We start from the raw sequence: 115,343 nt of genomic DNA on the forward strand, positions 1-115,343 counted from the left end.
CGCAACGATCTGGAGGGGCCAGCCACCACCCTTTGTCCGGAGATTGACGAGGTGCTCACGCTGCTCCGTGCACAACTCCCCATCATGGCACGCATGTCGGGCTCCGGTGCAACCTGCTTCGCGTTGTTCCACTCGCTCGGCACCATGCAATCCGCTGCCATTCGCATCGCCGACGATCACCCTGACTGGTGGGTGATGGGCGGTCAATTGCGATGAGTGGCATCCGTCAGCCTTGGAATTTGCTGGGCGAGCCGCGTTGTGGTGGAATTCTGCTGATCGGAGATCATGCCTCGAACCATGTCCCGGAGGACATCGATCTGGGCATCGACCGGCATTTGCTGGATGAGCATATCGCCATCGATATCGGCGTGGCAGACGTTGCGCGGCACATGGTCAACAGCACGGCGGTCGATGCGGCCTGGCTTGCGGCCCAGTCCCGTCTCGTCGTTGACCTTAACCGCGACGAGCACGCGCCAGGCCTGATCCCCATCGCCAGTGACGGCCACGCCATTCCGGGCAATGCCCTCAGCCATGATCAGCATGTCGCGCGGCTTGACCGTTTCTACCGCCCCTATCATCGGGGGTTGGCTGATCTGCTCTCCCAAGCGCGTCCCGCGTTGATCCTTTCGCTGCACAGCTTCACCCCGGCACTGGCCACGTCGGATGAGGCCCGGCCCTGGCAGGTCGGCGTGCTTTACAATCAGGACGATCGCGCCGCCCGCATCGCCATCCCGCTGCTCGAGGCCGAAGGGCTCTGCGTCGGTGACCAACTCCCTTATTCCGGTAAGCTCCTGAACTATACAATGAATGTCCATGCCGAGGGCAATGGCATTCCCTATCTGGGCATTGAAATGCGGCAGGACACCGCAACCGGATCTGGTGCCCAGGCCCTGTGGGCAGAACGATTGGGTCGAATCTGCAACACTGTGACGTTGAAGCTGGCAATCTAGCCGTGTAGGGCTTCGCAAAGCCGCACTCCGGCGCAATTTTCTGTCTCAGGAGCCCGACCATGCCTGCCTATCGTTCGCGTACCACTACCCACGGCCGCAACATGGCCGGCGCGCGCGGGCTGTGGCGGGCCACCGGCATGAAGGACAGCGACTTTGGCAAGCCCATCATCGCCGTCGTCAACAGCTTTACCCAATTCGTGCCCGGCCACGTCCACCTCAAGGACCTGGGCCAGATGGTCGCGCGGGAGATTGAAGCCGCCGGTGGTGTGGCCAAGGAGTTCAATACCATCGCAGTCGATGATGGTATAGCGATGGGCCATGACGGCATGCTCTACAGCCTGCCGAGCCGTGACCTCATCGCCGACAGCGTCGAATATATGGTCAACGCCCACTGCGCTGATGCCATGGTCTGCATCTCCAACTGCGACAAGATCACGCCGGGCATGCTGATGGCTGCCCTGCGCATCAACATCCCGGTCGTGTTCGTCTCTGGCGGACCGATGGAGGCCGGCAAGGTGATCCTCAAGGGCAAGGAACATGCGCTCGATCTTGTGGACGCCATGGTTGCCGCTGCCGACGACAGCTATACCGACGAGGAAGTTACAGAGATCGAGCGCTCGGCCTGCCCGACCTGCGGCTCCTGCTCGGGAATGTTCACCGCCAATTCGATGAACTGCCTGACCGAGGCATTGGGTCTGTCGCTGCCGGGCAATGGCTCCACCCTCGCCACACATGCGGACCGCAAGGCGCTGTTCCTGCGCGCCGGGCACCTGATCGTTGATCTCGCCAAACGCTATTATGAAGGCGACGACACCAGCGTCCTGCCCCGCAGCATTGCCAGCTTCAAGGCGTTCGAAAATGCCATGACCCTGGACATCGCGATGGGTGGATCGACCAACACCGTGCTCCACCTGCTCGCTGCCGCATATGAGGCTGGCGTCGATTTCACCATGGCCGATATCGACCGCCTCTCCCGCCGTGTCCCCTGCCTCAGTAAAGTCGCCCCGGCCAAGTCAGATGTGCATATGGAGGATGTCCACCGCGCAGGCGGCATCTTCGCCATCCTTGGTGAACTGGAGCGAGGCGGCCTGTTGCACACCGATGTTCCGACCGTGCATGCGCCCACCCTGGGGCACGCAATCAACGCCTGGGATATCGGTCGCACCAACGATCCTCAGGTTCAGCATTTCTTCCTCGCCGCGCCCGGGGGTGTCCCAACCCAAACCGCCTTCAGCCAGGACCGGCGATGGGACGCACTGGACCTTGACCGGGAAAAGGGCGTCATCCGATCGGTTGACCATGCCTTTTCAAAGGATGGCGGCATCGCCGTGCTCACCGGCAATATCGCGCTCGATGGCTGCATTGTCAAAACCGCAGGGGTCGATGAATCGATCCTGATTTTCTCCGGCCCTGCCAAGGTCTTTGAGAGTCAGGATGACGCTGTGACAGCGATCCTTACCGATCAGGTGCAGGCTGGCGACGTCGTTGTCATTCGCTACGAAGGTCCGAAAGGCGGGCCCGGCATGCAGGAAATGCTTTATCCGACCAGCTATCTCAAATCAAAGGGGTTGGGCGCGGCGTGCGCGCTGGTGACCGACGGCCGCTTTTCGGGCGGGACTTCAGGCCTGTCGATAGGCCATGTCTCCCCGGAAGCTGCGGAAGGTGGGGCCATCGCGCTGGTGCGGGATGGGGACCGGATTGACATCAACATTCCCGAACGCAGCATCAACCTGATGATTTCAGATGTGGAACTGGCCGAAAGGCGCGCAGCAATGGACGCCAAGGGCGCCAATGCCTGGCAGCCCGCGACGCACCGTCCACGTTCGATTTCGGTGGCTTTGCGTGCTTATGCGGCCATGACGACGAGTGCCGCACGTGGCGCTATTCGGGACATCTCGCAATTGGCCCCCTTGTCTCGCGGGTCAAAGCAGGCATAAGAACAGGCCTATGGGGAAAAGGCGGTTACATTCGTTCAGGGCAGGATTCATTGGTGCGGGCTTGGCTCTTTCAGCTTGCTCGACCGAACCTGACAATCAGAAGCTCGCAGAGGTTGAGGCTCAGCATGTGCGGGATGCCGCCGATGCCGGGCGCATATTTTGCGCGCTCAACGGTGAACAGCATTTCCAGTTGAACTGCACGCTTGACCGCATCGCCAGTGCCGATGGCCAGTTGCTTATGCTCGGCCGCGCTGATGCTGGCTATCGCCGGTTCCGGATCACCAGCGACGGGCGAGGGGTCGTAACGGCAGATGGCGCTGATGAGGCGCGAGTATCGTTGATGGACAATGGCTTGATCGAGGTTGCGGTCGCACAGGATCGCTATCGCCTCCCCGCAACTGTCCGGCGTTGATCCCGGGCCACCGGCTTGCCCTTCGCGTCCGCCGGGCCTAGCAGGACGCGGTGAACCGGCCCCATCCCATATTGACCGCCGCCGCCATGCGCGAAGCCGAACAGGCTGCTGCCCTCGCTGGCACGCCGCTTGACAGGTTGATGGATCGTGCCGGCCATGCGCTGGCCCGGCTCGCTTTCCGCATGGCCGCCGGTCGCCCGGTGCACATCCTTGCCGGACCCGGCAACAATGGTGGTGATGGTTATGTCGCCGCTCATTATCTGGCGGCAATGGGCGCCACGGTCACCGTCAGCGGGCACGCCGCGCCGGTCACCGATCTTGCAAGACAGGCGGCGGCACGCTGGGGCAGGGGAACCGACAGCCTCGATCGCGCGCCTGTCGCCACCGCTGTTCTTGTCGATTGCCTGTTCGGCACTGGTCTCAACCGACCGCTTGATCAGTATCTGTCCGGTGCCCTGTCTCGTCATGCCGCCAGCGCAGCGCGTATTATCGCCGCTGATGTGCCGAGCGGCCTCGCCACCGACAGCGGGGCAGACCTTGGCTGCCCGATCCATGCCGATGTCACGCTCGCATTTGGCGCTCTAAAGCCCGCGCACCTGCTGTTTCCGGGTGCGTCGCGCATGGGCAGGGTCATGCTTGATGATCTCGGCCTGACGATCACGAGCCACCAGACCACAGCCGTCATGCCCTTCCTTCCAGAGCCCGGTTTTGCCTCGCACAAATATGCGCGCGGCCTCGTAGCGGTGGTCGCCGGAAAAATGGCGGGAGCCGCCGAACTCGCCGCACGGGCCGCCTTGCGCTCTGGCGCTGGCTATGTCCGGCTGATCGGTTCCGCCCTGCCACCATCGCCTCCGCTGGCCATTGTCCGCCAGGGTTGGCGGGACGGCGCGGCTATCCTTGATGATCGGATCGGTGCCATCCTTGTCGGCTGTGGTCTGGGGCAGGGTGAGGATGCACATGCCCGCCTCGATGCGGCCCGCGCCACCGGCAAGCCGCTCGTCGTGGATGCCGATGCGCTGGGCCTGCTCGGCGAAACCCGCTTCGACCAACCGGCTATCCTGACTCCCCATGCCGGCGAATTTGCCCGGATGGGCGGGGCAGTGGTTCCGGACAAAATCAGCGCCACAGTTCAGCTGGCGGACCGCTACAATGCCGTCCTTGTCCACAAGGGGCCGGATACTGTGATCGCCACGCCTGATGGCCGGGTGGCCATCGCCTCGCCGGGCAACAGCTGGTTGTCCACCGCCGGCACGGGTGATGTACTCGCTGGCATTGCAGCTGCCATGCTCGCTCGCGGCCTCCCCGCCTTTGAAGCGGCCCAGGCGGCGGTCATGTTGCAACAGCGCGCCGCTGAACGATCTGAAAAAGGATTTGTTGCTGATGATCTTGTCAAAGGATCGCTCTGGCCATGACGGTTGATCCCAGCCTGATCCTGCGCCTCGCGGGCCGCGGGGATGGCGTAACGGCTGATGGGCGTCACGTGCCGCTCGCCGCTCCGGGGGACAGTATAGGCGCTGATGGCACCATCTTCGCCGGCCCCCACCATCAGACGCCTCCCTGTCGCCACTATCCCCGCTGCGGCGGGTGCCAATTACAGCATGTCGATGACGACAGCTATGCCAAGTTCCTGCGGGACCGCGTCGCTGCTGCTCTGACCGCTCAAAAGCTGCCTGTGCCCGACATTCTCGAACCGCATCTCTCTCCGCCAAACAGTCGCCGCCGAGCAACCTTGAAGGCCATGCGGCTCGGCGGGTCGGTTCTGGTCGGGTTCAACGAAGGGCGCAGCCACAAGCTTGTGGACGTCCGTCAATGTACGATTCTCCACCCGGCGCTGTTTGCCCTGGTCGCTCCGCTCCGCAAACTGATGGGCCAGTTGCTTGGCCGCCGCAGCCTCGCAACCATTCAGCTGACATTGGCCGATCAAGGTGCCGATGTCCTGATCAGTGGCGTTGAGGCTGACGGGCTGGAAGCCCATGATGCCCTGCATGAGTTTGCAGCGACGAACAGGATAGCCCGCCTTACGCTTGACGAAGGCCATGGTCCGGAAGACCGCTGGGCACCGGAGCCTGTGACAATCACATTGGGGGGAGTGCCGGTGCCTTTGCCGCACGCCTCCTTTTTACAGGCAACAAAGGAGGGCGAGGACGCACTGGTGCAGTCTGTCCAGCAGATATTGGAGGGTGCCTCCGATGTGGCTGACCTGTTCGCAGGACTGGGGACATTTGCCCTCGCACTCGCACCGGGCAGTCATGTTCTGGCGGTAGAGGCTGCTCGCGACCCCATTCTCGCCTTGCGCCGCGCTGCCAATCTCAGGCAACTGCCATTGATCTGTGACCACCGCGACCTCTATCGCAGACCGCTGACGGTCCAGGATCTCAAACCCTTTGCCGGGGTGGTCATAGACCCGCCCCGGGCCGGCGCGGAAGAACAGGCCAAGACCCTGGCTCAGTCAGATGTGTCTGTGATCGCTTATGTGAGCTGCAACCCGCAAAGCTTCGCCCGAGACATGCAGATACTCGGCTCTGGCGGTTATCATCTGCAATGGGTCAGGCCGGTTGGCCAGTTCCGCTGGTCCACCCATACGGAACTGGTTGCCCGGATCAGTCGGTGATTCAGCGGCCGAACACGCTCATCGCAGCATGAATGATCAGCATCATGAGCGCGATGCTCGACAGGGCGAACAGGCCAAAGCGTACCGGCACCTTGTTGATCGTTGCCTGATAGACCGAATGGACGATCCGCAAGCCGACATAGACCCAGGCAATAGTCGCGTTGAGATTGTCGCCCTCACCGATCATCGCCAGCGTCAGCGCCACCGCGTAGAACACTGTCGGTGCCTCATGCAGATGGTTGTAATTATGCGCCTTCCACTGGATCTCGCGGGGCAACAGACCCTCCAGCATGGCGCCGGTCCATCCTTGATCGGCATTGGGCTCGCCTGATTTCGGCAGCTTGCCGATCGCCGGAATACGGGTTGCGTACATCCAAAGCCACATGATCATGGTCCAGCCCGCAAGGGCGACGACGGGGCCAAGAATGGCAGGAATATGGTCAGTCATTTCTCTCTCTCCCTCAAGTCAGGGTCAGGACAACGGCGTTGATCGACAATCCGATCAGACAGGCCGTGGACAGGGCAAACAGGGTGAAACGCACCGGGATGGTATTGATGAGCGCCTGCCACAAGGAATGAAGAATACGCAGACCAACATAGGCCCAGGCAAGGGTGAGGTTGATCTGGCTTTCTCCACCGGCCACGGCAAGGATGATCACCGCGGGATAAAAGATTGTCGGCTGTTCGACGAGATGGCTGTAATTGTGGGATTTCCAGTTGGTTTGCGGAGGCAGAACCCCCTCAAGATCCTGCCCGCGACCGCCCGGCGCTGCACCCTTCAAACTGACGCCTGCTTGGGAAAAGGCGCTGAAACGTGAAACGGCCGTCCACCCGACCATGATCAATGTCCACAGCACAAGAACTGCGGCAGGCGCCAACATGGCTTTGCTCATATCCATGGAATTTCCCCCGAAATCTGGGCCCTCTCCCTGGAGCCCTGTGCCGAAGGCTACTCCTTTTCAATAGCATTGCAACCAGTTGGAACCAGCGTGGCACCACATGGAATAACCCGGACCAGCATGGGCTGATCCGGGTTATTTTGTCCATCGTTGTCTGGCTGATCACCTATGGGATCAGAACAGTTTGGTTATGGTCGCACTGCGCCGTTCTGTGTCGGCCAGCGCTCCGACATACAGGCTCTCCATCGGCTCATCCGAAACCACGGCGACATGCTCTGCGCCAAAGCCGTTGAACTTGGTCCGCATGGCGCAGCCATAGGCACCCAGCATCCCGATTTCGATGTAATCGCCAGCCTGAATATCATCAGGCAGCATGAACGGGCCGGTCATGTGATCGAGATCGTCACAGGTCGGACCGTAAAAGCTGAACGCTTCCATCGTCACCGACACTTCGGCATTCGGCTCGCGCAACAGGGTCACCGGGAACCGCCAGCCGACATGCGCCGCATCGAACAGAGCTCCATAGGCACCGTCGTTGATGTAGAGTTCGTCGCCACGGCGCTTTTCAACGCGGACGATCAGCGAGCTGTACTCGGCCGAAAGCGCCCGGCCAGGCTCGCACCACAGTTCAGCCGAATAGCTGATCGGCAGGCTTTCGAAGCCGCGGCTGATCACGTCGAAATAGGCCTTGAGCGGCGGCGGCTCCATGCCTGGATACCAGCTCGGGAAGCCTCCGCCGACATCGACAATGTCGACCGTCACCGACGCAGCAACAATCGCTGCACGAACGCGCTCGAGCGCAACCGCATAGGCATGCGGGCTCATCGCCTGGCTTCCGACATGGAAGCAGATGCCCAGCGCATCAGCAGCCTGACGCGCAGCCATCAGCAGTTCGGCCACATCCTCGGGCTCGGCGCCGAACTTGGCGGCGAGGCTCAGCTTGCTATGGTCGGACGAAACGCGAAGGCGAACCAGCAAGTTGAGGTCGGCCGCGCCTTCGGTGGCCCGGACGATCTTTTCCAGCTCGTCCATCGTGTCGAGCGAGAAGGTGCGCACACCATGCGTCCAATAGGCTTCGGAAATCGCTTCCTCGGCCTTGACCGGATGCATGAAGCAGAGCGTCGCTTCGGGCAGGGTGCGGGCGACGAGGCGAACCTCAGCGATCGACGCGACGTCATAATGCGTCACGCCGCTATCCCAAAGGACGCGCAGCAGGTCAGGCGACGGATTCGCCTTTACCGCATACAGCGTTTTTCCCGGAAAGTGGTCTGCGAAGAAGCGGGCGGCGCGGCGCGCTGCGTGCGGACGCACCAGCGTGACCGGCTCCACCGGCTTGAGGTCGCGAACTAGACCCAGTGCGCTATGGTGATTGTGCAACTCAAGGGACCCCCAAAACGGTAGACGGAACAACAAGGCTGCCTTGCGGTTATTGGAAGTCCCCCTGGGGCAGCGGGGGGTGCATATATGGGTGGGGGTCCCCCCTGTAAAGCCCTTTTGCCAATTTACAGAAAACGATGGGTTTTCAAATGCTTGGTGGGATAGCAGAGGGCGTTTTCCCGCTCTATCTGGTCCTCTACTTTAACCATTGCCCTGACAGCGGAGCATACCCCGCGATTCACCGACTCACCCCAACCTGGTCTCGAAATCCGCATAGCCGAATTCGCGAACCAGCCTGAGCTCGTCGCTGGCACTGTCCCACAGCCAGATCGACGGCAAAGGGACCCCATTGAACGTGTTGGTCTTGACCATCGAATAATGCGCCTGGTCAAGGAAAGCGAAGCGCTGTCCCACCGACGCGCCACCCGGCAAGCGGTAGTCGCCGATCACATCTCCTGCGAGACAGGACGGCCCACCAAGCCGCGTCGCAGGCACGGTGCTGTCCTCGCCTTCCTCTCCCAGCATGGCGGGTCGGTACGGCGCCTCGATGACGTCGGGCATATGGCAGGTCGCGCTGATGTCGGTGATGCCGATTGGCATGCCATTGTCGAACATGTCGAGGATTTCACCGACAAGGATGCCGGCATCAAGCGCAATCGCCTCACCCGGTTCGATCATAACTTCGCACCCGGTCTCGGCAATCACGCCTTTCAGGAAGGCAACCAGATCATCAACCTGATAATCGGCACGAGTGACATGGTGACCGCCGCCAAAGTTGATCCACTTTAGCTGATCAAAATGCGGAGCGAGACCGGGTTTGACCGCTTCCCATGTCCGCCCAAGAGGCGGAAAGTCCTGCTCGCACAAAGTGTGCATGTGAATGCCATCAACGCCGTCGAGGTGCTCAGCCTGCAACTGGCTGACCGGAAAGCCGAGACGGCTGCAGGGCGCGGCGGGGTCATATTTCGGCACTTCCCCTTCGCTGTGCTGGGGGTTGAGGCGCAGGCCAATATCGAACGTCTCACCCTTGGCCCGCAATTCGTCGAGCAGTGGGCGGAACCGCGCGATCTGGAACGGCGAGTTGAAGATGAGATGGTCAGAAAGAGCGGCAATCTCTGGCAGGTCTTCTGCCTTATAGGCGGCGCAATAGGTGGCAACTTCGCTGTGCTTGCCCGGCACGGCATAGTGCCGCCGACCAAGACGGGCTTCATAAAGCCCGGAAGCGCAAACGCCGTCGAGTGCCTCCGCCACGGTCGGGCCGAGCGCGAACATGGAAAACGCCTTGAGCGCCGCCAATACCCGTGCCCCCGACCGCTCCTTGATGTCGGCGAGCACGGCCAAATTGGCGCGTACCTTTGCCGCATCGACGACAAAGGCGGGCGAGGGCACACGGCTCAGCTGAAATCGGGCAAAAGCCCCGGGATCGCCGGCTTTGGTTTCCATCAGAACCCTACCGGCCCATCAAGTTCCTTCAACTGCCATGGCAGGCCATGCTGCATCAGCATGTCCATAAAGGGATCGGGGTCGAGCTGTTCGATGTTCCATACGCCCGCGCCGGCCCAAGTGCCGGTCACCATCATCGCCGCGCCGATCATCGCGGGCACGCCGGTGGTGTAGCTAACCGCCTGATTGCCGGTTTCGGCATAGGCGTCCTCATGATCGCAGATGTTGTAGAGGTAGAGTGTCTTTTCCTTGCCGTCCTTGCCAAGGCCGGTGGCGATGACACCGATGTTGGTCTTGCCCTTGGTTGTCGCGCCAAGGCTGGCGGGTTCGGGCAGCACGGCCTTGAGGAACTGCAGGGGGACGATCTCAACGCCATTGTAGATCACCGGGTCGATCCGCGTCATTCCGACATTCTGCAGCACAGTGAGGTGCTTGATATATTCGTCGCCGAACGTCATCCAGAAGCGGATGCGCTTGATCTCCGGCAAGTGCGTGGCGAGGCTTTCGAGCTCCTCATGATACATGAGGTACATGTTCTTGGGGCCGACGCCCTCAAAGTCGAAGGCGACCTTGGTCGACATGGCAGGGGTCTCGATCCACTCGCCATTCTCCCAGTGGCGCGCCGGGGCGGTCACTTCACGGATGTTGATTTCAGGGTTGAAGTTGGTTGCAAAAGCCTGACCATGATCGCCGCCATTGCAATCGAGAATGTCGAGCGTATCGATGCGGTCGAAATGATGTTTGCGCAGCCAGGTGGTGAAGACGCTGGTGACGCCTGGGTCGAACCCCGAACCGAGCAGCGCCATGCGGCCGGCTTCAACGAAGCGGTCCTGATAGGCCCACTGCCAGCTATATTCGAACTTGGCGACGTCAATCGGCTCATAATTGGCCGTGTCCATATAGTCGGCTCCGGCGGCGAGGCATGCCTCCATGATCGTCAGGTCCTGATAGGGCAGGGCAAGGTTGACGACGAGTTTGGGCTGCACCCGCTTGATCAGCGCCCTGGTTGCGGCGACATCATCGGCATCGATTGCATCGGTGGCGATGATCACGCCAGTACGCGCCTTCACCGATTCCGCGATGGCATCGCACTTGGACTTGGTCCGACTGGCGAGCGTGATGTCGCTGAAAATATCGGGGTTCATTGCCATCTTGTGGACGGCCACCGAACCGACGCCGCCTGCGCCGATCACCAACACCTTGGACATGAAATTCTCCTGCGTGCCGCGTTGCGGCTTGTCTTGCGTGGCACGCCCTATAGGACAGGGGCATGACAGAGCAAAGACCCGATCCACTCACCGATCCCGAGCGCTCACCGAGCCGCGAGGGTGTCTTGCGCGCAGCGGCCAAGGTTGCCGCCATCCTGCCGCCGACACCACTCTTGCCTCTCGATCTCGATGGCGTCACCATCTGGTGCAAGGCAGAGATGCTGCAACCCATCGGCGCCTTCAAGATCAGGGGTGCCTGGCACCGTTTGAGTGATCTTGATGAGGCGCAGCGCCGCACCGGGGTAGTCGGCGTGTCGAGCGGCAACCATGCCCAAGGGGTCGCTTGGGCGGCGCGGCGGTTGGGTATCCCGGCAACGATTGTGATGCCGAACGATGCTCCTCGGGCCAAATTGGCTGCGACGAGGGCATTGGGCGCCGAGGTTCTGCTTTACGACCGCCCCGGGGGCGAAGACCGCGATGCGATTGCACACAAGCTGATGCGCTCGACCGGTCGGACCTTGGTTCACCCCTTTGGAGATGTGTGGGTGATAGAAGGGCAGGGCTCACTCGGCATTGAGGCGAATGCACAGCTCAAGACTATGGTCGGCACTACATTTGACACGGTCGTGGCCTGTTGCGGCGGTGGCGGTCTGACTGCCGGCCTTGCGCTGGCATTACCTGATACTCGGCTGTTTGCGGTTGAACCGGAGGGTTGGGATGACGTGGGTCGTTCGCTGGCTACCGGTTCCATTCAGCATGTCGCTGATCCGACCCCTACAGCATGCGACGCCCTACAAACGCCATCAACCTACCCTATCAATTTCGCCGTTCTGCAAAGGCGCAACGTAACCGCGCTGACGGTTAGCGAGGCTCAAATCCGTAAGGCAATGCGCTTGGTGTTTGATCGGCTGCATTTAGTCGTCGAACCGGGCGGAGCGGCGGCGCTGGCTGCGGTCCTCGCAGGCAAGGTGGAGGTCGGCAAACACACGCTGGTCACTTTGTCTGGCGGTAATGTCGACGCAAACCACTTCGCGGCAATGCTGAAAGGGTCAGAATGAGCAGCGACATTTTGTTAGCTGGTGAGCATGATCATCAGGAAGTTATCGAGACACTTGCGTTGGCCTTTCAGGACGATCCAGCGCTCAGTTGGATCGTGCGCGACACAGAACGGCGAAAGGTGGCCCTGCGTGGCTTGTTCCGATCAGTGGTGCCAGCCGATGCAAAGGTCGGCAAGGTTGTGCGCTCAACAGGCGGCGAGGCTGCGGCCCTTTGGCGAGCACCTAGCCAAGCCGATTCGTCCTATACCGAGTTTGTTATTTCGATGCTGCCGATGCTCGCCGCATTCCGCACTGCGCTCCCGCGCGCGATGACTGTCTCCGACGGCATTACTGCTCATCGCCCCAAAGGCTCCTTTTGGTACCTGCACTATATTGGGGTTCGACCCGAACATCAGGGCAAAGGCTATGGCGGCCGCGTACTTCGCGAACGCATTGCAGCAGCGGATGCAGCCGGCGTGCCATGTTGGCTGGAAACCGCGACACCGGCCAATGTGGGATTGTATCAGCGTTTTGGCTTTACCATCGTCAACGAATGGGACGTCCCTAAGGGCGGGCCACATTTCTGGGGAATGATGCGTGAGGTTACCAACTAAGTGGGGCTGGGTGATGACTCCCGATCAAGCGAAGGCATTTTTGCGGAGAGATTAGGCCATGCTGCGGATAATTGCTCTTGTTTGGGTATATGCTGCGTGCTTGTTTCTGCCCGCTTGCAACCAGGCAAACACCGGCTCAGAATCGACTGAGCGGCACACCGTTGCAATCGAAGAGCCTGAGTTGCCTGCGCGCGAGGCATTACCGACGACGCGCCATCGCTTTGCCAATTGGCAAGGCGAATGGCTGGGGCCGGAAGGAATGTTTGTCATTATCACGCCGGTCGAGCCGGGATTGTACCAGCTGCAAATGCAGTCGGGATTGGATATGCTTGGGACCTATATTGGGGAAGATGACGTCCAAGGGATACGCTTTACCCGCAGCGGCGAGCAATTCATCCTGCGCGCAGCTTCTGGCCCAGAAACCGGCATGAAGTGGCTGGAACAGTCAAAGTCATGCCTGATGGTCCGGCAAGGTGAGGGGTACTGCCGGGATCGAGCCCGGCAATCAGCCGTATCAGGCGGCAGCCGCCTGCTGCATTTCCAACCGCTGCCAAATTTCGACCAGAGCAGCCGTCAGCTCTGTCATCATCTCTTCGGTATGACTGGGTCCAGGCGTAAAGCGAAGGCGTTCGGTCCCGCGTGGTACAGTCGGGAAATTGATCGGTTGTACATAGACGCCGTATTCAGCAAGCAATATGTCGCTGATCTTCTTGGCCTTGACCGGGTCGCCAACCATCAGTGGAACGATGTGCGTTACCGAGTCCATTACCGGCAGACCTGCCTCCCGGAATTTGGCTTTGAGCATGGCTGCGGCCGCCTGCTGGCCCTCGCGCTCAACGCTCGACGCCTTCAGATGGCGGACGCTCGCCAAAGCACCTGCAACCAGCACCGGCGAGAGCGACGTCGTAAAGATGAAGCCCGGAGCATAGCTGCGGATCACATCAACAATGACCTGATCGGCCGCGATATAGCCGCCCATGACACCAATGGCCTTGGCGAGAGTACCCTCGATAATGGTCACCCGATCTGCGACTTCATCACGATCCGTAATGCCTCCGCCACGGGATCCGTACATTCCCACAGCATGGACTTCGTCGCAATAAGTGAGGGCATTATACTTGTCCGCCAAATCACAGATTGCGGCTATGGGAGCAACGTCTCCATCCATGGAGTAGACGCTCTCAAACGCGATCAGCTTGGGCGCATCCGGGTCAGCAGCCTCAAGCAGCTCTTCCAGGTGGGCCAGATCATTATGGCGCCAGACCTGCTTCTCGCAGCCCGAATTCCGGATCCCGGCAATCATAGAAGCATGGTTGAGCTCGTCGGAAAAAATCACGCAGCCGGGTAGTATCTTGCCCAACGTAGCCAGAGTGGCTTCATTAGAGATATAGCCTGACGTGAAAAGAAGAGCCGTTTCCTTGCCATGCAGATCAGCGAGTTCAGCTTCCAACTCAACATGATAATGGGTATTGCCGCCGATGTTCCGCGTACCGCCTGAACCGGCGCCCACATTGTGAAGCGCTTCCTCCATAGCGGCCAAAACATCGGGATGTTGGCCCATGGCGAGATAGTCGTTGGAGCACCAGACCGTGATAGGCTTCGGTCCATTGTGACCAGCAAAGCAGCGAGCATTGGGAAATGCGCCCTTGTTCCGCAGAATGTCGATAAACACCCTGTAGCGACCTTCTTCGTGTAACCGGTCGATCGCCTTTTCGAAAACGCTCTTATAGTCCATGGCCCTGCCTGCCTGTTAACGCCTTTGCTGCAACGCGAGGCGATTACCGATAGTTGACCTTCAAAGCCAGTGAGAACGGCTATCAACAATGATCTCGATCAAAATTCGAATTCGGAGCTGGGATGGTGGCTAGCGTCAAACTGCCTGAAGCTCGGTAAAGCCCATCGCGGCGAAGGGTGCCCATACTGGCTTAATGGCAAGTGGGCCGCCATTGTTTATGACCAATCGGCGTGGTGATGATGCCGGCCATGGCTGCCCAAGCGTCAACTGCAAAATGCGCCGCGCTATACCGTCACCGCCATTGATGGTCTGAATATCGTTGGGAAACCCGACTTGCTTAACAGCTGCTTCGACAAGCTCGTCACGAACAAGAGGGAAGTGAGTGCAGCCCAAGACGATCCGATCAATCCAGAAACCCTTATCGTGCGCGTTCTCTAAACCCCGTATCGCATTGACATAGACCTGTGGGTCTACATACTGGCCGCGCATCTTTGCTTCGGCAGCAGCCACCAACTCGGGCGCGGCATAGCGAACGAGCAACTTCCCTTCGCAAAACTCTTGTTCCAGCCGATCGACATAAGGCTGTCGAATAGTCGCTTCTGTCCCCAGCAGACCAATCACCCCGGTTTCAGTTGATAGCGCTGCCGGCTTAATGGCAGGTACCGTGCCAACAAAGGGTGTATCAAGGGCAGCCCGGACATGTGCAAGCGCGATGGTTGACGCAGTATTACAGGCAATAACAGCAACGCGGGGGCGGAAGCGTTCTATCAACCGCCCGAGAAGCGCCGAAACCCGAGTCCCAATTTCGGCCTCGCTCTTTTCGCCATATGGCAATCCGAGATAGTCGGTAGCATAGACAATGGGTGCTTGCGGAAGCAGGGCAAGCGTTGGCCGCAACACAGAAACACCGCCAATACCGCTGTCGAAGAACAGGATGGGTGATTCAGGGGCGACAGGTTGCTGCACAGCGTCGACCTAGCCTAGCGGCAACCGGACAGCAATGCCGCTTGCCGCTCGCCATCCGCAGCGGCTAGACAAGGGCGAAGGTGAAAGAGGGGGTAGGAAGAGATGCTCGAGCAATGGCAAATGCCAATGATGATGCTGGCCGTTGGCTATCTCTTCGGGTCCATCCCCTTTGGGGTTATTTTGACGCGTCTGGGCGGCGCAGGGGATGTCAGAGCGATCGGATCGGGCAACATTGGCGCCACCAATGTCTTGCGGACGGGGCGTAAGGGTTTGGCCGCCGGCACCCTGATTCTCGATATGGCGAAAGGCTTGGCCGCAGTCTGGATTGCCCAATCAATCTCTCCTGACGACGCAATTATTGCCGGTGCCGGAGCCATTCTTGGCCATTTGTATCCGATCTGGCTCAAGTTCCACGGAGGCAAGGGTGTCGCCACGTACATGGGCGTCGCGCTGGCACTGGATTGGCGGATAGGGGCGATCTACGCGCTGCTGTGGATCGGTGTCATAGTGATAGGCCGGATCAGTTCGCTTGGTGGATTGGTTGCCGCTGTCAGCGTTCCGGTTGCAGCATGGGCGTTGGGGCATCCGTACTGGTTGCCTTTGCTTTCCGCGCTGACTTTGCTCGTACTTTGGAGACACAAGGAGAATATCGGGCGACTGCTCAGTGGTCGGGAACCCCGCATAGGCAAGGGCAGCGACGCGGCGGACAACGCTGGCTGAGCCCGGAGGGGGGAGGGACTGTGAGCAGCCTGCCAGCGGATGCGATTGACCGCCTGAGACTGGCACGTACGCATCGTGTCGGGCCGGTCAGTTATCGTCAGTTGGTTGCGCGATTCGGCAGCGCGACAGCGGCGATTGCGGCATTGCCTGATCTGGTGAGGCGGAGCGGAGGCCGTGCGGCGAAGGTTGCCGATCCAGTTGATATAGAGGCCGAGGTAGAGCGGGTACAGCGCCTTGGCGGAGAATATTTATTCGTTGATTCAGATAGTTACCCTCATCAGCTTGGCGAGTTGCAGAATGCGCCCATCGCCCTGATTGTCCGGGGAGACACCAAGCTGCTGAAAAAGCCGGCGATTGCCATGGTTGGTGCACGCAACAGTAGCGCCGCTTCCTGTCGCTTTGCTCGCCAGATTGCTGCCGAACTGGGTCAAAGCGGGCATGTCATCGTATCAGGCCTGGCCCGTGGAATTGATACGGCGGCCCACGAGGGTGCCATGGAACACGGGACCATCGGCGTCATAGCCAGTGGCCTCGACATAGCCTTTCCGCCCGAGAACAAGGCATTGCAGGACGAGATGGGTGAACGCCACCTCGTTGTCACAGAATATCCGCCGGGTACAGAGCCGCTCGCGAGACAGTTCCCGCACCGCAACCGCATCATCGCTGGCATGGCCCTGGGTACGGTGGTGGTCGAAGCGGCTCCTCGATCGGGCTCCTTGCTGACGGCACGCATGGCAACAGAGTCGGGCAGGGAAGTGATGGCCGTGCCGGGTCATCCCCTCGACCCGCGGGCGCAGGGCTGCAACCAGCTGATCCGCGAGGGCGCCACATTGGTACAGTCGGCCAGCGACATCATCGAGGCAGTCAGCCATATTGACCCGCGTGCCGCCAACCGCTTCAACGCCCCGCCGGCAGAACTCTTCGAGACCGGCGGCGCAGACCCGGACGATAGTGCGAGGAGCCTCCTGGTTGGCCTGTTGGGACCGGTAGCGGTCAGTGTCGACGAACTGGTCAGGCAGGCAGAGCTGCCTGCGCCCGTCGTGCAGATGGTCCTGCTTGAACTCGAACTGGCCGAGCGGCTTCAGCGACACGCCGCCGGGCGGGTTTCGCTGATCAGTTGAAGTCCTTCGCAGCCTGAACGAAGGCGAAAGGGAGAGTTCACAACCAGTTCATTGCGCCGGGTTGATCATGATCTCGCATCAACAGGGGATGTGCCATGCACCGCTGCCAAGCCGTTTCACTCGCCGTCATTGCCGCCATGCTGTCGGGCAGCATCGCCGGCCCCGTCGGCGCCACGCCACATATCCAGCACGTCGATGAGGGCCAAGGATATTGCCGGACACCGGCGGCCCTGCCGTCGCTCGGCGCCGAAGTGCAACAGCAGCAGCCGCGCACCAACCGCCGTGGCGGCTATATCGATCGGCGTGGCGTCGAAGGACCAGTGCCGATGGCAGTGCCTGCCCCGCCGCCACCGCCGCCGCCTCCCCCACCACCGATGGCATCACCCGCTCGCGGAGATACAGCAGAGTCCGCCAGCGCCGACATTGTGATGACCGGAACAACCGTGCGGGCAGCCCCTGTTCCCGGCGCGGCAGAACCGCCTGCGGCTGCGAGCGGGCGAGTGGCATCACCTACTTCGATCATTCCGCCGCGTCCCCGGCCCCAGCTCCAACCGCAGGCCGGCTTGCTGACCGCAGGCGAGCATGACGATCTGCTCAATCCACAGCTTTACGCGCGCTATGTCGAGCAATCCAATCTGGGCCAGCGCATCCGCGATCTGCCGCGGGTCGACACTGACCGGGTCCTCACCGTTCGGGTCACGGACAATCGCGGACGGCCAGTGCCCTTTGCGGATATCCGCGTCACCTGTTCCGACGGCAACGCCATCACCCTCAAAACACAGGCTGATGGCAATGTCGCCCTGTTCCCCGACCTCGACCGGTTGAGCCCGATGGTGCGGATCGGTGCGAGCCTGAACGGCCGTTCGATGGGGCGTGCCCTGTCTGTTGAGGTGCAGAACCGGGCAGGTGGCCAGCAGGTCAATTTCCAATCGCCGACAGCGGCCATCACGGCACAACGGCTCGACCTTGCGCTGGTGATCGACACCACCGGCAGCATGGGTGACGAAATCACCTATTTGCAGAGAGAACTGGCCAGCATTGTCAATGCCATCCGTCGCAGCCACCCCGGTTTGGACCTGAAGGTCGGCTTCGTCTTCTACCGCGATATCGGCGATGACTATGTCACGCGCACGGTGAACTTTGACGGTAATATCAGCCGGGTTCAGGCATCTTTGGCGCAGGAGCGCGCTTTTGGCGGCGGGGACTATCCCGAAGCCATGGATCAGGCGTTGATCCGGGCTGCCGGGCTCGGCTGGCGCCCCGATGCGGTCAAATCGCTGCTGCTGGTGGCTGACGCCCCGCCGCACGACGACCTTTATGGCCGGACCTGGAATGCCGCCGAGCATTTGCGCGCGCAGCGCGTCCACATCACACCGGTGGCAGCGTCTGGCGTGGCCGATGAGGCGGAATATGCGATGCGGGCGATGGCAGCACTGACCCAGTCGCGCTATCTGTTCCTCACCGACGATAGCGGCATCGGCAATCCGCACGCACCGCCTGCTATCGACTGCTATTATGTCTCCCGCCTTGACGCCCTGTTGCGCCGCGTGATCGACAGCCAGTTGAGTGGCCGGAGGATCGCTCCCGCTGACAATGAGGTCATCCGTGAGGTCGGGCGGCAGGACAATGGCCGCTGCATCCTCCCTCCCGATTGGCAGCAGCCGAAATGACAGTCTGGCAGCGCCGCCTGTACCTGGGGCGGACCGCCTTTGTCGGCGAAGCCTGGAACGACCGGATCAGCAGCTATATATCCGCCTGCAGCTGAGGCTGCCAAAGTGGCTCCACGGCCCGCTTGACAGGGGCGCTTTTCCCCCGCCACCCTCGCGCGTACGTGTAAGGGTCATCAGGAAGCGCTGTTTTTCATGCAATTGGTTGTCGTCGAATCACCCGCCAAGGCCAAAACCATCGAGGGGTATCTGGGTCGCGATTTTCGCGTTCTCGCCTCTTATGGTCACATCCGTGACCTGCCACCCAAGGATGGATCGGTTGATCCCGAAGCGGGCTTTGCCATGTCTTGGGAGACTTATCCCGACAAGGCCAAGCGGCTGAAGGAGATTGCCGACCTTGCCAAGACGGCCGACCGCCTGATCCTCGCCACTGACCCTGATCGCGAGGGGGAGGCAATCAGCTGGCACGTTCAGGAGGTGCTGCGCGCCAAAAAGGCCCTGCCGTCCAAGGTCGACCGGGTGACCTTCAATGCCATAACCAAGGCGGCGGTGACTGAGGCGATGGCACATCCCCGCGCACTCGATGATGACCTGATTGACGCCTATCGCGCGCGGCGTGCGCTCGACTATCTCGTTGGCTTCACCCTCTCTCCCGTGCTCTGGCGCAAGCTGCCGGGGGCCAAGTCGGCGGGGCGGGTGCAATCGGTGGCACTGCGGCTGATCGTTGACCGCGAGCGCGAGATCGAGGCGTTCAAACCGCAGGAATATTGGTCGGTCATTGCCCGCATGGAGCAAGGCGGCACGCCATTTGTCGCTCGCCTCGTTCGCTTCGAGGGCAGCAAGATCGACCGGCTGACAATTGGCGACGGGGCCACCGCTGATCGCGCGAAAGCGGCTGTCGAAGCCGGGCATTTCACCGTGCAGTCGGTCGAGGTCAAACCGGCGATGCGCAACCCGCCGCCGCCCTTCACCACATCAAGCCTGCAACAGGAGGCGGCGCGCAAGCTGGGCTTTTCGGCCAGCCACACGATGCGCGTGGCGCAGGGACTCTATGAGGACGGCCTGATCACCTATATGCGGACCGACGGCGTGCAGATGGACGGCAGTGCCATTGCTGCAGCCCGCGCGGCCATCGCGCGGCGCTTTGACGGGGGCTATGTTCCGGACAAGCCGCGCCATTACCAGACCAAGGCGAAGAATGCGCAGGAAGCGCATGAGGCGATCCGTCCGACAGATTTCGGGCGTGAACGCGCCGGGTCCGGTGACCATGCGCGCCTATATGAGCTGATCTTCAAACGGGCACTGGCCAGCCAGATGGCGAGCGCGCAGCTGGAACGCACCGCGGTTGAACTGGTCGAGGCCACGGGTCGGCACGCCCTGCGCGCGACGGGGCAGGTGATCCGCTTTCCCGGCTTCCTCGCCCTCTATGAGGAAGGGCGCGACGATGTGTCAGGCGAGGATGAGGACAGCCGTCTGTTGCCGCCTCTGCGTCAGGGCGATGTGCCGGCCAAGCATGGCGTAGATGCCGAACAGCATTTCACCCAGCCGCCGCCGCGCTTTTCCGAGGCGAGCCTCGTCAAGCGGCTTGAGGAACTGGGCATCGGTCGTCCGTCAACCTATGCCTCGATCCTGCAGGTGCTCAAGGACCGGGCCTATGTGCGGCTCGACAAGAACCGTTTCCATCCCGAGGAAAGCGGGCGGTTGCTCACCGCGTTCCTCGAACGCTTCTTTGAGCGCTATGTCAGCTATGACTTCACCGCCGGGCTTGAGGATGAGCTAGACGATGTCTCGGGCGGACGGGCCGACTGGCAGGCGGTGCTCGAAGCCTTTTGGCGGGATTTCAAGCCGCGTACCGCTGAGGTGATGGAGCAGAAGCCATCGGATGTGACGGCGGCGCTCGACGAATTTCTCGCCCCTTGGCTGTTCCCTGATCTGGGCGATGGCAGCGACCCGCGCGCATGCCCGAAGTGCGAAGCCGGACGGCTGGCGTTGCGTGGCGGCAGGTTCGGCAGCTTCGTCGCCTGTTCCAACTATCCAGAGTGCAAGTTCACACGGCCCTTTGCGCAGGGTGGTAGCGACGCTGCCGAGGGTGGCGACGAAGCGCTGGGTACCGATCCCGACAGTGGACTGGAGGTAACGCGCAAGGCGGGGCGGTTCGGCCCCTATGTGCAGCTGGGCGATGGCAAGGAAGCAAAACGCAGTTCGATACCTGCCGATGTCGCGAACTCGCTTGATCTCGAACTGGCGCTGCGCCTGTTGGCGCTGCCGCGCGAGGTCGGCACGCATCCCGAAAGCGGCAAGGTGATTGCCGCCGGGCTGGGGCGCTATGGCCCCTATCTGCTGCACGATGGCAAATATACCAAGCTCTCCTCGACCGAGGATGTGCTTGAAATCGGCATGAATGCGGCGGTGACACGGATCGCCGAGGGCAATGCGCGGGGTGGCCGACCGGCCAAGGCGGCAGGCAAGGAGTTGGGCGCGCATCCCGACAGCGGCGTGACAATCAAGCTGCTCGACGGGCGCTTTGGTCCCTATGTCAGCGATGGCACAACCCATGCGACACTGCCCAAGAGCGCCGACAAGGATGCGGTGACGCTTGAGGAAGCGGTTGAGCTTATCAACGCCAAGATCGCCAAGGGCGGTGGCAAGCCAAAGAAAAAAGTTGCTGCTAAGAAGGCTCCAGCAAAGAAGGCTACGGCAAAGAAGCCGGCAGCTAAGAAGGCGGCGGCGAAAAAGGACGGCTGAACGCCGTCCTCAATCGACCCAGTCGAGGCCCATGTCGCGGTAGACGCTGCGGTCTTCGTCCCAGTCGGCCTTGACCTTGACGTGTAGGAACAGGTGGCATTTGCGCCCCAGCTGCTTGCCGATTTCCTCGCGGGCCGCACTGCCGATGGCGCGGATGCGGGCACCGCCCTTGCCCAGTACTATGGCGCGCTGGGTATCGCGCGCGACGAGGATCTGCTGGTGAATCTCGACCGAGCCGTCGCGGCGGCTGGTGAACTTCTCGGTCTCGACGGTGCTGTCATAGGGCAGCTCGGCGTGGAGCTGGCGGTAGATCTGTTCGCGGGTGATTTCGGCTGAGAGGAGGCGTTCTGAAACGTCGCTGACCTCATCCTCCGGATAGTGCCAGTCGCCTTCGGGAAGCATTGCGGCAAGGGCGCTCTTGAGCTCGGGCACGCCATCGCCTGTTTCGGCGGATATGAAGTGGATCTCGCGGAAGGGCGCGCGTTCGTTGATCTGCTGGGCGAGGACGAGCAGTGGTTCCTTTTTGCTGATGTCGACCTTGTTGAGGGCCAACAACAACGGCTCCTTGCGATCCTTGAGCGCATCAAGAATAGTCGAAACCTTGGCGTCGATGCCCTTTTTGGCGTCGACGGTGAGCAGGATGGCATCGGCATCCTCGGCTCCGCTCCAGGCCGCGGCGACCATGGCGCGGTCGAGGCGGCGGGCCGGGGTGAAGATGCCGGGCGTGTCAATGAGGACGATCTGCGCCTCACCCTCGATGGCAATACCCATCAGGCGGGTGCGGGTGGTCTGCGCTTTGGCGCTGGTAATCGCCACTTTTTGCCCGACGAGCGCATTGACCAGCGTCGACTTGCCCGCATTGGGAGCCCCGACAACGGCGATGAAACCACATTTGCGCGTCATACGCCATTCTCCAATTTGGTGAGCAGGGCAGCGGCGGCGGCCCGCTCGGCTTCCTGCTTGCTTGTGCCTTCGGCACTGGCCGATCCGATCAGATCAATGCTGGCCTCAACCGTATAGCGCGGCGCATGATCCGGCCCGTCGCGCCAGACAACGCGATATTCCGGGGGCTTGCGCTTGTTGGCGGCCGCCCATTCCATCAGCGCCGACTTGGGATGCTTGGGCGCGACCTGCACAGCGCCGATACGGTCACCCCAGCATCGGATAACAAACGCCACGGCAACATCGATGCCGGCGTCAATATACAAGGCACCAATCAGCGCCTCGAGCACATCGCCGAGGATATTGTCGCTATCCCGCCCGCCATCGTCGCGCGCTTGCTTCCCGAGCCGGACCAGCGGAGGCAAGCCGAGCTCGCGTGCGATTTCGGCACAGAGCGACCCTGTGACCAGCGCGTTCAATCGCGATGACAAGGCACCCTCGCTTTCACGCGGGAAACGGCGGTAGAGTTCGGTGGCGATGGCGAGGCCGAGCACCCGGTCACCCAAAAACTCAAGCCGCTGATAATCTTTGCCCGCCAGGCTGCCGCCGCCCTTGTTCACCCCCTTGCTGCCACCCTTGGCACCGTGGCTCCCATGGGTCAGCGCCTCGATGAACAGCGCCTCGTCGCGCGGCTGGTGACCGGTAATGGCGGCAAGGACGGCAATTTCTTCCTGCATTTTCAGAACCCTTCGCCGATCCGGTCCCAACGCGCCGCGGTGAACCAGCTGACAGGGTTATACCATGCCGCCGAACCATCGGTCGAAAAGACGGTGACCAGCGCCGCTCCAACCAGCCGATCTTCCGGCACAATACCGATGCCGGCACCGGCCACGGCGGGAAAGCGGCTATCGTAACTGCGGTCGCGATTATCCCCCATCAGGAACAGATGGCCGTCGGGTACCTGATAAACGCCGGTGGTGTCGGCATCACCCAGGATCAGGTCGAGCACCGCATAGCGACGGCCATTGGGCAAGGTTTCAACAAAGCGCGGATATCGGCACATCAATTGCCCATCGGCCCGCATCACTTCAAACGCCGGTCGGAAACAAGGGTTGCCATAGCTGGCCTCAACCATGTTCGGCGTAGCCGGAATAAGCAGATCGGCCACCCGGACCCGCGGAACCGGCACATCGTTGATCCTGACCAAACCGTCGATCACCTGCACCCGATCGCCCGGCAGGCCGATAACCCGCTTGATATAGTCGGTTTCATCCAGCGGATGCTTGAACACCACCACATCGCCACGATTAGGCGTTGAGCCCATGATGCGTCCCGGAATGAGCGGGAGGCTGAACGGCAGACTGTGCCGCGTCCAGCCATAGGCCGCCTTGTTGACGAACAGATAGTCGCCAATGAGCAGGCGCGGCTGCATCGATTCCGAAGGGATATTGAAGGAAGAGAGGAAAAAGCTGCGGATCAGCAACACAGCAAAGGCGAAAAGCAAAAGAAATCGTCCGAATTCGAATAATTCAGTCCGCAAATCAACCAACGGTTGATGCTGGGGCGCGTCCGTGCCGGAGGCAGAGACCGGCTGCGCCTGACCTTCGAGAGCCTGTTTTTCGGCGGTTTCGCAAGATTGATTGATCGGTGGTTGAGACATTAACCGCGCTTTGAGGCTATTGGTTCCAACCGTCAAGGCGAGCATCGGGCCGGCTTTGGTCAATCTGGTGCTTCACCTGCGGCAGCGCTAGAGCAACCGCGGCTTTGAACCCAGATTATCCGTTCCTATTGAAAGGCCCAGCCTCATGAGCAGCACAGAATCGACCTGGTCCAGTCTTGCCGCCTGGCAACCCCGCGCAATTCAGGCCCTGTTGGATGAGGAGGGGCAGGGGAGACTTGACCGACTGGTTCACCGGCTGGCCGGTATCCGCTTTGACTGGTCCAAGACTCACCTCGACGACTCTGCCTTGAGCAACTTTGCCGCATTGGCCGAGTCTGCCTCACTTGATTCCGCCCGACGGGCGTTATTCGCAGGAGAGATTGTCAATGTCACCGAAGGCCGCGCCGCCGAACACACTGCACAGCGCGGCGAGGGTAATGCGGAGAGCGTCCATCTCGCAAAGGCCTTTCACGAGCGGATGCGCGCACTGATAGAGGCGATCGACGCCGGGGCCTTTGGTGAGGTGAAGCATATCTTGCATATCGGCATCGGGGGTTCGGCACTGGGTCCGGACCTGTTGATGGATGCGCTGGGCCGCGAGACAGGTCGCTATGATGTTGCCATTGTTTCCAACGTTGACGGCGCCGCCCTGGCTGAGGCGGTAAAGCATTTCGACCCGGCGGCGACGCTGGTGGCGATTGCATCGAAGACGTTCACCACGACTGAAACTTTGCTCAATGCCAAAAGCGCGCTCGAGTGGATGGCAGAGGGTGGCGTCGAAGACCCGCTGGGTCAGGTCATCGCGCTGACCGCCAACCCCGACAAGGCGCTGGATTGGGGCGTGGACGAGACGCGAATCCTGCCGTTTCAGGAGAGTGTCGGCGGGCGCTATTCGCTGTGGTCCTCAATCGGCTTTCCGGCAGCTATCGGACTTGGTTGGCCTGCCTTTGAAGAACTGCTCGAAGGCGCTGCCGAAATGGATCGGCATTTCCGCCTGTCGCCGTGGATAGAGAATATCCCGGTGATCGCCGCCTTCGTCGACCTGCTCTATGCCCAACTGCGCGGCTGCCAGACCCGCGCCCTTTTTGCCTATGACGAAAGGCTGCGGCTGTTGCCCTCCTATCTCCAGCAGCTGGAAATGGAATCGAATGGCAAGAGCGTGAAGGCCGATGGTTCTCCGCTGGGCCGTCCCTCAGCCCCGGTGACATGGGGCGGCGTTGGAACGGACGCACAGCATGCCGTTTTTCAGCTGTTGCATCAGGGTACCCACCTGATCCCGGTCGAATTTGTTGCGGCTATCGAACCTGGTCATGATTTTGATGAAGCCCACCACACGACATTGATCGGCAATTGCATAGCGCAGGGTGCGGCGCTGATGACCGGGCGGACAAATGCGGACGATCCGGCTCGCACCTATCCCGGCGACCGCCCGTCGACCACCTTGCTGCTCGACCGGATCGATCCGCGAACGCTGGGCGCACTGATCGCCTTTTACGAGCATCGCACCTTTGCCAATGCCGTCCTGCTGGGCATAAACCCATTTGACCAGTTTGGTGTCGAACTGGGCAAGGAGATGGCCAAGGCGATTGATGGCGAAGGCGACATCAGCTTTGACATCGCCACAAGGGCCCTGCTGGGGGCAGCCTTTGGTTCCACGGGGGAGGCTTGACGGCAAAAGCTGTTTGCCAAAGCAACCGGACAACCCCATGTGCGGGCAGTCGTGGCAATCCGCCATGGCGGCATATAAGCGGAGCCTTTCATGACCGATCCAGCCAGTTACGATTATGACCTGTTCGTCATCGGCGCGGGCTCGGGCGGCGTGCGGGCGGCGCGCATCGCTTCGGGCCATGGCGCGCGGGTTGCGATAGCCGAAGAGCATCGCGTTGGCGGCACTTGTGTCATCCGCGGCTGCGTGCCCAAGAAGCTGCTCGTCTATGGCTCGCATTTCGCCGAGGATCTGAAGGATGCCCAGGCCTTTGGCTGGACAGTGGGTGAGACCAGTTTCAGCTGGCCCGCGCTGCGTGACAGCGTCCTCAACGAGGTCACCCGCCTTGAGGGGATTTATGGCCAGACGCTGGCCAACAACAATGTCACCGTCTTCAAGTCACTGGCCAAACTTGTCGGCCCACATGAGATAGAACTGGCCGACGGGCAACGGATCACTGCCGGCCATATCCTGATTGCCACGGGTGGTTGGCCGGTTCGGCCCGACGTGCCCGGTGCCGAACATGGCATCACCTCCAACGAGGTCTTCCACCTTGAGACATTCCCCAAGCGGGTGGTGATTGCCGGCGGTGGCTACATCGCCAATGAATTCGCCGGTATTTTCAACGAATTTGGCGCTCAAGTCACAGTGGTCAACCGGTCCGATGCCATCCTGCGGGGCTATGATGAACAGATCCGGGACCGGCTCCTGCAAATCTCCATGGCCAAGGGGATCCAGTTCCGTTTCAACTGCCCCTTCGAGCACATTGAAAAGCAGGCGGACGGCTCGCTGTCGATCAGGCTGGCCGGCGCCGATCCTATTGAAGCCGACCTGTTGCTGTTTGCTACCGGGCGCGCGCCGCGTTCTCAGGGGCTCGGCCTCGAAGCGGTGGGCGTTGAACTGGCAGCCAATGGCGCAGTCAAGGTCGATGACTACAGCCAGACCAGCGTGGAGCACATCTATGCCGTCGGCGATGTGACCGACCGGGTTCAGCTGACCCCCGTCGCCATCCGCGAGGGCCATGCCTTTGCCGATACCGTTTTTGGCGGACGCCCGGTCAAGGTCGATCACAGCACCATCCCGATGGCGGTATTCTCCCACCCGCCGATTGCCGGTGTCGGCCTGACCGAAGCGCAGGCCCGCAACCAGCTGGGTTCGGTCAAGATATTCACGTCTGATTTCCGCCCGATGAAGAATGTGCTGGCAGACCGCAATGAGCGGGCGCTCTACAAGATGGTTGTCAACGCAGCCAACGATCAGGTTGTGGGCCTGCACATGATCGGCCCGGACAGCGCCGAAATATTGCAGGCCGCGGCCATCGCGGTGAAAGCCGGCCTGACCAAGGCGCAATTTGACGAAACCATCGCGCTGCATCCGACGATGGCCGAGGAACTGGTTCTGCTGAAATAGACCGTTGCTTTACGCAACTGACCCAGTAGCATCCTCTATCTGCTGGTCGCCGCTGGTCGATACAGCCGACTTTCGGAGAGAATGATGGCAGGCAAGGTCTTCGTTTCGGGTGGCTCGGGATACATCGCCGGCTTCCTCATCCGCCAGTTGATTGCCGAGGGGTGGGAGATCAACACCACCATCCGCAATCTCGCGCGCGAAGCCGAGGTTCGCGGCTGGCTGGGCGTAGACAACAGCAAGCTGCATTTTTTTGCAGCCGACCTGGTCAGTGACAGCGGCTGGGCCCAGGCGATGGCCGGGTGCAGCCATGTCGCGCACGTCGCATCGCCGTTGCCAGCCGATAAGCCTCTCCATGAGGATGAATTGATCGTCCCGGCGCGCGAAGGGGCCCTGCGGGCGTTGCGCTTTGCCAAGGCCGCGGGCGTGAAGCGTTTTGTCATGACCAGTTCGGTTGCCGCCATTTCCTATGGCCACAAGGGACAGACGGTCTTTACCGAAGCCGACTGGACCGACATCAACAGCCCCGACGCCTATGCCTATGTGAAGTCAAAAACGATTGCCGAGCGCGCCGCCCGCGACTGGGTGGCGGCAGAGGGCGAGGGGATGGAGTTTTGCACTGTCAATCCGTCACTGGTGGTCGGGCCGCTGATGGCCCCTGATTTCTCGACATCGCTGGAATCGGTCAAGAAACTGCTGGAGGGTTCGATCCCCGGCTTGCCGCGGCTGGGCTTTGGCCTGGTCGATGTGCGCGATGTTGCGGATCTCCATGTCAAATGCCTCACCGCGCCCGGCATGGCGGGTGAGCGTTTCATCGCTTCGGGTCCGTTCCTGTGGATGGAGGACATGGCCGCCATCCTGCGCAATGGCCTGGGCGCACAGGGGCGTAAGGTTCCGAAACGCCGGCTGCCCAGCTGGCTGATGCGCATTCTCGCCAATTTCGACCCGCTGGTGAAGCAGGTGGTCAGCGAACTCGACAATGTCCGTGACAATGACGCCAGCCATGCCAAGGCGGTGCTCGGTTGGGAAACACGGACCGCCGAAGAGAGCATCCTGGATGCGGCGCGCGACATGTTGCGGCTGGGCGTCGTGAAGCTTTAGTCGCGCTCAGACAATCGAGTAAGGCACCACGCTGCGCCGGTCAGGGTCAACGAGGATACCCCGGTCGGAGGGCGGAAAGGCGCGCTGTTCGCAATCGGGGCGGGGGCACAGGCGGCATGACACGCCAATCCGCGTGGCAGCTTGCGGTGAGGTGAGGTCGAGCCCGTCAGCATAGACAAATTCGCGCGCATGATCGGTCTCGCAACCCAGCGCCACGGCATAGCGGCGCGGGGCGCGGGTATAGCTTCCCGAGGGTTTGACCAGCCCCTTGGCCATCGAGACATAGCGCACGCCATCAGGCGTTTCGGCGAGCTGGACGAGGATGCGGTCGGGGATCGCCACCGCTTCATGCACGATCCACAGCGGGCAGGCGCCGCCGAAGCGGGCGAATTGAAGCCGCGTGGCCGAATGGCGCTTAGTGATGTTACCAGCCATGTCGACCCGGCAGAAGAAGAAGGGAATACCGCGCTCACCGGGGCGTTGCAGGGTCGAGAGGCGGTGGCAGGCCTGTTCGAAGCTGACGCCGAATTCCTGCCGCAGCCGATCAATGTCGTGCCGCATCTCGCGCGCCCGCTCGCGGAAACGGGCATAGGGCATGAGCAGCGCGCCGGCGGCATAGTTGGCGAGACCGACGAGCAGCAATTGCCGGGCGGCGGGCGTGCGCAACTCGCTGGTTTCGATCACCCGCTGGATGACGCTATCGAGCGCCAGCGCGGTGAGCTGGTGGGCGAGCTGGAAACGGCGGCTCTCGGCGGGCTGGCCCTGATCGACCACCAGATGCCCCATCGTCGGGTCATAGTCGCGCAGGCCCTGGCTGTTCTGATAAACCAGTGACACCGACAGGCCGTCACGCAAATGCCGTTCAAGCGCCGCGACATCGGGTGAGGCGCTCTTGCCGGCCAGCCGCTCGGCCAGTTCCTCGGCGGCGCGGTCGATGCTGTCAATATAATTGCCGGCATGGTGGAACCAGTCGCGCACCTCTTCCCACGGCAGGCGGCCACCGCTGCTGCCATCGCTGGCCATGGCGTCATCAACGATCTGGAGCCGCTCACCGGCATGGCGATAGGCAGCGTGGAGCGCGATGAAGCGGTCGGCGAGGGCGGGTTGCTGCTCTGCGATGCGGGTCAGTTGGTCGACTGGCAGGGCGTCGCCATCGAACAGTGGGTCGGCGACGGCCTCGCGCAGCGCGGCAAAACGGCGGGTGGCATTATCCTCCTCGACCGCCGCCCATTCGAGCGGGAAGGCATCGGCCAGCGCCGCCTGCACCGCCGGGGTCAGCGGGCGGTCGTCATGCTCCAACTGGCTGAGATAGGGGACGGAAATGCCGAGCCGTTCGGCCATTTCCGATTGGCGCATGCCGCGCTCGACACGCAGCGCGCGCAGCCTCGCTCCGGCGAACAGGCGGTATTTCTTGCTCATTCCATCCCCGTTTGCAAAACGTCCCTTTGCAACTTAGCAAGTTAACATTTGCAATTGCGCCTGTCGCGCTAAAAAGAGGAGGCTGAACATTGCCTCCTGAGGGGACTTTCATGTCGTCGAACATCGCCGAACTCGAACGCCGCCGCGCCGCCGCCCGCATGGGTGGCGGGGAAAAGCGGATCGCTGCGCAGCACGCCAAGGGCAAGCTGACCGCGCGGGAGCGGCTCGACATCTTGCTCGACGAAGGATCGTTCGAGGAACTTGATATGTATGTCGAGCATAACTGCGTCGACTTCGGCATGCCCGAACAGGTGGTGCCGGGTGACGGTGTTGTGACCGGATCGGGCACGATCAACGGCCGCCTCGTCTATGTCTACAGCCAGGACTTCACCGTCTTTGGCGGATCGCTGTCCGAACGCCATGCGCAGAAGATCTGCAAGGTGATGGACACGGCAATGAAGGTCGGCGCGCCGGTCATCGGCCTGAATGACTCGGGCGGCGCCCGCATTCAGGAAGGCGTCGCCAGCCTCGGTGGCTATGCCGAAGTGTTCCAGCGCAATGTGCTCGCCAGCGGTGTGGTGCCGCAGCTCAGCCTGATCATGGGGCCCTGCGCCGGCGGTGCGGTCTATTCGCCGGCCATGACCGACTTCATCTTCATGGTGAAGGATTCGAGCTACATGTTCGTCACCGGTCCAGACGTTGTGAAAACGGTGACCAATGAGGTGGTGACGCAGGAGGAATTGGGTGGGGCGATCACCCACACGACCAAGACCTCGGTCGCTGATCTGGCGTACGAAAATGATATCGAAGCGCTGCTTGCCGCGCGCGATTTCATCGACTTCCTGCCCGAGAACAACCGCAGCGGCGTGCCCGAGCGGCCTACCGATGACCCGTGGGACCGCATCGAGGACAGCCTCGACACGCTGATCCCGCCGAGTGCCAACCAGCCTTACGACATGCATGAGCTGATCCGCAAAGTGGTCGATGAAGCCGACTTCTTCGAGGTGCAGCCCGCCCATGCCGCCAACATCATCTGCGGGTTCGGCCGCATTGAGGGCCGCACGGTCGGCATCGTCGCCAATCAGCCGATGGTGCTCGCCGGGGTGCTCGACATCAACGCATCCAAGAAGGCGGCGCGCTTCGTCCGCTTCTGCGACGCGTTCGAAATCCCGATCCTCACCTTTGTCGATGTCCCCGGCTTCCTGCCCGGCACGGCGCAGGAGCATAATGGCATCATCAAGCATGGCGCCAAGCTGCTGTTCGCCTATGCCGAAGCCACCGTGCCCAAGATCACCGTCATCACCCGCAAGGCCTATGGCGGCGCCTATGACGTCATGGCCTCCAAGCATCTGCGCGGGGACCTCAACTATGCCTGGCCGACCGCCGAAATCGCGGTGATGGGCGCCAAGGGCGCGGTCGAGATCATCTTCCGCTCCAAAGACCCCGAAGAAATCGCCGCCCGCACCAAGGAATATGAAGACCGCTTTGCCAACCCCTTCGTCGCGGCAAGCAAGGGCTTTGTTGACGAGGTGATCATGCCGCATTCAACCCGGCGGCGGATTGCGCTGGGGCTCAGGAAGCTGCGGAACAAGACGCTCGAGAACCCTTGGAAGAAGCATGACAATATTCCGTTGTAGGGGGTGGGGAAATGATTCGTACCGCGTTTTTATGCTTAATTGCGCTAGCAATGCCATCGTTCGCACTGACTGCTAGTCCTTATACCATCGAAGGCGAATGGAGATTTTTCTATCTCGCTTCAAGCGATGAATGGAAGCTAATGTTTGCGGAAGAAGGCTCTTCTCACTCGCAAATGTACTTTTATTGTATTCCTAATAGTAACGAAATCACAGCGATTTACAGTGTTCCGGACGTTGACATACGAAACTATGTCCCAGAAATTCGCAGTGAAAGCGGCGTATACAACGATGATGCAAAAATTGAATTCAACGATGTGGACAGTTATTATTACGTCGCACAGACATTCCGTCCCGACTCTCCTTTTTTGAGAGAATTGGCCAATGGCGAAGATATTTCAGCGGGCGAGTCAATTTTTCCACTTTCCGCGCCTTATGACGGACGCATTTTTCGTGAATTCGCAAGGGCGTGTTCTTCTGCTTAGCCCCTCCCCTTTAGGGGAGGGGTTGAGGTGGTGAGCACCGGTGATGCGCTTGGCCGAACCCGCCCCACCCCGCTGCGACTAAGCGGCAAGCCGCTAAGTCTAGCTGCCCCTCCCCTAAAGAGGAGGGGCGATAAAGAACGAAGGTTTTAAATTATGAAACTAGGCCGTCTCAACCACATCGGCGTCGCCACACCCGATCTTGCTGCCTCCATCGCGTTTTACCGCGACATCATGGGCGCTTCGGACATCACCGAAGCCTTTGACCTGCCCGAACAGGGGGTGAAGGTGTGCTTCGTCAATACGCCCGGCGAAAATGGCACAGCGGGCACGCAAATCGAGTTGCTGCAACCGCTATCGCCCGACACTGCGGTCGGAAAATGGATAGAAAAGAACCCTTTGGGCGGGCAACATCACATTTGTTATGAAGTGCCCGACATTCACGCGGCCAAGGCCTGGTTCGAATCCAAGGGCAAAAAAGTGCTGGGCGAGCCGCGCATCGGCGCGCACGGGACGCTGATTTTCTTCGTCCACCCGCGCGATATGGGTGGTGTGCTGACCGAAATCATGGAGACGCCGAAGGGCGAACACTGAACCCAACACCGTTCACCCTGAGCTTGGCGAAGGGCCGCTCTTGCTTGGGAACGGAAGACTGAAAACAAAGGACGGGGCTTCGACAAGCTCAGCCCGAACGGAGAGAGAGGCAACAGAATGACCTACGAAACCATCACCGTCGATGTGACTGACAAGATCGCCACCATCACGCTCAACCGTCCCGAGCGGATGAACGCCTGCTCGCTCGACATGGCGGGGGAAATCAATGACGCTTTGTCGGCGGATCTGGGCGATGCCCGCTGCCTGATCATCACCGGCGCGGGTCGCGGTTTCTGCTCGGGCGCCGATCTGTCGGCCCGTGGCGAGCGCTCGATCTCAGGCGGGGAGGGCAGCTATGTGGCACTCACCCGCCACTACAACCCGCTGATGATGAACCTTGCCCGGCTCAACATGCCGGTGATCACCGCCGTCAATGGCGCCGCTGCCGGCGTCGGCTGCTCGATCGGCCTTGCGGGGGACTTCGTCATCGCCGGCAAGAGCGGTTATTTCCTTCAGGCCTTTGTCAACATTGGCCTGGTGCCTGATGGTGGCGCCAGCTGGATGCTGCCGCGCATGATCGGCAAGGCGCGCGCCACCGAAATGATGATGCTGGGCGAGAAGATCAGCGCCGACAAGGCGCTCGACTGGGGCATGATCTACAAGGTTGTCGAGGACGCTGACCTTCAGGCCGAAGCCCGTGCGCTCGCCACCCGCCTCGCCGCCGGCCCGACCATTGCCTATGCCACCATGCGCAAGAACATCCTTGTCGCGATGGAAAACAGCTATTCCGAACAGCTGCTCGCTGAAGCCGAAGGGCAGCGCATCGCCGGTTCGACTGCTGACGCGATGGAGGGCGGCATGGCCTTCCTCGAAAAGCGCAAGCCGAACTTCAAGGGGGCGTAAGTCCCTACATCCGTTCGCCCTGAGCTTGTCGAAGGGCCGTCCTTGAACTTGGGGCGAACGGATCAATCAGAAGGGCGGGGCTTCGACAGGCTCAACCCGAACGGTTTATTTGGACAGGTTGATGAGCACATACGACGACTGGCAGGCCGCCGCCTCCAAAGAGGTCAAGGGCAAGGACCTCAACTGGGAAACGCCCGAGGGCATCACGGTCAAGCCGCTCTATACGGCTGCCGATGTCAGCGAGGATCCCGGCCTGCCGGGCTTTGCGCCCTTCACCCGTGGTGTGCGCGCGTCCATGTATGCCGGTCGCCCCTGGACCATCCGCCAATATGCGGGCTTCTCGACGGCTGAGGAATCCAACGCCTTTTACCGGCGCAATCTCGCCGCCGGTCAAAAGGGCCTATCGGTCGCTTTCGATCTCGCGACGCACCGTGGTTATGACAGCGATCACCCGCGCGTTGTCGGAGACGTGGGCAAGGCTGGCGTCGCCATCGACACGGTCGAGGACATGAAGATCCTGTTCGACGGCATCCCGCTCGACCAGATGTCGGTGTCAATGACGATGAACGGCGCGGTGATCCCCGTGCTCGCCTTTTTCATTGTCGCCGGGGAAGAGCAGGGCGTACCGGTCGAACAGCTCGACGGGACCATCCAGAACGACATCCTCAAGGAGTTCATGGTCCGCAACACCTATATCTATCCGCCCGAGCCCTCGATGCGGATCATCTCGGACATTTTCGCCTTCACCAGCCAGAAAATGCCCAAGTTCAACAGCATCTCCATCTCCGGTTATCATATGCAGGAAGCCGGAGCGACGCAGGTGCAGGAGCTCGCCTTCACCATCGCCGACGGTATGGAATATGTGAAATATGGCGTGGCTTCGGGCCTCGACATCGACAGGTTCGCCGGGCGCCTGTCCTTCTTCTTCGCCATCGGCATGAACTTCTTCATGGAAGTCGCCAAGCTGCGCGCAGCGCGCGTGCTGTGGCACCGGGTGATGACCCAGTTGGGCGCCAAGGACGAGCGGTCGAAGATGCTGCGCACCCATTGCCAGACATCGGGCGTGTCGCTGACCGAGCAGGACCCCTACAACAACGTCATCCGCACGACGATCGAGGCGATGGCGGCGATGCTTGGCGGCACCCAGTCGCTGCACACCAATGCGCTTGATGAGGCGATTGCGCTGCCCACTGATTTCTCGGCTCGCATCGCCCGCAACACCCAGATTGTCATCCAGGAAGAAACCGGGATGACCAAGGTCGTCGATCCGCTTGGCGGCTCCTATTATGTTGAGGCGCTGACCAAGGAGCTGGTCGACAAGGCGTGGGAGATTATCGAACGCGTCGAGGCCGAAGGCGGCATGGCCAAGGCGGTCGCCGCCGGTTGGCCCAAGGCGATGATCGAGGAAGCCGCCGCCGCGCGTCAGGCCCGCGTCGACCGCGCCGAAGATGTCATCGTTGGCGTCAACAAATATCGCCTGCCCAACGAAGATCTGCTCGAAACGCTCGAGGTCGACAATGCCAAGGTGCGCGAAGGGCAGATCGCCCGCATCGCCGCGGTCAAGGCGGCGCGGGACGAGGCCAAGTGCCAGGCGGCGTTGAAGGCGCTGACCGAGGGTACGACCAATGGCGGCAACCTGCTCGAACTGGCGGTTGAAGCGGCTCGCCAGCGCGCGACGCTGGGCGAAATTTCGGCGGCGATGGAAGCCACCTTTGGCCGCTATGGCACCACGCCGACCCCGGTGAAGGGCATTTACGGCAGCGCCTATGAATTTGACCGGCGCTGGGCACAGGTGGTTGAAGGCGTCGAAGCCGTCGAGCGCCGTCTGGGTCGCAAGCCCAAACTGCTCGTCGCCAAAATGGGGCAGGACGGGCATGACCGTGGGGCCAATGTCATCGCCTCGGCCTTTGCCGACATGGGCTTTGATGTTGTCTCCGGCCCGCTGTTCCAGACGCCGGAAGAGACGGTCGTGCTGGCGCTCGACAGCGGTGTCGATGTGGTTGGCGCGTCGAGCCTCGCTGCCGGGCACAAGACGCTTATCCCCGAACTTATCCACAGGCTGCGTGAGGCAGGCCGCAGCGACATCAAGGTGATCGCCGGCGGCGTCATCCCGCCGCAGGACTATGATTTCCTGCGCGATGCCGGGGTTCAGGGCATCTATGGGCCGGGCTCCAACGTGGTGGAATGTGCGGCGGATGTGCTGCGCCTGCTCGGCCACAACATGCCGCCGGCGGGTGAGGGATGGTGAACGACGTCCGCACCGACTGGACCCGCGAGGAAATCGCCGCGCTCTTCGATCTGCCGTTCGATGAGCTGATGTTCCGTGCCCAGACCGTCCACCGCGCGCATCATGCGGTGGGGGAGATACAGCTGTGCACATTGCTCAGCATCAAGACTGGCGGTTGCCCGGAGGATTGCGGCTATTGCTCGCAGAGCACGTCGGCGGATTCGGGCGTCAAGGCGACCAAGCTGATGGACGTGCGCGCCGTGCTGCAAAAGGCGGCGGAGGCCAAGGATGCGGGATCGCACCGTTTCTGCATGGGCGCGGCCTGGCGCAACCCCAAGGACCGCGACATGCCGGCGATCATCCAGATCGTGGAAGGTGTGCGGGCGATGGGCATGGAAACCTGCATGACGCTGGGGATGCTGACGCCGAAGCAGGCGGAGATGCTCGCTGGGGCAGGTCTCGACTATTACAACCATAATATCGACACCAGCCCTGAGCGCTACAACGCAATCATCACCACCCGCACGATGGAGGACCGGCTCGAAACGCTCGACCATGTGCGCAAGGCGGGGATCAATGTGTGCAGCGGCGGCATCGTTGGCATGGGAGAGACGCGGGCTGACCGCGTCGGCTTCCTCCACACGCTCGCCACCCTGCCGCAGCATCCCGAAAGCGTGCCGGTCAACGCGCTGGTCCCGGTCAAGGGCACGGTGCTCGGTGACATGCTGGCCGACACGCCTCTCGCCAAGATTGACGACATCGAATTCGTCCGCACCATCTCGGTCGCACGCATTACCATGCCGATGAGCATGGTCCGCCTGTCTGCTGGCCGCGAAAGCATGAGCGAGGCGACGCAGGCGCTGTGCTTCATGGCGGGGGCCAACAGCATCTTCACCGGCGACAAGCTCCTCACCGCCGCCAACGCTGGCGACGACAAGGACGCGGCGTTGCTCCACAAGCTCGGCCTGCGCGCGATGACGGCGGAAGAGCCGCTGCGCGCGTGCAAGGCATTGGAGGCGGCGGAGTGAAGGCGGGGTTCGCCCTCACTTGCCTCGTGGCGACGATGGCGACCGCCCTTCCGGCGGCTCCGGCATTCGCGTGCAGCATGGACTGGAGCCCGATCCGCCAGCGAGTCTATGAAATCCGTCGCGACCCCGAACTGATCCGGGTCCGCGGCACCTTTGTGCTGGAAGAAGTGAGGGGAGAGCCGCTCAGACCCGGCTGGCTGAGGGATGCCCATCTCATCGGCCATATTGTGACGCGCACGGGGCGGATTTACCCGACGGTCCACCCGGCACGCAATGTCCTGCTCGAAGAGGAAATCACCTGCTTCATCGGCACCTACATGCTGCCGCAAGCTGACGGCCCCGGCATCTTCTACCTCCGCCGCGACCAGCAGGATGGCCGCCACGAAATTTTGCACATGGACGCGGTCCGCCGCGCTGATCGTTTCAGGACGAGGGGCTGAGATGGCGTGGTCCGTGAAGCCACTTTTGAGACATCGGCTTGCCCGCATCGCGCTGGCGTCCGTCCTGCTCCTGCCGTCCTCCTGTGCAGCAGGCCAACTTGCCGCCCTCATGTGGGGCCAGCGCATGGAGCACGATGTGTCTGGCTCCACCTCACTTTGGGCCGAAAATCTATTGTGGCTGGCAGCCATCGCCATCGTGCTGTGGTGGGGCTGGCTGGTTGATCGTTTCTGGAAATCCGGGGAAACCGAATAATGTTCAAAAAAATCCTCATCGCCAACCGTGGCGAAATCGCTTGCCGGGTGATCAAGACCGCGCGCCGCATGGGCATTGCAACCGTTGCCGTCTATTCGGATGCCGATGCCCGTGCGCCCTTCGTCCGCATGGCGGATGAGGCGGTGCACATCGGCCCGTCACCCGCCGCGCAATCCTACCTGATCGCCGACAAGATCATCGAGGCGTGCAAGGCCACCGGTGCCGAAGCGGTCCACCCCGGCTATGGCTTCCTGTCCGAACGCACCAGCTTTGCCGAAGCGCTCGCCAAGGAAGGCATCGCCTTCATCGGCCCGCCGGTGAACGCGATTGCCGCGATGGGCGACAAGATCGAGTCCAAGAAGCTTGCGAAGGAAGCCGGCGTCAATGTCGTTCCCGGCTTCGTCGGGGAGATTGAGGACACGGAACATGCCGTCCGCATCTCGGCCGAGATCGGCTATCCGGTGATGATGAAAGCCTCGGCGGGCGGCGGCGGCAAGGGAATGCGCCTTGCTTATGACGAGAAGGACGTCCGCGAAGGCTTTGAGGCGGTCAAGCGCGAAGGCCTCAACAGCTTTGGTGATGACCGGGTCTTCATCGAGAAGTTCATCCTCAACCCGCGCCACATCGAGATCCAGATCCTCGGCGACCAGCACGGCAACATCCTTTACCTCAACGAGCGCGAATGCAGCATCCAGCGCCGCCACCAAAAGGTGGTCGAGGAAGCGCCGTCACCCTTTGTCACGCCCAAGATGCGCAAGGCGATGGGCGAGCAGTGCGTCGCGCTGGCCAAGGCAGTGGGCTATTACAGCGCCGGCACGGTCGAACTGATCGTCTCGGGCGCGGACCCGAGCGGCGAGAGCTTCTACTTCCTCGAAATGAACACCCGGCTTCAGGTCGAGCATCCGGTCACCGAATGCATCACCGGCATCGACCTCGTCGAACAGATGATCCGCGTTGCCGCTGGCGAGAAGCTGGCGATGACGCAGGACGAGATCGGCATCGACGGCTGGGCGATCGAAAACCGCGTCTATGCCGAGGATCCCTATCGCGGTTTCCTGCCCTCGACCGGGCGCCTCGTCCGCTACAGTCCGCCGATCCCCGGCTGGACCGAGGATGAGGATGCCAATGGCCGCCGCGGTGTTGACGGCGTTCGGGTTGACGACGGTGTCTATGAGGGCGGCGAAGTCTCGATGTTCTATGACCCGATGATCGCCAAGCTGATCACCTGGGGCAAGACGCGCGACGAGGCCGCCGACAAGCAGATCGCCGCGCTCGACGCGTTCGAGATTGAGGGCCTCGGCCACAATATCGATTTCGTCTCGGCGATCATGCAGCATCCGCGCTTCCGTTCGGGCGAGCTGACCACCGGCTTCATCGCCGAGGAATATCCCGAAGGCTTCCATGGTGCTCCGGCAGACGAGGTGCTGCTGCGCAACCTCGCCGCCATCGCCGGTTTCGCCGCGACGGCGGAAGCCGACCGTGCCCGCCGCGTTGACGGGCAACTCGGTGGCCGCCTCGCTCCGCCATCAAAATGGCAGGTGACGGTCGATGGCGTCGCCCACAAGGTGAAGGTCAAGGAAAAGAAGCTCAAGGTCGATGGCGAAGCACTCGACATCGGTCTTGCCTATACGCCCGGTGACCGGCTGATCGAGGCGGAGATTGATGGCGAGGTATTGATCGTCAAGATCGCCCGCACCCGTTCAGGCTTCACCCTGACGACCCGCGGCGCCAGCCACAATGTCCGCTGCCTGCCCTGGCGGGTTGCCGCCTATGCCGAGCATATGATCGAAAAGATCCCGCCGGATCTGTCGAAATTCCTCATCTGCCCGATGCCCGGCCTGCTCGTCGCGCTGCATGTCGGTGCCGGTGACAAGGTCGAGGCCGGGCAGCCGCTTGCGGTGGTCGAGGCGATGAAGATGGAAAACATCCTCCGCGCCGAAAAGGCTGGCGTGGTGAAATCGGTCAACGCCGCGCAGGGCGACAGCCTTGCGGTCGATGCGATCATTTTGGAAATGGAGTGACGCCCCGGACCCTCTCCCGTTTACGGGAGAGGGAGGGAGCCGCAAAGCGGCGGAAGGGTGAGGATGCAGGTGAGGAGATTGGCACGCGGCCTCAGCCGACAATCGCCACAGCCCTGATCCACCCGGCGCTCGCCCGTTCGATCTTCACCGGGAAGCAGCAAAAGGTGAAGCCGGTTGCCGGCACTTCGTCGAGGTTGGCCAGCTTTTCGATTTGGTAATAGGGGCGGATGCGCCCGGCTTTGTGGCCTTCCCAGATGATCGACGGGTCGCGCGTTTCGGCCCAGCGCTTCGCCGTGTGGCTGAACGGTGCGTCCCAGCTCCAGGCATCGGTGCCAACCACCTTCACGCCGCGTTCGGTCAGATAGAGCGTCGCCTCGGCACCCATGCCGCAGCCCTGATCGGTGAAATTCTCGGTGCCATAGATGGCGCCCGACTTGACCAGCACAATGTCGAGCGGTTGCAGATCATGGCCGATGCGCGCCAGTTCGGCTTCGACCTCTGCCGCGCTGACGAGCGAGCCGTGCGGCTTGTGGCTGAAATCCAGCTTCACGCCGGGCCGCATGAACAGGTCGAGCGGCGCTTCGTCGATGCTGGGGGCAGGGGATGCGCCAGCATCAGTCGTCGAATGATAATGCCATGGCGCGTCCATATGCGTGCCATTGTGGGTGGAAAGCGACAGCATCTCGACCGCCCAGCCTTCCCCATCGGGCAAGTCCTTTTGCTCCAGCCCGGGAAAGAACATGGCTATCTGCTCCCATGTGCTTTCATGCGTCGCATAAGTGATCTGCGGCCGCATCACCGGCGGGTCTGAAATCACATCGTTGCAGATGGGGATGGAGAGATCGATGAAGCGCTGGGTCATGACGGCATGCTGCCATGATTGCCGCCATTCGACCAATACCTTTTTTGACCGCTTGCAGCTTGCCCGCGCCCGCGCCAATAGTGACGCAAAGCCAATAAAGACCGATCATCGGGGAGACCATCAATGAGCGAGACAGTGGCAGACGCCGGAGCGCCTGCGGGCACGGTGCCGCATCGCGAGCCGACCGCCGCCGAACTGCGCCTTGTCATCGGCGCGTCGTCGGCTGGGACCGTGTTCGAATGGTATGATTTCTTCATCTACGGCACGCTCGCCGCGATCATCGGTAGCACCTTTTTCCCGGCTGACAATGCGACGCTGCAAACGCTGCTGGTCTGGGCCGGTTTTGCCGTCGGCTTCGGTTTCCGCCCACTGGGTGCTGTGCTGTTCGGTTTCCTTGGTGACCGGCTGGGCCGCAAATATACCTTCCTGGTCACGGTCACGCTGATGGGCGTCGCGACGGCCGGTGTGGGTCTGATTCCATCAGCCGAAAGCATCGGGATTGCCGCACCCATTCTCGTCATCTTCCTGCGCATCCTGCAAGGGCTGGCGCTCGGCGGCGAATATGGCGGTGCGGCCGTCTATGTCGCCGAACATGCGCCAGCCAAAAAGCGGGGCTTCTACACCAGCTTCATCCAGGCCAGCGTTGTCGGCGGCTTCGTCCTCAGCCTCGTGGTCGTGCTCGGCTGCAAGGCGGCCTTCCCCGAGGATGTATGGAATGACTGGGGCTGGCGCGTGCCCTTCCTGCTCAGCCTGATCCTGCTCGGCATCTCGCTGTGGATGCGTATCAAGCTGTCCGAAAGCCCGGTGTTCCAGGCCATGAAGGAGGAAGGCAACATTGCCTCCAACCCGATCAAGGAGGCCTTCACCTACCCCGGCAACAAGCTGCGCATCTTTGTCGCCCTGTTCGGCATTGCCGCCGGCCTCACGGTGATCTGGTACACCGCCATGTTCACCGGCCTCGGCTTCCTCACCGGGCCGATGCGGGTCGAAACGACAGCAGCGGAAATCATCGTCGGCGTGTCCGCCGCATGCGGCATGGGCTTTTTCCTGTGGGCCGGGCATGTCTCGGACAAGGTCGGGCGCAAAAAGCCCATCGTCATCGGCTATGCCGCGACATTGGTGCTGCTCTTCCCCCTGTTCTGGCTGATGGGCCATGCCGCCAACCCCGCTTCCTCGGCCGCGGCCGAAACCTCTCCTGTCTCCGTCACGGCATCGGGCTGCACCTTTGATCCGTTCGCCAAGGCGCAGGCCACGCCATGTGGTCAGGTGCTGGGCGAGCTGACCAAGCTGGGCGTGGTCTATACGGTGGAGCCGTCATCGGCCCCCGTCAGCGCGGCGCCAGTCGTCAACATCGGCGCGACCAGCCTGACCGTCACCGACAAGGCGCAGTTGCAACCGGCGTTGGAAGCCGCCGGCTATGATTTTGCCAAGCATGTGCCGAGTTGGGGCAATATTCTCATCATCTTTGCCGCGCTGATGGGCCTGTCCGCGCTCTCGGGCTTTACCTATGGCCCGGTGGCGGCACTGCTGGCGGAAATGTTCCCGCCCCGCATACGCTACAGCTCCATGTCGATCCCCTATCATATCGGCACCGGCTATTTCGGCGGCTTCCTGCCGCTGATCTCAGCCTATATCGTGGCGGTATCGGGGGATCCCTATGCCGGACTTTGGTACACATGGGTGATCGTCGCGATTGCCTTCCTCGTCAGCCTGTTCCTCCTGAAGGAAACGCATACCGAGCGTGGCTGATCTTCACAGCACCGGCCTTGGCGGCTAGGGGGCAGGGGTGACCACACTCGTCCCGCCCCCTTCGCCACTGCGGCTGCGCCTGTCTGCCGATGCTCTCGTCCACAACTGGCGCTGGCTCGCCGGGCAGGGGAGCGCTGCCTGTGGCGCTGCGGTGAAAGCCAATGGTTATGGCACCGGGGCTACCGACGTGGTCAGGCTGCTTGGCGCTGCGGGCTGCCGCGATTTCTTCACCGCCACCTGGGCCGAAGCGCTGGCAATCCACGACGTCGCAGCTGGTGCGTCGATCAGCGTCCTCCACGGCATGCGTGACGAGGATATGCCGCTGGCACTTGCCGGGTTCGCCCGCCCGGTGCTCAACACCCCCGATCAGGTCCGCCGCTGGCGTGATGCCGGGGGCGGCGCCTGTGATGTGATGATCGACACCGGGATGAACCGTCTGGGTCTGGCGCTGGATGATGCCACGAGCGGCCTGCTGGTCGGGCTCACTATCCATACGCTGACCAGCCACCTTGCCACCGCCGACGAGGATGTGCCGCAAAATGGCGAGCAGTTGGCCGCTTTCCGCGCCGCTGTCGCCGCCATTCCGCACCAGCGCGCCAGCCTTGCCAACAGCGCAGGGATTTGTCTGGGTTCCGACTATCATTTCGATCTCACCCGGCCCGGCCTCGCCCTGTATGGCGGCATTCCCCGGCCAGAGGCCGCACCGCATATTCGCGCGGTCGTTCATCCGGAGTCCCAAATCCTGCAACTGCGCACCGTCAGTGCCGGACAGCCCGTGGGCTATAACGCGACTTGGCGCGCGGATCACGACACCCGCGTTGCGATCATAAACCTTGGCTATGCCGATGGCTATCTGCGTTCCTTCTCCGGCAAAGGCTCGGCAAGCTTTGGCGGGCATCATCTGCCGGTAATCGGCCGCGTGTCCATGGACCTCGTCGCCCTCGCATTGCCGGATGCGCTGGATGTGCGCGAAGGCGACTGGGTGGCTATCGACTATGACCTATCAGAGGCATCACGCCTATCGGGCCTGTCGCCCTACGAATTGCTGACGGGGCTCGGGAGTCGCTACGATCGGCTCTGGGCCTGATCGACCGAGCGCAGCCACTCGGCGAGCGGTTCCCAGCACCCCAGCTGCGCCCGACTCCCGGTGATCATGCCGACGTGACCCGAAGGGCAGGGCACCGCATCGATCCCGTCCGGCGCCGTCTCTGCCGGAGCTATACGGTCATTGTGCGCAACAAAATGGCGTACTGGTACAGCAATGTCTTCAGGCCGGATCGCCTTGCCAGCGACCAACCATTGCCCTGCACCCGTCTGGTCATCGTGCATCAACCGGCAAAAGAGATCTTCGCCCGCCGCAGCCGTCAGCGGCGCGCCGTCATTGGCCCAATCCTCCAGCGCCGCAAAACCAGTCACCACCGGATCATCAATGCTGCGCCCGGCGAGTGCAGCAAATTTGCTGACAGTCCTGTCCGGGTCCAGTCCCCAGAAAGCGGTCTGCAACATTTCCATGGGCATCAGACCCATCGTCTGGACCTGCGCCTCCTGCCGCTTCCACAGCCGGGCGAGTGAAGCCCGGGCGTCGGCAGGATAACGGCCGAAATGCCAGGGTGTCGCCATCAGCGTCAGCGACCGGACGGGCAGAATTCGGGAGGCCGCTATTGCCATTGTCCCACCCAAACAATAACCGACGAGATGCACTGGTTCACCGAGTTGCTCCAACAGCGGCACCAGATAGCCTTCGACATGGCCAGCAATGGTCAGATCGCGCTCCGACAGCTCGGGGACGCCCCAATCGAGCAGCATGGCAGCATGGCCATTGGTGCCAAGCCAAGCCAGCAGCGAACGCTCTGCATCAAGGTCAAGCACATGGGATGGATTGATCAACGACGGCACAAGCAGCAGGGGCGCCCCTGACACAGTAGTCCCCAGAAGCTGGGCCCGCCCTTGCCTTGCCACAACGGTTCGCACTGGACGGGCAGGACGCATCGCCTTGCCATAGACCCGCAGGCCTTCGAGCGCTGCGCGCGCCAAGGTCGGATCGTGCAGAGCGACATGACGCACCATGTCAAGAAACAAGGGCAGCGGCCGCGGAGTGCGTCCGCCAGTGTTATGTTGCAGTGCGGGATAAAACTCTGCTACCACCAATACCAATCCGGTCGCTTTTGTTGCGCACCATGCGCCTCGCGATCATTGCGAAATTACAGGAAGCATCATGGCGGGCAAGAGCAGCAATCGGGACGCAACGCGCGAAAGCAGGCGCGGCAGCGATGATGGGATCATAACCATCAAGAAATACGCCAACCGCCGGCTCTATGACACGCGGAAATCCTCCTACATCACGCTCGACGATTTGGCGGCGATGGTGCGCGAGGGGCGCGAATTCCGGGTCGTTGATGCCAAGAGCGACGAGGACATTACCCATTCGGTGCTGACCCAGATCATCATGGAGGAGGAACAGCGCGGCCAGACGATGCTGCCGGTCAGCTTCCTGCGCCAGCTCATTTCGCTCTATGGCGACGGTATGCAGGCGATGGTGCCGGACTATCTCGAAGCCTCGATGGACAGTTTCCGCCGCAACCAGCAGCAGTTCCGTTCCGCCCTCGAAGGCGCGCTGGCCGGCAATCCGCTGGCAGAACTGGCGAAGCGCAACATGGCCATGTTCGAGGCAGCCGCGAGCGCCTTTGTTCCGGCCAAACCTTCGCGCACTTCCGCCAAAGGCAGCAAGGATGAAGAGATTGCGGCCCTGCGCGCCGAGCTTGAGGCGCTGAAGGCGCAAATGGGCAAAAAAAACTAACCCAAAACGGGACAGCCCGGGCAACATCAACGATTTGGTAAGGCGCCAGCGCAATTCGTTTCGGACGAGGCCTAAAGCGGGACCAAGTCGATGAGCGAGCTTCTGTTTTTTACACTGGACGATCTGGGTCATCGCCAGGGCTATGTGCTTGGCATTTTTGCGATTGTGCTGCTTGCGGTTGCAACCGTGCTGCTGCGCGACGCCTGGGCCTGGTTTGAGGCCTTGGGCCAGCAGGATACCGAAATGGAAGTGGGTCCGGACGAAGCGGAGGAGATCACCCCGCCCATGACGACCGAAACTGCAAAAGCACCCATTTTCGTTGCAAGCAGCCATCCGGCCTTTGGTCGCCGTCACCGCGAAGCTGCCTGACCAACACCCTTGGCTTGCCCTTGCCCCTGCGCTAGGGCGCGGGCCATGAAACATGCTCTCAACACGACACGCGCAGCGGATTTTGCTGCCTGGTATCAGGAAGTCATCAGCGCCGCCGACATGGCCGAGGAATCGGGCGTGCGCGGCTGCATGGTCATCCGCCCATGGGGCTATGGCATCTGGGAACGCATCCAGCGCCTGATGGACGACAGGATCAAGGCCGCGGGTGTCGAGAATTGCTATTTCCCATTGTTCATCCCGCTGTCCTACTTCGCCAAGGAGGCGGAGCATGTCGACGGTTTTGCCAAGGAAATGGCGGTCGTCACCCACCACCGCCTGATCGGTGATGGCAAGGGGGGGCTGGTTCCTGATCCCGAAGCGAAGCTTGAGGAACCGCTGATTGTCCGTCCGACGTCGGAAACGGTGATCGGTGCAGCCATGGCGCGCTGGGTGCAGAGCTGGCGCGACCTGCCGCTCATGGTCAACCAATGGGCCAATGTCGTCCGCTGGGAAATGCGCACCCGCATGTTCCTGCGCACCAGCGAATTCCTCTGGCAGGAAGGGCACACCGCCCATGCCGACCGCGACGACGCGATGAAGGAAACGCTGCGCGCGCTCGAAATGTATCGCGAGTTCAGCGAGAATGTCCTCGCCATGCCGGTTATTGCCGGCGAGAAGCCCGAGCATGAGCGCTTTCCGGGAGCTGTCGCCACCTATTCGATCGAAGCCATGATGCAGGATGGCAAGGCATTGCAGGCCGGCACATCGCACTATCTCGGTACCAGTTTCGCAGAAGCGGCAGGGATCCGTTACCAGACCAGCGAAGGCGGGCACGACTTTGCCCACACCACCAGCTGGGGCACCTCTACCCGCATGATCGGCGGCGTCATCATGACGCATGGCGATGATGACGGCCTGCGCGTACCGCCCGCCATCGCGCCCTGGCAGGTGATCATCGTCCCCATGTTGCGCGATGATGAGGGCGACGCCGCCATTCTCGACTATTGCCAGTCGCTCGTCGCCGAACTGACGACACAGAGCGCGCTGGGTGAACGCGTCCGCGTCCATCTCGACAAGCGTCCGGGCAAGAGCGCGGGCAAGCGCTGGGAATGGCTCAAAAAGGGCGCGCCGGTCGTCGTCGAGATCGGCGGGCGTGATGTCGCCGCCGGCAAACTCGCCGCCATCCGCCGCGATGCCCTTTATCGTGAGGACGGCAAGCTCGCGACCGAGTTCCCCGAGCGTCCGGGCTTTGTCTCGGGCATCGGCGTCCTGCTCGAATCGATCCAGGCCAATCTCCATGCCGAAGCCAAGGCGCGGCTCGATGCGAACATCGTCCGCGACATCAGCGACTGGGACGGCATTATTGCCTATTTCAATGGCAATGCAGTCCCCGGCTGGGTCGAAATCAGCTGGTCACGCCCGACCGGTGCGGCGCTCGACGCCGTCGTCGAAAAGGTCAAGGCACTCAAACTGACCATGCGCAATGTCCCGCTGGACGCCGACCCTGCGAGCGGCACCTGCCCGCTCACGGGTGAGGCCGCTGTCGAGCGCATCCTTATCGGCAAGGCCTACTGACACATCGGCTCTTTGGGGGCCGCCCCGGTTGTTGGCGGCCCCTTTGCCGAAAGGCCTTGCCCTCGAGCGGATCAGCGGCAACAACGCCCCGCATGATCAAATCAATCCTCACCATCACCGCCCTTTGCTTGTCCACGAGCGCCATCGCTCAGCAGGCAGCCGTCCCCGCACCTGAAACACAGGTGTCGGAATCCAGCCTGCGATCGATGGTTGAGGCGCTGGTTGGCTTTGGCACGCGCCACACCTTGTCCGAACAGGATAATCCCGTGCGTGGCATCGGTGCCGCCCGCCGCTGGGCCGAGGCCGAGTTTCGCCGCATCAGTGCCGATTGCGGTGGCTGCCTGACAGTCCAGCTTCCCGAACAGATGATCCAGGGCAATCGCGTCCCCGTGCCCACCCGTCTCGTCAATGTGCTGGGTGTGCAGCTGGGCACCGAGCGGCCCAATGAAGTGGTCATCATCTCCGGCCATATCGACAGCCGGGTCAGTGACGTCATGAACGCGACCGCCGACGCGCCCGGTGCCAACGATGATGCATCGGGGACCGCTGCGGTGATCGAAGCTGCACGCGTGCTCTCCCGCCACCGTTTCTCGACCACCATCGTCTATGCGGTGCTCTCGGGCGAAGAGCAGGGGCTTTACGGCGGCCGCCTGCTTGCTGCCCACGCAACGGCACAGGGCTGGACGGTAAAGGCACAGCTCAACAATGACATTATCGGTGGCACGCGCGGCAGCGACGGCGTCATTGACGACGCCCATGTCCGCGTCTTTTCCGAAGGCCCGCGCGCTGACAGCACGGATGCCTATCGTGCGAGTGCCCGCCGAGAGGGCGGAGAGAATGACAGCCCGTCGCGCAACCTATCGCGTTTCATCGCCGGGCTGAGTGGCCCGCAACCGGGCTTGCCGACGGTGCGTCAAGTTTTCCGTGCCGACCGATTTGGTCGCGGTGGTGATCAGTTACCGATGCAGGAGGCCGGCTATCCCGCCGTACGCCTGTCCGTCGCCATCGAGGATTATGACCACCAGCATCAGGACCTGCGCACCGAAAATGGCACAGTCTATGGTGACACCATCGATGAGATGGACTTTCCCTATCTCGCCCGGGTGACCGCGCTTAATGTCCGTGCGCTTGCCGCTCTTGCCCGCGCGCCCATGCCGCCCGCGCCGAGGGTCGAGGGAGCTGTATCGGTCAATACGACCTTGAGCTGGGAGCCGGTTGTCGGCGCCGCCGCTTATCGGATTTATCAGCGACGAACCGACGAACGTGACTGGCGCACGCTGGAGGCGCCGGTTTCCACTGCGACATCCCGTCTCAGCGCGACGCTGAACGGTATCCGCGTTGATGACTGGGTATTCGGCATCAGCAGCGTCGCCTCAGATGGGAGCGAAAGCCCCGTGGCCTCGGCCGTTCCCGGCGGAGCCTTCGCTCCGTTGCCACGTTGACACGCTGATGCCCCGCAAGCTCAAGCCCGGCCTTCCCACGCGGGAGGACATTCTCCGATTTATCGAGAGCAGCCGTGAACCGGCGGGCAAGCGGGAGATTGCCAAGGCTTTTGCCATTCGCGGACCGGACAAGGTGCTGCTCAAGGCCTTATTGAAGGACATGGCGGACGAAGGTCTGATAGACATCGGACCCGGTCGCGCCTTCCACAAATATGGCGGCTTACCCAAGGTCACAGTGCTGCGCGTGGCGGATGCCGATGGCGGCAGCGTCTTTGCCGTACCCGAACGGTGGGAGGCCGATGGTCCGCCGCCCCGCGTCCGCGTGGTTGAGCGCGGCAAGCGTAGCGCCTTGGGCGTTGGCGACCGCATTCTCGCCCGTATCGAGGAAGCAGGGCAGGGCCATGTCGCCCACCCGATCCGCCGGCTCGAAAAGGTCGAGGAGGAGATCATCGGCGTGCTCGCCGCCGATACCGGCCCCGGCGGCAAGCCCATGCTCTGGCTGCGCTCGGTCGACAAGCGCAACCGCCGCGAATGGCCGGTGCATGAAGCGGGAGGCGCGCAGGCCGGGGACCTCGTCCTCGCCACATTGGGGGGCAAGGCCCCGCGCCAGAATGCCCGCGTTACCGAGCGCTTGGCTGATCCCTTCGCCCCGCGCGCGCTCAGCCTCATCGCCATCCACAAATATGGCCTGCCGCACATTTTCGGCGAAGAGGTGATCAGCGAGGCGGAGCGTGTCGCCAAACTGTCGCTGGAGGACCCGCGCCGCGAAGACCTGACGCATCTGCCGATCGTCGCGATCGATCCGCGCGACGCGCGCGACCATGACGATGCCATCTGGGCCGAACCGGATGCTGATCCGGTCAATGCCGGCGGCTATCGGGCAGTCGTCGCCATCGCCGATGTCAGCTTTTATGTTCGTCCGGGCGGCGCACTCGACAAGGAAGCGCGCAAGCGCGGCAACAGCGTCTATTTCCCCGATCAGGTCGTGCCGATGCTGCCGCATGTCCTTTCCTCAGGCGTCTGTTCGCTCAAGCAGGATCAGGATCGCGCCGCACTCGCTTGTCACCTGACGATCGACAAGAAAGGCAAGGTCACCGGCTGGCGCTTCTCCCGAGCCCGTGTCCGCCTCACCGCCAACATTGCCTATGAGGATGCACAGGCAATGATCGACCGTGGTGATGCGCCGCAACATCTGACACAACTTTGGGCCGCCTGGCGACTGCTTGCCAAAGCCCGTGCCACCCGCTCCCCCCTAGAACTCGACCTGCCCGAACGACAGGTGATGCTCGATGACAAGGGACGCATATCCGAGATCAGGGTGCGCGAGCGGCTCGATGCCCATCGACTGGTGGAAGATTTCATGATCGCCGCCAATGTCGCTGCTGCCAAGGCGCTGGAGGCAAAGAAATCGCCGGTTATGTACCGGGTCCATGAACCTCCAGCGCGTGAGAAGCTGGTGGCGCTCAAGGAATTCCTCTCGACCTATGACATGAACTTCGCGCTGGGACAGGTGATCACTCCCGCCACCTTCAACCAGCTGCTCGAACGCTTCGAGGAGCCTGACGAGCGGCAGCGGATGATGGAGCAACTGCTTCGTACCCAAACGCAGGCCTATTATTCCCCGGTCAACGCCGGCCACTTCGGCCTTGCCCTTGGCAGCTACGGCCATTTCACCAGCCCCATCCGCCGTTATGCCGATCTGCTCGTTCACAGGGCACTGGTCGCCGCCTGGGACCTTGAGGCGCCGAAGCCCAGGGACAAGGCCATTTCCCCTGTAACCGCCCTGTCAAAGGAGGATGGTGCCGCATTCCCGCGCACCGGTGAAGTCATCTCGCAGGCAGAGCGTCGTGCGATGGAGGCGGAACGCGAGACCATCGACCGTTATGTCGCGGCCTATCTCGCCGAGCACATCGGCGATGTCATGCAGACCCGCATCACTGGCGTTCAGAACTTCGGCTTCTTCGCCCAGGTAGAGGGGCTGGGCGGCGACGGGCTGGTCCCTGTTTCGACTCTCGGCGACGAATATTATCGCTGGGATGAAAAGGCACAAAGTCTGACCGGCGAAGAGAGCGGCACGATATTTCAGTCTGGAATGCGGATCGAATTGAGGCTGGTCGATGCCAATCCGCTGACCGGTAGCCTTGCCTTTGCTTTGCCCGATGCGCCACAGGGTGGTGACTATCTGCCAATGGGCCGTACCGGTCGGACCCGGCCCGGCGCCAAGCGGGGCAGGGGATCGTCCCCGCCCAGCGGCAAGGAACCGCCGCCGGCGGGCCTCAAGCGGCGCGGAAAGCACTTGGTCGGAAAGCGCGGGCGCCCGTCCAACATCCGCCACCAATCGCGCTAAGGCATCCGCCTATTCGCTGAGCCGGTCGACCTCAGCCTCACTCAGCGACCCCGGCACGATCATAACGGTTACGGGCAAGCTGCCTGAATCATGGCCGGTGAAGTGGGCGACCAGCGGCCCCGGTGGACCACTCGCCGCAGCACCCAATACCAGCGCGGCGATTTCGCTGTCTTCGGAGATTATCTCGCGCACAATGCTTGCGGCATCACCCTGCCGTACGCTGACACGCGGCATGATGGCATGGGCCGAGGCCAGCGCATTTGCTGCCGCCTTCACCACTGCTTCCGCCTTTTCCCGGGCTTCATCCTCGATCGTGGCCTGCACACCACCCCAGGCGACAAATTGAGAGGGCTCCGTCACGGCAACCAGATGGACATTGCCACCCGTGCGTTGGGCCCGGCGCGCGGCAAAGCGCTGTGCCAATCGGGCTTCGTTACTGTCATCGACGACGACCAGATAGGTCCGCATCGCATCAATCCCCTGCCTGTGTAGGAACGGCCAAGCTGCGCCGGAATTCGTATAAAGACAAGCGGGGAACCCGGATCAACGGCAAAGCGCTTGACCCGGAAGGGTTGATCGGTTGAACAGCCCCCATGACGCAGCGTCATTCCCGCGCTAAGGGTGTGGCGAACAAGACAGAGGATAGCGACACCCATGCCCGTCGAACTCAGGATGCCGGCCCTTTCCCCGACAATGGAAGAAGGCACACTTGCCCGTTGGCTGGTCAAGGAAGGCGACAGCATCTCTTCGGGCGATCTCCTCGCAGAGATTGAGACCGACAAGGCGACCATGGAGTTTGAATCGATCGACGAAGGCACGGTCACGCAAATCCTCGTTCCCGCCGGCACGGAAAATGTGAAGGTGGGGCAGGTCATCGCCATCATCGCCGCCGAGGGTGAGGATGCCAGCGCCGCTCCCGCTGCCAAGGTTGCGACGTTCCCTGCCGCTGAGCCTTCACCTGCACCAGCTCCTGCTGCCACTCAAACGACATCTGCTCAGACCCCGGCGCCGAGGCCCGCTGAAGCCCCCACAGGCACCCGTATCAAGGCATCGCCACTGGCCAAGCGCATCGCCGCCGCCAAAGGCGTTGACCTGGCCAGTATCAGCGGCACGGGCCCCAATGGCCGCATCGTCAAGGCCGATGTCGATGGTGCCAGCCCGGCACAGGCTTCAACAGCCCCGGCCATACAGCCTGCGACCTTCTCCTCGCCCGCGGCCACTCCTGTCGCGCTCCCCGATTTCGGTATCCCGCACGAGGACGTCAAACTGTCCAACATGCGCAAGACCATTGCCCGCCGCCTCGCCCAGTCGATGCAGGAGGCGCCGCATATCTATCTCTCTGTCGATGTCCGGCTTGATGCCTTGCTCAAGCTTCGCGCTGACCTCAACGCCAGCCTCGAAGCACGCGGTATCAAGCTGTCGGTCAACGATATGCTGATCAAGGCGCTAGCGCTGGCGCTTGAACAGGTTCCGCAGTGCAACGTCAGCTTTGTGGGCGATACCTTGCGCCAATACCACCGCGCCGACATTTCGGTCGCGGTCAGCATCCCTGGCGGCCTGATCACCCCCATCGTCGCCAATGCCGACGCCAAGTCGCTCTCCGCCATCGCCACGGAGATGAACGACCTCGCCGCCCGGGCCAAGGCGGGCAAGCTGCAACCCAGCGAGTATCAGGGCGGCACTGCCTCGATTTCGAATATGGGTATGATGGGGATCAAGCAGTTCACCGCAGTCATCAACCCGCCGCAAGCCATGATCCTTGCCGTCGGCGCGGGGGAAAAGCGCCCCTATATCGTCGACGACGCCCTGTCGGTCGCCACAGTGATGACCTGCACCGGCAGTTTCGACCACCGCGCCATCGACGGCGCTGACGGCGCGCAGTTGATGAGCGCCTTCAAGGCTTTAGTGGAAAAGCCCTTGGGACTGGTGGCCTGATCTGCCCGTTTGCTCGTGAGTGATAGCTGACAGATTGCGGAGTATATTTGTGACCACCACCTACGACCTCATCGTTCTCGGCTCCGGTCCCGGCGGCTATGTCGCCGCCATCCGCGCGGCACAGTTGGGGCTGAAAACCGCGATTGTCGAGCGAGAGAGTCTGGGCGGCATCTGCCTCAACTGGGGCTGCATCCCGACCAAGGCACTGCTGCGCTCGGCCGAAATCTATCATTATATGCGGCATGCCGGTGATTATGGTCTGATCGCGCAGGGGATCAGCGCGGACATCGACGCGGTGGTCAAGCGCTCGCGGGGGGTCGCCAAACAGCTAAATCAGGGCGTCACCCACCTGATGAAGAAGAACAAGATCGCCGTTCACATGGGTGAGGGCGTCCTGACCGCTCCGGGAAAGCTGACGGTGACCAAGGACGGCAAAAGCGAAGAGCTGTCTGCCAAAAACATCATCATCGCTACCGGCGCCCGCGCCCGAGATCTGCCCTTTGCGCCGGCGGATGGCAAGCGCATCTGGACCTATCGTCACGCCATGGTCCCGCCCGAAATGCCAACCAAGCTTCTGGTCATAGGCTCGGGCGCAATCGGTATCGAATTCGCCAGTTTCTACAACGATATGGGCGCTGATGTTATCGTCGTCGAAATGATGGACCGCATCGTGCCGGTAGAGGATGCCGAAGTTTCCGACTTCCTCGAAAAGTCGCTGACCAAGCAGGGCATGACCATATTGACCGGTGCAGCGCTCGAAAGCCTGTCGAGCGACGACAAGGGCGTTACCGCCGCGATCAAGGGCAAGGATGGCAAGGTCGTCAGCGGCCAGTACAGTCATTGCATCGTCGCCATCGGCATCGTCCCCAACACCGAGAATATCGGTCTGGAGGCGCTCGGCGTCGAGACCAATCGCGGCCACATCGTTACCAATGCGCTGTGCCAGACCAATGTCGCCGGCCTGTGGGCCATCGGTGATGTCACCGCGCCGCCTTGGCTAGCGCACAAGGCGAGCCATGAGGGTGTCATCGCCGCCGAAGCCATTGCCGGTGGTCATCCGCATGCAATGGATCCGCGCAACATCCCCGGCTGCACCTATTGCCACCCGCAGATTGCCAGCGTCGGCCTGACCGAAGCCAAGGCAAGGGAAGCAGGCTATGTGGTCAAGGTCGGCAAATTTCCGTTCATCGGCAACGGCAAGGCCATCGCGCTCGGAGAGGCCGAGGGTTTCATCAAGACCATATTCGACGAGGCAACTGGTGAATTGCTGGGTGCCCACATGATCGGCGCCGAAGTCACAGAGTTGATCCAGGGCTATGTCGTCGGCAAGACGCTGGAGACGACGGAACGCGAGTTGATGGACACCGTGTTTCCCCACCCCACGCTCAGCGAGATGATGCACGAGAGTGTTCTCTCGGCCTATGGCAAGGCCCTGCATTTCTGAGGCGGTTTTTTGTTACACATGTGATGTTTGTCACGCGCCCTCGGTGACCGGCCTGTCATTCTGCCCAACGCAGGAGGACAGATCATGTCGATGATTTACACTGATCAACAGCTGATCAACCGTGTCGAGACCCATGCCGAGGGCTTTTCCGGCTGGAAAAAGGGCATCTATCTGATCGCCGTCCGGTCCAGTGCCGACATCCCCGACGCCTTTGATGACAAGGCCTATGTTTTCGAATGCAAAAAGACTGGCGAGCAGCCTTCCTTCTTCATGGTCGCGACCTGCACCACGCATCCCGGCGTTGACGTCCTGAAGCACTATGCGACCAACAAAGACTATAACAAGGCTGGTGCGCCGCTGCTCAAATCGGACACGATCGTCTATGAGAGCCATACGCACGGCAAGCATCAGGGGAAGTATAACGCCTATCGCCAGACCAAGCCCTTCCCCTACCATCGGGATACCGACAAGGATAACAAGGCGGAGGAACAGGGCCCGGTCACGGTCGGCAATATCAGCGCCCATGTCCACAGGGCGAGCGCGTTCAAGATCTCTTCCAAGAATCACAACTGGTCGGCCGGCTGCATTGTAATGAATGACCCCAACAAGTTTAACGCCTTCATGACGTTCATGGCCAAGCGACCGCTCAGCCTGTGCATTTTGAAACAATTCTGACGTCAGGCGTTGGGCAGGGTTTGACGAGCCCCACCTGCCGCCGTTACGCAGGGCGTCATGGCACTTGGAACCCACGACTTCGTCCCTGATCCGCGCAATGACGCGATCCTCATCAACGTCAACGGCTCGCTTTACCCGCGCGCCCAGGCCATGGTCTCTGTCTTCGACAGCGGCTTCATGCTTGGCGATGGCGTGTGGGAGGGGATCCGCGTTCATGCCGGGCGCATGGCATTTCTCGATCAGCATCTCGACCGGCTATGGGAAGGCGCGAAGGCGATTGCCATGGACATCGGCATTTCCCGCGCCGAGCTGGAGCAGCGGCTGTTCGACACGATCGACGCCAACGGGATGGACAGTTGTCACATCCGGCTGATGGTCACCCGCGGCATCCGCTCGACCCCCTATCAGGACCCACGGGTAGTCGTCTCGCCCGCCACCATCGTCATCATCGCGGAGCACAAGGACCCGCTGCCCGCCACGGTCGAAAAGGGCCTGTCGCTGTTCACCGTTCACGTCCGTCGGGGCGACCCGGCGGTGCAGGATCCCAAATTGAATTCGCACAGCAAGCTGAATTGTATCACCGCCTGCATACAGGCTGCGCAGGCCGGTGCCGACGAAGCCTTGATGCTCGATCCACATGGCTTTGTCGCCACCTGCAACTCGACCCATTTCTTCATCGTGCGGCGGGGCGAGGTCTGGACCTCAACCGGGGATTATTGCCTTGGCGGAATTACCCGCGCCAATGTCATCCGTCTTTGCCGCGAAAATGGCATTCCGGTGTTTGAGCGCAATTTCTCCCTGACCGATGTGTACGGCGCCGACGAGGCTTTTGTGACCGGCACCTTTGCCGGTGTGGTGCCCGCCCATACCATTGATGGACGCAAGCTGACCGAGGGCAGGGGGCCGATGGTCGAGCGTCTCCAGTCCCTGTATCGCGCGCATATCGAGCGGGACATAGCCGCGCGGGGCCGCCCATGACCCTGCGCATTTGCATGTGGTCAGGCCCGCGGAACATCTCCACGGCGATGATGCGGAGTTTTTCTTCACGCCCAGATTGCGCAGTCAGCGACGAACCCTTCTATGGTTGCTTCCTGAAAGAAAGCGGTGCGCCACACCCGATGGCTGCGGAAGTAATTGCTGACATGGACTGTGACTGGCACAGCGTCACTGCCGCCTTGTCCGGACCTGCGCCCGCCGGCCAGCCCGTCTGGTATCAGAAGCACATGACCCATCACATGGTAGGCCCGGTTCAGCCCGATGACCTTGTCAATTGCATCCACGCTTTCCTGATCCGCGAACCCGCCCGAATGGTCGCCAGTTATCGGAACAAGCGGGAAAGCGTGACACCGGAAGATCTCGGCTACGCAACCCAACGTGCCTTTTTTGATCGCATCGCCGATCGTTTGGGCCATGCGCCTCCGGTCGTCGACAGCGCCGATGTGCTGGCCGATCCGGCAGGTACATTGACGGCACTGTGCACTGCGCTCGGTATCCCTTGGAACCCGGCGATGCTCGCATGGCCTTCCGGTATACATCCTGATGACGGTATCTGGGCGAGCCACTGGTATGACGCGGTGGCCGCGAGCAGCGGTTTCCAGAAACCCGACGATCGCCCCATCACCCTTGATGAGCAGGCCGCTGTCGTGGCCGACGCCTGTCAGCCTGACTATCAGCATCTCGCGCGCCACCGCATCAGGGCAGACGCCATTTGATCAACCGTATTCCCGTATGGAGCTGGCCGCTGCTGATGTTTCTCGTTGCAGTGGCCTGGATCATGCTGGTCCACTGGTGCGGCACCTCAGCCATTGACCGGATGCTGATGCTCGAACTGCGCGGCCTTGCCATATCCGGCCCCCAATCGCTGACCGCCGGCTTTCTCTGGCTCAGCTGGGTCGGCAACGCCGATCAGCGCACGCCGCTTATCCTGCTGGCAACACTTGCCCTGTACCTCTGGGACCAACGGCGGGCAGCCTTGGCCTTGCCAATCGCCGCATTTGGTTCGACGCTGACCGCCAATGGCGTGATCAAGCCGCTTGTCGCGCGGGAGCGACCGGACGTTGTGCCATGGCTGACCGATGCTGATGGGTTCAGCTTGCCCAGCGGTCATGCCACTGGATCCATCGCTTTCCTGCTGATCATATGGATGCTGACTGCAGGCATAGACACACGCAGTGTCCGCATCGGCATTCGCGGTGGCACCATAATCCTTGTCGCGGGCATGGGCGTATCGCGGGTTTGGCTGGGCGTGCACTGGCCCTCCGACATCATAGCCGGCTGGCTTTGGGGTGGCGCCTTTGCACTCGCCGCGGTCTTGTGCTCGCGCTCGCTGCCGAAGGGGACTGGGCAGGGCAGGGCCTGACTGGCAAAAGAGGCGCAAGCGGCAGATTCGCCGTTGAAATGTGACAACGAGGTCGATCCCATGCGCAACCGCCTTTCCTTCGCCGCAAGTGCGGCGCTGCTGTCCGCCACGGCCCTCTGCGCGCCTGCAACCGCCGAAACCGTCATCACCGCCGCACGCATGGTTGACGTGTTGACCGGCCAGGTCGTCGAAAATCCTGCCATATTCGTGGGCGATGATGGACGTATCACGTCGATTGCCGATGCCCGCGTCGTTCGCTGGGGTTCTTCGGTCCACCATATTGACCTTGGTGACCGCACGCTGCTGCCGGGCCTCATCGACATGCACGTCCATCTGGACAGCCTCGCCGAGGAGGGCGGCTATGACTCGCTGCGCTTTTCGGACCGGTTCTGGGCCTATGTCGCGGCACGCAATGCGCGGGCCATGCTCGATGCCGGTTTCACCACCGTCCGCAATGTCGGCTCGGATGACCTCAATGATGTGGGTCTTGCGGAAGCCATTGACGCGGGTGTCGCGATAGGCCCCCGTATCGTGCCGGCGGCGTATGCGCTCGGTGCTACGAGCGGCCATTGCGACGAGACCTTTCTTCCGATGTCACTGCATACACCGGCTCCCGGTGTCGCGGACGGGCCGCAGGCACTGCGTCAACGCGTCCGCGAAATGCGCCGCATGGGCGCACAGGTCATAAAGGTGTGTGCCACAGGCGGCGTCTTTTCGCGCAACACCGAGCCCGGCCAGCAACAGCTGAGCGAAGAGGAACTGCGCGCTATCGCTGAGGAAGCCCATATGTGGGGCATGCAGGTTGCCGCCCACGCCCATGGCGCGGATGGCATCCGCGCAGCCATTCGCGCCGGGATCGATACCATCGAGCACGTCAGTCTGGTGGATGAGGAGGGCATCCGCCTTGCCGCCCGGCGCGAACGGCCGGTGTGGTTCAGCATGGACATTTTCAACACCGATTACACTCAGGCCGAAGGCGCGCGAAATGGCGTGATGGAAGACAATCTGCGCAAGGACCGGGAGGTTGCCCAGATCCAGCGCGATAATTTCCGTCGTGCTGTTCGCGCCGGCGTTCCTATGGTGTTCGGATCGGATGCAGGGGTCATGCCTCACGCCACGGCCGGCGGCCAGTTCCGCTATATGGTCGAATATGGAATGACGCCGATCCAGGCGATCCAGGCGGCAACCCGCAATGCCGCCGAAGCATTGCGCCGTGAAAGGGACATCGGCGCAATCGCGGTGGGCCGCTATGCCGACATCATTGCTGTTGACGGTGATCCGCTGACGAATGTCAGGGAACTCGAAAGCGTGGATGCTGTGGTCAAGGGTGGGCAGCTCGTCGAACCCGCATCTCCGCGAGAAGCTGCGCCGTCAGGTTCCTGAGGTACGGCGGCTGCCAGTCGAGCAGGATCAGCTGCGCAGCCGCTCAATGGCCTGGGCCAATGCGACATAGACCTTGCCAACATCGGACGAGAGCAGTGTGACCGACAGCGAGGAGCCATCCCGCGTGTCCAGCAGGGAACGCAGCATCGCTTCAAAATCGTGGATGTAGCGATTGACGAGACCACGGAAGTCATCGTCATCCTGATAGCGTGCCAGAAGTTCGCGAGCCTCGCTGGCAGACAGCAGTCGAACCGCCCGGCGCGCAAAGATACCCCGGTCGCCCTTCAGATAGGCGCTCCACGCCTGATCTGCGACATCGGTCGAAAGCACACGTGTGATATCCACAGCGGTCGACTGGAGCGATTCGGTCAGCAAACTCAGCTGACGCGACAGCGTCTCGCGATCATGAGTCTCCATCGTTACACGCACCGCCTCCGCGCGCGATTCGAGCGCCGCGCTACTGTCCGCTATGGTGATCAGTTGGCGCATCAGACGATCCGACGCGGCAGTTGCCGAAGCCACAGCCTCATCAGCCGCCGCGGTGACACCCGCGATCCGGGCTGTCACCGCCTCATTGGCTGATTGGTCGATGGCATCGGCGATCGCCTGTTCAATCTCGCCAGCAGCCGAACGAACGACCTGGAGGATAGCATTTCTTGCCCGCTCGGCCGCAGCATCCGCAGACTGTTCCGCCTGTGACAGGGTAGCCAGCATGGCCGGTGCCTCCGTGCTCCCCACTTCGGCCATACGTGCAGCCAATGCATCCAAGGCGGTCCCGACCGCCTCGACGCCCTTTGCCTGAGCGGCCAGCGTTTCGCTGGCTGTCCGGTCAATTGCCGCCAGCGTTGCAACTTGCTGTTCCAACGCGGCCTCGCAGGCATAAAGCTGCTCCAGAGCAGTGCCTACGCCTTCGGCATTGGCCTCAACCAGTGGCGGCAAGACGGCAAGTTCCTCAACACTTTGAGCCACATGCTCCTGCAATCGTGCAATCGCAGCAGGCAGAGCGTCATCGACCTCGCGGGTTACGTCGCCCAACAGGGAAAGAAGCGTGGCGGCCTTGTCCCCCAACTCACTGACACGACCCATTTGCGAATCGGACTGCTCGCCCAAACGGGCAAACAATGTCTGAAATTCTGCAACCGCTTCGGACAGCGCAGCCAGACGATCGGCCGAATTGCTGGCCATGGAATCGACACGCTCACGCGCCTCTTCCACGAGCTTAGTCAGCTCCGAATCCAGCGTGCCGCTGCTGTCTATGGCACTGTTGAGCACAGCGGTAAGGGCGCCAGCCCTCGTTTCCGCGTCACTGATTCCACGTGCAAGGGCAGCCAGTTGTCGCGTCGATGCCTTGTCCAGCATCGTCCTCGCTGCGTCGAAACGCTGCTCAACCGTCGAAACACTGCCGTCCATCCCACCAGCAAGATCAGCCAGGAGGGCGAGGGCTGACTCGCGTTGTCGCGCCAAAATCTCGGCAAATTGCTCGCCGGTTGCAACCGCACCCTGTTGAGCCGCGCCCGTCGCCGCGATCAAGGCATCAATCCGCTCGGCAAGGCCCCGGTCGGCTTCGCCCAGCACCTTGCCCGTCTCCGCAGCCTCACTCCGCAGCGCGGCAATCTGCGCTTCCAGCTGCCCGCCGAATTGATAGGCGGCCTGGCTTGCTTCACGCATGGTTTCGGCCGCCCGTTGGGCCACATCGTCAACCTTGGGCAAAGCGATGATCAGGCTTTCCATGTGCCGCCGGGCGGCGTCTCCCTGCTCATTGATCTGCGCCGACAGGCCTACCGCTTCGCGCATACGGCTTTCAAAGGCTGCGCTCGTCGCCTCTATCTGACGGCCGGCCTCCGACGCCTGATGCGCATAAGCCGCCGCGTTATTGGCCAGGGTGGCCTGAGCGTCATGCCAAAGCCGGTCCATCAACGCCAGCCGCTCTGTCAGATTGCGCTGTTCGACCCGCAATTGCTCCAACAGGTGCAGATGGCGCCGAACAGACCTTTCCGAGCCGCGCTCGATGATCATCCACGCCAGCAACAACACGGCAACCGGTGCCGTGACAGCCGATACCAAACCAGGCACCGCGTCCATTACCGGCGCGGTGACAAACCCCTGCGTAGCGGTCCAAAGAACCACGGCCGTCCACAACAGCGCCAGCAACCCCAGAGCGGCTGCTGACCAAGGGAAGCCACCAGTGTTCGCAGCCGGCTCTTCGTCAAAGCCGACCCAAAAGCCATCAGCCTCCGGCCCGGCAATTTGGACATTGCCAAGCGCGGGGTCCGCGCCGGCCGCGTCACCGTCCTGCCCATCAGAAAACTCTTTCTGAGAGGTCTGCTGTGTTTCAGCCTCTAGCTGTCCGTCGGACTGATCCTGTTGCTCTTGCCGGGATGCCCGGCTGAAGGTCGCACCGATGCTCGGCGTGCCATGCGCAGCCGGCCAAATCCCAACAATCTTGCGTTCCCCTGTCATGCGACGACCATAGCATGGTTAATCCACGGCATATATATGCAAAAAGCCACCGCTTCCCATGAGCCCTTCCGCGTCCTCGACAGGGGCATGAACAGCCAATTCAATCCCCATTCATGCGGTCGACGCAATGAAGCCCTTTCACGGCCATTAGGTGCGGTTGTGCTGGCATAATCGGTGCCATGGGATTATGGCGCGGGTCAGTCTGCACAGCCCGTGACAGGCCAAATGGGTTTCAGTGCCTCCTCTGGGCACGCAAGGAGAGAAGTACATGCGCAAGGTTGCAAAACTCGTTGCAGCACTGACAATTACGGCGTCGCTTGCCGGACTGGCCAGCACCAGCGCCGATGCACAGCGTCGCAATCGCGGTGGTGAGCCTGCCGCTCCGGCTGCCCCTACCGTCAGTCGCGCCTTTGGCACTGCCTTTGCTCCGGTGAACACCGCGATCGTAGCTCAGGATTGGGCCACTGCTGATGCAACCTTGCCGGCACTCAAGGCCGCTGCGGCTACGCCTTATGAGCAGTTTCTCGCGGCCCAGACCGAATTCCGCATCGCATCGGGCACGCGCAATGCCGCGCGCCAACTTGTCTCGATCGATGCGATGATCGATTCCAATGGCGCTCCGGAAGCTGACCGGCCACGCCTGCTCGTTGCGGGGGGGCAACTCGCGTACAATTCCGGGGACTATGCCAAGGCGACGTCACGGCTGGCGCAAGCTGTGGCTTTGGGCAATGCGACCATTGAAACGCAGACTCTGCACATCGACGCGATGTTCCGGTCGGGACAGACGAGTGAAGGCCTTGCGGCCGGTGCTGCTTTGATTGCCGCCGAAAAGGCTGCAGGTCGCCCCGCGCCCGAAACGATCTACAGCCTGATGGCGCGGTCGTTGCAGGAAGCCGACCGGGACGCCGATCTCTCGGCCCTGCTGCTCGACCGCATGGAAGCCTGGCCCACTGCCTTCAATTATCGGACGGCTGCCTTGGTCTATCTGCGGGTGGTTCCTGCTGAAAACCGCAACCTGAATATTGACACACTCCGTTTCGTCATTGCCGGTGAAGCGGCGAATGACCGCCGGATCTATCTGGAACATGTCCAAAACCTCGCCGAAGAAGGCCTGCCATTTGAAGCCTTGGAGGTCATCCGGGCAGCCCGCGCTTCCGGTGCGGTTGCGGCCACGGACGCCACCTTCAACAGCATTGCCGATACACAGGAGCCAAAGCTCGCCGAGGACCGCAGTTCGCTGCCGGGACTGGAGCGGCGTGCGCTGGCTTCACCGGAAGCGCGGCTCGCAACCGTCGCCGGCGATGCCAATCTGGGCTATCACAACAATGCGCGCGCTGAGGAGCTGTACACGGCCGCACTGACCAAAAACGGCGCTGATGCCGATCTGCTCCATACCCGGATCGGCATAGCCCGCTATCAGGCCGGCAATCATGCGGGGGCCATAGAGTCTTTCCAGCGGGTCCAATCCGCATTGCGCAGCCCGCTCGCGCGCATGTGGATCACGTTGACGCGGGCAAAGATGGCTGCCGCTGCTCCAGCAGCGCCTGCTGCGGCCGAGCCGACTCCTGCTGCCAGCTAAGCCACCGAACAGAAAAGGGAAAGGGTCCGGCGCGCACTGCGTGCCAGACCCCTTTTTGCAGGTGGCCTGGCCAATCTAGCGCGTTGCGTGCCGGTCGATGATTAACCGACGCCGCCCAGTCCGACTTCGACGGGCACGCCTACCACATGTTTTGACCGGCGGATTGTCAGCGACGTCTTGACGCTGGAGACGTTCGGTGCCGACGTCAGGCGGGACGTCAGAAACCTTTGAAAACTCTGAAGGTCCTTGGCTACGATCTTGAGAATGAAGTCAATTTCGCCGTTGAGCATATAACATTCACGCACTTCCGGCAGCGCCGCGACATGGGCCTCAAACGCCTCCAGATCGCTTTCCGCCTGACTGCGGAGACTGACCATCGCAAATACGGTGATTCCGAAACCCAACTGTGCTGCATCCAATTCAGCATGATAGGCGCGGATAACGCCCGATTCTTCAAGCGAACGCACTCGTCGCAAGCAGGGCGGTGCCGTCAGTCCGACACGTTGGGCCAGATCAACATTGGTCATGCGCCCGTCTTCCTGCAACTCCCGCAGGATATGAATATCGATCTGGTCAAATTTGGTTACAGACATGCATAATTTCCGGTCAGCCTAGCCGATGGATTCATAATAAAATTTCGGCACAATGCAATTGTCCCACATTGGGCCGCATTGTGCAGGGCATCTATCGCAAACCGCCCGTTCACGATAATTGATGACAGCTAATCACAGGGGAGTCTCAGTGCGGTTCGACGACAGACTGGCAACCGTGCTGCGCTTTGACCCCGGAACGACCCAGGGCCGCGCTGCCATATGGCGCCAGATGATTGATATGCTTGCGCAATCTGGCCACGTAATGACGGAGGCAGCGGTCGCGCGCGGCCTGTCGGCGCTGGCGATGTTGCGTGATCAGGTTCCTGTCGAAACCCGTCTGATATCGGCCAGAGCCGTTGCCGCCCGTTGTCGTTGCGCCTCCCTGGCGGTCTTTCTTGCGCATGAAGCGCCAGCGGTCGCTGTCGCCTTTCTAGATCGCGCAATTTTGGATGAAGACCAATGGCTTGCCATCCTGCCCGATCTGGGGCCGCTGGGCCGAAGCCGTCTGCGTGGCCGGGACGACATGCCGGCTTCGATCACACGAGCACTCGAAGCCTTTGGCAGCACTGACTTTGCCCTTGGTGCACCATTGCATGTGACTGACAGCCAATCGGTCCAGCAGTTGGACGGACACCCTGAATCTTTGGAGCAAACCGGACCCTCGGACGCAGCCATCGCCCTCAATCCGCAGAGCGACATTGCCAGTCTGGTTCGCCGGATCGAAGCCTATCGTACGAGCCGGGCCGGGAACGATGGTACCGCTCCACCAGCCAATGACTCGAGCACGCCAGCGGTCATGGCGGATGAGATCAGGCTGCGCAGCGATGCCGAGGGGCACATTCGCGCGGTTGCGGGCGCCCAACGCAGCTCCTTTGTGGGCCTGAGCCTGGCCGAGCCCGCGCGGGCCACGGAATCCGGCTTTGATGCGGGCGTCGCTCGGGCGTTCAGCAAGCGGGCACCAATCCGGTCCGGCAGACTGTGGCTGACGGGGGAAGGGCTCAACAGTGGCCACTGGCTGATAGATGCAGACCCATCATTTGACCGCGCCTCTGGCCGTTTCCAGGGCTATAGCGGTACATTGCGGCGTCCGATTGCGGAAATTGCCGACAGCGTTTCCCGGGCATTGATCCATGCCCAGGATGTAGCAAACCCGGGCGAAGAGGATGCCGTGAAGGCCCCGCCACCGCGCCGCGTCGCCGAAGGCATGCGGCAGATGGTCCACGAATTGCGTTCACCGCTCAACGCCATCAACGGGTTCGCCGAATTGATCGAAGGTCAGTTTTTTGGTCCGGTCGCGCATCATTACCGGGCGCTTGCCCGCTCGATCGTCGGCGACGCAGCGCAACTCGCTGGCACATTTGATGATTTTGACGTGGCGGCCCGACTCGACATGGGCAATGTGACAGCCGGGGAGGGCGAGAGCGACATTGTCCCGTCGGTTCATGCGGCCTTGTCGCAACTTTCCTCTTACCTTGCTGCGCGAAACAGCACGGTTGAGATACAGGGCATGGAGGAACTGACCGTCGCCATGCCGGAAAGTGACGCACGGCGTCTGGTCTCGCGTTTCATATCCTCGCTCGCCCATCATCTGGGTGAACAAGCCCAACTCGTCGGCAGGGTTGTTCAGGACAATGGGCAGGGCTTTGCCTCGGTCATCCTCGATGTGCCATCGTCCGAGGAACTGGATGCCATCGCCCGGCGTTCACTGGTCGATCCGGGCACCGACGACCACCAAGGAGTCATTGGAATCGAATTCACCCTTCGCCTGATCGACAGGCTGGCAACCATGTATGGAGGGTCCCTCCAGCGTAACCAGGGTCAATTCATTCTCAACCTTCCGCTTGTAAAAGAACAGCCTGATCGAATCGAATCTGCTGTCTGAGCCCATTCGGGCACCAACGGCAGGCGGAATTCAGGCCGGATGGGCCGGCAGGCTAGGTAAATGCACTCCAGAATAGAATTTCCTTACAGCTTTGGGACTCGCTTCTCGGTTTCGGTGGACACCGAGGAAGAGTTTGAATGGAGCGGCACCCTGTCCCGCACCGGTCACGGCACCTCATCGGTCCCTGCCATCGGTGAAGGCCAGCGCTTCTTCGAATCGGCCGGGGTCACGCCGCTCTATTATGTTGATCAACCCGTCATCGACAGTGACGAGGCCGTCGACCTTTTCCGTCGCTTCATTGCCGACGGCACCGCTGACTTTGGTGTGCATCTCCATCCTTGGGTGACACCACCTTTTGAAGAAGTCGTCAGCCGGCCGAACAGCTATGCCGGCAACCTTCCCGAATCCGTGGAAAGGGCAAAGCTCCGTCATGTCCGTGACAGCATGGTCGCACGTCTGGGTGTTCGTCCGCTGGCCTATCGGGCCGGGCGCTATGGAATTGGCCGGAACAGCTTGAGGATTCTCGCCGAGGAAGGGTTTGTGTGTGACAGCTCGGTCCGCAGCCTGTTCGACTATCGCTCGGACGGAGGACCCGACTACCGCTGGAGCGATCAGCACCCCTGGCGCACCGGGCCTGACAACCGCATCGTCGAACTGCCGCTGACCAGCCTTTTTGTCGGGCGCGCAAACTGGTGCGGACGGCAGCTCTACGGGCGCATTGGCCAACTTCCCACGCTCAAGTCCATATTGGCCCGACTCGGCCTGGTCGAACGTGTACCGCTGACTCCGGAGGGCATTCCGGCCGACAAGGCGTGTCAGGCCATTGATGCCGCGCTTGATCAGGGCATCAGGCTCCTGTCCATGTCGTTCCATTCACCATCGCTGGCGATTGGCAACACGCCCTATGTCCGGGATGGCAAAGACCTGCGCACTTTCTATGCCTGGTTTGACAAGGTGTTTGACCATTGTGCGCGTCGCGGCATCCTCCCCGCCAGTCTTGGCGAGATTTTGTCTGCCAGTGGTGTGAAAGTCTGAATCGACCGCTTGCCAACTCTTTCCCGCCTCCGCTATCGCGGCGGCGCAATAGGTGGGGCCTGTAGCTCAATTGGTTAGAGCAGGCCGCTCATAACGGCTTGGTTGCGGGTTCGAGTCCTGCCGGGCCCACCAATGCCATGATGATGAAATCTCTCACTGCCCATTGCGTCGCAGCGACGCTGCGCCTAAGGCACCCGGCGTCGGGGAGTAGCGCAGCCTGGTAGCGCATCTGCTTTGGGAGCAGAGGGTCGCAGGTTCGAATCCTGTCTCCCCGACCACTTGTTTCTTTTTCGCTGCCCGATCCGCCCCCTTGTCGGTCAAATCGCCCCTGGGCTGAACGCTGATGCCGGCGTTGATGAAGCATCATGCGGAATAATTTGTTAACGATGTCAGGTCTATGCCGTCGACCATCGAACAAGGTGAAAACACTCGTGGGTCGTCGCTTTCTCACCGAACAAAACGGTGCAACAGCCGTTGAATACGCGCTCATCGCTACGTTGATCGCCGTGGCGAGCATCTTGGCCTGGACACAGCTGGGCAATGACGTCTCGTCGAACATGGACAGTGTCAACGCGGAGATGTCCAACGGCATTGACCCTACTCAGGACGGCGGTTCGGTTGGCAAAAACTGACGCCTGATTGCCGAAGCCAACTGATCAGTTCGAATCGTCGGGTGAACCTGTGCGGTCTGCCTCGCCAGTGGCACCCGCTTCGTCTTCTGCCGCTTCTGCCCTCAGCGATTCGAGCTCGGCCGCAGCCTCTCGTTCGGCAGCCTCGGCTGCCATGTCGGCCTTTTCCTCAATCTCCTCAGCGCGGCGTTCCAGCTCCTCGGACAGTTTGGATGGATCGGCGGCTCCCTCATTGGCCACCTCCGACGTACATCCAGCCAAAACCAGACTCATGGCAAGCGACAGCGCCGCATGGCGCATGGCAGGCAGGCTGATCATGGCGCGACCGCGTCGCTGCTGTTGGCCAGCAACGCCAGCGTCACCGTCCAGGCTGCGACATTCTGGGCCAAAGCGTCGGGTTTGATCTTGTCGAATGTGTCATCAGGCGTGTGGTGCAGATTGAAATAATCGGTGCCGTCCTGTTGGAGATCAACGGCAGGGACCCCCGCCTGCACCAGAGGACCGACATCTGCCCCTCCTGAGGCACGGCCACTGCCGCGTCCGATTCCGAGCGGAGCAAGCGCGCGGGCAATCCGGTCGCTCAAAGCAGCATGGGTGACCGGTAGGCCTGAATCGACCCGCCAGACCCGATCTGCGCCGAAATCCGATTCCATCGCGACGAAGTGCCGCTCGGCGCCATGCCGCTCGAAATAGGCACGCCCTCCGTGGATGCCGACTTCCTCCGCCCCGGCAAACAGCACCCGTATTGTCCGGCGCGGTTGCCCCATGTCGGCAACGCGTTTCGCGGCCGCTGCAACAATGCCGCATCCGGCCGCATCATCGATTGCGCCAGTGCCCAGATCCCAACTGTCGAGATGACAGGCAATGATCACCATGGGTGCCGACGGATCAGACCCGACAATCTCGCCAATGACATTGCCCGACGTTTGCTGACCCAGATTGCGTGGCGTCAAAGTCAGGTGCATTCGCACCGGGCCACTGGCCCGTTCGAGCACCCGTTCCAGATTATCCGCATCGGGATTGGAAATGGCGCCCGCCGGAATCGGCGTCACGCCTTCGCCAAAATTGGTGTTGCCGGTATGCGGGTTGCGATGACTGTCCGTGCCGATCGACCGGATCACCAGAGCAGCAACCCCGCGCCGGGCCGCACGATCGGGACCAACAAATCGCACCGGACCAAAGGCACCATAGCTGGATCCGTCCTGTGTCGGCTGCATGGTATGACCGATGTACACAATTTTGCCGCGCACGGCGCTGTCGGGCGCAGCGTCAAAGGCGGCAAGATCAGCAAACCCGACGACCTCGCCAGTCAGGCCACCGGCAGGTGTGGCCCCGCTGTTACCCAAAGCAGTTATGGCAAGTCGATGGGGATATGGGGCGATCAGCTCGGCCGTCTCTTCGCCTCGCACCCACGTTGGCATCTGGAATTCTTCGCTGCGGACATTGGCAAAACCCATGGAACGGAGCCTGGCGACGGACCATGTGCGCGCCCTGGCTTCCGCCTCAGTACCGCCCTGACGCTGCCCTACCTCGGTGGTAAGATCCTCCACAAAGTCAAGCGCAACGCGGTCCTGCAAGGCTGCATCACGCGCAACTGCCAAAGACGCATCATCCGGCAGGGTTTGGGCAGCTATCGGCATGGAAAGGCAAAAGGACAGCGCCACCAGCGGCGCGGCGATCAGGGAAGGGTGCTGTTTCATGGGAGTGTCGATAACCGCCTGATCAGCCTTTGCCAATCATTGCCAATCGCCGCCCCCTCGGCTAACCGCGCCAGCGAGCCGCCTTGCGCTTGAAAGGCGCGGCGCACGCAACAGAATTTGACGGAGACTTTCCCCATGGCCGCCCAGTACAGCTTCGTGATGAAGGGGATGACCAAGACCTTCCCCGGCGCCCCCAAACCCGTCCTTTCCAACATCAACCTGCAATTCTATCCCGATGCCAAGATTGGCATTGTCGGTCCGAACGGCACCGGCAAATCGACGCTCATGAAGATCATGGCCGGCATCGATACCGAATTCACCGGCGAGGCATGGGCAGGTGAGGGGATCAGCGTTGGCTATCTGGCCCAGGAGCCGGAGCTTGACCCGTCCAAGACGGTCAAGGAAAATGTCATGGATGGCGTCCGCCCGGTCGCGGACCTGGTTGATCGTTTCAACGAAATTTCCGCCCTGATGGCCGATCCCCCCGAAGACGTCGATTTTGACGCTCTGATGGAGGAAATGGGCACACTCCAGGAAAAGATCGACGCGGTCGATGGCTGGACCCTCGACAACCAGCTTGAGATCGCCATGGAGGCGCTCAACTGCCCGCCGGGCGACTGGCCGGTGACCGACCTGTCCGGTGGTGAAAAGCGTCGTATCGCACTGACCCGCCTGCTGCTGGAAAAGCCCGACATCCTGCTGCTTGACGAACCAACCAACCACCTCGATGCCGAGTCGGTCGCATGGCTGGAAAAGCATCTGGTCGATTATCCGGGCAACGTCCTTCTTATCACCCACGACCGCTACTTCCTCGACAATGTGGTGAACTGGATTCTCGAACTCGATCGTGGCCGCTACTTCCCCTATGAGGGCAACTATTCGACCTACCTCGAAAAGAAGGCCAAGCGCCTCGAGCAAGAATCGCGCGAGGAGCAGGGTCGGCAGAAGGCTATCCGCGACGAACTCGAGTGGATCCGCCAGTCGCCCAAAGCGCGGCAAGCCAAGTCAAAGGCGCGTATCCGTGCGTTCGACGAACTGGTCGAGAAGCAGGAAAACCGCACGCCCGGCAAGGCACAGATCCTCATTCAGATCCCGGAACGGCTTGGCGGCAAGGTGATCGAGGTCAACAACCTGTCCAAGGCCTATGGTGACAAGGTCCTCATCAACGACTTGTCGTTCATGCTGCCGCCCGGCGGCATAGTCGGCGTCATCGGCCCCAACGGTGCCGGCAAGTCGACACTGTTCAAGATGATCACCGGCAAGGAAAAGCCCGACAGCGGCAGCATCGACATTGGCCCGACCGTCAAGCTCGGTTTCGTTGACCAAAGCCGTGATGATCTCGACCCCAACAAGAATGTCTGGGAGGAAATCTCGGGCGGCCATGATCTGATGACCATCGGCAAGCACGAGATGCAGACACGCGCCTATGTCGGGGCCTTCAATTTCAAGGGCGGCGACCAGCAGAAGAAGGTCGGCCTGCTGTCAGGCGGTGAGCGCAACCGCGTCCACATGGCAAAGATGCTCAAACAGGGTGGCAACGTCCTGCTGCTTGACGAACCGACCAACGATCTCGACACCGAAACGCTGGCGGCCCTCGAAGAAGCTTTGGAAAGCTTTGCCGGCTGTGCCGTGGTCATCAGCCACGACCGCTTCTTCCTCGACCGTCTCGCCACCCACATCCTGGCTTTTGAAGGCGACGGCCATGTCGAATGGTTCGAAGGCAATTTCGAGAGCTATGAAGAGGACAAGCTTCGTCGCCTCGGCGAAGATGCGCTCAAGCCGAACCGCTCGACCTACAAGCGCCTGACGCGCTGACCATTGCGGACCGCAAGACAGTGGGCATGGCAGCAATGCCGTGCCCCTTTGTCCGTCAGGGAACCAGCCAGCGACCGTGCGGCACGCCGCCTTCCCATTCGACCAGCGCTCGGCGGTGACCGGCCTGGGCCAGGCTGAACCAGTCCATGCAATCAATGCGTACCATCAACACGGCGAAGTTCGTTCGACCCGGCGCCACCTGATCCTCGCTCGGCTTGCGCCCCTCCACTTGCGTGGGCAGTCCGGATGTAGGCACACCGCTTTGCGAACCCGGCCCTTGCTCCGCCAGATAACAGCGACGGGCAAACAGACTGCTCTCAGCCCAAGCCGCATCAGCTTCGGGACCATCGCTGACCACTCGGCCAAGGCCGCTCATCCGCAACTGCACCCGCGCATCAGCTTCGTAGGCGAGGATGTGCACAGGGGCGCCATCACCTATCTGGTCCACCTTGGGTGATCGGATATCGGTGTGGAAACGCAGCAGCCGGCGATCACGATCGGCTTCTCGCAGCACCATGACCCGCTGGTCAGGTAAACCATGCTGATCAATGGACGCGACCACAGGTGTGTGCATCATCGAACGGCGGTTGGAAGCGCCCTGTTCCAGCAGGTCCCAGCCTGACCGGATAATGGATGCCAGATCATCGCCGAGCACCGCGGGTCAGCTCACTGGGGAGAACTGGCCGCAGGTCTCGTCAAGCACGTGCAGTTGGCCCGAGGCAATGGCGAACCAGGCGCCATGCAGCTTCAGCACGCCTTCACGCTCACGCTCGGCGATAAATGGAAAACTCCGCAAATTGGAGAGACTGACCTTGATCGCCTCATGTTCCAGCGCCAGTTGCAGGTCGTCATGCTCATGCTGATGGGCCAGCACATGGTCACGCGCTTCGCTGACAATGCCCATCCAGTCGTCAATGAAACTGTGTCCCGGCGTGCCGAGATCGCCCCCTTGAAGGGCAGCCTTGATGCCGCCGCACTGTCCGTGACCCAGCACGACGATATGCCGCACACCCAGGCCCACCACGCCAAATTCTATCGCGGCAGATGCGCCATGCAGCCCGCCCCCGGTTTCGTAAGGCGGAACCAGATTGGCGACGTTGCGCAGGGCAAACACCTGTCCCGGCACCGTGTCAAACACCGTCGCCGGGTCGACCCGGCTGTCGCAGCAGGAAACGATCATCACCGGAGGCGCCTGTCCTTCACTCGACAGGGCGTCATAGCGTTCCTTTTGCGCCGTGTAGGAGGAAGAGCGAAAGCGACGGTAACCGTCGACCAAGGCAGCAAATTCAGGCATGGACGGGCTGCTAGACCATCGGGTCGGGGATGACAATGGCGGGGATGGTTGCTAAGGGCGCCGCCATGGCCGAAGCAGATCCCCTATCGCCCGCCCCCGCCGCTCCCCGCCCGGAACGGGTCCGCAAGCCTGACTGGATCCGCGTGAAGGCCCCTACCAGCGCTGGGTTCAATGAAACCCGACGGCTGATGCGTGATCTCAACCTCGCGACCGTATGTGAAGAAGCGGCATGCCCCAATATTGGCGAGTGCTGGACCAAGAAGCACGCGACGGTGATGATCCTCGGCGATACCTGCACCCGCGCCTGCGCCTTTTGCAACGTCAAGACGGGGATGCCGCGCGCGGTCGATCCGCTCGAACCGGAGCATGTCGCCACGGTTGCCGAGACCATGGGCCTTGAACATATCGTCATCACCTCGGTTGACCGTGATGACCTGCCGGACGGGGGCGCCGGTCAATTCGTCAAGGTGATCGAAGCGTTGCGCCGCCGCGCGCCAAAGACAACCATCGAGATCCTCACGCCGGACTTCCGTAACAAGCCATTGTCGGCAATCGAGGCGATCATCGCTGCCAGGCCCGATGTCTACAATCATAATCTGGAGACGGTGCCGCGCCTCTATCCGACGATCCGGCCCGGTGCCCGCTATTATGCCTCGCTGCGTCTGCTCGAAACGGTCAAGCGGCTTGATCCCTCTATCTTCACGAAATCGGGCATCATGCTCGGGCTCGGCGAAGAACGAATGGAGGTGCATCAGGTGATGGACGACATGCGCTCGGCCGACATCGATTTCCTGACCATGGGCCAATATCTGCAGCCGACGCCGCGCCACGCCAAGGTGATCGAGTTCGTCACGCCGTCGGCCTTCGATGCCTATGCCCAGATCGCCCGCGCCAAAGGCTTCCTTCAGGTTGCTTCATCGCCCCTGACCCGTTCAAGCTATCATGCCGGGGAGGATTTTGCCCAGATGAAGGCGGCCCGGGACGCCAAGCTGGCGCGCGGCTGAGGCACGACTGTGCCGCGCCACCACGAGATCCGGCATCTACCCTGGTCACCCGAACAAATGTTCGAGATGGTGGCCGATGTCGCCCGCTATGGCGAGTTTCTGCCGTGGGTCGCCGGTGTACGCGTGCGCAGCAACAGCGAAACAGAAATGATCGCCGACCTGCTTGTCGGCTTCAAGGGCCTGCGGGAGAAATTCACCTCCAGGGTTCACAAGCAGCGGCCGAACCGGATTCATGTCGATTATCTCGATGGCCCGCTCAAGCATCTCTATAATGATTGGCAGTTCCGCAGCGACGGGCAGGGCGGCTGCATCGTCGATTTCACCGTTGATTTTGCCTTTCGCTCCACCTTGTTCGAAAAGCTTGCAGGTCAGGTCTTCGACAAGGCGCTGCGCAAGATGATCGCCGCGTTCGAGGAGCGCGCCGAACAGCTTTACGCGCAGGACCGGAGCGAGTCGCTTTCCGGCAACAACAGTTCGAGCGCGAACAGCGCAGCCTGACGGCGAATGCCACTGCGCCCGCCGGATGGATCGAACTGCATTTTGACCGCATAGGCTTCATCGGGCGATTGCCCTTTCAGCACCCGTGAAAAAACCACCGTGCCTACCGGTTTGGCGGCACTGCCACCGCCGGGACCGGCGATGCCGGACACCGCTACCGCTATGTCGGCATTGCCTCTGTCCACCGCACCCGTGGCCATCGCCCATGCACAGGCCACGGACACAGAACCGAATGTTTCGATGATCTCCGGGCTGACACCCAACAGTCGCTGCTTGGCCTCGTCGGCATAGGTGACAAAGCCGGCCAGCAGCACATCCGAGCTACCCGCAACATCGGTAAGAGCCGTCGCTATCATCCCGCCGGTGCAGCTTTCCGCCAGAGCAATGTGCCGGCCCGCTGCACGATTTTCCACAATCACGCGCTGCGCCAACGCATTGAGAGCGCCATCAGCATCGGCGAGCACAGTGCAGTTCATTGATTATCTCCACCATCGGGCAGCCGCACCGTAACCACAGCCTGCGCCGCAATCCCTTCGCCCCGCCCGGTAAAGCCGAGTCGCTCGGTCGTGGTCGCCTTTATGCTCACCCGCGCAACAGGCAAGCCCATGATTGCGGCAATACGCTCACGAATTGCTTGTCGGTGGGGGCCGACTTTGGGCGCTTCGCACATCACTGTTGCGTCAACATGCTCGATGCGCCCGCCACAGGCAGCCACCAACTCACAGGCATGCGCAAGAAACCGGTCCGAAGATGCCCCGCGCCACTGCGGGTCACTGGGCGGGAAATGCTGCCCGATGTCACCATCGCCAATCCCGCCGAGCACAGCGTCGGTGATCGCATGTAACAGCACGTCGGCATCGCTGTGCCCCTCAAGCTTGCGGTCATGGGGGATCAACAGGCCGCCCAGCCAGACACCATCCCCATCAATGAGCCTGTGCACATCAAAACCCATGCCGACCGCCGTGCGCCACTGTCCGGCGCGCGGGGCAGGGCAAAGCATCGCCTCGACCTGCTCCAGATCACCCTGATGGGTCACTTTTTCCAGCTCGCGCCGGCCTTCAACCATTGCCACGGCCCTTCCCAAAGCCCGGATCATTTGCGCATCATCACTCGCCGACGCACCCTGCCACCCGGCATGGGCAGCGCGAAGGGCCGTCAATCGGAAAGCCTGTGGTGTCTGAACACGCACCAGCGCCGATCGATCCACTACATCGCCCAGATCCGGGCCACACAGTGCCAACGTATCCGCAACCGGCAGCACGGGCACCGCGCCATCGACAGTCGCATCGGCAAAGGCGGTCAACAGGCGGTCAATCGTCGCGCTGTCCAGACCGGGGCGGGCGGCGTCATGAACCAGCACCAACCCGGCCAGTTCCTCGTCGAGCCCTGCCAGACCCGCTGCAACCGAAGCCTGCCGGCTGTCGCCACCGGTCGCCCAGCAAAGCGTAAGGCCGGACAAGGCGGCCTCGGCCATCGCTCGCGCTTCATCTCCCGGCGGAATGACAATGGTCAACCCGGCACACAGGGGGTGCGACAGCATGGCCTCGGCACTCCAGCGCACAACGGCCTTGCCACCCAGCAACGCATATTGCTTGGGCACCGACAAGCCGGCTCGTTCCCCACGGCCACCGGCGACAATCACTGCATGAAAGGAGTTTTGCTGCATCATGAGCCCGCGCCTCTACCCTGACCAGCGCAACAGTGAAAGCCTTGCCTTGGGGGACCCCCAGACTTTGTCTTGTGCAGCGCGGCATAAAGCTTTACGGCTCTGCCTGTTTTTCAGGCAATTCGACGACGATGACACGCATGGCCCCTTTGTCCCCCATCTCCATTGGTCCGGTGACCATCGATGTGCCGGTCATTCTCGCGCCGATGACGGGCGTCACCGACATGCCCTTTCGAACACTCGTCCGTCGCTATGGGTCAGGCCTCAATGTTACGGAAATGATCGCCAGTGAAGCGATGATCCGCGAAACGCGCCAATCCCTGCAAAAGGCCGCCTGGCATGCCAGCGAAGATCCGGTGTCGATGCAACTGGCCGGATGCAGCCCGACCGCCATGGCAGAAGCAGCCAGGCTCAACGAAGATCGCGGCGCCGCCATCATCGACATCAACATGGGCTGTCCGGTCAAGAAAGTGGTCAACGGCGACGCCGGATCGGCGCTGATGCGGGACCTTCCGCTGGCCGCCAGCCTGATAAAGGCGACGGTGAAGGCCGTATCTGTGCCGGTTACTGTCAAGATGCGAATGGGCTGGGATCACAGCAGCCTCAACGCCCCCGAGCTCGCCCGCATTGCCGAGGATCTGGGCGCAAAAATGATCACCGTCCATGGCCGAACCCGCAACCAGATGTACCGCGGCGAGGCCGACTGGGCCTTTGTCTCCAAGGTAAAGCAGGCGGTTTCCGTCCCGGTCATCGTCAATGGTGATATTTGCTCGGTCGAGGACGCCCGCACCGCACTGGAACAGAGTGGTGCCGATGGCGTGATGATCGGTCGCGGCTGCTATGGTCGCCCCTGGCTGCTGGGTCAGGTCATGCGCGCGCTTCAGACCGGTGAAACGCCGGCCGACCCCGGCATTGATGAACAATATGCCCTGATCGTCGAACATTATCGGGCAATGATTGATCATTACGGAGAGCGCACTGCGGTGCCTATCGCCCGCAAACATCTCAGCTGGTACACGCGCGGGCTGCATGGCTCGGCGGACTTCAGGAACAAGGTGAACCAGATTCCCGATGCCCGCGACGTGCTTGATGCTCTGGCGCGATTCTATGAACCCTATCTCGCGCGACAGGCTGCCTGAGAGTGATCAAGCCGGTGGCCGACAGCAAAGACGCTGCCCATCAGCCGGCGATGAGCGACCTGCTTCAGGCGCACCCGGTGGCCACGTTGCTTATCGACGGCCAGGGCACGATTGTCGAAGCCAATCAGGCTGCCGAGGCACTGTTCAATCGCGCGCGTGCAGCCCTGATTGACCGGCCGGCCGGTTCGGTAATCATCTGGCGCGAAGGAGAGGGGCTGTCCCGGATGCTGGCCGAACCCGGCAAAAGCGTCTGGGCCTATTCGGTCGAACTGTCCATTCACGCCGACTCCAACCTGTTTGCCGACATCGCCCTTGGCCCCATCAATCCGGCGGGCGGATGGCGAGTCATGGCCATTCACCCGGTGCCGAAGGGCGGCAGGATGCCTTTCCGCCGTCCGGGATCAGCCGCCCGCTCGGCCGGAGCCGCGGCCGCGATGCTGGCGCATGAAATCAAGAACCCGCTTTCGGGTATCCGCGGCGCGGCCCAATTGCTGGGCAAGGGCAGCGATGCCAACGCATCGGCCCTTTCACGCCTGATCTGCGGGGAAGTGGACCGCATTGCCGGTCTGATCGATTCAATGCAGGGCTTCACCCGCGATCAGGCGCTCAGCCGCACGTCGATCAACATCTATCCAGCTATTGGCCAGTCGCGCGGGATTGCCGCCCAGGGCTTTGCCAATGGCGCCCGGTTCATCGAGGAATTCGACCCCTCGCTGCCACGGGTGCTCGGCAATCATGACGCCTTGGTCCAGATCCTCATAAACCTGATCAAGAATGCGTGCGAAGCAGCGAGCGATATCTCCAAACTGCAAATTCGCATCGCCACCGCTTATCGCCATGGCCTTTCATGGGACGCGGGTGATGGTCGGGGACATCAGCCCCTGCCGGTTGAAATCATGGTAGCCGATAATGGCCCTGGCGTTCCTGACCATCTTGTCGATGCCCTGTTTGATCCCTTTGTCACCGGCAAAAAGGACGGGCAGGGACTTGGTCTGGCTCTGGTCGACAAGCTGGTCCGTGACATGGGCGGTGTCGTCCAGCATGACCGTACCGCTGGATGGACCCGCTTCCGCCTGCACCTGCCAGTGGCCGTCGATCCGCCAGCGGAGAGCAATGAATGAGCATGTCGGGCGCGCACATCCTGCTTGTTGAGGATGACAATGCCATTGCCACCGTGATCCGCGTCGCCCTCGAATCCGAAGGGGCGCAACTGGACGCGGTGGACAATCTTGCAGCGCGGGACGCAGCGCTGACCGCGAGCCGCTACGACGCCATCGTCACCGATGTCATCCTACCTGATGGTAACGGGCTTGCCGGGCTGCGCGAACTGCGTGACGCCGGGGAACGCCTGCCGCCGGTCATCGTCCTGTCGGCCCAGAACACACTCGATACGGCGGTTCGCGCGTCCGAAGAGGGCGCATTTGACTATCTGCCCAAGCCATTCGACCTTGATGAACTTGTCGAAGCCTTGCGGGCTGCGCTGCGCCGCGGCGATGACAGTGAGCGGGCGGGGGAAGGGGAGGCCAATCTCTCCGGTCTGCCGATCATCGGTCGCGCGGCGTCGATGCAGCATGTCTATCGGACATTGGCACGGGTTGCCCCCACCGACCTTTCCGTCCTCATCCTTGGGGAATCGGGCACGGGCAAGGAATTGGTGGCGCAGGCAATCCATCACAGCAGCCGTCGCCGCACCCGGCCCTTTGTCGCGGTGAACATGGCCGCTATCCCGCGTGACCTGATCGAATCCGAACTGTTCGGCCACGAAAAGGGCGCTTTTACCGGTGCGATGGCGCGCACCAGCGGCAGGTTTGAACAGGCCGAAGGGGGTACCCTGTTCCTTGACGAAATTGGCGATATGCCGATCGAAGCCCAGACCCGTTTGCTCCGGGTCCTGCAATCGGGGGATTTTTCCCCGGTCGGTTCATCGCGCGTCCTGCGGGCCGATGTCCGCATCATTGCTGCGACCAATCAGGATCTGATGGCCCTGGTTGCCAGCGGACGTTTCCGCGAGGATCTCTATTACCGGCTCAACGTCATTCCCATTGCCTTGCCTGCCTTGCGTGACCGGCGCAGCGACATTGCCCTGCTGGCCGATCATTTCCTTGCGCAAGGGGCAGGTGTAGGCCTGCCGCGCAAATCCATCTCGCGGGATGCATTGGCGGCGCTCAGCGCTCATGACTGGCCGGGCAACGTTCGCGAACTGGGCAATGCCATGCAGCGCCTGGCCCTGCTGACCCGCGGAGAACGCATCGGCAAGGAGGATGTCGTGCGCCTGCTCGGGCAGGGAAGTGGCGCCGGCGGCGCTGATCTCGCGGTGGTTGATCCCTCCGATGCCCTTGTCACAGCCGTACGGCTGTGGCTGGACAGCGGGCCAGCCCATGAGGCGGCAGAGAATGGCGATCTGCATGGGCGCCTGGTCAGCCTTGTGGAACAGGTTGCCATTGAGGCCATTCTGGAACAGACCGGCGGCAATCAGCTCAAGGCTGCGGCGATCCTGGGTATCAACCGCAACACACTGCGCCTCAAACGCAAAGGTGGCTGAACCGGCGGAGCAGGGTCACCGCCGTTGAACCGCCCCTACCATACGATGAAATACCACACTGTTGCCGCGATGGCACAGAAACTGTGTTTTGCACGCAACAGATATGCGGTAGCGTTGCAACAATGACTGCCGAATCCACACCTGTTGAAGCCACAGAAGGCGCCGCAGTCACCGGTGCCTCATGGCCGGATGCGGATGACGGCATGACGTCATTGCCGGGCGACCCCGGCATAACACCCCGTCACTGGACATATTGGGCCGAACCGCTGGTTCTTCTGCTGCTGGCGCTGACCGGCATCGCCACCGCCTTCATCATCCCCAATCTGGGCCATCAGTCGCTGCTCTCCCCGCTCACGGTGGCATCATTGTTGGTCGTCAACCTGTTGCCGGCGATGGCCCTGCTTGTCTTGCTGGGTCGCCGCATTGCCCGCCGCCGGGCCAAGGCGCGGGGAGGGGGTGAAGCGCGCCTGCACACCCGGCTCGTCGCGCTCTTTTCGGTCACCGCCGCAGCGCCGACGATGATGGTGGTCATCTTCGCCTCCTTCCTGTTCCAATCCGGTATGGATTTCTGGTTCTCGGAACGCTCGCGCGGCATGTTTGAAAATGCGGTCAGTGTGGCCCAGAATTTCTTCGAAAATGAAAAGCGGGACGTCGGCGCCAACGCCCTCGCCATGGCCACCGACCTGCGTAACGAGCTCGCCCGGTCGAACATCGAAAGCGACCAGTTCTACGACTTCTATGTCCAGCAGGTGGTGGTTCGCGAGCTCAGTGAATCGGCCATCATCGAGATTGGTCCAGATGGCATTCCCCGGACTGCTGCCTTGATTGATCCGGACAATCGCGCTGCCGAAACCCGCCTGCCGCCTGCCACCATCCGCCGCCTGATGCGTGGCGAGCAACTTGTCGCCGGTGAAACAGGTGACGGGGTAGAGGCCGCCGTCCGGCTGCTGCCTGAACGGCCGATCTTCCTCTATGCCGCGCGTGGCTCCAGCCTGCTTGGCCTGGAATCGGTGCGCCGTGCCCGTTCGGTCTTTGCTGACTACAATGCGTTGTTCGACCGCTCGCGCGATCTCCAGTTCCGCTTCATCCTCGCCCTCTACCTTGGTTCGCTGGTGCTCGTGGGTCTGGTCATCGCGGTGGCGATCATTGTCGCCGACCGCATCGTAAAGCCGATCGACGAACTGGTCACGGCAGCCCAACGCATCTCGGCCGGCAATCTGGAAACCAGGGTCCGGTCGCCGAGGGGGAGGCCAGACGAGATCGCCATGCTCGCCGGCGCTTTCAACCAGATGACTGAAAGGCTGGGCGAACAGACCCGCGACCTGCTCGACGCCAACGAGCAGATAGAAAACCGCCGCGCCTTCATCGAGGCCGTCCTGTCCGCGGTTGCATCCGGCGTCATATCGCTCGACGAGCAACGTCGCATAAGGCTGGTCAACGCCTCTGCCGCGCGAATGCTCCGCCGCGAGGCCACATCGCTTGTCGGCATGCCTTTGACCGACGTAGCACCGGATCTCGACGATTGGATCGACGCGGGCGGACATGAGCCGGTGATGGCCATTTCTGTCGACGGTGACGCCCGCACCTGGGCAGCCAAGGTGGTCAGCGATGAACATGGGCAAGTGCTCACTTTCGAGGACATTACCCAGCAACTCTACGATCAGCGGCGAGCGGCATGGTCCGACGTGGCGCGACGCGTCGCCCATGAAATCAAGAATCCCCTGACCCCTATCCAGCTTGCGGCGGAACGGCTCCAGCGGCGCTTTGGCAAGACAATCGCTCAGGATGAGGAAACGTTCCGCAAACTCACGTCCACCATTGTCAGGCAGGTGGGCGATTTGCGCCGGATGGTCGATGAATTTTCAAGCTTCGCCCGCATGCCCAAGCCAATGTTCCGCGCGGAAAATCTGGGCGATGTTCTGCGCCAGAGCGTCTTCCTGCAAGAGGTAGCAAAGCCGGAAATCAGCTTTACCGTGGATCTGCCTGACCAGTTGCCCATGCTCGTCTGTGACCGTCGGCTGCTGGCCCAGGCATTCACAAATATTGTCAAGAATGCCGTGGAGGCGATTGAAAGAAGCGGTAAACCGAACGGCGAAATTATCACGAAAATCGCGTCATCAGACTCAGGCAACAGCTTGTTGGTCACCTTTACGGACAATGGCGTCGGCCTGCCAGCCGAACGACACACCATTGTCGAACCTTATGTCACTACGCGTGAAGGTGGCTCCGGGCTGGGTCTCGCCATCGTCAAGAAGATCATCGAAGAGCATGCTGGAGAGCTCGCCTTTGATGATCGACCCGGCGGCGGCACCATCGTTACTGTTACACTTTCTCCTGAGCAGCTGGACCGTCTCGGCGCGGAAGACGGAACCGCACAATCGCTGCGGACCAAAGGAAAGGACGCATAATGGCGCTCGACATATTGGTCGTCGATGACGAAATGGACATTCGCGAGCTCGTTGCCGGAGTCATGGAGGACGAAGGCTTTACCACGCGAACTGCTGCCAATAGCGACGAAGCACTGGCTGCCCTGAGTGAGCGCCGGCCCTCTCTGGTCCTGCTCGACGTCTGGCTTGAAGGGTCTCGCCTGGACGGACTTGACCTGCTCGACGAAATCAAGCGGCGCGACGCCACCATACCGGTGCTGGTTATCTCCGGGCATGGCAATCTCGATACCGCGGTGGCCGCGATCCGCCGTGGTGCGACCGATTTCATAGAAAAGCCGTTCGAGGCTGAGCGCCTGCTCTATCTGGTCGGCCGAGCGACAGAAACGGAGCGCCTGCGACAGGAAAATATGCTGCTCAAGGCCCAGTTGGGCCAAACCGACGAGCTGCATGGCGTTTCCCCGGCGATCAACAATGTGCGCGCCACATTGAAGCGGGTCGCCTCGACCGGTAGCCGGGTTCTGATTTCAGGACCCTCGGGCGTGGGCAAGGAAGTTGCCGCCCGCCTGTTGCATAATTGGAGCGGCCGCGCGCAGGCACCCTTTGTTGTCGTTGCATCTGCCAGCATGGAGCCCGAAACGGTGGAAGCCGAATTGTTCGGCAGCGAACGCGATGATGGCTCGGCGGTTCCTGGTCTGCTCGAACGCGCGCATGGTGGCACGCTGTTTCTTGACGAGATTGCGGATATGCCGCTGACCACGCAGGGAAAGATCCTGCGCGTGCTGACCGACCAGAGCTTTAGCCGGGTCGGCGGAACCCGTCAGGTCAAGGTTGATGTACGCATCGTATCCGGCTCGGCCCGCAATCTTGAAGAGGAAATGGCGGCCAAGCGCTTTCGCGAAGACCTGTTCTACCGGCTCAACGTCGTGCCTGTGCACTTGCCACCACTGGCCGAGCGCCGCGCAGACATAGCCGTCCTTGCCCGCCATTTCCTTGAGCGACTGGCAGCGGAAAGGCGGGTTCCCAGCCCGGAGATTTCGTCCGACGCCATGGCCGCCCTGCAAGCCTGCAATTGGCCCGGCAACGTCCGCCAGTTGCGCAACGTGATGGAGCGGGTGATGATCCTGGCGCCGCAGGCACGGCTTGCCTGTATCGAAATTGACATGTTGCCGCCCGAGGTCCTGGGGCAGGAACAGGATGGCGGTCGGACCACAACCATGCTGATGGGAGCGTCTTTGCGTGAAGCCCGCGAAGCCTTTGAGCGCGAGTATCTGCGCGTACAGATCCGCAGATTTGCCGGCAACGTCTCACGCACAGCCAGCTTCATCGGCATGGAACGATCGGCCCTTCACCGCAAATTGAAGCTGCTTGGACTGACAGACGATCGCCTCGAATAGGTGAGGGCAGGGACTGCTGGCGTCGGTCGCATGGCATCCGATGGGAGAGGCCAACGCCAACGCGATGACCGCGGACTGGCACGCAATCAGCGGACACAATCCTGTCCATTCAACCAATTGCGTAACGCCGTAAAGCTGCTATCTTCTAGTGCAGTCCCGTCGATAACTAAGTCGGGCTGACAACGGTATGACGGAAAACCGCAGCCGATCGCAGCGTGCAATCCCGGCGCTGCCAATAAGAGGGCAGATAAATGAGCAATAAAGCCAATAACCTCCAGGATATCTTTCTCAATCAGTTGCGGCGTACCAAAACCCCGGTGACCATGTTCCTGGTCAAGGGTGTCAAGCTCCAGGGCATCATCACCTGGTTTGACAATTTCTCGGTCCTGCTTCGCCGCGATGGCCAGTCACAGCTGGTTTACAAGCATGCCATTTCCACCATCATGCCCGGCCCGGGATTTGATGCGGCACCTGTCCATGAGGCCTTTGGTGAAGGCGGCGCCAAGTCCAAATTGTTGCAGGAAGTATTTCTCTCCGCGGTTCAAAAGTCCGGCCAGCCGGTCACGATGTTCCTCGTCAATGGCGTGATGCTCCAGGGCGAGATCGGTGCCTATGATCTCTTTTGTGTCATGCTCGAAAGGGATCGTTCCGCGCAGCTGGTGTACAAGCATGCGATCTCGACCGTGCAACCCAGCGGCGCCATCAACCTGAATGTGCAGGACGAGGACGGAGAGGCCATCGACGGTTGAGCTTTTCCGCTGACCGTGAGGAGGTAACGCGCGGCGCGCGCACCGCCATACTCCTTCCCGAACTGCCGGCTGCGCATGGCCGCGTTCAGCGCCGTGACCGCGAACCGCGTATCGAGGAGGCGAGGGGCCTTGCACTCGCCATCGGCCTTGATGTGGTGGTTTCCCATGTGGTCACTGTGCGCAAGGTGCATCCCGCCACCCTGCTTGGCTCGGGGCAGGTGGAAGCTTTCGGCCATATGGTCGAGGATAATGACTGTGAACTGGTCATCGTCGATGGTGCGTTGACGCCGGTGCAACAGCGCAACCTTGAAACCGCGCTCAAGGCCAAGGTGATCGACCGAACGGCGCTGATCCTCGAAATCTTCGGTGAGCGCGCGGCGACCGCCGAAGGCCGGCTTCAGGTCGAACTGGCCCATCTCGATTATCAGCAGGGACGGCTGGTGCGCAGCTGGACTCACCTTGAACGGCAGCGCGGCGGCTTCGGCTTTCTGGGCGGACCCGGCGAAACGCAAATCGAGGCTGACCGGCGAATGATCCGCGACCGCATGGCGCGGCTGCGCAAAAGCCTGGAGGATGTTCGGCGTACACGCGCCCTGCATCGTGAACGTCGCAAGCGCGCACCATGGCCGGTGGTCGCTCTCGTCGGCTATACCAATGCCGGGAAATCAACGCTGTTCAACCGGCTGGCTGCATCAGCTGTCATGGCTGAGGACCTCTTGTTTGCCACGCTGGACCCGACCATGCGGCAAATACCGGTGGACGGGTTGGGCAAGGTCATCCTGTCCGATACGGTCGGTTTCATTTCCGACCTGCCGACCCAACTCGTCGCGGCTTTCCGTGCCACGCTGGAAGAGGTGGAATCAGCCGACCTGCTTCTCCACGTCCGCGATATCAGCCACCCGGACAGCGAGGCTCAGCGCGACGATGTGCTCGATGTCCTGGGTGACCTTGGCATAGGGCCACGTGCCTTTGACCGGGCAGGGGAGGAAACACCGACCGATGCCGGCCCGCCAATCATCGAAGTCCATAACAAGATTGACCGACTCACCGGTGACGCCCGTTCCGATGCCGAGGGCCAGGCCCATCGCGAAGGGGCCATCTTGCTCTCCGCCTTGACCGGCGAAGGGATTGATCAGCTCCTGCTGCGCCTGACCGATGCCTTGGGCGGCAGCGAGGTCCAGCGCCACCTTGTCATCCCCTCTGCAGATGGAAAAACGCGCGCCTGGCTCCATCGCAACGCGGTGGTCCACAGTGAACGCAGCGATGAAGAGGGGAGGCTGCACCTGCACCTGTCTCTGTCAGCTGCCAACAACGGCCGGTTGTCGCAGATGTTGGCAGAACAGCCGGATCCCAGCCGGGTATGACCGTAGGAACGTGGCTGTCGGGTCACCTGTTGCGAGGAAATGGCCCCACATTCACCGATCGGCCAGCTTGGCGCGCCGCCAGAGCGACTCCAGTTCATCTATATGCATATCATTCAATGGCTTGTCAGACATTTCTTCGACTGAACGGAAACGCCTTTCGAATTTGCGATTCGCGTCCCGCAACGCAGCTTCCGGGTCGACACCCAGATGACGGGCCCAATTGACCATGGAAAACAGCACATCGCCCATCTCGTCATGCAGGGCGTCAGGGTCATCCGCAGCCAGAGCGCATTCGGCCAGTTCCTCGTCAATTTTGGCCCGTGGACCGGATGCATCGGGCCAGTCAAAGCCAACGCGGCTGGCGCGCTTCTGCAACTTGTAGGCGCGGAGCAGGGCGGGCAGGCCCAAGGCAACACCATCCAGCGCGCCCTTTTGGCCTTCCTTGCCACGTTCTGCCGCCTTGATCGCTTCCCAATGGGCTGGCTGCCCCTCGGCTCCTGGATTGATCGCGTCGCCATAGACATGCGGATGGCGACGGACCATCTTCGCGCAAATGTCGGCAATGACATCCGCGAAGGTAAAATGCCCGGCTTCCTCCGCCATGCGGCTGTGATAGATCACCTGCAACAACAGGTCACCCAACTCGCCGCGAAGTTCTGCCATGTCGCCACGCACTATCGCATCGGCTACTTCATGCGCTTCCTCGATCGTATAGGGCGCAATACTCGCAAAGTCCTGTTCAAGGTCCCAGGGGCAGCCGCCATCCGGATTGCGAAGGTCGGCAAGGATCTGCACCAGCGATTCCACGGAATAGGGCAAAGAGGGGGGTGTCAGGGGCATTGGCCGATAAATCCGATAATATATATTATGTTAAATGATGGCAAGGGGTGGAAGAGTGGATTGCCGCTCTAACTGAGCCTCTGCATCACGGCTCAACGGTCATGATTCCCTGTTCGACCCGCCAGCCAGCCAAGCGATTTAGCCAGTCCATTCCCAGAATGTTGACGCTATTGTCCCCATCGCTGACCATCATCCGCATGTCGCGCATCTCGATCGATCCCGCGCGAATTGTTCCCACGTCCACCGGCCAGGCGTTGATTGGCCCATTGGCGGTCTGAAACACCAGCCCCGGCCTGTCCCGCCTCACAGCCAATCCCAGCTCGGCCGCTGCCGCTGTGCTCAAAAAGGATGATGTGGCACCGCTATCGATCAGAAACTCGAAAGTGCGTCCGTCGATTGTGGCACTCACCCGAAAATGCCCGTCGGATGATTGGCGGATGCGGGTAGCGCTGCCAACCACTTCCGGTGTCGTGTCTCCCAAGAGATCAACCTTGGCGCGTACCCAGAACTCTCCCAGTTCGCTTCGGAACAAAACAAGTCCATAGATGCCAACGAATAGAGCAGCCCAAATCAGCGAATAGCGAAGAAACTGACCGATCGGCATGCGGTGTGACCAGATCGAACTGGCAACAAGCACCAGCATGATGATCGCCCAAACCAACTCTGGTCCAACCACACCCATCATCCGGTAACCATTTCCAACCCGTCATAGCCGGGCTCCACACCCATCGGCAGTTCGGCAGCCAATGTGGCATAATCCATCGAACTGTCCATGTGCATCAAGACTGCACGTCCGGGGGCGCATTTACCGATCCCGTCGAGGGTCATGGCCAGATTGGGATGGGTGGGATGGGGCCTGCGGCGCAAAGCATCGACCACAAATATGTCGACCCCACGGAACAAGGATACCATCTGCGGGGTAAACTGCTGAAAATCGGTGGCATAGCCGACCGATTTGCCGGCATGGCTGAATTTCAACCCCGCACTGGTGATCCCGCCGTGAGGCATATCGACAAAATCGATCCGGATATCGCCGATTGTTAGGGCGCCCGTCATCGCTTCGCCTGTCAGTAATGCCGGATAACCGCCGTTGCCTTGCCATGCGTAACTGAACCGGTTGACCAGGCGGCGCCACGCATCGGGGCGTGCGTGGCAACGGATGGGCTTGCCTTGCGCCTGAAACAACTGGCGGAGGTCGTCGATACCATGGCAATGGTCGGCATGTTCATGCGTCCAGATGACAGCATCAATACGCGGCGCCCCTGCCGCTAACAATTGCTCCCGCAGATCGGGCGACGTATCGACCAGTATCCGTGTCGTCTCGCTTTCCACATAGAGCGACGCGCGCAATCGGCGGTTACGGGGATCAGCGGGATCGCAATTGCCCCAATCCGGGCCATTGGGCCCCAACCGTGGCACGCCTGACGAAGTGCCCGAACCCAGCAGCCTCACTTTCACGCGGCGGCCTTGCTGAACAGACGATGGAAATTGGCACTTGTGGTTGCGGCCAGTTCCTCGACAGCCTCACCACGCAATTCCGCGAGGAACCTGGCTGTATCGCTGACAAACGCTGGCTCGCAAGTCTGCCCGCGATGCGGCACCGGTGCCAGGAATGGGGCATCAGTCTCTATCAGCAGGCGGTCAGCCGGCACTGTTATCGCTGATTGCTGAAGCGCCTTGGCGTTTTTGAAGGTCACAATGCCGGACAGGGAGATGTAGAGGCCAAGGCCCAGCGCCTTTTCGGCAAAATCCTGACTTGCGGTAAAGCAGTGGATCACCCCGCTAAAGGCGCCCTTCCCCATCTCGTCGGCAAGAAGCTCATAGGTATCCTCTTCGGCGTCGCGGGTGTGCACGATCAACGGCAAGCCGCTTTCCCGCGCCGCCACAATGTGGCTGCGAAAGCTGCGGCGCTGCCGTTCACGATCCGATTTGTCATAATAATAGTCGAGACCGGTCTCGCCTATCGCAACCACCTTCTCATGCACGGCCGCCTCCAGCAGCCGTTCGGTATCGACATGCTCATGGGTATCGGCCTCATGAGGATGGATGCCAATGCTTGCCCAAATGCCATCATGCCGCTCTGCGGTGCCAACAATCGCCTGCCACTCGCTGGCTCGTGTGGAAATATTGAGCATCGTCTCGACGCCAGCCTGTCGCGCCCGAGCAATCACAGCCCCCTGATCTTCGATCAGGCCCGCATAGTTCAGGTGGCAATGGCTATCGACAAACATGGACAGTCCCTACTCTGCCGCCAATTCAAGTCTTGGAAAAACACCGCTGGGAGCCGGCAAGGTTCGCCCGGCCTGGATTGGGGTGGACAAATCGGCGAAACCCCGCGCTTCGACCGGTTGTGCCAGCAGGTCGAGCATCTTCCCGCAGCCGTCTGGAACGACCCAGCTGGCCATGATCGCCAGCCGGCGGATTGCCTCCACAGTAGTGTGCAGGATTGTGTCGGCCCTCGCCGGATCCTCTTTGCGGACAGCCCAAGGCGCACTGTCGGCGAAATATTGGTTGGTCGCGGACATGGCAGCCCAGATGGTTTCCAGCGCCTGCGAAATGGAGAGCCCGTCCATTTGCGCGACGACTTGCGCCTGAGCGGCGTCAATTGCCAACAGCAGCTCACTGTCCACCGCCGCCGGTGCGGCCGCTTCCGGCACCTTGCCGTCGCAATTCTTTGCAATCATCGACAGGCATCGCTGCGCCAAATTCCCGAAGTTATTCGCCAAGTCGGCATTGCAGCGCGTCACCAAAGCTTCATCGGAATAGCTGCCATCCTGCCCAAAGCTGATCTCTCGCAACAGGACATAACGGAACTGGTCCACGCCATAGGTGGCAGCAATCGCCATAGGATCTACGACATTGCCCGCTGACTTGGACATCTTCTCGCCGCCCTTGGCCAGCACGAACCCGTGTCCAAACACCTGTTGCGGCAGGGGCAGCTTCGCACTCATCAGAAAGGCTGGCCAATAAACCGTATGAAAACGCACGATATCCTTACCAATCAGATGGAGACTGGCCGGCCAATAGCGCGCGAAATCCCCGTCACGGTCAGGGAAACCGACGGCTGTCAGATAGGTGGTCAGCGCATCGACCCAGACATACATCACGTGACCATCACTGCCGGGTACCTTCACCCCCCAGTCAAAGCTGGTCCGTGACACGGACAAATCCTTGAGACCGCCTTCGATGAAGCGGATAACCTCGTTGCGGCGGCTGTCGGGTTTAAGGAATTCAGGATTGTCGCGCAGCAGGTCGAGCAGCGGCTGTTCATAGCGTGACAGACGGAAAAACCAGCTTTCCTCCACTGTCCACTCGACAGGGGTTCCTTGCGGCGACAGCTTTTCCCCACCCTCGCCCGTTGTCAGTTCCTTTTCGTCGTAAAAGGCTTCGTCTCGTACAGAGTACCAACCCTCATAGCGATCAAGGTAAAGGTCGCCTGCAGCTTCCATTGCGCTCCATAAAGCCTGGCTGGCCGCATGATGGCGTTCTTCCGACGTGCGCAGGAACGCATCAACGGAAATGTCGAATACGTGGCACATTTCTTTGAAATAGCTAGACATTTCATCAGCGAGACTGAGCGTGCTCCGGCCCTGTTCACGTGCCGTCTGAACCATTTTGAGGCCATGCTCGTCAGTGCCGGTAATGAAGCGGACGTCCCGGCCCCTGAGACGCATGAACCGGGCGATGGCATCGCCGGCAATGGCTTCATAGGCATGGCCGATGTGCGGACGACCATTGGGATAGCTGATGGCGGTTGTTATATAATAGGGATCACTCATGGGCCGACGCTCTAGCGACCACAGCGCCGCTTGCCTAGCGCCTCGGCGCAGAGCGTGCGTCGCCGCTGATGGCTGCCAGCGCATTGCCCACCACAAATGTTACCGTGGCGGGATCCTCGGACCAGCTGGCCGCCAGGGCCGCGACATCGACAATCCGGTCACGCGCCGCCAACGCCCGCGGCAGTCGTTCGCCCTCGGCTGTCCGGGCAAGGTTGGCAGACAGGGCCGTCGCTTGGGCCAGCATCGCCTCAAACCGCCGCCTCTCAGCAGTACCGGACAGGGATTTGGCTAGTTCCACCCTCAACCTGTTGTCAGGGTCACCACTGTCCGCAATCGCGCGCAGCCGTGCGTCAATCTCAGCCAAACGCAGTGCCCCAAACAACAACGCCCTTCCCGGCGATCCACGACCGACCCGCAGCAATGCTTCGATCTCCTCTGAGTCGGCATCCGACAGCCGTGACTGCAGGACGCTGCGCATTGCAACGTCGTCCAAGGGAGAAAACCGCAACAATCGGCAGCGTGAACGAATGGTCGGCAACAATCGGCCGGGTTGGTGGCTGACGAGGAAAAAAACCGTCTGGGCCGGCGGCTCTTCCAATGTTTTGAGCAGCGCGTTGGCCGCGCTGCGCTCCAGATCATCGATGCTGTCTATGACGACTGCCCGCCAGCGCGCATTGCCGGGGCGTACCCGCAACCGGTTCAACAGACTGCGCACTTGCCCGATGGTGATATTCCTCGCGATATCTTCATCCTTGCCTGCCGATCCGTCCTTCGGTCGCTTGGCCTCCGGCACCTCGCGCTTGAGCCACAGGAATTCCGGATGCGCTTCATTTGCCACCAAACGGGCGACCTGGTCATCCGGATCGATCGACAGGCTATCGGCACCCTGCTCTGCCCGCCAGTCACCATCAGCGATAAGAAATGTGGCGGCGCGCCGGGCAAAGCCTGCCTTACCGATCCCTTCCGGACCAGCCAGCAACCAGGCATGCGGCATTCTGCCACTCGCCAGCGCGTCGATCAGCGCCCGTTCCTGTTCGGCATGGCTGCGATAGGGCGAGGTCACAACAGGTCCGCCAAAGCAGCGAGCAGTCGTCCAGTCACTTCATCAGGCTGACCATCGGCGTCGATCCTCCTGATGCGCTGAGGCTCAGCCTCGGCGATCCGGTCAAAGGCAGCGACCACTTTGGTGTGGAACGCGGCTTGCCGGTCTTCAAACCGGTCTGCGCGCTCGAGAGTCCGGGCCGAGCGCCTTGCCTCCGCCACATCGACGTCGAGCCTCAAAAGCAATGTGCGGTCAGGTAGCAAGGCTTCGCTGCCTATCCGGTGCAAGGTCATGATATCCTCATCGGACAAACCGCTGCCGCCGCCTTGATAGGCACGGGTTGAATCGATGAATCGATCACACAGCACCCATTGGCCAGCCTCCAGGGCCGGCGTGATTACACGGCTGACGTGGTCACTGCGTGCCGCAGCGAACAACAAGGCCTCGGCTCTTGGGCTCCATGCATCGCCCTCGCTGTGCAGCAAAAGTTCGCGGATCGCCTCCGCTCCCCTGCTGCCACCCGGCTCGCGTGTTTCCACCACGGTCAGCCCGCGCTCTCGCAATGCAGCAGCCAACGCCCGTATCTGGGTAGATTTGCCGACACCCTCACCGCCTTCCAGCGTGATGAAGCGTCCCCTGCCCTTCATGATCATCCGGGACAGCTCATGGCGCTCTCAAAATGACGGCACCCGGCTGACCGGCACGTCGGGCGCGCGCAACCGCCGCTTGTGCTTCGGCGGCGTCGGAAAAGGGACCATAGCGCACACGGTAAAGATTGCCGCTCTCGACAACCTGAGCACCAATCCTGCGGGCAATCGTATCGGCACTGGCGCGGTTCGAATAAGCGCCAACCTGAACAATCCAGGGACCGGGGCCGGTCGGCACATCGCCAGCAGCAACCGACGGCAGCCCGCCCGGAGAGCGCCAGCCCTCACCACGGCGCGGAGGCGCGACATAACCGGTAGGCAGTGGCAGGCGGGCGACCCGCTCGCGCATTATCTCCAGCAGGGAATCCGGCGTGTCCAGCCGTTCCGGCACAGACAGGCCAGCGCGCAAGGCCGCACGTTCGCTCTCGACCGGATTGGTCCGCCGCACGCGCACCGGCACCATCCCGCTTTCGGTAATGCCCAACTGCTCAGCTGCACCCGCTGACAGATCGATCAACCGATTTGGATCGGCCGGCCCGCGGTCATTGATCCGCACCAGGATGGTCCGCCCGGTATCGAGCCGTGTTACTTCAACATAACTGGGCAAGGGCAAAGTTCTATGCGCTGCGGTCACGCCCGCAGGATGAAATGCTTCACCATTGGCGGTGGGGGCACCTTCCAGCTCGGCCCCGTACCAGCTGGCGTATCCGACTTCGTCATAATCGAGCTGGTCAACCGGCGTCCAAGTTCGCCCGGCAATCTGATAAGGGGCGCCGACACGGACCGGAAAATCCGACACCATGGGCCGCGCCACAGGCGCGGATGGACCTGCCGGTTCGGGCGCACCACCAACAATAGTGCACCCCGCCAGCAACAGCGCCATGCCGAGGCCGCCGACCAGTTTCATGTTAACGTACAATGGCATCAGCCAACAACCCCACCGACAAGGCATAGAAATTCGAGCAATTGTAATCGAGTATCGCGCGGTAACTGCCGGAGAGCAGATAGGCGGTATTACCCGGGCCATCCGGTTCAATCAGGCTCAACATCATGTCAGGCTCAGGTTCACCGCGTTGGAAAACGACACCACGGGCACGCCATTCGGCGGCGGTCAGCCAGCGGCTGTGGCGCTGGAACACACGGCGACAGCGTGGTGATGTTACATTGGTTGCCAAATCAGCACGGTTGAGGCCAGCCGGGACGCTGACCGCATAACCCCAATGCTCACCGCGCCTGTAACCCGCCACCTGCAGATAATGGGCGATCGACGCCATGGCATCGGCCTGATTGTTCCAGATGGCGGCCACGCCATCGCCATCGCCATCCTGCGCCAACCGCAGATACACCGACGGCAGAAACTGAGGGTGGCCGATTGCCCCGGCCCAGCTACCGGTCAGTGCCTCTCGTGGGGCACCACGCTCAACCATCACCATGGCTGAAAGAAATTCGCCTTCGAAAAGAGCGCGACGACGGCCGTCATACGCCAGCGTAGAGAGCGAGCGCAGCAGATCGAAGTCGCCGGTGAACTGGCCATAGTTGGTTTCATGGCCGTAAATGCCCAGTATGACACCCGCCGGAACACCGGTCCGCGCCTCAATCTCTGCCAGATGGGCGCGTTCCCGCTCCAGCACAGTGCGTCCCATGGCGATACGGGTAGGGTTGACCTGCCGCGCGCGATAAGGGGCAAAGGGCGCAACCGGTGCGTTGGGATTGATGACAACCTCGTCGCTCTGGTTACGATCCAACTGCACCACACGCGGATTATAGGTCAGCGTCGGGACGATGCGGTCAAAGGTTGCCCGGCTGACCCCCAATTCCTGAGCCTTGGGCCACAGGCTGGCGAGATACCCCTGAAATCCTTCCGGTGCCGGGCTCACTGTCATCTGTGCAGCGGCCATGCCAGACATGCTGCCAGGCAACAGACAGCCCAGAGCGACCGCAGCAGCCAGTTTCATACGATGCAGGACCGCACCGCGACCCGCCTTGTTCATTCGCGCAACACCAGTCATGCAGCTACAATGGCAGCTTTGGCCTCGCGGGGAAAGGGGCTGCGATGCCATTCTTCCTGCGCCAGGCCCCAACTTGGCACTTGGCTTGCGCCACTTCATCAGGCTATTGGGCGGCTGCATTCGCGCTGCCCATGGCACCCGCGGAGCATTTGGACAGGTGGCCGAGTGGTTTAAGGCAACGGTCTTGAAAACCGTCGTGGGTGCAAGCTCACCGTGGGTTCGAATCCCACCCTGTCCGCCAGTCGTCTCAAGTGGATTGAGGCTGCAAAGGAATCGCACTTAGGGTCCGCGCGGCATGCCGCATTATTGCGTATCTCTCTTGCGTCTTCCGCTCATGCGGTCGGCTTACTATCCGTAAGACGACCCCGGGCAGAAGCGCGCGCCCCGCGGGCTTCGATCATTGGCGCGACCGCGCCAATCAGGGTCGGCGGCATGTTGACGAACACATTCTCATACTGGCCCGGCTCGATACAGTAGGTCTCATGATAGATGCCGACGTCACCATTCGTGCCAATCGCCCGGTTGAACGCCGCCCAGGCTGGAAGATGTTCAAGGTCGCGCGCCTTGGCATAGTCCTCCAGATCTTCGAAAGAGCGCCAATATTGGATCAGCACGATGGTCCGGCCGAACCAGGTCTTGCCACCCATGAAGCCAAGGTCCGGCCTGGGATAAAGCTCGCGCAGCATGCGCGTCATCTGGACGACCAACGGCAACCAGCGATGGATCAGCCAAGGTTTGTTGATCCGCATGCCAATGATGAAGACGACAAAGGACCCTTCCAGCTTGGCAGTCCAGCGACCCTCCAGGATTTTACTCATAATCATGCCTCTTTGGTGAATCTTGGCCGGGAAAAGGGTATTGGGAAATGCCGAGCGCGACCCCGACACGGCGTAACGCATGAAGCGGAAAGCCTTGACGCGTCTCGGCACTCAGTTGGACCGTTTCCAGTGCATCGGTTCGCATGAGGCTGACCAGGCCATGCAGACTGGACCAGACAAACATCGCTTCCATATCGATGGGGTCCCTGTCCCGGCCATCTTGATCCATGCCGAACACCCGCCCCAACCCTGTTCTGAGGACAGCATAGGCGTCGCGGGCACCATGCAGCATTTCAGGATGCTGTTCCGGGTCAGGCAAGGCGCCGCCAAAGATCAGCCGGTATTGCAATGGCCGGGCCAAGGCAAAGGTCACATAGGCCATGCCCAGGGCCAGCAAGTCTGCTGTGGCATCTTCAGTGTGGGGCGGTGCCCGCAACGCTTCGGCAAACTCGCCAAAAGCCCGTCGCACCACCTCTGCGAGAATATGGTCGCGGCTGGGAAAGTGGCGATATGGGGCCTGATGGGAAACCCCGATACGGCGCGCAACCTCACGAAGGCTAAGGCTCTCGATCCCGCTCTGCGCGATAATCAGCTCTGCTTCCCTGATGCAGGCCTCGCGGAGGTCACCGGCAGGCCGCTTGGTCTCTCCTGGCCTCATCTGGCCAGATTGACCGTCAGCCGGTTGACCCTTCCTGCCACGATGGTGAAAGCGGCTTCCTGATAACGCGGTGCACGCAAGGCCGGCCGGACATTGTTGGAAACGCCCCAAGGTTGCCGCGGGCGCCCCAGAATATCCCGGGTAACGTCCTCTTGGTCAGGCGGAAGCACTGCAACGACCAAGGCATAGCTGCCCGGAGCCAAATTGCGGAAACGGCACGATTCCCCGTTTCGCTGGCGCTGCACACTCTGTTGACCAGCAGTGGCCGCCCCATTGGGAAAATTCCGGGGACCGGCGAACAAACGGCAGGCAATATTGCCGGGCACATTCTCAGCACCCGATACGCTGACCACCAATTCCTCGGCAATGGCAGGAGATTCAGCCAGCAATCCCGCGCTGGCCAACAAACTGGCCAATGCAACTGGGCGCATAACGCCCTCCCCAAAGTTGACACTGTCTACACGGTTAGACCGGCATGTTGACAGCGTCAACGCATTTGCCGGGATGGCGGATGAAACAGTGCTTCGTGACGAAGCGGCGAGAAACCTCAACCAAGCGCGACGGCAACCGCCACGGCATCTTCCTGGTAAACACAAACCCGGTTTCTTCCGCCATTCTTGGCTTGGTACATGGCCGCATCGGCTTGTCCGATGCCCAGGTTAAGGTCAGCGCCACTGTGCCAGCGTGCCACCCCGAACGAGCCGCTCACCACCAATCCATCGGGCCAGTCCATTCCGCGCAGACAGGTCAATCCCACCCTCAGCCTTTCGGCCAATGCAGCGGCTGTATCCAGAGGGCAATTCCTCAGGAGAACAATGAATTCCTCGCCGCCCCAGCGAGCAACGGCGCCATCACCGCGCCCAACGACGTCGAACGGACCGACCGTGTTGGAAATCAGCTGCGCCGTCATCTTGAGCACTGAATCGCCGATACCATGGCCAAATTCATCGTTGATGCGCTTGAAATGGTCCAGATCAACGATGATCAGGCTGAGTGGTGCCGCTCCGGCATCATTACCGATCCGATTGGCAACCTCGACAAAGGCCCGGCGATTGTACAGGTCGGTCAAACTGTCGCGGCTTGCGAGATATTCAGCGACCGCCAGGGCATGAGCCAGATCATCCGCCAATTGCTGCTTTTCCAATTGGGTGCGGATCATCAGGCGATTCTGTCTGCGAATGGCAATGGCGAGGCTGATCAAGGCTGGAGCGAGCCCCAGGGTGGCGAGCAGCGGGACCGGGCCGATAATGGCAATGTGACTTACCGTCTGGGGTACGAGGCACAGCATCACGCCGGCCAGGAAGCACAGAAATGTCCGCCATTGTGAGGCGACAACCATGCTGGTGACAGCAATCGACACGATGATCACGACGCAAACGAACATGGACGCGATATCGCGGCCAAGTGTTGCCACCACCGGGTACATCTTTCCGGCCCAAAGCAGCCCGGAAACAAAGGCCAGCCCCTCATAGACCCGCCACAACAAACCAGCCCGGCTTTCCTCGTGCTCTGCCTGCAGCATGCGGCTGACCCGATACATGACAACAAGCACCAGCACGTTGAGCCCCAACAGGCTCGCGATCAGGCGCCAATCGGGCAGATAGGCACTGCATATCGCGATCAGGACGAACGGAACGATGTTCGTCGCGTTGGAAAGCGGAATGTGGTCAAGGAAGTTCCGCCGCGATAGCTCATCCACCTGGGCTTCGGTCACAGCGCGGCCCGGGGCGGGTTGCACCGCCTGGATCGATCTGGCTGTTCCGAGCATTTCCATGATGTATCAAAGCTCTCCTGCGTCGTTGCAGACTAGTCGCAATAGCTGAAAATTCGTTTAACCCCTTTTGCGATCAGCAAAGGTCGAAGGGCTGTCCTTCCTTGCGTCTGAAGGGACTGTTGCCCCGAATTGATCGGCGGACCAAAACGCCAGATCATCCATCCGGCCATCGTGGCATAATGAGCGGCTTCCCTTGCCTGCCGTCTTCGCTCATCTTTTGGTATCAACTTGGGCGTAAACGGCGCATCGCGGCACAGGTCCGCCCGTATCGGAAGACCGGATGAATACAGAAAATTGGCTCGACAGACCTGCAATCATCAGCCGTTTCGGTTCCTTTAGGGGCATGATACGGCTGGCCATTTCGTATGCACAACTCGCCATGGTCGCCCGACCCGACCTTGCGCGCGTCGAAAGACTCGTTTTCGTCTGTCGCGGCAACATTTGCCGCAGCGCTTTCGCCCATGCCCTCGCCGCTTCGCTCGGCTTTCCCGTGGCCTCCTTTGGCCTGCGCACAGCAACCGGCCGCCCTGCCCATGACCCGGTAATCGCGGAGGCCAAACGGCGCGGCTTTGATCTAGCCAGTCACAGCGCGCTCGCGGTTGAAGAATTTGAGCCAGCTCCGGGGGATCTCTATCTCGTGATGGAATATCGCCAGATCGGCGAATTGCGTGCGCTGGCCCCTTTTGCATCAACACCTGTTGACTTGCTCGGCCGCTATGGCGGCCGTCCGCACTTGCATGATCCTTATGGTCTCGGCGCTGCCTTCACCACCACGAGTCTCGGCGATATTGACCGTTCGGTCCGGGCGCTGATCGGAGCCATTGGCGCGGCACGCATCCGGCGTTGATCTGTGCGACCGCACAAACCCTATCTTCACCATCACCCGGTATCAGCTGAAACAGCTTTTCCGGATGGATCGTCATGACCCAGGCATTGATAACCGTTGATACCGAACTGTCTGCCCTGTTCCATCAGCGCGGCATCGACGTGCGCGACAATTTCGCCAGCTCGATCCTCGGTCGCTGCTCTGGCGGGGAATTTGGTATCGGATGGCAGATGGACGAGATGGACCGGCACGGCCTGACCGGCGTCTTCTTTGTCGATCCCATGCCTGCATTGGTTTATGGCGAACAGATTGTGGCCGACATTGTCGGGCCGATCATTGCGCGCGGCCATGAGGTGCAAGTGCACATCCACAGCGAATGGCTCGAATGGGCGCCCGACTCTCCGGTGGAGGGGCGTCAGGGACGCAACATCGGGGATTTCAGCCTGGAAGATCAGATCATTCTGCTCCGTCTGGCCAGGGATCTGCTGCAACGCGCCGGCGCGCCGGCGCCCGTCGCCATACGCGCCGGAAATTTTGGCGCCAATGACAACACACTGCGCGCCGCGGCTCAGATCGGTCTGCGTTTCGATAGCAGTTTCAACGCTGCTTTTGCCGGCACCGCATGCGCCATCGCGCTGGACAGCGGACAGATTGATCCCGTCGAGAGGCATGGCCTGATGGAATTGCCGGTATCCGGCCTTCACGATCGCCCCGGCAGCTTTCGCGCCGCCCAGATATGCGCCGTGTCGAGCCGGGAAATGCACGCCGCCTTGGATCATGCAGCCCGGCAGCGCCAGGCCTGCTTCATGATCGTGACCCATAGTTTCGAGATGTTGTCGCGCGACAGGCAACGGCCCAACCGATCAGTCATCGGCCGGTTTGAAGCGATGTGCAGGGCGATTGCCACGATTGAGGGCGTGCGCTCTTGCGGTTTCGTCGGACTTGAAAGTGGCAGCGGGGGCATGCGGTCTGCGACCCGTCCCACACTCCTCCCACCTGACCGGTTCCGAACCATGCAGCGGGTGCTGGAGCAGGCGCTCGGGACATGGCTCTATGAACGGCGCCTGCTGCCCGCATGACCGATTTGCCTCTGGCCATCGTGCTGGGCGTCGACACGCCAATAGGCCTCACCGTCCTGCGTGAGTTGGGGGAGCATGACGTCCCCGTGCACGGGATCGGACGTTCGTCCCACGCGCTTGGACGCTTCTCACGCTATTGCACCAGCTTCAGTGTTCGCCCATCGGATGTCCCCCTCGACCAATGGTTGCCTGAGCTGATCCAACAGACCGGCGCCGCCATTCTCTTTGCTATCTCCGAAGGGGACTTGCTGGCACTGGCCGACCTGCCGGAGCGAGTTAACGGCTGCCTCATCTGCACGCCGCGCCGGGACAGGCTCGAGCGCGTTCTCGACAAAAGACAGACGCTTGAACTTGCCGCCGCACTGGGCATGGACGTGCCAGCGAGCTGGCAACCTGTTGCCGGGGATGATTTTGCCGCTCGATCGCAAGCCTTACCCTATCCGGTGGTGCTGAAATGGGCCGATCCGCCAGCAGTGATCCCCGCCCTGGATACCCATGCCCTTCCTTTTGAAAAGGCGGAATTCGCGATGGACGCCCCTGCCCTGCTGGCGGCACTGGAACGCTATCGACCGATGGGCCTTTGGCCGATGGTGCAAAGCTATTGCCCCGGCGAAGGCTTGGGACACATGCTGTTGATGCACCAGGGGCAGGCCAAGCTCCGCTTTCAACATCGTCGACTGCACGAATGGCCGCCAGAAGGCGGTGTCTCAACCCTTTGCACCGCTGAGCCGGCGCAACAGCATCACGAACAGATGGAGCGCTCGCAAGCCTTGCTCCGCGCTCTCGACTGGCAAGGGCCGGCAATGGTCGAATATCGCCATGATGCCGCAACCGGTCGCTACTGGTTGATGGAGGTCAACGGCCGTTTTTGGGGCAGCCTGCCGCTTGCCTGGCATTGCGGCGCCTCATTTGCCTGGACCAGCTATCATCTTGCACTGTTCGGCGTATCGCCCGCCCAGGCCGACAATCATCCGAAAATGCGACGTGCCCGCTATATGATCCCCGAAACCCGGCGGCTCCTGCGGATAGTTCGACCCGCTTCCCACATCCGGGATCCGCAGTTCCGGCGCAAACCTATGGCCGACCTCGCAACCTGGCTGTTCGGCTTTTTCGACCCCGCCATGCGCTATTATGTCTTCACATTGCGAGATCCAGGCCCGTTCCTCGCCGATTGCACGCATGTGATCCGGAAGGCGGCACAAAGCCTCGTGCGCCGCCGCCGCTGACAAACATTATCCGCACTTGCAGACCTCCGCCTTTGCCTCCCGACAGGCGGATAGCCAGTTTCGCGTAGGGCGAGCGGGATATATCGCCTGCTCCTTAGCTACCGCTGGATCGGTCAATCCGGCCAGGGCGGTGATGGACAGCATATAGGCGAATCAGATAAGACAATAATGCGAACGATAATCCGGAAAATATCCGATCATGGAGAGCCTCGACCAAGCCGGAACGAACTTTTTTTGCCCGTTAGTCTCTATTGCGAACCAATGGGCATCGCCACCTGATCGCGCTTAAGGATCGGTCTCCAACCGCGGAATTCCGGCCCTTCCAGCACGCGAAACTTGAAAGTTGGTTACCCAGGTAACCAGTTAGGTCGCGCCGAGCCAGCTGCCCGCAATGAATGATCAAGGCCATAGCGCATTCTTGACTTCAAATTGCGTCACAGGGGCGCTACCGCCCTTCTCGACAAATTGTTTGCACCTTCAAGGATGATCCGGATGAGCTATCCGCACGCCCAGGGATTATATGATCCCCGTAACGAACATGACGCTTGTGGCGTGGGGTTCGTCGCCAATATCAAGGGTGAGAAATCCCACGACACGGTGAAGCGCGGGCTGGAAATCCTCGTCAACATTGACCACCGCGGAGCCGTGGGCGCGGATCCGTTGCTGGGCGATGGCGCGGGCATCCTTATCCAGATTCCCGACACGTTGTTTCGCGACTGGGCGGGCACCGCCGGCGTCACTCTGCCCCAGCCCGGTGACTATGCAGTCGCCATGTGCTTTCTGCCAGCCGACGAAGCAGCGCGCGACTTTGCCGTCAGCCATTTTGAGGCTTTCGTCAGCAAGGAAGGCCAGACACTGATCGGTTGGCGCGATGTGCCGACCAACACCGCTGGCCTCGGCAAGGCTGTGCTTGAGCAGATGCCAGTCATTCGTCAGGCGATCATTGGCCGCGGACCCACCACCGCCAATCAGGATGCCTTTGAACGCAAGCTGCTCGCCTTGCGCAAGCAGGCACAGAATCCACTGGCAGCCTTGGCGGAAAAGCAAGGCCTTCCGGGTCTGAACGACTTTTACATGCCCAGCTTCTCGACCCGGACGCTGGTCTACAAAGGGCTGCTGCTCTGCGATCAGGTCGGCAGCTTCTATCAGGACCTGCTCAACCCCAAGTGCACCTCTGCGCTGGCCCTCGTCCACCAGCGTTTCTCGACCAACACCTTCCCCTCATGGAAGCTGGCGCACCCCTATCGCTTCATCGCCCACAATGGCGAAATCAACACGGTCCGCGGCAACGTCAACTGGATGAATGCCCGGCGCCGTACCATGGAATCGGAGCTGCTGGGCGCCGATCTGGACAAGATGTGGCCGCTCATCCCGCATGGGCAATCGGACACCGCCTGTCTCGACAATGCGCTCGAACTGTTGCTGGCCGGCGGCTACAGCCTTGCCCATGCGGTGATGATGCTGGTGCCCGAGGCCTGGGCCGGTGATCCGTTGATGGATGCCGGGCGCAAGGCTTTCTACGAATATCATGCCGCCCTGATGGAGCCGTGGGACGGCCCCGCTGCCATCGCCTTTACCGACGGTCGACAGATTGGCGCGACGCTTGACCGCAATGGCCTGCGCCCGGCGCGTTTCTGCGTCACTGATGATGGCCATGTCATCATGGCTTCCGAGAGCGGCGTACTGCCGGTGAAGGAAGACAATATCGTCCGCAAATGGCGGCTCCAACCGGGCAAGATGCTGCTCATCGACATGGAGCAGGGCCGCATCATTGAGGATGAAGAGATCAAGGCGGAACTGGCCGCAGCCGAACCCTATGCCCAGTGGCTGGAATCGGCGCAGTACAAGCTCAAGGACCTTGAGGTTGTCGAAGTCCCCGAACTGGCGTTGCCCAATGATCCGACCAGCCTGCTCGATCGGCAACAGGCCTTTGGCTACACACAGGAAGATGTCTCCAAATTCCTGGAGCCCATGGCCAGCAATGGCGATGACCCCATCGGTTCGATGGGTACCGACACGCCGATTGCAGTCCTCTCGGCCCGCCCGCGACTGCTGTACGATTATTTCAAGCAGAATTTCGCCCAGGTGACCAACCCGCCGATCGATCCGATCCGCGAGGAACTGGTCATGAGCCTCGTGTCGATGATCGGCCCGCGCCCGAACCTGCTCGGTCGCGAAGCCGGCACCCACAAGCGGCTCGAAGTCGACCAACCGGTGCTGACCAATGACGATCTCGCCAAAATCCGCTCGGTCGAACATGCTCTTGATGCCGCTTTCCGGGCGGAAACCATCGACATCACCTGGGATGCCGCCAGCGGGGCCGATGGCCTCGAGATGGCCATCAAGGAAATGTGCTGGGCGGCGACCGAAGCGGTGCTTGCTGACAAGAACATCCTGATCCTGTCCGACCGGGCACAGGGGCCAGACCGCATCGCCATGCCGGCCTTGCTTGCCACGGCGGCTGTCCACCATCACCTCGTCCGCCAGGGCCTCAGGATGCAGACCGGCCTCGTCGTCGAGACGGGCGAAGCGCGCGAAGTCCATCACTTCTGCGTTCTTGCTGGCTATGGCGCGGAAGCGGTCAACCCCTATGTCGCGTTCGAAACGCTCGAGGAAATCCGAGTCCGCCGCGAACTCCCGCTGACCAGCTATGAGGTGGAAAAGAACTACATCAAGGCCATCGGCAAGGGCATCCTCAAGGTCATGTCCAAAATGGGCATCTCGACCTACCAGAGCTATTGCGGTGCCCAGATCTTTGACGCCGTCGGCCTGTCCACCGATTTTGTCGACCGCTACTTCAAGGGCACCGCAACGACCATCGAAGGCGCTGGCCTCAAGCAGATCGCCGAGGAGACCGTCAGCCGTCACGCTGCGGCCTATGGCGACAACCCGATCTATCGCTCAATGCTCGATGTCGGCGGCATCTATGGCTATCGTGTCCGCGGCGAGGAACATGCCTGGACACCGTCCAATGTCGCCAGCCTCCAGCACGCCGTGCGCGGCAACATGCCGGAAAAATACCGGGAATTCGCCCAATCGATCAATGAGCAGAGCGAACGGTTGCTGACCATCCGTGGCCTTATGGAATTGAAAAAGGCCGACAAACCGGTCGATCTTTCCGAGGTCGAACCGGCCAGCGAAATCGTCAAGCGCTTTGCCACCGGCGCGATGAGCTATGGCTCGATCAGCTGGGAAGCGCACACCACTCTCGCCCTCGCCATGAACCGCATCGGTGGCAAGTCGAATACTGGTGAGGGCGGCGAAGACCCCAAGCGATTCCAGCCCCTGCCCAACGGCGACTCGATGCGGTCGGCCATCAAGCAGGTCGCCTCGGGCCGCTTTGGCGTGACCACCGAATATCTGGTCAATGCCGACGACATCCAGATCAAGATGGCCCAGGGTGCCAAGCCCGGGGAAGGCGGTCAGCTGCCGGGGGACAAGGTTGACAAGACCATTGGTGCAACGCGCCACTCGACCCCGGGCGTCGGCCTCATCTCGCCGCCGCCGCACCACGACATCTATTCGATCGAGGATCTGGCGCAGCTGATCCACGACCTCAAGAACGTCAACACGGCTGCCCGCATCTCGGTCAAGCTCGTCTCCGAAGTCGGTGTCGGCACCGTCGCAGCCGGCGTTTCCAAGGCGCGCGCCGATCATGTCACCATCTCGGGTTATGAGGGCGGCACCGGCGCCTCTCCCCTGACCTCGCTGACCCACGCCGGCAGCCCCTGGGAAATCGGCCTCGCCGAAACCCAACAGACACTGCTGCTCAACGGCCTGCGCTCGCGCATCGCCGTTCAGGTGGACGGTGGCCTCAGGACTGGTCGCGACGTGGCTATCGGCGCGCTGCTCGGCGCGGACGAATTCGGTTTCGCCACCGCTCCGCTGATTGCGGCGGGCTGCATCATGATGCGCAAATGCCATCTCAACACCTGCCCGGTGGGCGTCGCCACCCAGGATCCCGTCCTGCGCGCCCGCTTCACCGGCCAGCCCGAGCATGTCATCAACTATTTCTTCTTCGTCGCCGAGGAACTGCGCCAGATCATGGCCGACATGGGCTTCCGCACGGTTGAGGAAATGGTCGGCCGGGTTGACCGGCTCGACATGAACCGCGCCATCGCACACTGGAAGGCCCAGGGCATCAGCCTCGACAAGCTGCTGCACAAGGTCGACCTGCCTGACGATGCGCCATTGCACCATACCGAAACGCAGGATCATGGGCTCGAAAAGGCGCTCGACAATGATCTGATCGCCGCCGCCGCCTCTGCCTTAGACCGGGGAGAACCGGTTCGCATCGAGCGCGAGGTAAAGAACGTCAACCGCACTGTCGGCGCCATGCTGTCGGGCGAAATAGCCCGTCGTCACGGTCACGCTGGCCTGCCAGACAACAGCATCCAGATTGCCCTGACGGGCGTCGCCGGACAAAGCTTTGGCGCGTTCCTCGCTCACGGCATCACGCTTGATCTGACGGGCGATGCCAATGACTATGTCGGCAAGGGCCTGTCGGGTGGCCGGGTCATCGTCCGCCAGCCGGGCCATGTGAAGCGCGATCCCACCGAGAATATCATTGTCGGCAACACTGTTCTCTATGGGGCCATCGCGGGTGAAGCCTATTTCAACGGTGTCGCCGGGGAACGCTTTGCCGTCCGCAATTCGGGCGCCATCGCGGTGGTCGAAGGCACCGGGGATCACGGCTGCGAATATATGACCGGCGGCGTGGTCGTCGTTCTTGGCAAGACCGGCCGCAATTTCGCTGCCGGCATGTCCGGCGGCGTCGCTTATGTCTATGATGAGGACGGCCTGTTCCGTCAGCGGTGCAACATGGCGATGGTCGATGTCGAAGCCATCACACCTGATCCGGACGATGTCGAAGGCACCGGCCGGCCGCAGCAACGAGCGGTCAATGTCCATGACCTCGGCATGGGCGATCCGCTCTATCACAGCGCCGAGCGACTTCGCGTCCTTCTCGAACGCCATCACCTCTACACCGGGAGCAAGCGCGCCCGGGCGATCCTTGATGATTGGCAGGGTGCCCTCACCCGCTTCGTCAAGGTGATGCCGCGCGATTATGCCCGGGCACTGAAACAGCTGGAGGCCGAACGCCTCTCCGCTGGCATCGCTGCCGCCGAATAACGATCAGACCGGAGTAACCCCAGTGGGCAAGGTAACTGGCTTTCTCGAAACCGACCGCAAGGACCGGACCTATGCCGATCCCAAGGAACGGCTGACGCACTATCGCGAATTCGTCGTGCCGCTCCCCGAACCGGAGCTGAAAGCACAGGCGTCGCGCTGCATGAATTGTGGCATTCCCTATTGTCACAACGGCTGCCCGGTGAACAACATCATCCCCGACTGGAACAATCTGGTCTATGAAGGGGACTGGAAGAATGCACTCGAAGTGCTGCATTCAACCAACAACTTCCCGGAGTTCACCGGTCGCATCTGCCCTGCCCCGTGCGAGGCTAGCTGCACGCTGAACATTGACGATGCACCGGTCACGATCAAGTCGATCGAATGCGCCATCGTCGACAAGGGTTGGGAAAATGGCTGGATCACGCCCCAGCTGCCCAAGGCAAAGACCGGCAAGTCGGTCGCCGTCGTCGGTTCCGGCCCCGCTGGACTCGCCTGTGCGCAGCAACTCGCCCGCGCCGGCCACAGCGTCACCCTGTTCGAAAAGAATGATCGGATGGGCGGCCTGCTGCGTTACGGCATTCCCGATTTCAAGATGGAAAAGCATCTTATCAACCGCCGCCTTGTCCAGATGGAGGCCGAAGGGGTAGAATTCCGGACCAGCACCGAAGTTGGCGTCAATGTCTCGATGGAATCGCTGCGCGCCAATTTCGACGCCATTGTCATGGCTGGCGGTGCCGAACAGCCGCGCACGCTCGACATACCCGGCTATGAAATGCCCGGCGTTCGCCTTGCGATGGAATTCCTGACACAACAGAATAAGCGCAACGCCGGCGACGATGAAGTGCGCGCCGCACCGCGCGGTTCGATCACGGCGACCGGCAAGCATGTCATCGTCATTGGCGGTGGCGACACGGGCTCGGACTGCGTCGGCACGTCCAACCGCCAGGGTGCGGCGTCGGTCACCCAGATCGAGATCATGCCCAAGCCCCCTGCCAAGGAAGACAAGGCGCTGAGCTGGCCCAACTGGCCGCTCAAGCTGCGCACCTCTTCGAGTCATGAGGAAGGCTGCGATCGCGACTGGTCGATCCTGACCAAGCGCGTCGTCGGCACCAACGGCGTCGTCGAAGGGTTGGAATGCGTCCGGGTCGAATGGGTCAACGGCCAGATGCAGGAAATTCCGGGCAGCACCTTCACGCTCAAGGCTGACCTCATCTTCCTCGCCATGGGTTTCGTCGGCCCGCGCAAGACAGGCATGCTCGATCAGTCTGGTGTCGCGCTTGATGCACGAGGCAATGTCGCAGCCAATGTCATTGATTATGCCACCAATCAGCCGGGCATATTCTCCTGTGGTGACATGCGGCGCGGTCAGAGCCTTGTCGTCTGGGCCATTCGTGAAGGGCGTCAATGTGCCCGCGCGGTTGACCTGCATCTGATGGGAACCAGCGATCTGCCGCGTTGATGGCGGTCAATGAACCACCGCAGTAGCACTGTATCCGGGACACAACCGGGCAGCGGAGGGAAGAGAGTGAGCAGCCAGCATTTTGACGTGATCATCGTCGGCGCGGGCCATGGCGGTGCCAACACCGCCATCCAGTTGCGCCAAAAGGAGTTTGCCGGGAGCATCGCCATCATCGGCGACGAGCCCGAACTCCCTTATGAGCGTCCGCCACTCTCCAAGGAATATTTTGCCGGCGAAAAGGAGTTCGCCCGCATCCAGATCCGCCCTGAACAATTCTGGGTGGACAAGCAGGTAACGATGATTCTCAACACGCGGATCACATCGGTTGATCCTGCGGGCCATGCCATCACCGCTGCAGATGGCCGCAACTTCTCCTATGGCAAGCTGGTCTGGGCAACCGGTGGAGCACCCCGCATGCTCCCGATTCCGGGCGGCGATCTGCCCGGCGTGCAAGGCGTGCGCACTCGCGCCGATGCCGACACCATGAAGGCAGCAGCAGAAACCGCACAGCAGGTGGTCGTCATCGGTGGCGGTTATATCGGGCTTGAAGCGGCCGCCGTCCTTTCCAAGGCTGGCAAGAAGGTCATCCTGCTCGAAGCATTGGATCGCGTCCTCGCCCGGGTTGCCGGAGAACAACTGTCGCGCTTCTTCGAAGCCGACCATCGCGCCCATGGTGTTGACATCCGTCTCGGCGTCTCGGTCGCCGCGATTGAAGGGAATGAACGGGTTACCGGCGTCCGCTTGGCAGACGACAGCGTCATTCCGGCCGACCTGGTCATTGTCGGCATCGGTATCGTCCCCGCCGTCGCCCCGCTGATCGATGCCGGTGCGCAGGGTGGAAATGGCGTTAATGTGGATGAATATTGCCGGACTAGCCTGGCTGACGTCTATGCGGTGGGCGACTGCGCCGCCCATGCCAACGGCTTTGCCGATGGTGCCACCATCCGCCTCGAATCGGTCCAGAACGCCAATGATCAGGGCAGCACCGTTGCCAAGCATATCGTCGGGCTCGAAGAACCCTATAAGGCCCTGCCCTGGTTCTGGTCGAACCAGTATGACCTCAAGCTTCAGACCGCCGGATTGTCCACCGGCCATGACGCTGCCATCCTGCGTGGTGATCCGGCAACCCGCAGCTTCTCGGTTGTCTACACCAAGGCGGGCCGGGTCATCGCCATCGATTGCGTTAACGCCACCAAGGATTATGTCCAGGGACGCAATCTCGTCACGGCCGGCGTCATTGCCAGTGCCGCGGATCTCGCTAACGCCGAATTGCCGCTCAAAGATCTGATCCCCCCACCATCCGGCTGATCACTGATTTTTTGTCGATGGCCACACCGCGCCTTTGACATTCCGTTAATAATGGCACTATAGATGCCATAACGCTGCTACTCGGGGGGCAGTAAGGCAGTCGACGGGGAGGAGCCCATGTCCGTACGAACTGCGATCGTCTCTACGGCGGCGGGCTATTGGACCAGCGCCGCCGGAGAGACCCACCGGCGCAAGGCAGCGGAACGCGAACGCAAAACCAGCGGCGCTCCGCACCTCGTCGATGCCTTCATTGATCCTGCCGATCCCTACACGCTGCTGCTGCTCCAGCTTTTGCCCGCCTTTGCCGCGCGCTATGCGGTGCAGATCCAGCCTTGGCTGGTCGGCCCTCCGGACGATGCCGCTGCGCCGGAACGCGGCCTGCTCGCGGATTGGTCACGCAAGGATGCTGGCTTGCTCGCAGCGCGTGCCGGACTTGTGTTTGACCCCAATCTGCCCACCCCATCGGCAGACGCGGTGAGCGCGGCGATGGCGCGCATCGCTGCCGGCCTGGACCAACCAGATTGGCTGGATGACATAACCGCGATTGTCACGGCCCTATGGAATCATCGTCCCCTCCCAGCGGGCCCCGCCAGTGATGGGATTCCAGCCGTCATGGCCGGCAACGCACGGCGTGAGGCGGTTGGCCATTATCTTGGGGGCGTGCTGCATTATGGAGGCGAACATTATTGGGGCATTGATCGCTTGCACTACCTCGAAAGCCGGTTGACCGATCTCGGCCTCAACCGCGATGGCCCGAACACCGCGCCACTTTACGCGCCGCCACCAGACAGCGCCGGCCCTGTCGGTACGCCAAAGGGTGGTGTCATTCATTGGTATCCCAGCTTCCGCAGCCCCTATACTTGGATTTCGGCCAGCCGCGTCAAGGCGTTGGCCGATGCCCATGGCGCAGAACTGAAAATCCGCTTTGTCCTGCCGATGGTCATGCGCAGCCTGCCGGTGCCCAAGGCCAAGCGCAAATATATCACGCTGGACACAGCGCGAGAGGCCCGCCGCCTCGGCATTGCCTTTGGCAAGGTGGCCGATCCGGTCGGTGCCCCTGTGGAACGCGGCTATTCGCTGATGCCTTGGGCGAAAGCCCAAGGGCGCGGCTTTGAACTGGCCGAATCCTTCCTGCGCGGCGCCTTTTCGATGGGCATTGATGCCGGCAGCGATTCCGGCCTCAAACGCATCGTCACCATGGCTGGCCTCGACTGGAAAGAGGCCAAATCGCTCGTTGGCAATGATGAGTGGCGATCAGAGGCCGAAGCCAATCGGGAAGAAATGGTCCGCCTTGGCTTATGGGGCGTACCCAGTTTCCGGGTCGGCGACACTGCAGTATGGGGACAGGACCGCCTCTGGGTGATCGATCAGGCGCTCCGCAACCAATAAGGTCCGGACAACGGGGGCGTTGTGATCTACACCACCCCCGTGCCCAGTCAGTCCCGCTCAGTTGGTCCAGATGATATAATCCTGCCCGGCCTCCCAAGGCGCATTGAGCGGCACATCAACGCGAACTGGTGCCTCGACAAGCCCGGGCCAAAGCGGCTTGGGCAGACCCCGGTTCTGCGCCTCGATCATGGCGCGCATCTGCGCCACCCGCTCGGGCTCAGCGGCCGACAGGTCGCGCTGTTCGGTCGGATCATCCGCCAGATTGTAGAGCCAGGCCTGCTGCGAGCCCCGTCCAATCTGCAACTTCCAGTCACCCAGTCGAACCGCTCGATAATCCCCTGAACGCCAGAACAGCGGCGCGACGCGCGGCTGTGCCGGCAGTCCGGGTACAATGCCACCCAACAGATTGACGCCGTCCATTGCCCGATCCGATGGCATGGTTGCGCCCGTCACGCCGGCGATGGTTGCGAACATGTCGACATGGCTGGCGGGCGCAGGGGCACGGGTTCCGGCTGCAATGCGTCCTGGCCAGCGGACAAAGAAGGGCACCCGGATTCCACCTTCGAAAAAGCTCGCCTTCCATCCACGGAAAGGAAGATTGGATTCCTTGATCCCGGTGTACCATGCTCCGCCATTGTCGCTGGTAAAGATGACCAGCGTATTTTCATCAAGCCCCTGTGCCTTCAGCTCCTTCATCACGTCACCGATGCGCCGGTCCAGTTGGCGGATCATCGCCGCATAGACACGGATGGTCGGGTCGCTGATATGACCCAGTGCATCATAATCCTCGCGCGTCGCCTGCAATGGAGTGTGCGGCGCGTTATAGGCCAGATACATGAAGAACGGCCGGTTCTTGTTCGCTCGAATTGCTTCAATCGCATTGTCGGTCAGATAATCGGTCATATGCCCCTTGGGCTCAAACCGCTGTCCGTTGTTGTACTGGACCGCATAGGGAAGGTTCGGCCACAGAAAGCTGTCGATCGGGTCCCAAGGCAATTTGGCATTGACCACATTGGGGTCGTCTTCGGGCAGGAACATCGAACCGCCAGCCCGGAAGCCCAGGGATTCATCAAAACCCTGGGCATGCGGGGCCAGCGCGTCTGTTTCGCCCAGGTGCCATTTGCCGAGATGGATCGTGTGATAACCGCGCGCCTGGAGCGATTCGGCGATGGTGATTTCGCTGGATGGCACCCCCATTTGCTGGCTGGGGATGACATTGTGGTTCAGATCCTCACGGAAAACCACCGGAACCGGGCCATTGCCAACCCCATGGGAAACCGTCGCGGCAAAGCTTGGCGGAATTCCCGTGAACTCAAACCCAAAGCGCGTCGGATAACGTCCGGTCATCATCGCCGCTCGCGACGGGGAACAGGTGGCGTTGCCGGCATACCCCTGGGTAAAGTCCACCCCCTCGCGGGCCAGCGCGTCGATATTGGGGGTTGGCACAGTGCCATTGGCAATCCCGCCACCATTCCAGGTCAGGTCATTATAGCCCAGATCGTCAACCACGATCAGGACGACATTGGGTGGACGCTCTCCGCTCGGCGGGGTTGCCGGACCGCTCTGCCAGGCAATGTCCTGATAATCGGCTATCGGATCGCGGATGTTGGAAATCATCCCCGGAATGCCGCGCTTGGCCGCCCAGGCCACAGTTTCCTGAGGGAAGGCAAAACGCAGAACACCGCCGGTCACCACCAGAGCGCCCAGCACACCCGCTGCTATCCACCGCTTCTTCATCGCCCGCTCTCTCCCTCGTCTGTCGCTCTAGTTGTCCGTCAATTGAATGACAGGATCAATCCCTCGTCGGGCGGAACCCGGCCATGCACCATGGCGTCATAGGCCGCCGCCACCGCCTCCCCGCCCGCACTGCTGCGGATGCGCAATGTCGTGGCAATCTTCGGCAGAAAGGCGAGATTGGCCTCCAGCACCTTGCGATCGACCACGCCGGGTCCCCAGTCAGACTGCCGTTTGGCGATCTGTCCGGGCGCGAAAAAGAATTGCGGCTTGGCCCCAGGCAGTTCCCCTTCAGGCCCCGTTGCCTGCCAATGGGTCGCGCCCACAGTGATGCTCGCCTTCATTTGCTCGCCAAAGCGATGGTGCAACCGGCTCCGCAAAGCCGCATCGCCCGCCATGTCGACATAGGCGGTGGGCACCGCAGCATCGAGGCTCTCCGCAGCCTCATAGGTCAGTACCTGGTCATAGAGGCCGAGCCCCTCGGTGAAGGCCTTGTTGCCAGGACTGGTCAGGCCGATCACCCGGATGGCGCGTCCCGCCAACTCGCGTACATAATGGGCAGCGGCAAAGCCGGTCTTGGACGATGCACTGCCGATTATCACCTGTTCGGCGCCGAAATGGCCATTGTCCTCCAGATAATCGCCAATCACCCAGCCGGTGAACAAGAGCGGAAACAACAGGCTGCGCTGGTCGGCAAAAGCCTGCATCGCCGGAGGATCATCATTGGTTCGCTGGTACTGGTTATAGACCGCCGCCATGGCCGCCCGGTGCGGCGCGCCATCGGTAAAGCCACGCTCCGATACCTTGACCGGTTGCATCACCCAGTCTGACGCCATTGGCAGGAAGCCCCAGATGCGCGTGCCGACCGGAACCTCGGCATGGCGGCTTTCGCTGACCTCGGCGAAGCCCCAGACAGGCACGATGCCCCACGCCTCGCCGCCCGGTGCCGGATAGAACGTCCAATACCCAATGGTGTTGCCGGTCAATGCATAGCTGATGTTGTTGGCGGTCAGCGCCCAGCGCCCGACGCGCACCCGCACTTCGCCCTCGGCCAGCGGCCGCTCCTCAATCTCGGCCAGTTCGGCGGTGGTGATGGCGTCGCGCCTCACTTGCAGCAACTGTGTCATATGCTCTCCCCATCGCAAAGGTGCGCCATCATGACAGCGAAGCGGTCAAAACGATAGGGCATCAACCGGCGCTGAGCAGTGCGATGTGCGTCAACGCCGCCAACAGCGCGAGCACCAGCGCCACTGTCACCCGGGGGCTGGCGTAAAAGGCGAACATGCGCTGCGTCGGAAAGGAAAAGGTGGCGTCAAGACCGAGCATCTTGGCCGGATGGGCGGCCCGGAATTCCGGTGCACTGGCCAAACGGATCATATCCCGGCGGCTGCGATACCGCATTGTGCCGAACAGCGTCCAACCCGGATCAGCCGGCGTGTTCCAGGCGTCGATATATCCTGCGACCTTGCGCCCGACGAAGACGGGATGGCCGCCCCGGCGAAACAACTGCCCGGTGAACCGGTCCGAGTATCGCCGCAACCAGGTCATGCCGCTGGCGACTTCGCCTGTGTCGGGGTGGGAGATGTCACCGGGATGGGCCCGCACCATGTTGAGCATGACAAATTCATGCCCGTCATCAGCCTCCAGAAAGGCGCGCATCACGGCAGGATCATTGCCGCTTTCGTGCAGCCTGTCGCCAACCTGCGCCAGGAAAGCGTCAATTTCTGTCTGGCTCAGCGGTCGACGCAGGCCATCGTAGAAAAGGCGGAAGGCCAGATAGAGCAGCGCCGCCACGGCCCAGGGAACCCAAACAGCCATTGCCAATCTCTCCCTCATCTAGTTATTGGCACTATCTGTGCCATTATTGCCGGCTCTTCGCAAGAGGTACGGCCATCGCCCTTTCCTCACCGGCTGGTGCCATCTTTGCTTGACCATTCCCCTCGCCTCCGGCAGCGAGTATCTATCATGTCAGAACAGACCAAGAGTGCCGGAAATCCCGCAGCCCTGGCTCAGCCTGACCGGACCGATGGCCGGCGGGAACGCAGCAAGTCGAGCCGCGCCAAGATCGTGGCGGCCATGCTCGATCTGGTCGAGCGCGGCGATGTCTCACCAAGCGCCGCTCGCGTTGCGGACCATGCCGGTGTCGGATTGCGCACGGTCTTCCGTCATTTCGACGACATGGACTCACTGTACCGCGAAATGTCGGAAGTGATCGAAAGACGCGTCCTGCCCATCATCGCCCGCCCCTTCGCTTCTGACCGTTGGCAGGACCGCATCCTTGAACTGGCATCCCGCCGCCCGGAAGTATTCGAAGCGATCCTGCCCTTTCGCATATCAGCCAATCTGAAGCGCTATCAATCGGCCTTCCTCATGGCCGATTACATCCGCCTCCACAAAATGGAGCGGGCGTTGGTTGATGTCCATCTGCCTGAAGCGACAAAGGCAGATGGTGATGGAGTCGAATCGCTGCATATTGCGCTCAGCTTCCAATGCTGGCGGCTGTTGCGGCATGATCAGCAACTGTCGCCCGAGGCGGCGCGGCGGGTGGTCTACCGGATGGTCGATGACATTCTTCGGAATCTGCCAGGCGGGGCTGACTGATTCCGCCTCGACGGGCTTGCCAATCAATATCTTGGCATACATCATGTCATAAACTGCCTGACCGGACCACCGGAGGGCTTCTTGCTGATGAGGACGCGCCATGATCACCCTCTTTGACTGCGCTACCGCGCCCAGCCCTCGCCGCGCCCGCATTCTGCTCGCCGAAAAGGGCATTGCCCATGAAACGGTAGAAATTGACCTGCGTGCCGCAGAACAGTTGAGCGATGCCTATCGCGCCATCAATCCGCGCCTCACCGTCCCGGCCTTGCGCCTTGATGATGGCACGGTGCTGACAGACAATGCGGGTATCGCCGCCTGGGCCGAGGCCCATAAGCCTGAACCACCACTCCTCGGCCGCACCCCGGTGGAAAAGGCCGAGGTGGCAAGCTGGAACGCGCGGGTGGAAGGGGAAGGATTCATGGCCATAGCCGAAGCCTTTCGCAACAGCACCCCGGCGATGAAGGACCGGGCGCTGCCCGGACCCAATAATTATGCACAAATCCCGGAACTCGCGGAACGTGGCGTTGCCCGCCTTTCCGCCTTTGTCGACATGCTCGACGCGCATCTCGCCACCAATGCCCATGTCGCCGGGGACCATTTCTCCTTGGCCGACATCACGGCCCTGGTTGCGATTGATTTTGCCCGGATCGTCCGCATGAAGCCTGCGGAAACCCACGCGAACATCGGTCGTTGGCGGACCCAACTCAGCCAACGGCCTGCCTGCCGGCTCTGAAGCACTGTTCCTCTTTGGCCTGTCAAAGGCCCTTTCCGTCTCTGTCCCGTCAAGGCCATCCATGCGCCACCTTGCCATTCCGCTGCTCTGGCTCTCCGGTATCGCCCTTGCCGCCTGCTCGGCACAGGATGAGGCCCAGCCCCGGCTGGTCGAGCGTACCTGCCCTCCCCTTCCCGAACAGAAATGGGCGTGGGTTCCCGGCGGAGAGGTGACCATCGGCGCGGATGCGCGCTTGCCGGAAGAAGGACCGGCGCGCACGGTTACCGTCGCCGGATTCTGGATGGCAACGCATGAGGTGACCAACGCCGAATTTGCAGCCTTTGTCCGCGCCACCGGATACCGGACGATGGCCGAACGACCGCCGCCCGTTCTCCCCGGCGCTCCACCTGAAATGCACCAGCCCGGTTCAGCCGTCTTCACCGTGCCGACTGCGGACCAGCCAAGCTGGTGGCGATGGGTGGTCGGTGCCCAATGGCGCCTGCCCGAAGGACCAGAGGGCGGCTTTGGCGGCCGGGGCGACATTGCTGGCAAGGATCGCGATCCGGTCGTCCAGATCGCCTATGAGGATGCGCTCGCTTATGCCCGCTGGGCCGGCAAGGCGCTGCCGACCGAAGCACAATGGGAAGCCGCGGCCCGCGCCGGCGGAGCGGACCCGCGCGAACCCGTCGCCGCAGACGGCAGCCCACAGGCCAACTATTATCAGGGGGCGTTCCCGGCGCGCGACCTCGGCCTCGACGGTTTTCAGGGACGGGCGCCGGTCGCCTGCTATCCCGCCAACCGGTTGGGCATCTTCGACATGATCGGCAATGTCTGGGAATGGACCGGCGATCCCGCCGATCCTGCCTCTGCCGACCCGGAAAGCGGCAGCCATGTCATCAAGGGCGGCTCCTATCTGTGCGCCGCCAATTATTGCGCCCGTTATCGCCCGGCTGCCCGTCAGTTCCAGGAACGCGGGCTGGGCACCGATCATATCGGCATTCGTTTGATCGACCCTGACCGACCACCACCCTCAGCCGGCTGACAGGAAGCGTCTGGCAGGGCGACGAACGCGGGACTAAGTCCGCTTCCGCCTCCGCCGCCACCAGACCAGGCCGGCAATGCCTGCCACCAGCGCCAGAACCCATGGCCACAGTGCCAGCAGCCGCGGAATGAGCAGGTTACTGAGCGCATTGTCGAATATCTGCTTGGGCGCTGAATAGCCTTCGGGCATTGGCAACACGCCATTGGCCTTGGCCCAGTCATTGTAATCCGCCTGCATCTGGGCATGGATCGAAGGCTCGGCGCTGGCCAGATTGGTCACTTCTCCCGGGTCCTGCGCGATATTGTACAATTCCCATTCACCCGTCCCATAGGGCGGCAGATTCTTGACCAGCTTCCAGTCACCCTTGAACAGCACGGCATTACCCGACAATTCGTAACCGAACGGCGCGTCGGCAGGATGAACGCCCTCAACCTGCCCTGTCAGGGCCGGCGTCAGATCCCGGCCTATCATTGGCTCCACTGCCCGGCCGCGCCATTCGCCCTGCTGTGGAGCCACACCTGCCAGCGACAAAAGCGTCGGTGTGATGTCGGTGACATGGGCAAATCCACCAGCCACGCTGCCGGTCCGGAATGCAGGATTACCCGGCCAGGCAATGATCAGCGGCACACGCAAGCCACCTTCGCTGGCGGTGAACTTGTAGCCGCGCAGCGGACTGGAAACCGAACTGGCCCAGCCAGCGCCGATCGAGGTAAAGGACCCTCGGCGGCCCTGTTGCTCGACCCGCTGGTCATACAGCATGCGGGTGTTGAAAGTGGTGAAACCCCCGGCCGACATCGGGTCTGTGGCCTCGCCGCCGTTATCCGACAGAAAAACAAAGATGGTCCGCTCATATTCGCCAATGGCCTTGAGATGATCGACCAGCCGGCCGACCTCCCGGTCCATCGCCGTCGCCATGCCGCCATAGACCTCCATCGCCCCGGTTCGTTGCGCGCGCTCCTCCGGCGTCAGCCGCGCCCAGTCGCCGGTCGTGTCCATCCGAACGAAGCGCATGCCTTCGGGCATCACGCCGGCGCGGATTGCCCCTTCGCGCCTCGATCGGCGCAGCGCGTCCCAGCCGGCGTCATAGCGTCCGTCATACGCTGCCACATCGGCATCGCTCGCCTGCACCGGAATGTGATTGGCGATGAAGTTGACCGAAGCAAGGAAGGGCCGCCCGGAACCGCGTCCTTCGTCGATATAGCCCATCATCTTGTCGATGATCAGCGTTGACGAATAGAATCTCTCGGGCAACACCGCTCGCCGCCCGTCTTCGGTCCAGTCCGCTTCATCATAGAGCAGCAGATTCGGCTTGTTCTCGAAATTGTCCGCTCCCGACTGGGACAGGGCAAAGGCGCGGCGGTACCCCCGCGCCGTCGGCAGCGTCTCCGGCGTATGACCCAGA

The 115,343-nt window shown here is 61.6% G+C and carries 101 protein-coding genes and 3 tRNA genes (2 of these 104 only partly in view); 65 read left to right on the plus strand and 39 right to left on the minus strand.

Going from position 1 to position 115,343, the window contains the following annotated elements; genetic code table 11:
* The 6 genes from GV829_RS11975 to GV829_RS12000 all read left to right on the plus strand — a co-directional run.
* On the plus strand, window positions 1–216 hold the end of the coding sequence (locus tag GV829_RS11975; RefSeq protein ID WP_169946963.1) for a 4-(cytidine 5'-diphospho)-2-C-methyl-D-erythritol kinase. Its footprint begins 627 nt before the window's first position; only the last 216 of its 843 coding nucleotides appear in the window; the start codon falls outside the window, past its left edge; the stop codon is at window positions 214–216.
* Complete coding sequence (locus GV829_RS11980; RefSeq protein ID WP_169946965.1) at window positions 213–950, plus strand: N-formylglutamate amidohydrolase; 738 nt, start codon at window positions 213–215, stop codon at window positions 948–950. The genes GV829_RS11975 and GV829_RS11980 overlap by 4 nt, the downstream gene beginning before the upstream one ends.
* Window positions 951–1,009: 59 nt before the next feature.
* Window positions 1,010–2,887, plus strand: a complete 1,878-nt coding sequence (ilvD, locus tag GV829_RS11985) for a dihydroxy-acid dehydratase (RefSeq protein ID WP_169946967.1) — start codon at window positions 1,010–1,012, stop codon at window positions 2,885–2,887.
* Window positions 2,888–2,948: 61 nt separating this feature from the next.
* A complete protein-coding gene (locus tag GV829_RS11990) occupies window positions 2,949–3,299 on the plus strand; it encodes a hypothetical protein (protein ID WP_246202865.1) in 351 nt (116 codons plus the stop codon).
* 50 nt (window positions 3,300–3,349) lie between these two features.
* On the plus strand, window positions 3,350–4,711 hold the full coding sequence (locus tag GV829_RS11995; RefSeq protein WP_246202866.1) for an NAD(P)H-hydrate dehydratase: 1,362 nt from the start codon (window positions 3,350–3,352) through the stop codon (window positions 4,709–4,711).
* Window positions 4,708–5,910: a class I SAM-dependent RNA methyltransferase gene (locus GV829_RS12000; RefSeq protein WP_169946971.1), complete on the plus strand. Its 1,203-nt coding sequence runs from the start codon at window positions 4,708–4,710 to the stop codon at window positions 5,908–5,910. Before GV829_RS11995 ends, GV829_RS12000 begins: the two co-directional genes overlap by 4 nt.
* A 1-nt stretch (window position 5,911) precedes the next feature.
* Here the strand turns inward: GV829_RS12000 and GV829_RS12005 are convergent, their stop codons facing one another.
* The 5 genes from GV829_RS12005 to GV829_RS12025 all read right to left on the minus strand — a co-directional run bounded on the left by GV829_RS12005 (window position 5,912) and on the right by GV829_RS12025 (window position 10,837).
* Window positions 5,912–6,358: an MAPEG family protein gene (locus tag GV829_RS12005; RefSeq protein ID WP_169946973.1), complete on the minus strand. Its 447-nt coding sequence runs from the start codon at window positions 6,356–6,358 to the stop codon at window positions 5,912–5,914.
* Window positions 6,359–6,371: 13 nt separating this feature from the next.
* Complete coding sequence (locus GV829_RS12010) at window positions 6,372–6,809, minus strand: MAPEG family protein (RefSeq protein ID WP_343042822.1); 438 nt, start codon at window positions 6,807–6,809, stop codon at window positions 6,372–6,374.
* Window positions 6,810–6,983: 174 nt separating this feature from the next.
* Entirely contained in the window at window positions 6,984–8,186 is a 1,203-nt protein-coding gene (locus GV829_RS12015) for a type III PLP-dependent enzyme (protein WP_169946975.1), read from the minus strand.
* A gap of 246 nt (window positions 8,187–8,432) precedes the next feature.
* Window positions 8,433–9,629, minus strand: coding sequence for a carboxynorspermidine decarboxylase (locus tag GV829_RS12020; protein WP_169946977.1), 1,197 nt, complete (start codon window positions 9,627–9,629; stop codon window positions 8,433–8,435).
* Window positions 9,629–10,837: a saccharopine dehydrogenase family protein gene (locus tag GV829_RS12025; RefSeq protein ID WP_169946979.1), complete on the minus strand. Its 1,209-nt coding sequence runs from the start codon at window positions 10,835–10,837 to the stop codon at window positions 9,629–9,631. The genes GV829_RS12020 and GV829_RS12025 overlap by 1 nt, the downstream gene beginning before the upstream one ends.
* 62 nt (window positions 10,838–10,899) lie before the next feature.
* Between GV829_RS12025 and GV829_RS12030 the strand changes: the two genes are divergently transcribed.
* Together GV829_RS12030 and GV829_RS12035 are read left to right on the plus strand one after the other, a co-directional pair.
* On the plus strand, window positions 10,900–11,895 hold the full coding sequence (locus GV829_RS12030; RefSeq protein WP_169946981.1) for a threonine ammonia-lyase: 996 nt from the start codon (window positions 10,900–10,902) through the stop codon (window positions 11,893–11,895).
* Window positions 11,892–12,488 (plus strand): GNAT family N-acetyltransferase, encoded by a 597-nt coding sequence (locus tag GV829_RS12035; RefSeq protein ID WP_169946983.1) that lies wholly within the window; start codon window positions 11,892–11,894, stop codon window positions 12,486–12,488. The genes GV829_RS12030 and GV829_RS12035 overlap by 4 nt, the downstream gene beginning before the upstream one ends.
* Window positions 12,489–13,002: 514 nt before the next feature.
* Here GV829_RS12035 and hemA read toward each other — a convergent pair.
* Window positions 13,003–14,223, minus strand: coding sequence for a 5-aminolevulinate synthase (hemA, locus tag GV829_RS12040; protein ID WP_169946985.1), 1,221 nt, complete (start codon window positions 14,221–14,223; stop codon window positions 13,003–13,005).
* Between the two features lie 135 nt (window positions 14,224–14,358).
* Entirely contained in the window at window positions 14,359–15,189 is an 831-nt protein-coding gene (gene murI / locus GV829_RS12045; RefSeq protein ID WP_169946987.1) for a glutamate racemase, read from the minus strand.
* A gap of 126 nt (window positions 15,190–15,315) precedes the next feature.
* Here murI and plsY point away from each other — a divergent pair, with 126 nt between their 5' ends.
* From plsY to topA, 4 genes are all read left to right on the plus strand, one after another.
* Window positions 15,316–15,909: a glycerol-3-phosphate 1-O-acyltransferase PlsY gene (gene plsY, locus GV829_RS12050; protein WP_425505415.1), complete on the plus strand. Its 594-nt coding sequence runs from the start codon at window positions 15,316–15,318 to the stop codon at window positions 15,907–15,909.
* A gap of 20 nt (window positions 15,910–15,929) precedes the next feature.
* Window positions 15,930–17,030 (plus strand): DNA-processing protein DprA, encoded by a 1,101-nt coding sequence (dprA, locus tag GV829_RS12055; RefSeq protein WP_246202868.1) that lies wholly within the window; start codon window positions 15,930–15,932, stop codon window positions 17,028–17,030.
* A gap of 95 nt (window positions 17,031–17,125) precedes the next feature.
* Entirely contained in the window at window positions 17,126–18,700 is a 1,575-nt protein-coding gene (locus tag GV829_RS12060; protein WP_169943249.1) for a vWA domain-containing protein, read from the plus strand.
* A 192-nt stretch (window positions 18,701–18,892) separates the two neighbouring features.
* A complete protein-coding gene (gene topA, locus GV829_RS12065) occupies window positions 18,893–21,442 on the plus strand; it encodes a type I DNA topoisomerase (protein WP_169946989.1) in 2,550 nt (849 codons plus the stop codon).
* A gap of 9 nt (window positions 21,443–21,451) precedes the next feature.
* Here the strand turns inward: topA and era are convergent, their stop codons facing one another.
* From era to lepB, 3 genes are read right to left on the minus strand one after another with little or no spacing between them, the layout of a single operon-like run.
* Window positions 21,452–22,345: a GTPase Era gene (era, locus tag GV829_RS12070; protein ID WP_169946991.1), complete on the minus strand. Its 894-nt coding sequence runs from the start codon at window positions 22,343–22,345 to the stop codon at window positions 21,452–21,454.
* Window positions 22,342–23,061, minus strand: a complete 720-nt coding sequence (gene rnc, locus GV829_RS12075; RefSeq protein ID WP_169946993.1) for a ribonuclease III — start codon at window positions 23,059–23,061, stop codon at window positions 22,342–22,344. The genes era and rnc overlap by 4 nt, the downstream gene beginning before the upstream one ends.
* Before the next feature lie 2 nt (window positions 23,062–23,063).
* Window positions 23,064–23,984: a signal peptidase I gene (lepB, locus tag GV829_RS12080; RefSeq protein WP_169946995.1), complete on the minus strand. Its 921-nt coding sequence runs from the start codon at window positions 23,982–23,984 to the stop codon at window positions 23,064–23,066.
* Window positions 23,985–24,129: 145 nt separating this feature from the next.
* Between lepB and pgi the strand changes: the two genes are divergently transcribed.
* From pgi to GV829_RS12095, 3 genes are all read left to right on the plus strand, one after another.
* Window positions 24,130–25,653 (plus strand): glucose-6-phosphate isomerase, encoded by a 1,524-nt coding sequence (pgi, locus tag GV829_RS12085; RefSeq protein ID WP_169946997.1) that lies wholly within the window; start codon window positions 24,130–24,132, stop codon window positions 25,651–25,653.
* 90 nt (window positions 25,654–25,743) lie between these two features.
* The gene (gene gor / locus GV829_RS12090) at window positions 25,744–27,099 is read left to right on the plus strand and encodes a glutathione-disulfide reductase (protein ID WP_169946999.1); all 1,356 of its coding nucleotides are present in this window, start codon (window positions 25,744–25,746) and stop codon (window positions 27,097–27,099) included.
* An 81-nt stretch (window positions 27,100–27,180) separates the two neighbouring features.
* Window positions 27,181–28,197 carry an NAD-dependent epimerase/dehydratase family protein gene (locus tag GV829_RS12095; RefSeq protein ID WP_343042824.1) on the plus strand — a complete coding sequence of 339 codons (1,017 nt, stop codon included), beginning with the start codon at window positions 27,181–27,183 and terminating at the stop codon, window positions 28,195–28,197.
* A gap of 6 nt (window positions 28,198–28,203) precedes the next feature.
* Here GV829_RS12095 and GV829_RS12100 read toward each other — a convergent pair whose 3' ends face one another.
* A complete protein-coding gene (locus GV829_RS12100; RefSeq protein ID WP_169947001.1) occupies window positions 28,204–29,616 on the minus strand; it encodes a helix-turn-helix domain-containing protein in 1,413 nt (470 codons plus the stop codon).
* A gap of 110 nt (window positions 29,617–29,726) precedes the next feature.
* On the opposite strand from GV829_RS12100, the gene GV829_RS12105 reads away from it, so the two are divergent.
* The 9 genes from GV829_RS12105 (at window position 29,727) to GV829_RS12140 (ending at window position 39,198) form a co-directional block, all read left to right on the plus strand.
* Complete coding sequence (locus GV829_RS12105; RefSeq protein ID WP_169947003.1) at window positions 29,727–31,253, plus strand: acyl-CoA carboxylase subunit beta; 1,527 nt, start codon at window positions 29,727–29,729, stop codon at window positions 31,251–31,253.
* Window positions 31,254–31,264: 11 nt separating this feature from the next.
* Window positions 31,265–31,735, plus strand: a complete 471-nt coding sequence (locus GV829_RS12110; protein ID WP_169947005.1) for a hypothetical protein — start codon at window positions 31,265–31,267, stop codon at window positions 31,733–31,735.
* Between the two features lie 153 nt (window positions 31,736–31,888).
* The gene (gene mce, locus GV829_RS12115; RefSeq protein WP_169947007.1) at window positions 31,889–32,326 is read left to right on the plus strand and encodes a methylmalonyl-CoA epimerase; all 438 of its coding nucleotides are present in this window, start codon (window positions 31,889–31,891) and stop codon (window positions 32,324–32,326) included.
* A gap of 117 nt (window positions 32,327–32,443) precedes the next feature.
* Window positions 32,444–33,229, plus strand: a complete 786-nt coding sequence (locus GV829_RS12120) for an enoyl-CoA hydratase-related protein (RefSeq protein WP_169947009.1) — start codon at window positions 32,444–32,446, stop codon at window positions 33,227–33,229.
* A 121-nt stretch (window positions 33,230–33,350) separates the two neighbouring features.
* Window positions 33,351–35,477, plus strand: a complete 2,127-nt coding sequence (scpA, locus tag GV829_RS12125; protein ID WP_169947011.1) for a methylmalonyl-CoA mutase — start codon at window positions 33,351–33,353, stop codon at window positions 35,475–35,477.
* Window positions 35,471–36,484, plus strand: coding sequence for a biotin synthase BioB (gene bioB / locus GV829_RS12130; protein WP_169947013.1), 1,014 nt, complete (start codon window positions 35,471–35,473; stop codon window positions 36,482–36,484). Before scpA ends, bioB begins: the two co-directional genes overlap by 7 nt.
* Before the next feature lie 35 nt (window positions 36,485–36,519).
* Entirely contained in the window at window positions 36,520–36,924 is a 405-nt protein-coding gene (locus GV829_RS12135; RefSeq protein ID WP_169947015.1) for a hypothetical protein, read from the plus strand.
* A gap of 124 nt (window positions 36,925–37,048) precedes the next feature.
* Complete coding sequence (locus GV829_RS14420; RefSeq protein WP_281356133.1) at window positions 37,049–37,177, plus strand: hypothetical protein; 129 nt, start codon at window positions 37,049–37,051, stop codon at window positions 37,175–37,177.
* A complete protein-coding gene (locus tag GV829_RS12140; RefSeq protein ID WP_169947017.1) occupies window positions 37,177–39,198 on the plus strand; it encodes an acetyl-CoA carboxylase biotin carboxylase subunit in 2,022 nt (673 codons plus the stop codon). The genes GV829_RS14420 and GV829_RS12140 overlap by 1 nt, the downstream gene beginning before the upstream one ends.
* Window positions 39,199–39,289: 91 nt before the next feature.
* Here GV829_RS12140 and GV829_RS12145 read toward each other — a convergent pair whose 3' ends face one another.
* Entirely contained in the window at window positions 39,290–40,060 is a 771-nt protein-coding gene (locus GV829_RS12145) for a cyclase family protein (protein ID WP_169947019.1), read from the minus strand.
* A gap of 123 nt (window positions 40,061–40,183) precedes the next feature.
* On the opposite strand from GV829_RS12145, the gene GV829_RS12150 reads away from it, so the two are divergent.
* Window positions 40,184–41,809 (plus strand): MFS transporter, encoded by a 1,626-nt coding sequence (locus tag GV829_RS12150; RefSeq protein WP_169947020.1) that lies wholly within the window; start codon window positions 40,184–40,186, stop codon window positions 41,807–41,809.
* 37 nt (window positions 41,810–41,846) lie between these two features.
* Window positions 41,847–42,896 carry an alanine racemase gene (alr, locus tag GV829_RS12155; protein WP_169947022.1) on the plus strand — a complete coding sequence of 350 codons (1,050 nt, stop codon included), beginning with the start codon at window positions 41,847–41,849 and terminating at the stop codon, window positions 42,894–42,896.
* Here alr and GV829_RS12160 read toward each other — a convergent pair.
* On the minus strand, window positions 42,875–43,876 hold the full coding sequence (locus GV829_RS12160; protein WP_169947024.1) for an alpha/beta hydrolase: 1,002 nt from the start codon (window positions 43,874–43,876) through the stop codon (window positions 42,875–42,877). The genes alr and GV829_RS12160 overlap by 22 nt on opposite strands.
* Before the next feature lie 148 nt (window positions 43,877–44,024).
* Here GV829_RS12160 and phaR point away from each other — a divergent pair, with 148 nt between their 5' ends.
* The 5 genes from phaR (at window position 44,025) to GV829_RS12185 (ending at window position 50,339) form a co-directional block, all read left to right on the plus strand.
* Window positions 44,025–44,606 carry a polyhydroxyalkanoate synthesis repressor PhaR gene (gene phaR, locus GV829_RS12165; RefSeq protein WP_169947026.1) on the plus strand — a complete coding sequence of 194 codons (582 nt, stop codon included), beginning with the start codon at window positions 44,025–44,027 and terminating at the stop codon, window positions 44,604–44,606.
* Window positions 44,607–44,696: 90 nt separating this feature from the next.
* A complete protein-coding gene (locus GV829_RS12170) occupies window positions 44,697–44,975 on the plus strand; it encodes a hypothetical protein (protein WP_169947028.1) in 279 nt (92 codons plus the stop codon).
* A 45-nt stretch (window positions 44,976–45,020) separates the two neighbouring features.
* On the plus strand, window positions 45,021–46,550 hold the full coding sequence (gene proS / locus GV829_RS12175; protein WP_169947030.1) for a proline--tRNA ligase: 1,530 nt from the start codon (window positions 45,021–45,023) through the stop codon (window positions 46,548–46,550).
* Window positions 46,551–46,642: 92 nt separating this feature from the next.
* Window positions 46,643–47,992, plus strand: a complete 1,350-nt coding sequence (locus tag GV829_RS12180; protein WP_169947032.1) for a M28 family peptidase — start codon at window positions 46,643–46,645, stop codon at window positions 47,990–47,992.
* Window positions 47,993–47,999: 7 nt separating this feature from the next.
* Window positions 48,000–50,339 (plus strand): ribonuclease R family protein, encoded by a 2,340-nt coding sequence (locus GV829_RS12185; RefSeq protein WP_169947034.1) that lies wholly within the window; start codon window positions 48,000–48,002, stop codon window positions 50,337–50,339.
* 9 nt (window positions 50,340–50,348) lie between these two features.
* Here the strand turns inward: GV829_RS12185 and GV829_RS12190 are convergent, their stop codons facing one another.
* The gene (locus GV829_RS12190) at window positions 50,349–50,807 is read right to left on the minus strand and encodes a universal stress protein (protein WP_169947036.1); all 459 of its coding nucleotides are present in this window, start codon (window positions 50,805–50,807) and stop codon (window positions 50,349–50,351) included.
* 186 nt (window positions 50,808–50,993) lie between these two features.
* Between GV829_RS12190 and GV829_RS12195 the strand changes: the two genes are divergently transcribed.
* The 7 genes from GV829_RS12195 (at window position 50,994) to GV829_RS12225 (ending at window position 58,135) form a co-directional block, all read left to right on the plus strand.
* Window positions 50,994–52,274: a pyruvate dehydrogenase complex dihydrolipoamide acetyltransferase gene (locus tag GV829_RS12195; protein ID WP_169947038.1), complete on the plus strand. Its 1,281-nt coding sequence runs from the start codon at window positions 50,994–50,996 to the stop codon at window positions 52,272–52,274.
* A gap of 49 nt (window positions 52,275–52,323) precedes the next feature.
* Window positions 52,324–53,718 (plus strand): dihydrolipoyl dehydrogenase, encoded by a 1,395-nt coding sequence (gene lpdA / locus GV829_RS12200; RefSeq protein WP_169947040.1) that lies wholly within the window; start codon window positions 52,324–52,326, stop codon window positions 53,716–53,718.
* A gap of 84 nt (window positions 53,719–53,802) precedes the next feature.
* Entirely contained in the window at window positions 53,803–54,393 is a 591-nt protein-coding gene (locus tag GV829_RS12205; protein ID WP_169947042.1) for a hypothetical protein, read from the plus strand.
* 57 nt (window positions 54,394–54,450) lie between these two features.
* Complete coding sequence (locus GV829_RS12210) at window positions 54,451–55,371, plus strand: aminotransferase class IV (protein WP_169947044.1); 921 nt, start codon at window positions 54,451–54,453, stop codon at window positions 55,369–55,371.
* Window positions 55,368–56,105 (plus strand): sulfotransferase-like domain-containing protein, encoded by a 738-nt coding sequence (locus tag GV829_RS12215; RefSeq protein WP_169947047.1) that lies wholly within the window; start codon window positions 55,368–55,370, stop codon window positions 56,103–56,105. The genes GV829_RS12210 and GV829_RS12215 overlap by 4 nt, the downstream gene beginning before the upstream one ends.
* Before the next feature lie 35 nt (window positions 56,106–56,140).
* The gene (locus GV829_RS12220) at window positions 56,141–56,752 is read left to right on the plus strand and encodes a phosphatase PAP2 family protein (RefSeq protein WP_169947049.1); all 612 of its coding nucleotides are present in this window, start codon (window positions 56,141–56,143) and stop codon (window positions 56,750–56,752) included.
* A gap of 60 nt (window positions 56,753–56,812) precedes the next feature.
* On the plus strand, window positions 56,813–58,135 hold the full coding sequence (locus tag GV829_RS12225; RefSeq protein WP_169947051.1) for a Xaa-Pro dipeptidase: 1,323 nt from the start codon (window positions 56,813–56,815) through the stop codon (window positions 58,133–58,135).
* Between the two features lie 27 nt (window positions 58,136–58,162).
* Here GV829_RS12225 and GV829_RS12230 read toward each other — a convergent pair whose 3' ends face one another.
* On the minus strand, window positions 58,163–60,595 hold the full coding sequence (locus GV829_RS12230; RefSeq protein ID WP_169947053.1) for a coiled-coil domain-containing protein: 2,433 nt from the start codon (window positions 60,593–60,595) through the stop codon (window positions 58,163–58,165).
* 268 nt (window positions 60,596–60,863) lie between these two features.
* Between GV829_RS12230 and GV829_RS12235 the strand changes: the two genes are divergently transcribed.
* Window positions 60,864–62,174, plus strand: coding sequence for a hypothetical protein (locus GV829_RS12235; protein ID WP_169947056.1), 1,311 nt, complete (start codon window positions 60,864–60,866; stop codon window positions 62,172–62,174).
* A 101-nt stretch (window positions 62,175–62,275) separates the two neighbouring features.
* Here the strand turns inward: GV829_RS12235 and GV829_RS12240 are convergent, their stop codons facing one another.
* Window positions 62,276–62,767, minus strand: a complete 492-nt coding sequence (locus GV829_RS12240) for an Lrp/AsnC family transcriptional regulator (protein ID WP_169947077.1) — start codon at window positions 62,765–62,767, stop codon at window positions 62,276–62,278.
* Window positions 62,768–63,029: 262 nt separating this feature from the next.
* Here GV829_RS12240 and GV829_RS12245 point away from each other — a divergent pair, with 262 nt between their 5' ends.
* The 5 genes from GV829_RS12245 (at window position 63,030) to GV829_RS12265 (ending at window position 66,316) form a co-directional block, all read left to right on the plus strand.
* A complete protein-coding gene (locus GV829_RS12245; protein WP_169947079.1) occupies window positions 63,030–64,649 on the plus strand; it encodes a HAMP domain-containing histidine kinase in 1,620 nt (539 codons plus the stop codon).
* A 60-nt stretch (window positions 64,650–64,709) separates the two neighbouring features.
* Window positions 64,710–65,684 (plus strand): polysaccharide deacetylase family protein, encoded by a 975-nt coding sequence (locus tag GV829_RS12250; RefSeq protein WP_169947081.1) that lies wholly within the window; start codon window positions 64,710–64,712, stop codon window positions 65,682–65,684.
* 55 nt (window positions 65,685–65,739) lie between these two features.
* Window positions 65,740–65,816 (plus strand) — tRNA-Ile (locus tag GV829_RS12255).
* A 69-nt stretch (window positions 65,817–65,885) separates the two neighbouring features.
* Window positions 65,886–65,962 (plus strand) — tRNA-Pro (locus GV829_RS12260).
* A 141-nt stretch (window positions 65,963–66,103) separates the two neighbouring features.
* Complete coding sequence (locus tag GV829_RS12265) at window positions 66,104–66,316, plus strand: Flp family type IVb pilin (RefSeq protein ID WP_343042827.1); 213 nt, start codon at window positions 66,104–66,106, stop codon at window positions 66,314–66,316.
* 24 nt (window positions 66,317–66,340) lie between these two features.
* Here the strand turns inward: GV829_RS12265 and GV829_RS12270 are convergent, their stop codons facing one another.
* Window positions 66,341–66,631: a hypothetical protein gene (locus tag GV829_RS12270; RefSeq protein ID WP_169947083.1), complete on the minus strand. Its 291-nt coding sequence runs from the start codon at window positions 66,629–66,631 to the stop codon at window positions 66,341–66,343.
* Complete coding sequence (locus GV829_RS12275) at window positions 66,628–68,013, minus strand: M20/M25/M40 family metallo-hydrolase (protein ID WP_425505416.1); 1,386 nt, start codon at window positions 68,011–68,013, stop codon at window positions 66,628–66,630. The genes GV829_RS12270 and GV829_RS12275 overlap by 4 nt, the downstream gene beginning before the upstream one ends.
* Before the next feature lie 135 nt (window positions 68,014–68,148).
* Here GV829_RS12275 and ettA point away from each other — a divergent pair, with 135 nt between their 5' ends.
* Window positions 68,149–69,828 carry an energy-dependent translational throttle protein EttA gene (ettA, locus tag GV829_RS12280; RefSeq protein ID WP_169947085.1) on the plus strand — a complete coding sequence of 560 codons (1,680 nt, stop codon included), beginning with the start codon at window positions 68,149–68,151 and terminating at the stop codon, window positions 69,826–69,828.
* A 55-nt stretch (window positions 69,829–69,883) separates the two neighbouring features.
* Here the strand turns inward: ettA and GV829_RS12285 are convergent, their stop codons facing one another.
* A complete protein-coding gene (locus GV829_RS12285) occupies window positions 69,884–70,483 on the minus strand; it encodes a PNPOx family protein (RefSeq protein ID WP_246202869.1) in 600 nt (199 codons plus the stop codon).
* 6 nt (window positions 70,484–70,489) lie between these two features.
* Window positions 70,490–71,122, minus strand: a complete 633-nt coding sequence (locus tag GV829_RS12290) for a carbonic anhydrase (RefSeq protein WP_169947087.1) — start codon at window positions 71,120–71,122, stop codon at window positions 70,490–70,492.
* A gap of 65 nt (window positions 71,123–71,187) precedes the next feature.
* Here GV829_RS12290 and lipA point away from each other — a divergent pair, with 65 nt between their 5' ends.
* Together lipA and GV829_RS12300 are read left to right on the plus strand one after the other, a co-directional pair.
* Window positions 71,188–72,126, plus strand: coding sequence for a lipoyl synthase (lipA, locus tag GV829_RS12295; protein WP_212612126.1), 939 nt, complete (start codon window positions 71,188–71,190; stop codon window positions 72,124–72,126).
* Window positions 72,127–72,135: 9 nt separating this feature from the next.
* Window positions 72,136–72,624 carry a type II toxin-antitoxin system RatA family toxin gene (locus GV829_RS12300; RefSeq protein WP_169947091.1) on the plus strand — a complete coding sequence of 163 codons (489 nt, stop codon included), beginning with the start codon at window positions 72,136–72,138 and terminating at the stop codon, window positions 72,622–72,624.
* Here GV829_RS12300 and GV829_RS12305 read toward each other — a convergent pair.
* A complete protein-coding gene (locus tag GV829_RS12305) occupies window positions 72,558–73,100 on the minus strand; it encodes a CinA family protein (protein ID WP_169947093.1) in 543 nt (180 codons plus the stop codon). The two genes, GV829_RS12300 and GV829_RS12305, sit on opposite strands and share 67 nt — an antisense overlap.
* The gene (locus tag GV829_RS12310) at window positions 73,097–74,293 is read right to left on the minus strand and encodes a bifunctional 2-C-methyl-D-erythritol 4-phosphate cytidylyltransferase/2-C-methyl-D-erythritol 2,4-cyclodiphosphate synthase (RefSeq protein WP_246202870.1); all 1,197 of its coding nucleotides are present in this window, start codon (window positions 74,291–74,293) and stop codon (window positions 73,097–73,099) included. The genes GV829_RS12305 and GV829_RS12310 overlap by 4 nt, the downstream gene beginning before the upstream one ends.
* A gap of 137 nt (window positions 74,294–74,430) precedes the next feature.
* On the opposite strand from GV829_RS12310, the gene dusB reads away from it, so the two are divergent.
* The 7 genes from dusB to hflX all read left to right on the plus strand — a co-directional run bounded on the left by dusB (window position 74,431) and on the right by hflX (window position 83,865).
* Complete coding sequence (gene dusB, locus GV829_RS12315) at window positions 74,431–75,429, plus strand: tRNA dihydrouridine synthase DusB (RefSeq protein WP_169948331.1); 999 nt, start codon at window positions 74,431–74,433, stop codon at window positions 75,427–75,429.
* 14 nt (window positions 75,430–75,443) lie between these two features.
* On the plus strand, window positions 75,444–76,550 hold the full coding sequence (locus GV829_RS12320) for a two-component system sensor histidine kinase NtrB (protein ID WP_246202871.1): 1,107 nt from the start codon (window positions 75,444–75,446) through the stop codon (window positions 76,548–76,550).
* Window positions 76,547–77,971, plus strand: a complete 1,425-nt coding sequence (locus GV829_RS12325; RefSeq protein WP_169947095.1) for a sigma-54-dependent transcriptional regulator — start codon at window positions 76,547–76,549, stop codon at window positions 77,969–77,971. Before GV829_RS12320 ends, GV829_RS12325 begins: the two co-directional genes overlap by 4 nt.
* A gap of 122 nt (window positions 77,972–78,093) precedes the next feature.
* Entirely contained in the window at window positions 78,094–80,379 is a 2,286-nt protein-coding gene (locus GV829_RS12330; protein WP_246202872.1) for a sensor histidine kinase, read from the plus strand.
* The gene (gene ntrX / locus GV829_RS12335) at window positions 80,379–81,752 is read left to right on the plus strand and encodes a nitrogen assimilation response regulator NtrX (RefSeq protein WP_169947097.1); all 1,374 of its coding nucleotides are present in this window, start codon (window positions 80,379–80,381) and stop codon (window positions 81,750–81,752) included. Before GV829_RS12330 ends, ntrX begins: the two co-directional genes overlap by 1 nt.
* Window positions 81,753–82,003: 251 nt before the next feature.
* Window positions 82,004–82,501: an RNA chaperone Hfq gene (hfq, locus tag GV829_RS12340; protein WP_169947099.1), complete on the plus strand. Its 498-nt coding sequence runs from the start codon at window positions 82,004–82,006 to the stop codon at window positions 82,499–82,501.
* A complete protein-coding gene (hflX, locus tag GV829_RS12345; protein ID WP_169947101.1) occupies window positions 82,498–83,865 on the plus strand; it encodes a GTPase HflX in 1,368 nt (455 codons plus the stop codon). Before hfq ends, hflX begins: the two co-directional genes overlap by 4 nt.
* A 51-nt stretch (window positions 83,866–83,916) precedes the next feature.
* Here hflX and mazG read toward each other — a convergent pair whose 3' ends face one another.
* The 9 genes from mazG to GV829_RS12390 form a co-directional block, all read right to left on the minus strand.
* The gene (gene mazG, locus GV829_RS12350) at window positions 83,917–84,705 is read right to left on the minus strand and encodes a nucleoside triphosphate pyrophosphohydrolase (RefSeq protein WP_169947103.1); all 789 of its coding nucleotides are present in this window, start codon (window positions 84,703–84,705) and stop codon (window positions 83,917–83,919) included.
* An 85-nt stretch (window positions 84,706–84,790) separates the two neighbouring features.
* Window positions 84,791–85,390 carry a retropepsin-like aspartic protease family protein gene (locus GV829_RS12355; RefSeq protein WP_169947105.1) on the minus strand — a complete coding sequence of 200 codons (600 nt, stop codon included), beginning with the start codon at window positions 85,388–85,390 and terminating at the stop codon, window positions 84,791–84,793.
* Complete coding sequence (locus tag GV829_RS12360; RefSeq protein ID WP_169947107.1) at window positions 85,387–86,163, minus strand: MBL fold metallo-hydrolase; 777 nt, start codon at window positions 86,161–86,163, stop codon at window positions 85,387–85,389. Before GV829_RS12360 ends, GV829_RS12355 begins: the two co-directional genes overlap by 4 nt.
* Entirely contained in the window at window positions 86,160–86,936 is a 777-nt protein-coding gene (locus GV829_RS12365) for a TatD family hydrolase (RefSeq protein ID WP_169947109.1), read from the minus strand. The genes GV829_RS12360 and GV829_RS12365 overlap by 4 nt, the downstream gene beginning before the upstream one ends.
* 9 nt (window positions 86,937–86,945) lie before the next feature.
* Window positions 86,946–88,484, minus strand: coding sequence for a methionine--tRNA ligase (gene metG / locus GV829_RS12370; RefSeq protein ID WP_169947111.1), 1,539 nt, complete (start codon window positions 88,482–88,484; stop codon window positions 86,946–86,948).
* Between the two features lie 34 nt (window positions 88,485–88,518).
* A complete protein-coding gene (locus GV829_RS12375; protein ID WP_169947113.1) occupies window positions 88,519–89,547 on the minus strand; it encodes a hypothetical protein in 1,029 nt (342 codons plus the stop codon).
* Complete coding sequence (gene tmk, locus GV829_RS12380) at window positions 89,544–90,173, minus strand: dTMP kinase (protein WP_246202873.1); 630 nt, start codon at window positions 90,171–90,173, stop codon at window positions 89,544–89,546. Before tmk ends, GV829_RS12375 begins: the two co-directional genes overlap by 4 nt.
* 16 nt (window positions 90,174–90,189) lie before the next feature.
* The gene (locus GV829_RS12385) at window positions 90,190–91,098 is read right to left on the minus strand and encodes a septal ring lytic transglycosylase RlpA family protein (protein WP_246202874.1); all 909 of its coding nucleotides are present in this window, start codon (window positions 91,096–91,098) and stop codon (window positions 90,190–90,192) included.
* Complete coding sequence (locus GV829_RS12390; protein ID WP_425505456.1) at window positions 91,082–92,128, minus strand: lytic murein transglycosylase; 1,047 nt, start codon at window positions 92,126–92,128, stop codon at window positions 91,082–91,084. Before GV829_RS12390 ends, GV829_RS12385 begins: the two co-directional genes overlap by 17 nt.
* A gap of 205 nt (window positions 92,129–92,333) precedes the next feature.
* On the opposite strand from GV829_RS12390, the gene GV829_RS12395 reads away from it, so the two are divergent.
* Window positions 92,334–92,423: transfer RNA gene (locus GV829_RS12395), tRNA-Ser, on the plus strand.
* A 91-nt stretch (window positions 92,424–92,514) separates the two neighbouring features.
* Here the strand turns inward: GV829_RS12395 and GV829_RS12400 are convergent.
* The 4 genes from GV829_RS12400 to GV829_RS12415 form a co-directional block, all read right to left on the minus strand.
* On the minus strand, window positions 92,515–93,000 hold the full coding sequence (locus GV829_RS12400; RefSeq protein WP_169947117.1) for a DUF4188 domain-containing protein: 486 nt from the start codon (window positions 92,998–93,000) through the stop codon (window positions 92,515–92,517).
* Window positions 92,993–93,658 (minus strand): TetR/AcrR family transcriptional regulator, encoded by a 666-nt coding sequence (locus GV829_RS12405; protein WP_169947119.1) that lies wholly within the window; start codon window positions 93,656–93,658, stop codon window positions 92,993–92,995. The genes GV829_RS12400 and GV829_RS12405 overlap by 8 nt, the downstream gene beginning before the upstream one ends.
* Entirely contained in the window at window positions 93,655–94,089 is a 435-nt protein-coding gene (locus tag GV829_RS12410; RefSeq protein ID WP_169947121.1) for a DUF2141 domain-containing protein, read from the minus strand. Before GV829_RS12410 ends, GV829_RS12405 begins: the two co-directional genes overlap by 4 nt.
* 116 nt (window positions 94,090–94,205) lie before the next feature.
* A complete protein-coding gene (locus tag GV829_RS12415) occupies window positions 94,206–95,432 on the minus strand; it encodes a GGDEF domain-containing protein (protein WP_169947122.1) in 1,227 nt (408 codons plus the stop codon).
* Between the two features lie 343 nt (window positions 95,433–95,775).
* Here GV829_RS12415 and GV829_RS12420 point away from each other — a divergent pair, with 343 nt between their 5' ends.
* The 7 genes from GV829_RS12420 (at window position 95,776) to GV829_RS12450 (ending at window position 107,852) form a co-directional block, all read left to right on the plus strand.
* Window positions 95,776–96,279 carry an arsenate reductase/protein-tyrosine-phosphatase family protein gene (locus GV829_RS12420; protein ID WP_246202875.1) on the plus strand — a complete coding sequence of 168 codons (504 nt, stop codon included), beginning with the start codon at window positions 95,776–95,778 and terminating at the stop codon, window positions 96,277–96,279.
* A 74-nt stretch (window positions 96,280–96,353) separates the two neighbouring features.
* The gene (locus GV829_RS12425) at window positions 96,354–97,337 is read left to right on the plus strand and encodes a polysaccharide deacetylase family protein (RefSeq protein WP_169947124.1); all 984 of its coding nucleotides are present in this window, start codon (window positions 96,354–96,356) and stop codon (window positions 97,335–97,337) included.
* On the plus strand, window positions 97,334–98,563 hold the full coding sequence (locus tag GV829_RS12430; protein WP_169947125.1) for a carboxylate--amine ligase: 1,230 nt from the start codon (window positions 97,334–97,336) through the stop codon (window positions 98,561–98,563). The genes GV829_RS12425 and GV829_RS12430 overlap by 4 nt, the downstream gene beginning before the upstream one ends.
* A 492-nt stretch (window positions 98,564–99,055) precedes the next feature.
* Entirely contained in the window at window positions 99,056–103,696 is a 4,641-nt protein-coding gene (gltB, locus tag GV829_RS12435) for a glutamate synthase large subunit (protein ID WP_169947126.1), read from the plus strand.
* Between the two features lie 22 nt (window positions 103,697–103,718).
* A complete protein-coding gene (locus GV829_RS12440) occupies window positions 103,719–105,155 on the plus strand; it encodes a glutamate synthase subunit beta (RefSeq protein ID WP_169947127.1) in 1,437 nt (478 codons plus the stop codon).
* Between the two features lie 66 nt (window positions 105,156–105,221).
* Window positions 105,222–106,463 carry an NAD(P)/FAD-dependent oxidoreductase gene (locus GV829_RS12445; RefSeq protein ID WP_246202876.1) on the plus strand — a complete coding sequence of 414 codons (1,242 nt, stop codon included), beginning with the start codon at window positions 105,222–105,224 and terminating at the stop codon, window positions 106,461–106,463.
* A 117-nt stretch (window positions 106,464–106,580) separates the two neighbouring features.
* On the plus strand, window positions 106,581–107,852 hold the full coding sequence (locus GV829_RS12450) for a DsbA family protein (protein ID WP_169947129.1): 1,272 nt from the start codon (window positions 106,581–106,583) through the stop codon (window positions 107,850–107,852).
* Window positions 107,853–107,909: 57 nt separating this feature from the next.
* Here GV829_RS12450 and GV829_RS12455 read toward each other — a convergent pair whose 3' ends face one another.
* The 3 genes from GV829_RS12455 to GV829_RS12465 form a co-directional block, all read right to left on the minus strand.
* On the minus strand, window positions 107,910–109,589 hold the full coding sequence (locus GV829_RS12455; RefSeq protein ID WP_169947130.1) for a sulfatase-like hydrolase/transferase: 1,680 nt from the start codon (window positions 109,587–109,589) through the stop codon (window positions 107,910–107,912).
* 38 nt (window positions 109,590–109,627) lie between these two features.
* Entirely contained in the window at window positions 109,628–110,713 is a 1,086-nt protein-coding gene (locus GV829_RS12460) for a DUF2855 family protein (RefSeq protein WP_169947131.1), read from the minus strand.
* Window positions 110,714–110,774: 61 nt separating this feature from the next.
* A complete protein-coding gene (locus GV829_RS12465; protein ID WP_169947132.1) occupies window positions 110,775–111,404 on the minus strand; it encodes a hypothetical protein in 630 nt (209 codons plus the stop codon).
* 147 nt (window positions 111,405–111,551) lie between these two features.
* On the opposite strand from GV829_RS12465, the gene GV829_RS12470 reads away from it, so the two are divergent.
* The 3 genes from GV829_RS12470 (at window position 111,552) to GV829_RS12480 (ending at window position 113,941) form a co-directional block, all read left to right on the plus strand.
* Window positions 111,552–112,187, plus strand: a complete 636-nt coding sequence (locus GV829_RS12470) for a TetR/AcrR family transcriptional regulator (protein WP_246202877.1) — start codon at window positions 111,552–111,554, stop codon at window positions 112,185–112,187.
* Between the two features lie 100 nt (window positions 112,188–112,287).
* Window positions 112,288–112,920: a glutathione S-transferase family protein gene (locus GV829_RS12475; protein ID WP_169947133.1), complete on the plus strand. Its 633-nt coding sequence runs from the start codon at window positions 112,288–112,290 to the stop codon at window positions 112,918–112,920.
* 61 nt (window positions 112,921–112,981) lie between these two features.
* A complete protein-coding gene (locus tag GV829_RS12480; RefSeq protein ID WP_169947134.1) occupies window positions 112,982–113,941 on the plus strand; it encodes a formylglycine-generating enzyme family protein in 960 nt (319 codons plus the stop codon).
* Between the two features lie 33 nt (window positions 113,942–113,974).
* Here GV829_RS12480 and GV829_RS12485 read toward each other — a convergent pair whose 3' ends face one another.
* Window positions 113,975–115,343 carry the 3' portion of an arylsulfatase gene (locus GV829_RS12485; RefSeq protein ID WP_246202878.1) on the minus strand. It continues 452 nt past the right edge of the window, so 1,369 of the gene's 1,821 nt are visible here — the last part of the coding sequence; its start codon lies off the right edge, out of view; the stop codon is at window positions 113,975–113,977.

This window comes from Sphingomonas lacunae, from assembly GCF_012979535.1.
Lineage (GTDB): Bacteria > Pseudomonadota > Alphaproteobacteria > Sphingomonadales > Sphingomonadaceae > Sphingopyxis > Sphingopyxis lacunae.

Coding starts and splice junctions, on each gene's coding strand:
- GV829_RS11980 (WP_169946965.1), top strand. CDS start 213: ATGAGTGGCATCCGTCAGCCTTGGAATTTGCTGGGCGAGCCGCGTTGT.
- ilvD (WP_169946967.1), top strand. CDS start 1,010: ATGCCTGCCTATCGTTCGCGTACCACTACCCACGGCCGCAACATGGCC.
- GV829_RS12000 (WP_169946971.1), top strand. CDS start 4,708: ATGACGGTTGATCCCAGCCTGATCCTGCGCCTCGCGGGCCGCGGGGAT.
- GV829_RS12005 (WP_169946973.1), bottom strand. CDS start 6,358: ATGACTGACCATATTCCTGCCATTCTTGGCCCCGTCGTCGCCCTTGCG.
- GV829_RS12010 (WP_343042822.1), bottom strand. CDS start 6,809: ATGGATATGAGCAAAGCCATGTTGGCGCCTGCCGCAGTTCTTGTGCTG.
- GV829_RS12020 (WP_169946977.1), bottom strand. CDS start 9,629: ATGGAAACCAAAGCCGGCGATCCCGGGGCTTTTGCCCGATTTCAGCTG.
- GV829_RS12025 (WP_169946979.1), bottom strand. CDS start 10,837: ATGTCCAAGGTGTTGGTGATCGGCGCAGGCGGCGTCGGTTCGGTGGCC.
- GV829_RS12030 (WP_169946981.1), top strand. CDS start 10,900: ATGACAGAGCAAAGACCCGATCCACTCACCGATCCCGAGCGCTCACCG.
- GV829_RS12035 (WP_169946983.1), top strand. CDS start 11,892: ATGAGCAGCGACATTTTGTTAGCTGGTGAGCATGATCATCAGGAAGTT.
- hemA (WP_169946985.1), bottom strand. CDS start 14,223: ATGGACTATAAGAGCGTTTTCGAAAAGGCGATCGACCGGTTACACGAA.
- plsY (WP_425505415.1), top strand. CDS start 15,316: ATGATGATGCTGGCCGTTGGCTATCTCTTCGGGTCCATCCCCTTTGGG.
- GV829_RS12060 (WP_169943249.1), top strand. CDS start 17,126: ATGCACCGCTGCCAAGCCGTTTCACTCGCCGTCATTGCCGCCATGCTG.
- topA (WP_169946989.1), top strand. CDS start 18,893: ATGCAATTGGTTGTCGTCGAATCACCCGCCAAGGCCAAAACCATCGAG.
- era (WP_169946991.1), bottom strand. CDS start 22,345: ATGACGCGCAAATGTGGTTTCATCGCCGTTGTCGGGGCTCCCAATGCG.
- rnc (WP_169946993.1), bottom strand. CDS start 23,061: ATGCAGGAAGAAATTGCCGTCCTTGCCGCCATTACCGGTCACCAGCCG.
- lepB (WP_169946995.1), bottom strand. CDS start 23,984: ATGTCTCAACCACCGATCAATCAATCTTGCGAAACCGCCGAAAAACAG.
- pgi (WP_169946997.1), top strand. CDS start 24,130: ATGAGCAGCACAGAATCGACCTGGTCCAGTCTTGCCGCCTGGCAACCC.
- gor (WP_169946999.1), top strand. CDS start 25,744: ATGACCGATCCAGCCAGTTACGATTATGACCTGTTCGTCATCGGCGCG.
- GV829_RS12095 (WP_343042824.1), top strand. CDS start 27,181: ATGATGGCAGGCAAGGTCTTCGTTTCGGGTGGCTCGGGATACATCGCC.
- GV829_RS12100 (WP_169947001.1), bottom strand. CDS start 29,616: ATGAGCAAGAAATACCGCCTGTTCGCCGGAGCGAGGCTGCGCGCGCTG.
- GV829_RS12105 (WP_169947003.1), top strand. CDS start 29,727: ATGTCGTCGAACATCGCCGAACTCGAACGCCGCCGCGCCGCCGCCCGC.
- GV829_RS12110 (WP_169947005.1), top strand. CDS start 31,265: ATGATTCGTACCGCGTTTTTATGCTTAATTGCGCTAGCAATGCCATCG.
- mce (WP_169947007.1), top strand. CDS start 31,889: ATGAAACTAGGCCGTCTCAACCACATCGGCGTCGCCACACCCGATCTT.
- GV829_RS12120 (WP_169947009.1), top strand. CDS start 32,444: ATGACCTACGAAACCATCACCGTCGATGTGACTGACAAGATCGCCACC.
- scpA (WP_169947011.1), top strand. CDS start 33,351: ATGAGCACATACGACGACTGGCAGGCCGCCGCCTCCAAAGAGGTCAAG.
- bioB (WP_169947013.1), top strand. CDS start 35,471: ATGGTGAACGACGTCCGCACCGACTGGACCCGCGAGGAAATCGCCGCG.
- GV829_RS12135 (WP_169947015.1), top strand. CDS start 36,520: ATGGCGACCGCCCTTCCGGCGGCTCCGGCATTCGCGTGCAGCATGGAC.
- GV829_RS14420 (WP_281356133.1), top strand. CDS start 37,049: ATGGAGCACGATGTGTCTGGCTCCACCTCACTTTGGGCCGAAAATCTA.
- GV829_RS12140 (WP_169947017.1), top strand. CDS start 37,177: ATGTTCAAAAAAATCCTCATCGCCAACCGTGGCGAAATCGCTTGCCGG.
- GV829_RS12145 (WP_169947019.1), bottom strand. CDS start 40,060: ATGACCCAGCGCTTCATCGATCTCTCCATCCCCATCTGCAACGATGTG.
- GV829_RS12150 (WP_169947020.1), top strand. CDS start 40,184: ATGAGCGAGACAGTGGCAGACGCCGGAGCGCCTGCGGGCACGGTGCCG.
- GV829_RS12160 (WP_169947024.1), bottom strand. CDS start 43,876: ATGGTGCGTCATGTCGCTCTGCACGATCCGACCTTGGCGCGCGCAGCG.
- phaR (WP_169947026.1), top strand. CDS start 44,025: ATGGCGGGCAAGAGCAGCAATCGGGACGCAACGCGCGAAAGCAGGCGC.
- GV829_RS12170 (WP_169947028.1), top strand. CDS start 44,697: ATGAGCGAGCTTCTGTTTTTTACACTGGACGATCTGGGTCATCGCCAG.
- proS (WP_169947030.1), top strand. CDS start 45,021: ATGAAACATGCTCTCAACACGACACGCGCAGCGGATTTTGCTGCCTGG.
- GV829_RS12180 (WP_169947032.1), top strand. CDS start 46,643: ATGATCAAATCAATCCTCACCATCACCGCCCTTTGCTTGTCCACGAGC.
- GV829_RS12185 (WP_169947034.1), top strand. CDS start 48,000: ATGCCCCGCAAGCTCAAGCCCGGCCTTCCCACGCGGGAGGACATTCTC.
- GV829_RS12190 (WP_169947036.1), bottom strand. CDS start 50,807: ATGCGGACCTATCTGGTCGTCGTCGATGACAGTAACGAAGCCCGATTG.
- GV829_RS12195 (WP_169947038.1), top strand. CDS start 50,994: ATGCCCGTCGAACTCAGGATGCCGGCCCTTTCCCCGACAATGGAAGAA.
- GV829_RS12205 (WP_169947042.1), top strand. CDS start 53,803: ATGTCGATGATTTACACTGATCAACAGCTGATCAACCGTGTCGAGACC.
- GV829_RS12210 (WP_169947044.1), top strand. CDS start 54,451: ATGGCACTTGGAACCCACGACTTCGTCCCTGATCCGCGCAATGACGCG.
- GV829_RS12215 (WP_169947047.1), top strand. CDS start 55,368: ATGACCCTGCGCATTTGCATGTGGTCAGGCCCGCGGAACATCTCCACG.
- GV829_RS12220 (WP_169947049.1), top strand. CDS start 56,141: ATGTTTCTCGTTGCAGTGGCCTGGATCATGCTGGTCCACTGGTGCGGC.
- GV829_RS12225 (WP_169947051.1), top strand. CDS start 56,813: ATGCGCAACCGCCTTTCCTTCGCCGCAAGTGCGGCGCTGCTGTCCGCC.
- GV829_RS12230 (WP_169947053.1), bottom strand. CDS start 60,595: ATGACAGGGGAACGCAAGATTGTTGGGATTTGGCCGGCTGCGCATGGC.
- GV829_RS12235 (WP_169947056.1), top strand. CDS start 60,864: ATGCGCAAGGTTGCAAAACTCGTTGCAGCACTGACAATTACGGCGTCG.
- GV829_RS12240 (WP_169947077.1), bottom strand. CDS start 62,767: ATGTCTGTAACCAAATTTGACCAGATCGATATTCATATCCTGCGGGAG.
- GV829_RS12245 (WP_169947079.1), top strand. CDS start 63,030: ATGACGGAGGCAGCGGTCGCGCGCGGCCTGTCGGCGCTGGCGATGTTG.
- GV829_RS12250 (WP_169947081.1), top strand. CDS start 64,710: ATGCACTCCAGAATAGAATTTCCTTACAGCTTTGGGACTCGCTTCTCG.
- GV829_RS12270 (WP_169947083.1), bottom strand. CDS start 66,631: ATGATCAGCCTGCCTGCCATGCGCCATGCGGCGCTGTCGCTTGCCATG.
- GV829_RS12275 (WP_425505416.1), bottom strand. CDS start 68,013: ATGAAACAGCACCCTTCCCTGATCGCCGCGCCGCTGGTGGCGCTGTCC.
- ettA (WP_169947085.1), top strand. CDS start 68,149: ATGGCCGCCCAGTACAGCTTCGTGATGAAGGGGATGACCAAGACCTTC.
- GV829_RS12290 (WP_169947087.1), bottom strand. CDS start 71,122: ATGCCTGAATTTGCTGCCTTGGTCGACGGTTACCGTCGCTTTCGCTCT.
- lipA (WP_212612126.1), top strand. CDS start 71,188: ATGGCCGAAGCAGATCCCCTATCGCCCGCCCCCGCCGCTCCCCGCCCG.
- GV829_RS12305 (WP_169947093.1), bottom strand. CDS start 73,100: ATGAACTGCACTGTGCTCGCCGATGCTGATGGCGCTCTCAATGCGTTG.
- GV829_RS12310 (WP_246202870.1), bottom strand. CDS start 74,293: ATGATGCAGCAAAACTCCTTTCATGCAGTGATTGTCGCCGGTGGCCGT.
- dusB (WP_169948331.1), top strand. CDS start 74,431: ATGGCCCCTTTGTCCCCCATCTCCATTGGTCCGGTGACCATCGATGTG.
- GV829_RS12325 (WP_169947095.1), top strand. CDS start 76,547: ATGAGCATGTCGGGCGCGCACATCCTGCTTGTTGAGGATGACAATGCC.
- GV829_RS12330 (WP_246202872.1), top strand. CDS start 78,094: ATGACTGCCGAATCCACACCTGTTGAAGCCACAGAAGGCGCCGCAGTC.
- ntrX (WP_169947097.1), top strand. CDS start 80,379: ATGGCGCTCGACATATTGGTCGTCGATGACGAAATGGACATTCGCGAG.
- hfq (WP_169947099.1), top strand. CDS start 82,004: ATGAGCAATAAAGCCAATAACCTCCAGGATATCTTTCTCAATCAGTTG.
- mazG (WP_169947103.1), bottom strand. CDS start 84,705: ATGCCCCTGACACCCCCCTCTTTGCCCTATTCCGTGGAATCGCTGGTG.
- GV829_RS12355 (WP_169947105.1), bottom strand. CDS start 85,390: ATGATGGGTGTGGTTGGACCAGAGTTGGTTTGGGCGATCATCATGCTG.
- GV829_RS12365 (WP_169947109.1), bottom strand. CDS start 86,936: ATGTTTGTCGATAGCCATTGCCACCTGAACTATGCGGGCCTGATCGAA.
- metG (WP_169947111.1), bottom strand. CDS start 88,484: ATGAGTGATCCCTATTATATAACAACCGCCATCAGCTATCCCAATGGT.
- tmk (WP_246202873.1), bottom strand. CDS start 90,173: ATGAAGGGCAGGGGACGCTTCATCACGCTGGAAGGCGGTGAGGGTGTC.
- GV829_RS12385 (WP_246202874.1), bottom strand. CDS start 91,098: ATGCCATTGTACGTTAACATGAAACTGGTCGGCGGCCTCGGCATGGCG.
- GV829_RS12390 (WP_425505456.1), bottom strand. CDS start 92,128: ATGAAACTGGCTGCTGCGGTCGCTCTGGGCTGTCTGTTGCCTGGCAGC.
- GV829_RS12400 (WP_169947117.1), bottom strand. CDS start 93,000: ATGAGTAAAATCCTGGAGGGTCGCTGGACTGCCAAGCTGGAAGGGTCC.
- GV829_RS12405 (WP_169947119.1), bottom strand. CDS start 93,658: ATGAGGCCAGGAGAGACCAAGCGGCCTGCCGGTGACCTCCGCGAGGCC.
- GV829_RS12410 (WP_169947121.1), bottom strand. CDS start 94,089: ATGCGCCCAGTTGCATTGGCCAGTTTGTTGGCCAGCGCGGGATTGCTG.
- GV829_RS12415 (WP_169947122.1), bottom strand. CDS start 95,432: ATGGAAATGCTCGGAACAGCCAGATCGATCCAGGCGGTGCAACCCGCC.
- GV829_RS12420 (WP_246202875.1), top strand. CDS start 95,776: ATGATACGGCTGGCCATTTCGTATGCACAACTCGCCATGGTCGCCCGA.
- GV829_RS12425 (WP_169947124.1), top strand. CDS start 96,354: ATGACCCAGGCATTGATAACCGTTGATACCGAACTGTCTGCCCTGTTC.
- GV829_RS12430 (WP_169947125.1), top strand. CDS start 97,334: ATGACCGATTTGCCTCTGGCCATCGTGCTGGGCGTCGACACGCCAATA.
- gltB (WP_169947126.1), top strand. CDS start 99,056: ATGAGCTATCCGCACGCCCAGGGATTATATGATCCCCGTAACGAACAT.
- GV829_RS12450 (WP_169947129.1), top strand. CDS start 106,581: ATGTCCGTACGAACTGCGATCGTCTCTACGGCGGCGGGCTATTGGACC.
- GV829_RS12455 (WP_169947130.1), bottom strand. CDS start 109,589: ATGAAGAAGCGGTGGATAGCAGCGGGTGTGCTGGGCGCTCTGGTGGTG.
- GV829_RS12460 (WP_169947131.1), bottom strand. CDS start 110,713: ATGACACAGTTGCTGCAAGTGAGGCGCGACGCCATCACCACCGCCGAA.
- GV829_RS12465 (WP_169947132.1), bottom strand. CDS start 111,404: ATGGCTGTTTGGGTTCCCTGGGCCGTGGCGGCGCTGCTCTATCTGGCC.
- GV829_RS12470 (WP_246202877.1), top strand. CDS start 111,552: ATGTCAGAACAGACCAAGAGTGCCGGAAATCCCGCAGCCCTGGCTCAG.
- GV829_RS12475 (WP_169947133.1), top strand. CDS start 112,288: ATGATCACCCTCTTTGACTGCGCTACCGCGCCCAGCCCTCGCCGCGCC.
- GV829_RS12480 (WP_169947134.1), top strand. CDS start 112,982: ATGCGCCACCTTGCCATTCCGCTGCTCTGGCTCTCCGGTATCGCCCTT.